Below are 107,656 nucleotides of genomic sequence, written 5' to 3' on the forward strand. Positions count from 1 at the left end.
ATGGGCCAAACTCTCCTGACACGCGTCGGCATTGGTCTCGGTCTCGTGCGCCGGACCGTACCGGATGTGCGGATGCAGACTGTCAATGAAGCCCCGGCTGCGCCAGCAAACCAGCCGCGGCGCGTGCAATCGCCGTCGGCTGCAAACACCAATGCTCCCTCGCGCGTACCAAGCAATGTTGCCCCGCGTCAGAGCCTGGCACCGGCATCCGCAACGGCCCCGGTATCCAGGCCGATCCCTGCCGCGCCGGTACCGCAGATTCCCGATGGATTGCCCACGCGCATAAGCGAATCCGATATCCATACGGTAATTCCGGCAGCGGCACAACTGACCGGTGACCTGACGATCGAGGAAAGCATCGTGCTTCAGTGTGTGGTGCGGGGTAACGTCACGCAGGAAGGCGATCATCAGGTGGTGCTAACTGCAACTGGCGGTATCCACGGTACGCTTCGCGCGCGCACGACGGTAATCGGCGGGACGGTCGAAGGCGACGTGTTCGCCGACCGTGTAGTGATTCTCGAAACGGGGATCGTCCACGGAAACATCCAGTACGTGACGCTGGCGATGAAGGAGGGAGCGTCAGTCACCGGAATGCTGACACGCACCGTCCCGAACGTACTCGACGGCAGCGACGGCGCGTCGGTGATCGCGTCCGCTGCCGCACCCGCACTCCACGCGATTCCGTTACCGGAACAAGAGCGAGTGGCGTGACTACCCGCTCGCTGATTTCAGTGACGCTACTGGCGTGGAGCGTGCTATGCGCGCTTCTTGCGCAAATGCACTTTCCGCATTTCCTTTTCATCTGCGAGTCTGTCGAAGCCCTCTACGGAAGCTTGGCCGATGACTTGGTGGTGAGCCACGCCATTCAGGCTCTGATTGGCCTCCTGTGGATGGTCGGCTCGCTCGCCATCATCGTCTGCATCAAGCTGGCTCGCAGACCTCGGCGCGCACCTTCGCGCGCGCCATCCCCGTAACGCACGCTACGCTGAAGAATGAAGATCTTCCTTGGGTATAACGACTACCTCCGAAAAAAGGAGGGCAAGGACGTTCCGGTCTATTGGGACTCGGATGCGGTTATCAATCCACATCTCATCCTGTGCGGAAAATCGGGAACGGGGAAATCATACCAACTGCTACGCTTCATTGATGAAGCGATGAAGACTGTCGGGCCGGGCTTCCAGAGGTATCACAACCTAGACGTTCACGGCGACCTGATTGTGCCTGGTGAGTCTCGCGTGGAATTTTCGCGTGCCACCCGCTACGGCTACAACCCGCTCGTGCTCGACCCCAATCCGAAATCGGGCGGTGTCGATCGGCAAATTAACTTCCTGATCTCTACCATCAACCAGACTTCTCGAAAGCTGATGGACCGGCAGGAAGCCTGCATGCGGAACATACTTTCCGACGTGTTCGCGGCCTATGGGATCTACGAGGATGACCCGGACACGTGGACTCGGGAAGAGATGACCGAGATAATGCGTGCCGAGTTGTGGGCAAGTCGCCGCTGGTCGGATATGCAGCGGTACTATCCGACGCTTGAGGATGCGATCGCCCTCGCAGAGCGGAAGCTGAAGGCGATGTACGGCGGCTTGAACATGAACGAACAAGGCAATCGTGCGGTCGCCGCGCTCGAGGAAATGAACCGCGCGGCGGCTCAGATGAACCGTGCCGTAACGACGAGCAAGAAGAAGATCGACATCGAGGACAAGGAAAAGGCAGAAAAGCAGTTGGAAGCCGCGAAGAGCAAGTATCTTGAACGCGTCTCCGACTATGTGTCTTCGATCGAGACCGGCCGCGAGTTTGATGACCTGATCAAGTACGACTCGAAGGAAGTACTGAAGGGCGTCATCGATCGCCTGAAGAATTTGAAGGCCATCGGGATCTTCAACGGCAATCCGCCTCCGTTCGACGAGAATGCTCGCGTTTGGTCCTACGACCTGACCAACTTGGACGAAGAGGACAAGTTTGTCTTCGCGAAGGTACGCGCGCAGCACATCGCTCGAAACCGCAAGCTCGGCGGCAAGCAGTCTGAAATCAAGGAGATCATCGGGTTGGACGAAGCGCCTGTTGTATTCGATGCCAATCCCGACAGCATCTACAACAAGATCGCGAAGGAGTTACGGAAGTTCGGACTCGCACTCTGGTGCGCAGCGCAGACGCCTTCTGACTTCCCGGAAGGGGTGATAACGACCGTCAGCACAAAGATCCTGCTCGGGATCGATAGCTACTATTGGACGGCCAGTTGTAAGAAGCTGAACATCGAAGAGAGCGTGTTGAAATTCATCACCCCGCAGAGAACTATTGCCGTCTACATGGACAAGAAGGGTGCGACGAATTCGAAGTTCAACAACGTCCAGTTGCAATAGGAGCCATCCAATGCGAAAGCTTCCCAAGTTGGGCATGGTGGAGATGGCGCTGCTCGCGCTCATGGTTTTCACCGCCGCGATGTGGCTGCGAGACCAAATTCCAGCAAGCGAAGGTGAACTCGCCGAAGTGAGGGCACTCGCCGTGCGCAACGACGCTGCGCGCCAGGCTGTGGCCGAGAAGCTGGCGGCGGACCCGTCGCCGAATAAGCGTGAGGTCAGACAATTGCGTGAGCGTGTTGTCGCGATCGAGCGTGTTGCGCTTCGTCTGTCCGAAGATCCCTCCATGCGGGCAATGCTCAACGAGCGCGACCGCCTCGCCGCGACTCCGCTGTCGAGTATGTCGGTTGACGATCTGATCCGCTGGATGCTTTTTTCCATGGGCCGATATATGACGCTGATCGTGGGCTCATTCGTGGGACTCTGCGGACTTTTGCTCTTGCGCAGTCGCGGCCGCTCGAAGCGCGCCTTCGTAAGCTAAAACGTACGTATCATTGGTATCATACAAATATCTAGATCCGTGGCTTTGAGCCAGCGATCAATACGGAGCCGATATGACCGAGGGAGTTGCAATTCGGCGGACTTTTGGGAAGAGTCGCGCCGCTGAGCCGCTGCCAACCGAAAGCCGCACGGCAGACACGCATCGCTTCGGCGATGCGCGTATTGCTGCCGTTTACGCTCAGGCAAAACGCTACATTATTGATCGGCAGGTGCTGCGCCTGTATCAAAAGCTCACTTTGCGGCCCGGCGTATGCACAATAATTATCTGCAACACCTGGCGCATCGACAAGGCCCTTGATTCCAGCTTGGTCGAGTTGTTTCAATGGTCGTTTCCGAATGCGCGATGGGAAGCTTCGTCGGACCTCGATAGCTGGCCGGATTTCCAGCTACTCCCGATCGTGCTGCCCAAAAAAAAGGCCGACGATCCATCGAAGGAATTGTGGCAGTCCATCCTTCGCAAGGCACTTTGGCAAGTGCTCGACGGTGCCGGTTATGGTGACCTTCCGGCGCGGCCGGAAGAAGGCGTGAAGCAGATATCGCGGCGGACCATGGCCGAGATCCTCATGGACTTCTATCTTGCCCCGAAGCGCAAAGGAAAGCGGCGGCAGAGCGCAACGAAGTTGCGCATCAAGCCCCCGCGCTTTGCTGCGGCTGCACGCGCGCTCCGAAAGAACATCTGGACTAACGTTATCGACCGCTCTGTTCTGTCGGCCGTCGCGATAATCAAGGGATGGGACGCGCGGGTGACGATTCGCGATTATCTGCGCTACGCTCCTTATGGTCCTGACATTACCAGAATGCTTGCGCAGAATCGCAATTGCTTGCCACTGCTCGCACGCATCAAGCCGCAGCACTGGAAGCGCACGGACTTGTTTTCTCGGCATCTGTGGGTGAGGGATGGGCGCAAGACCACGATCGTCGATCGAAGTGGCTTCTGCGACCCGATACATCTCTATGGCGCGCGTGCCGCTAAACGACTTTCGAGCTTCATGACGCCTGCGGCGCACCGATGGCTCATGCGGGCCCCGGTATCTGTGGTCTCCGCATTTTCTACGACACTCAACGCGAATGTCATCGAGAACCTCGCGCAAAGCAATCTGCCGAACCGAGTGCCTGCCGTCGTTTTGCGCACGATCGTCAACAACGCGAGACGCCTTTGTGTTCGTCCCGAGTATCAACGTTTGTATCGAGCGTGGGCCAGCCGGTGCTGCGAGATATGGTCAGCCCAAGGATATGGTTACCTTCGCGAAAACATGCGGAACCTAGCCAATGAGTTTCGTGATGTACTGGATTGGGTCTTTATGGATGGTCTCGCTCGCGGCCTCCCCGACAAAAACTCTACGTGGCAATCGATGATGCGCCAGAGCGCGGATTGGCACTTGGCCCGGCGTTCTGCACGCGATATCCGGCACCTTCGATGGGAATCGCTTCTGCCAAGTTGTGAGATCGATGGCTACAAGGTGCTCCCACTCACGACATCCGAGGCCCTCCACACGGAGGGCTATCAGATGCATCACTGCGTCGGAAGCTACGACAGTTGGTGCGTCGCCGGCGAATTTCGGATCTTTTCCCTTGTAGACCCCGAAGGCATGCGATCGACGTTGTGCATCGAGCAGTCCGATGCCGGCCAGTGGCTAGTTCAACAGGTGCGCGGGACGTGCAACGCATCCGTGCCGAAGACGACGCATGCCATCGCGCGCATCGTTGCCAAGCGCTACAGCGAGGCAGTAATTGAGCAAATTGAGAATCGACAATGAAGCCTGCGCGGTATGCGGACTCTGGAATGGAGATCGGCGCACGAAAGCCGGTAACGGAATGAAGACAAGTCGTATGAGTGCTATCGCGCTGCTGGTTGCACTTCTGTCCGGCGTGGCCAGCGCGTCACCTACGAACTGCCCTCAGTTTTTCGCCGGCGGACAGGCTCCGGACCTTCAGCGGGTCGATCTCGCCGAGCGGGGGCATCTACTGTGCTTCTCGTTCTACTCCGTTGCGGAGTCTGGTGTGAGCCGAACCGCAATCTGGTCGGCAGAGCACCTTACGCGTGCTTCTGTCGAAGCCGCACGTCGACAGAAGCGTGTCGACGCATTCCATTCGGAGGCGGCGATCAGTCCGCGCGATCGCGCGGAACGTGACGACTACCTCGGCTCGGGGAGGGACGAGGGGCACATGTCGCCAAGTGGCGATATGCCGGACGAGCGCTCACAGTTCGAAAGCTTTTCCCTTTCGAACATGATCCCGCAGTCACCGGACAACAATCGGCATCTGTGGCAAGGCATTGAAATCGCTACGCGTGCCCTCGCAAAGTACGACGGCGAACTGTATGTGGTGACCGGACCCGCATTCATCGGCCCGCGCGCGTCGATCGGCAGGGGCGTAGAAGTGCCTACGCACGTCTGGAAGGCGATCTACGACCCGCAACGCGGTGCCGCTGCGTACATCACGCTCAATCAGCCCGGCGAGGCATATGCGGTGATCTCGATCGCAGACTTGACGCGCGCGACGGGTGTAGACCCCTTTCCGGCGTTGCCTGACCGAGTGAAAGCCGCTGCGATGGGGTTGCCGACGCCTCGGCCTGGCGGGCAAAGACTTTCGGTCGGTCCCGTTGCGATGTGGCAGATCGGGATCGGCCAGTCGAGCCCGGTCAGCAGCGTGTATGGCCACGCAGTGCCGCTTGTCGAAGAAGGGAGGACGCGGGAGCGTTGGCCTAACGAACGGCTCGCGCGCGGCGCTGTGCGAACGCTTGTGCGTGCGCTTCGTTACTGACCGGAGGCGGGCATGCGAAAGCGAGGAAATCGAATCCACCATTCCAGGCGAGATCCGACCGCCTTCGTGCGCCTTTTCGGAGGTCGCCTTCTCGTCCCGTCAGCCCATGCCATGAAGGTCGAGTTGGCGTATCACCTTGCTCTCGAGGAGATGCGAATGGGGCGAGGGACAGACATGGGCATGAATCAGCTTGCCTATGCGCTGAATCTCGCTCTCGTGCTCTGCGAGCTTGGTTTCAGGAGCGAGAAGGCAGCCTGTATTTGCCTCGCCCAAGAATGCCTGGTGCGCGTTGGGGCCGAAGGGCGGCGGGGTGGCCGATGGTGTGTCGATGAAGAGGCGTATCGCGCGATCGGGCCTGCGCTGGCGGTTCACGATCATCAGCTGGAGACCGCTACGGTGAATGAGATTCGTAGAGCGGAGAGAACGATTCTAGAACGGATCGCTGCCGGCGATGTTGTCCGCGTTGAGGCGGTGCAGCCGCACCCGGTCCCAAACGAAGAAGGAGACTCGCGTGGGAAATGTAGATGATCAACTCGTCGGCTCATGTGATTCGCAAGAGGAAAAAATAGCGCTTTGGCGAGCGAGGTCGTTGTCATTCAAAGCGCGTCGTACATGGAACGTCATCAACGCGGTTGCCACGGGGTACGTATCGGTGAGGCAAGGATACTTCGCATTGCGCTATCCGGCACACGTGGTTGGCCTGGCGATCAAACCCTCCCGAGGCAGGGGCATGTTGTTGATTTGCCCGGCAGCAGCCGAAGCGTGCGCGTCCTTGGAGCGGTAACCGGTAATCAGTCACCAGTGGAAGAACGCAAAGGAGGTTATATGGAATTGTCGGACCAAGCAGTCGATGTCACGCAACTGGATCTCGCGGAGCACGCGGTCGACACGGAATTGCTCGGTGAGTCCACCGTGGCATTTCGTACGCCCGGCGACGTGCGCGCCGCTCGCCGGGCGGAAGGAACGTCGTTGCGCGTGGACGTAACGAAGGACGAGATTGTCATATCTGGCGAAGGCTCGTTGGCAACGTATAACTGGAAACCGGAGAGGTGGGGGCCTGCCGTCAAGCGCCTCTCTATTCGGGCCGGACACAAGGCACTCGGAGACATCGAAGAAAAGGTGTTTAGTGTCGTGGCCACGGATGGAGATGACTCCAGTCGCCAAGGCGTCCTCGCAGATGGTCTAACCGAGTCGGAAGCACGAGATCTGATCGTACGGATTCAGGACGCGGTAAAGGTAAGCCTCGGCATTACGGAGCCGGCAATTCCTGTTGTCGATTTGCCGGAAGCGCCAGGCCGACTCGATGCCGGCTCGCAGTCTGCGCAACCGGCTGGTATCGGCAGGATGGTCCTCAATGGCGTAGGGAAAGTGCTGTCCACTGCGGGGCTGGTTGTGACGGTTGTCGCAGTGCTTTGCGCGCTGTCGTTCGGATTGCCGGTAGCCTATAAGGCCGGTCAGTACTTTTCTGCCGGCATGTTTCCCGTGACGGATGCCGGCGACGCGCGAAACGTCGGTCCGTATGACGGTGAGCTATTGCGAGACGTGCCTCTGGCGCGGCCCGTGCCGCGCCTTAAGCCGGTGCCGCCGTTGGGCAGGGAGTGAGCGCAGCTATCAAGGATCTGCCCCGCCTGCCGTTAACGGGGGCAGATAAGAATCAATGAGAGGGCTTCCGTAAATGGAATTGCTTCTGTGGATCGGGATACCGGTAGTTGTTGTTTCAATCCTCGTCGCTGGATTCCGGCAATCCTCGTGGCGAAAGGCGCAAACAGACCGGCGCATTCAGGAACTTGGCCGCGAGGGCTTTCGGGCCAGTCACGCCCTGTCGCGGGGAGGTGTGAGCGTGCTTTTCGATGACTCACGTCGAGAGGTGGCGTTCGTCAGGTGGGACTCCACGTACACATTCAGTTACGCCGATGTGCGGACGCGGACATGGCATTGGCTCGATAAAAACGGGACCAAGATCAACAACCGCATCAGCATCGCGATCGCGAATCCGGAAACACCGCTATTCGACGTGCATATGCTTGGCGCGCGGGACGCGGAACAGTGGATGGCGAAGATCGATGCCATTCTGGAAAGCTGACCTGCGGTCCTCTCAGAGAAGCGCCATCTGTTCGCCTGGGTCTCCCTTGCTTACATCCTCATCGTCGGTCTCCTGGGGTTGACCAGTCTCGACCCCATGTCGCTTCTTCGTCGGCTGCTCTGCCGCCTGGACCGATTGCCCCCACATGGGATTGATCGCTTCGGCTGCAAAAACAACGCCGGGTGCAATCTGAACGAGAGTTGTCATCAAAAGTCTCCGTGCCTGCCAATGGGAGGATGCTAGGTCAGATTAACTGACCAAGCAAGAACTTTCGAAGGCCGCTTTGCTTGATGACTGGCCCCCACGAGACGAGGCGATAGACCGGCCCGTCTTTCTCGATAGCGATGCCGAGTTGATCGCGAAGCTTTTCGATGTCGTCCTGAATTGTCTGCTTGTGGTGGCCGGTTCGCGTGGAAAGGGTCGTCAGAGTCGCTCGCTCTTCGTCGGCGATCGCCAGCGCAAGTGCGAGCAGACGACGAACATCGCCCTTGGGGAACGGCTCCGGCTTCGTCATATGGGTCGTGGTTTTGAGCATTAACGCTGCACTCTAGGTCAGTTTTATATGACCACGCAAGCGTACCCGATTGCGTGATGGAGAGGTGAGCATTTACGGGAGTGAACGGTGCATCCCATGCAACTAACTGTCTGTCACTGCCGCGCGCACGAGCATCGGGCGCAAACCCCCGACTGGCGGGCTTATCAGGGGTGTGGCGACTGGACAACAACTGGGAAACGGAATATTATTGGTTAAGCAATTGTGCGTATCGTTACAAGGCTACGTAATTTGTGCGGTCGCCGAAATCGCGGAACGCGCGTTGCCATTTCTCATCTTTTCCTTGGTGGAGCGATCATGAGCACTGCTGGTGTGGCTGAAAAAGTAAAGCCCGTCCTTCGCGCGGTCGTGCAGCGCGGCGAAAAGTGGTTCGAGACGGCCGTGTTCGTGCCGTCCAGCAAGCCGGACAGCAAGGCTGTCCTGACCGGGCACATCGATCTGGGGCTCGGCGACGGGCGGATTGCGGTCTTCGCGTTTGTGAACGAGCGCAAGGACGAAGGTAGTGTGCCGACCGGCGCAAAATACATTTCGCTGACCACCCGGAAGGTTCATCCGCGTAGTGGCGAGATCGGCTACTTCCCCGTCGCGATCGGCAACGTCGTGAATTCCCGCAGCGACGGCGGCGAAGTCTTCTTCGATACGGTGATCTTCAATCCCGTCGATGAAGACCTGAACAACATTCCCGGCGTGCAACCGGTCGCCGTGTGGGTGACCGAAGCGTGCGATGCCGCGTTGCACGCGAAGTTGGGTTTCACGAGCGCGCGCGTTGCGCGGCCGAAGAAACAAGATGAAGGCCAATCGGACGCTGCTGCGGTCGATCCCGACGACGAGCAGATCTCCCGCGCGGCGATGTTGGATGCCGTCGCGCAGGCGACCGGCGGGCATCAGTAACGGCGGATGGTGTCTATGTCCTATCAAGTCGGTCAGAAGCTAACGGGTGGTGTCGCGCGCCTGCGCGAAACCGAGACGACTCCGCCGAAGCGTTTCAACGACGGAACGTTGATCACGGCCATGACGAATATTCACCGATTCGTGAGCAACGAGGCCGATCGGAAGGTTCTTCGAGACACAAAGGGCATAGGCACTGATCGGACGCGCGACGCGATTATCGAGACCCTGAGGCAGCGCAAGTACGTCGTTCGCGGGAAGGGGGGCTATCTTGAGCCGACCAACCTGGGCATTGAGTTGATCCAGCGGTTGCCGCGGGAGCTTTCCGATCCGGTTACAACGGCAAAGTGGGAGATGGCGCTTGGCCTGATTGAGCAGGGGAAGATGACGCGTCAGCAGTTCGACGTGATGATTCGCGGAAACGCGACGAAGCTTGTCGACGCTCTCAAGAGCGTCAAATTCGACCTCGACCGCATGGGCATCAAGGCGGCAGAGGACAAGCCGCGACCGGAAGTTGACGAGACGTTGCCGGGGCACGGGGATACGTGTGAGAAGTGCAACAAAGGTCAGATGGTCGGCAAGCGCCTTCCTTCTGGAAAGAAGGTGGTCGGATGCTCGAATTTCCCTTCGTGCAAGCATTCGAAATGGATCGACTGATGATGGATGCCGCTGGTTTATACGGAGTTTTGAAAGTCAAGATGCTGGCGCTGGTTAGCGAGTTCGCGTCGGCTGGGGATCGGCGGGCACTCGTGCAGCAAATGGCTGCTGCCGAGGGGCGGATTGACTTCGAAGCCTGGCTGAACGGCAATCTGATGGCGACGGTCACTCTCGACGGCGAGGGAATTGATTTTGTCTGCTTTCAGGGCATCCATGGTCGGTTGTACCCCGACTTCGTTCTGGAGCCGAACTCGATGCGCCGGACTCTGACCGGCGAGCCCATAGACGTTGCGGCAGCGTTGCGGACGCTGCGTGTGAGTTTTCGCGAGGCGGATGATGTGCGCCTCGTGGACGATCGCGATACGCCGGACGAAGAGACGTTCGTGGTTGATCCCGATACTGAACAAGATTTGATTGAAGTGCATCACACTTAGAGGTTTACACATGGCATTGGACGACAACATCGAGCTGGTGCGGGAACTGCAACAGACCGGCCGCCATCTGGCCCGTCTCGCGGGCTATATGAGCATCGGCGTGCAACCGAGCCGCGAGAACATGGTCAATGCGCAGCGCTGGTTCAATTCGGCTTCCGAAAAGCTTGAACCTGTATTGCAGGAGGTCGAAGCCAGCAAGGCGTCGCAACGTTTCCGGCAAGCATTCAAGGGCTAATCGTGGCGGCACGGCGGTGGGTAAACCTTACGCGTTACGACGGGGCCGAGATGCTGATCGCGGCGCAGTGCCCTCCTGACGGGCGCAACCGTCTCGTCGTTCGCGGCTATAGCCGCAGTGATCTGTCGGCGTTCGGCTTCGAGAAGGTCGGTACTGGAATGTGGCTTGGCGATCGCTCTTCGTTCAAGACGAGCGACCTTCAAGCCTGGTTCCCCGGCTTCGATGTAAGGCGTGACATCGCTGAGATGGATACGTCGGACTTTCTCATCGGTTATGAGGATCTGGATCTCGTAGACGACGCCGCGCCGCTCGATGCGCTGATTCGGCGCGGTTCCCCTTCTGCGAGTCAGGATCGTCCCCCCGAGCAGACGCCCAAGACCTTCGAAGAAGCTGTCGCGGAGATTCGTGCAAAGGTCGATCCGAGTGAAGTGGCTGCGATTGTTTCCGCGTTTCCGGAAGAGTCGTTATCGGTCGGCCTCGATGGCGAGATCGATTCCAAAACGCGGCAGTGGTACATCGATGATTTCCGCGTGCCTCGCGGAGGTGGGGAGCGCGCACGCAAGCATCTGGATGCTCTCGCCGAAGCGACCAGGCAGCAGCTTTCGGACGACATCGAGCGATACAACGACCTTCGGATTCGTGGCGTCGACGCGCTGTCGAACTATGACATTGGCGTTGCCTATTCGGGGGATGCGCTTGTCGCGCTGCGTCAGACGTTGCGCGCGAAGGAAGGGCATATCCTGTTTCAGCGTCGGCGGCTCGCCGTGTTGGCCGACGTCTCCAAGGCGGTAACTGAGTCCATCCAGACCGGCCGCCAGTTGCCGGAGCGGGGGCGGGCGCAGGAGCAGGAGCAGGAGCGACACGACTCCGACACGGAAGATCAGCCGGCCGAGCCAGCGCCCCGGCGCGCGGTCAAGAGCGCAGAGCGGCAGCGTGCGCGTATCGAGGATGCCGGGGAGAAGATCGGTGGGGCACGGAAGGACTTTTATGCAAAAGCCCTATCGCGTTCCGACCTCGAGGGCATGAACGAACGCGAAAAGCTGGAACTGGTCACTCGCGACAATATTTGGCCGCGGAAATCGCTGGATCAATTTCGTGACGAGGGAATTGATTGTCGTGTTGCGCTCTTCGTGAACGCGCTTCGCAAGGACATGCTTGGGGGAATCAAGAACCCTGATCATTCGGACGCGTACATCGAGTTTGTGTCCAAAGTGCGGGATTGCGCTGAAGCACTGCGCTCTCGTGATCAACTGGTCCACGGAGAGGATGGATCGGATTTCGAGCGCAGTCTCGTTGACGCGGGACTTATTGAAGTCACGCGTCGCGACAGGTCTGTATCAAGGCGCGTGGCCGAGGAGTATCAAGAGATCATCAGCAGCGACCCGCGAGGTTGGCGTTACGCGTCGAACTACTTGCTCGATTCGGTAGGTGGATATCGTCGCGCGAAGGCGTTATACGACGGCCACCGCTTCCACATCAATGACCAATGGGTCGCGCCATCGCAGTTGGATTCGGATGGATTGTATGCCTTCATCGAGCAGCGCCAGGCGCTCTCGAACCAGAAGCGTGCAACGACAATGGCCTCGCGTGACGACGAGGAAGCAAACCAATACCTTTCGCGTCCCCATCTCGATCACATCAAACGCACCGGCGTGCCCGATGAGCGTGGCGGCCGGAATATCAAGCCGGATGACTTTCTGGAAACGTTTGGATTCCGAGCGTGTGAATTCGGGAACTGGCTGCCGGATATTGAGCGGCAAGACGTTCTCAATCGAGCGTACGACTCGCTTTCCACCCTCGCGCGTGTGCTCGGCGTTCCGAAGACCTTCGTCAGTCTCGGCGGTACGCTGGCCCTTGCATTCGGCTCCCGCGGCGTCGGCCGGGCGCTCGCTCACTACGAACCGGCGCGGAAGGTCATCAATCTCACTCGACTTAAGGGGGCGGGGGCGCTCGCCCATGAGTTCTTCCACGCCCTTGACGACTACATGGGTGAGCATGTTCGGGAGTTGATTGCGGGATCGCCGTGTCGGGCGAAAACCAGCAACAGCTACTTTGCGTCGGAGCTTTTCCTGACTCAGGAGCGCACGCGCGGCGTATCCCGCCTCAATGAGATTGCGCAGCCCGACTATCTACCAGACGACCTTCGCGAGCGGCTGCTGCCGCTCGTGAACAGCGTAAACGCGCTTACTGTCCGTCGATATACCGAAGACGAGGCAAGGTCGGCCGCGACGGCGCGCCTCGCAGCCACGCGACACCAGGTCTGCAATCAAGTGGCGGGCGTCCTTGGCGTGCTGATGCCGGATCAGTCATATCAGGCTCGGCACAGCGCCGCTGAGCGCATGACCGAGGAAGTGTTTCATGAGGTGGCAGAAGACCGGGTGCCGCAGCTACGCTCCGGCGAGCGACATCCGCTGGTGGAGCGGCTGTCGCATATGCGTCCTCAAACACGCTTGACGCGCGCTGAAGAAAAGGCAGTTGCGGAGACGCTCGTCCGCATAGCGGGCGCGATCAGGGCATTGCCCGAGATCTATCGAGTTGCTACCGATAGAGATGCGCTCTTGCAGTCCGAGTACATGAAACGGCTCGTCAATACGAAATTCTTCAAGGATGCTGAGAAGTTCGACCAGAAGAAGGCAAAGGCGTACTGGTCTTCCGTGCGCGAGCTGGCTGCCCGCGGATTTGAGGCGTATGTGCAGGATCAATGCGCCGGCCGAGGGTGGAAAGACGACTATCTCGTTCATGGAACGGAAGAGTCGCGTTTCGAGCTTTCCTCCAACGCTCCGTATCCAGTCGGAGCGGATCGGGAGTCGATGCGTGCCGCGTTCGATGACCTGATGGCGTTCACGAGACAGGAGCTTTCGCCTGCGGCGGTGAGCGAGGATGTCCAATCCATTGCGCCGCGTCCGAAGGCGGCATAGGAGTTTCGGTGTCTCATCTCATTCGATTCATTGAGCGCGTTCGGGACAATCTAACCCCCGACGAGTGGAAGTTCTTCAGCGCGCGGTACATCGAGCGAAAGAGTGTCGCGGACTCCGCTGCGCTGGTGCCGGCGTTCGCCGGCGACGGGGAGGCGGTGCATCAGTTGGTGTTGAGGAAGCTGCGTGCTGGCGAGGTGCAATCGTGAGCGATGCGACATTCGAGGCAGACGAAAAGCGGACGGCCACTGCGCAAATTTTCAAGAGCCTTGCGGTTGAAATGCTCGAACTCGCCGCGCTTGATCTGTCCAGGCCGGAGCCCGATCCGCTCGATCGGACGCCATCGGCGGCAGTGCGTCGCGCGGATCGGCATAGCGCGCTGCTGTGGATGGGAGGAAAGGGCGATCGAGGCGTGGTGACGTTCGCGTTGTGCTGCGACGCGCTCAACGTTCCGCCTGAGGCGATGCGTGAAGCAACGCTCACGGCTCCGGCGCGCGTGCTCGCACAGATGCGCTCGATTTCGAACGCCGATTCCGAGCGTAGCGAACACGACGAAGCGGTGCAGCAGGCAAGCCGCCGTCGCGCTTTGTCACGTGCGCTGTAGTACGTATAATTACAACGATATGTATTTTGCGTGGTGAAATATGGACGGTTTCAGAATACCGGTCGAGCACCATCGAGCCCTGGCGCGCTACTACGAGAAGGTGCTCGAATGCACCTTCGAACTGAGCGGAGAGCAGTGCGATGCGTCGGAGGTTTTCCATCGCGAGGGGTTTCTTCCTTTGATCGTCGAGGTCGCGAGCACGAGAAGCCAGCGAGCCTTCAACCAACCGATCAAAGCGGAGATCGTTGCGCACGAGAGCGCGCTGCTCGGTAAGTCCGTCGTTCTGCCGGACGACGCGGATCAGCCGATTCTGTTGCTGCTGGTCCGAGCAGCGGAACTTGTATTCAAGCCGGTTCGTGGTCAAACAATCGAGTTGTATCCGATCTTCGAATACTGCTGGATGGCGCCTGATAAACGCGCTCGCGCGGCATGGCAACCGTCCGATATCTGAGAGAGACCATCAATGACGATCCGACATTCCGCCCGGTTGCTCACAATCGCGGCCCTCGCCTCCTCGATCACGGGGCAGGCGATCGCAGGAACATGCGCGATGTCGACGCAAATGTCGAACGCTCAAGCGCAGGAGCAGCAACGACGCATGAACAACATCGACACGAACTTGCAGCAGCTTAAATTGCTCGATCAGTTGCAGACGGCGTGCCTGGAGAATTTCCCGCAGTTCCCGACGCAATGGTTGGGTAACAGCGTGCTGCTGAATGTGGCGTTCAACAAGATCAAGCAGTCGTCCTGCCAGGCGCTTGCGGACAAGGCGCGGGCAACCACGCAGCAGGCGATGGCGCAGGCGCAGGCCGCGGTGCAGCAGCAGATCGACAACATCGAGAAGAGCGTGACGAACGCGGTCGGCGGGTCGAGCGGTCTGCTGTCAGGCGCGGTTTCCGAGGGGCTCAATCAGGCGTTGCCTACGTCGGGCGGCGTCCTCTCCACCATCACTGGCAGCTTGTCGAGGCTCTTTCAATGAAGAAGATCGTTTCTCTGTCAGTTTTGTCGGCTGCTGCCTTGATGCAGTCCAGCAGCGCGTATGCCGTTTGTGATGGTTGCGTCGTCGGGGCGGTGCAAGCCGCATCCACGGCGATCGTCGGCTCGGTTGCGGCTCTCGGAACAGCGCTTTCGACCATCCTGCACGAGATCGATACGGACGTTGCGAGCATCGGCTCGAAGGTCTCGGACAGCATCGTGCAGGCAGCCAAGACGCAACGCGAGATGGCGCTCGAGGTGCAGCGACAACAAGAGCGGGATCGGGTCTCGCGCGAGACCGAATTGCCCATCGATCCCTGTGCGACGTCTACCAGCAACTATGCAATGCAAGCGTCCCGCAGCACGAACACGACGGCATCGAGCTATCGGCCGGGCGGTGGAGCGAGCGTCAGTAGCGCGCCGTTGAACAAGGCGTTGAACGGTCCTGCGCCGGCCGTCGAAGCGTCGCGGCGGGCTTCGACCGCGATCCACCAGGCGAAGTATTGCACCGCTGTGGAAGTGCAGCTTGGGTATCCCGGCTGCTCGACATCTTCCATGCCGGATGCTGACGCAAACGCGGATTCGCTCTTTACCGGGGCCGGCATGCCGGGCAAGGACGCCGATCTGACGTTCACCAAGGATCAGGAGGAGGCTGCGCGCGCGTATGCGCGCATGGCGATTGATCCCAATCCGCCGGAGAACATTTCGAAGGCCGAGGCGTCGACGGAAGTCGGCAAGCTGTACATCGCAATGCAGAAGGCGTACCAGGCGAACATGTCGTCCGCGCAGAAGGCCATGAACGACGAGATCGCTTCGCACATGCCCTTTCCGGGCAGCGCACAACTGATTCAAGACATCAAGCAGTCGGATGCGGCCGCGCAGTATTTCAACGCGACCGCTTCGAGCGTCGCGAAGAGCACCGGCACCATGAGCCAGGCCGAACTGATGGAGTTCGAGGCGGGGCGTCGCTGGAGAAATCCGTACTGGCAGATCGAGTTTGCCGCGTTGGCCGATCCGACGAAGCTTCAGCGCGAACAGCTTTTTGTATCGGCTTTCATGGCGGATCTCCTGTATCAGCAGTTCCAGAAGAGCAAGCACATTGACGTACTGCTCGGCCAGGTCGTGGCCGCTCTGGAGCGGTCGGGCGATCGGCCGGCGCTGGAGGCTCAGCTTCAACGAGTGCGTGCGACAAATGCGAGGTGACCAGATGATTCATCAAGAAGCGGGGGTTCCGTCGCCGGCGAACCGGCTCGCAATGTTCCGTATCGGCCGAGTCGATAATGGAGTAAAGAGCATCGCTGCGACCGCACAGCGGTTTCGGGAAGCGGTCGATGCCGCGTTGGGCGACAGCCCTGAGAGCGACTCGACCAAAGCCGTCACGAAGACGTTTGTGGCCTCCTATCAGGCGTTTTCAGAGTCGCTGGAGTCCGCTCGAACGGGCGGCCTCGTCAAAGGGGCGACGATCGACGTGTTGGAGTCGATCATGAAGAAGCTCAAGTCCGAGTACGCGGACGGACTTGCCTCGCTGCGAGACGACGTGGGGCGACTGGAGCAACGTGGTCCGGCGTCCATGAAGGAATTCTGCGCAGCGGCGAGCGACAAAATCGATCGACTCGAACAGTTCTGGCAGACGACGTACCAGCACGCGCCGAAGATGAAGATGTAATGGTGCGCGGCCGGACGGCAGTGAGCTAACATTGAACTATTGTTCAAGGTCGGGGAATAGGATGGTTAGGGCGAAAGCCAGGGCGAGCGCGATCACGCACGGTCTGTTGTACGAGCCGGAATTTGAAGCCGGCCGGGGCCGCTTGCTGACGACCGACGAGGCGAAGGCGACCATCGCGGCGAAAGGGTGGACCAATCGCGCTTTGGCGGAATGGTGGGGTTGTCGCGCAGAGTACATCAGCAAGATCATTCACGATCCGGCGCGCAAACGACATTTCGATGATGCGCTTCGTGGTCTGCCGCACGCGTCTGAGGTTCGATCTCGGGAGCGAGCGATATGACCCACGCGTTCCTCAGACCGGAAATCGTGGCCGATCTTGTCGCGGATTGTCTTGGGGTGGTCAAGGTTCTCTGCATCGTAGGTCCGTGCGGATCAGGCAAGACTGTGGCGTTGAAGCAATGGTCGGAGACCACACGCGACGCCGATGGCTTGCGGGTGGCATACGTCGATAATCACACGCTCTTGATTCGTACCAAGGCAGACGTGGCCTTCGACGGGAAAGTGAAGGGTGCCTTGCCTGGACACTATCCTATGTTCGATCTCAAGGGCGCTGAAGTTGTGATCGTTGATGAGCCGCTTCAGAATCGCGATCTCGTAGCTCGATTGTTCGCACATATCGATCCAGCCAAGGGGCCATTTACGCATCGACTGCTGTTGCTTCCGGTGCAGCAGAAGCGTGTCCTTGAGCTTCTCGAAATTCCGCGCTCTGCGATTCGGTTTTACTCGGTCGAAGGTGTGCGGCTTTAATATCTGAAACTGCGCGGCGATGTTCGCTGGCGCGATACTCTGAAAGAGGAATGAAACAAATGGCAGGTCGTAGCTACACGGAAATCAAGGCCGAAATCGAGGCCCTTCAGGAAGAAGCGAATGCGGCACGCGAAGCCGAGATCGCGGCAGTTGTCGAAGACATTCGCGAAAAGGTAGCCACTTATGGGTTGACCCCGCAGGACGTATTCGGCCGTAAGCGGTCGGCAAAGGGTGCAGCGGGTGCGAAGCCGGCCTCGGCGGTCAAGTATCGTGATCCGAAGACCGGGGCGACCTGGAGCGGCAAGGGGCGCGCACCTGGTTGGATTGCAAAGGCGCGGAACCGCGACAAGTTCCTGGTTGAGGCTGAGTGATATCAAGTGATAGCATCTGATATCAATCGATATCGGATGCTACATTGCGCCAGCTTTCTGAAGCCGGCGAATCTCGGCGACCAGTGCCGCGATGACGTCGTCGGCGTCCCGGCACAGCACGCATTCCTTTGATGCCTCGACCACCACTTTCCTCGCGGTCGTGACGATCGCGCGATACTGGCTGCGGGACGTGGCCTTGCCGAAAAAATGGACCCACACATAGTGCTGAGTTCCGAGTCGGTAGAGGACGCCTTCGCCGCTCCCCGTATACGTCTCGAGTGTCGCTCGGCAAAGCGCCTTCGGCACGATTCGCAACAGTCCCTCGTCTATCTGCGCGCGCAGTCGCGTGAGCGCGCCGTTGCGCTTTAGCGGCGCGCGGGCAGCCGGTCGGCCGAGACGTTGCTTTGGCGTGCTCACGTGAGTTTCCCCGGCGACTACATTCGCATCTGCGGTCGCTGCGCGACTGGCGGCATCGCGGATTCCAGCGGGCGCGGGAGGGGCTGATCGCTTAGGGCGACTTCCCCGTCATTGACGGCCGCCGTGGCTTGCGTGGACGCTTGCGGGCCGAGGAATACCCTTGCCCATTCGGAATTCAGTTGCGAGATCGTGCGGATGCGCTGATAGGGGTCCGTAAAGTGCTGCGCAAACTCGTAACACTCGGCTGCATCTTGCACGGTCGGATTCGGGATTGCAGCGACAGGCGCACCACCGTAGCGCCTCCAGAGCAGTGGCATGGTTTGACATGCCATGAACTGCTCGGCGGCCGTCAACTCCCTGTGCTGAACCAGTTCGAGCAACCGCGTAGCGTTCAGATCCGAGATCATGGCGTCGATCGGATTGCGCAGCACGATCGGGCGATCTGACGTGATCAGCCGCGGCGAAATGGAGTAATCGAGAGCGATGTAGGCTGCATGCTCGATACCCTCGCGCTCCACCTTCAAAATGAAGTGGTCGCCGCGCTTCATGAAAAGCGCCTGTTCCGCCGGCGAGAGCGCTACGGGATCGTGCGCAGGGTTTTGCTGGTGAGGAACGCCGGAAACGCGAACGACCGAGAGGGGGCCGGACAAGGACTCGATATGGACAGGCGCGCAGTTGCTGAGAGCCGATCGAGGCGTGGCACCGGTGCGCTGCTGTACAACGCGCATGGCTCGAATGTACGCGTCAACCTGGGCGCTGTCCTCTGCGTCGCAGCGGAAGGCATCGGTTCGATCAAAGAAGAGGCGGACGGAATGCGGCGCAAGCATGGTGGCCTCTCAGGGGCGGAAGCGGGGAGCGGCCTGGGCGACTGTTTCAGAGTCGGCCGGCGATGAGTCGTCGTCGCCGACGATATGGTGGATCTGCTCCGAAGAGAGACCGTAGGTCTGCTGTGCGAACTCGCGAGCAATGCGCTGTTCCTCGGCGCGGGCCTCGCGAAATTGCGCGGCCTGTTCTTCGAGACGTTCCGGCCCTTCTCCTGCGATCATGGCGAGCTTGATATCGTGAACGCGTTCACGTGCGGCCAGCAGTTTGCGGTGGTGGTCGTAAATGCTTGCCATGACTCGGCTGTCGCTCGCATCCCCAACATACAGCTTCTGCGGGTCGTAGGAGCCGGGGCCGACCTGCACGTATGCGGCGGCTGCCATCAGTGTCGCGCCGGCCGTCGCGCCGACTGCGACGCCGCGGCGGAATGCGACGCGCAGTCTTTCTGCTCGTGGCGTGATCGCGATACCTTGGCCGAATGCCCGGTCCGTGGCCAGGATGTGTTGCTGAAGGCGCTGAAAGCTTTTCATATGGTCACCTCAGTGGCGCAGAAGCTGTTTGATTGCCGCGAGACGCGACTCGAGGAGTGCGTCGGAGATGATCCGCCGGTCGCGGAACACATCGTCGGTCGTGGCTGCATCAGCCTCGACCAGTGCAAGAGCGAGCGCGACAAGCGCGTGGTCCTGCCGAATCGGAGCCAACTGATACCGGACTGCACTCAGAAACTTCTCCTGCTCCTGCGGCATCGCGGTTTTCGCAAGCAGCGTCGCACTCGCAATAGCTACGGTTGCGTCGCAGATCTGACGTGGTGCGGTGAGTGAAAGGCGAAGGAGATTTTTCGCGAGATCGGCATCGCCAGTCGCGTCGATGATTTCGGACACGACCTCTTGTACTACGGGGTCAGGCAAGCGGATCTGCATCGTTTGACTCCCTGTCACTTTGCATGTATCGTTACAATCATACGGAATTTTTGGTTGCATTATACCGGCAATTCCGTAGCGGGAAAGCACCCGGAACGAGACCCCGCTCGAAGTCGGATGCTGACCCGGAATGGCCCTCGGATTGCCGGATGGACGTGCACCGTTCATCCGGCTCTTTTTTGGAAACGAGCCAATGTCGAGCAGCTTCATAACGTTGCTTAGCGCTCGCGCCGATGTGGTGACGTACCACCGCACTAACGGGCAAATCCATCAGTATTCCAATGCCCTGGCGCTCGCCAGCGGTCCAACGCCGAAGTCCGATGCGACGCCGGCGATTTTCAGCCCCGGACGAATTCAGCAGCGCGATCGCGACGCGATCGTAGAGCGCCGCTATTGATGGAGTGACGAATGACCACCGATCAGGCGAAAGTCTTCGAAAAAATCAGGAAATGCCTTGCTCTGTCGAAAAGCTCGAACGAGCACGAGGCTGCTGCCGCGCTAAGGCAAGCGCGCGCGCTCATGCGGCTGCATGGCATCAACGAGGATCAGGTCGAAGCCGCATCGGTTGCCGATGCTGCCGCGAGTGCAGGGGCAAAGCGTCGGCCGCCGCTGTGGGAAGCGGCGTTGGTCGGAACGGTTGGCGCGGCGTTCGGATGTGCGGTCATATTCGAAAGCTACCGGAGGAATGGGGGCTGGCGCTTCATCGGCGTCGGGCAGTCGGCCGAAATTGCGGCTTACGCGTTCGAGGTGCTGTTTCGGCAGTGCAAGAAGGCCCGTGCGGCGTACATCGCTGCGCGATTGAAGCGTTGTGCGACCAGTCGAAAGATTGAACGGGCCGACATGTTCTGTGGTGCGTGGGTCACGACGGTTGCGAACCAGGTGGACGAGTTTGCCGATCCGAAGAACGAAGCCGCGATCGCGACGTATATCAAGCTGAAGTACCCGGAGGCAAGCGGGGAGTTGGAGCCGCGCGATCGGAATTCGGACTCGAAAATCGATCGCAGTCTCTACAGGGATTTTCTCGCTGGCAAGGATGCCGGTCGGTCCGCACGTCTGCATCGTGGTGTGAGCGCGTCAAGGGAGGCATTGCGCCTTTCCTGATGGTGTGTATCGGTGAGGTCGGGCGCGAGCCGCCCGCTGGCGAAGAAGGAGGGCGCATGTTTGCGAATGATCAAGCGCGTGACGACGTTATCCGGCGCATGCGCAGGGTGTGGGGAGAGGATTGCACGATCCAGATCTATGGGTCGGGCGGCCGCGTCGTGGGCGAGAGCGAAATCGTTCGATTCGCAGATCTCAATGATCTGGAAAACATCATGAAGAGTCGGCCGATTCAATCCGAAGATCGTACTTGCGAGGTCAGATAAACTGACCTAATATCAACCCGTGTGTTTGATCAGTGGAGAGTGTTCATGGAAGAGCAGGCACGTGCTGAGAATCCCGCTGGCGTGAGCAAGCGGGACGTAACGATGTACAAGGTCGATCTCATGGATCGCGGGCAAGACCTGACGACGCTTTACGTGGTCGATGGCGTGATCGTTTATTGCGGTCCGTTTCAGAGGCTGACGTGGGAAGGCCGCGCGCTCACGGAAAAGGTATTTGAAGAAGGCGACACCATCACCTTTTCGGACGACGGGCGATCGCTCGAGTATCCGGTCATCGGCGTCGAGAAAGTGGAGCGGGAACTGCCGTATGACATGTGGCTGGAGCGGGTCGACGCACTCGCGTGGGGGCAGTGGGGCGAGCGCAGCTATACGGCGAATACCGGTGCAAGCAAGGCGGGCGATCCGTGGATCGAGCCGTATCTCGATGGCAACTCGCCGATCGAGGCGTGGGAAGAGGAAGTTCTCGCCGCTTGCAGCTAGGCGAACAACCGAGGGTCATCATGAAAAAGACATCGATAAGACTTGAGCGAGCAGTCACCGACTGGAATCGCCAGCATGGCGTCGGCGCGTTCGTGAAGTACCACCGGATCATCGGCGAAGGCGAGGGCGTTGCGACGAAGACGCGCAGCGAAGCGTGGGTGCTGAGCGGCCACACCGCTGTGGTGATGGTGGAAGGCGTTTCGGGATGCGTAGCGCTTGGTGCAATCACCCCGTTGGGAGAGGCACGCAAGCAGCACGCTGAAGCGGGCGACGCTTCGCGGCATATGCGCGTCGAGCAAGAAATCTAAGAAGCATGAGCATTACCGATAAGAGCCGCGATCGAGAAAAGGGATTCACCCCGACGCAGGCGAAGATTCTTCGGTTGATCCGCAAGCACAGCTCGATCTATTCAATGTCGGCTCTCGCTGGCCTCGTGTTCGATCAGCCGCATAACAAGCCGCGTTCCCCGCAGGGGGCTGCGCTGTCGATCGGCCGCCACGTGCGCCCGCTGATCGATGCCGGTCTCGTCTCGACTTACAACCCCAACGGGCCGGCACTCTTCCGCCTCACGGCAGCCGGACAGCGTGCGGCAGACGGTTTGAACGCAACGGAGCACTGACATGAGCGATACAACCGATATGAACCTCGCTGATGCGGCGACGGAATGGACCGACGAAGATAGCGGAGCGATGTTACGTGCGATTGATGCTATCGAGCGCATCGCGAGCGGCATGACGCAAACGTCGGCTGACCATCTGTTTGCAAAAACGAAGCCGCGCAAAATGACGATCACGGACGCCAAGGAACTGGCCTCCGTTCATCTGCCGGTTTTGCGTCGACTGTTCCGCAAGATGGAAGGATTTCATGTCGCCGCATCCCCTGTCGAGCAGCTCGTAGCAGCGCCGACGATGCAGCAGATGTTCGAATATGACCACGTGGTTTCGATATGTGACGCGCATGGGATCTGCCTGCCCGTCGATTGCATCGAAATGGTGGTAGACATCGTGAGGCTGTCAGGGCTGCTCGCGGCCCGCGCCGCATCTGCCGGCCGGCCGGCGGACTTCGTTAGTGCCGAATTCGAGTCGTGGATAGCGGCGCTGCTGGGTGTTGACGAAGGGGAGCAGTTCCGGGATCGGATCTGCACTGCAATCAAGACCCTCAAGGCAAGAGCGTCCGTCAACCGGTCGGCGGACGAGCGGACGACGTTCAGCGCCAACGATCTGGATTTCGAGCCGGACGCGCAGCACACCGTCGCAGATATGGCGAATATCGGCTATGCGTTGCTTGAACAGATTGCGCGCATGGCGCCCGGCTACCGCTGGAACGATTCGCCCGTCGAGATCGTTAGCGACCTCATCAACGAGCGCGACGAAGCCCGCGCCTCCTCATCCAACCAGCCGGGCGCGGAAGGGGCAAAGGCGGTCGCCTATCGTGTGCTGCGCCGAAACACCGTGAGCGGGGAATGGGTGTCGGACGGTCGGCATTGGAACGATGGCGCTCCGACTGCCGCCCTGCTCGCCGAGACGGCTGCGCGCTCCGACGAGTGGCGTGTCGAGGTTGCATACGCCTCCGCGCAGGCGGCGGAACCGGTGGCGCAGTGGCAATACAGCGTTCTCACGCCCGGATACGAAGGCGACTGGCACAACTGCAATGCCGAAACGGCTCAGCGCTTGCAGCAACCGGATCTCGCGGACTTCCACAAAGTACGCGCTCTCTACGCCGCCTCGCTGCCTCTCGCGCAGGCAGCCACTCGGGAGGGAATGACGGACGCGCTTCGCCAGGCGCGAGAAGAACTGTCGCTCGTTGAGTGGGAGAACGATCCGCCCGCACGCGTCACCGAACTGCTCACGACGATCGACGCCCTTCTTGTCGCCAGTCCGGACCAGCGCGCAGGAGGTAACCGTGCAAACTGCTGACGTGAAGACGGCCCTTCGCTCGCGCTTCAGCGCGCCTGAATGGGCACTCTTCTTCGAAGTGGGAGACGCGACCGGTGTTCAGCGCAACAGGTGGGCGGATGCGGTTGCGGTCAATATGTACGATTCGCGTGGTCTCGAAGTCCATGGCTTCGAAATCAAGGTCAGCCGGCCGGACTGGCTCCGCGAACTGAAAGATCCTGCGAAATCGGCACCCGTGCAACGGTTTTGCGATCGGTGGTGGGTGGTGGCCCCGGATGGAGTGATTCTCGATGGGGAATTGCCACCGACTTGGGGGTACTATCGCGCCCACGCCGGAGGCAAGTTGCGACAGGCGGTGGCGGCACCCAAGCTCGCTGCCGAGCCGGTCACACGTGCGTTTGTGGCCGCGATGCTGCGCCGTGCGAGTGCCGCAGATGAGGATCTTGTGAAGGCCGCTGTTAGCGCCGAGATCCATCGCCTGCGACAAGGCGACGAAGAGCGGATCACGAAGGAGATAGAAGCCCGCACACAACGCTTTAGGCGGACGCACGACGCAATCGCCGAAATCGAGACGCTTAGCGGTGTGAAGATAAGCGAGTGGGGGAGAAGCGAAGAAATCGGGCTCGCTGTCCGGGCTGTATTGGCCTCGGGCGTGCTTGACACCTGGCGAGGCATCGAAGGTGTCAGAAGGCGTGCAGCGGCGATCCTGACGCAGTGTGACGAGGCGCTTGCAATGTTCCCGGCGGCAGAACCCAAGGTGGGCGAATGCAACACCTGATAATGGAGTTTGCTGCCGTGCCCATGCCGATTCGCTCCGCCCTCATTGCGCTCGTCGGTCTCGTGATTGGGAGCTTCCTCACTGTGGTGATTCATCGATTGCCGATCATGCTCGCCCGCGAGTGGGCGCGTGACGAGGATAGTGGCGAAGCGGAGGCATCAGGAAGCTACAACCTGGTCGTGCCTCGTTCGGGATGCGCCGCGTGCGGGCATCAGCTTCGAGTGTGGGAGAACATTCCCGTTCTGAGCTATCTGTTCTTGCGCGGCCGGTGCAGCCAGTGTCGCACGGCAATTCACTGGCGCTACCCACTGATCGAGATCCTGTCCGCGGTGCTGGCCATCTTCGTGATGCTGCGCTTCGGCGTGTCGGTGAAGGCTCTGGCTGGCTACCTGTTCGCAGCATGTCTGCTGACTCTGGCATGCATCGACGCGGAGACAGGGTTCCTGCCGGACGTGATTACTCTCCCCATGATTGCAGCCGGGCTTGTCTTCAATTTCGTGGGCGTTTTCACAACGTTCCGTGCGGCCGTGGTTGGGGCGATAGCGGGGTATGCGGCGCTTGCCGTGGTGCTGTACGCGGCGCGCGCCATCAGCGGCCGAGAGAGCCTTGGATTCGGCGATCTGAAGCTGTTCGCCGCGATAGGCGCATGGTTCGGCGTCGCGTCGTTGAGCCAAGTCTTCCTCCTCTCGTTCGTATTCGCGGCGGCGCATGGCGTGTGGTTGATGCTTCGTGGTGAGGCGTCGAGCGACGAAGCAATGCCCTTCGGCCCATTCATTGCGCTTGCGGGCGCCTTTACCTTGTTTGCGGGCCTTCCGTTGGCGCTGTAGGCCATGAGTGTCGGAGATCATAGAATGTCATTGGAGCAGCAGCGAGACGAAGCCGCGTCACCGGAGGAGGATCTGGCGTTGCCGCAGCACGCCGTTTCCAGCAAGGTTCGCGAACGGACGAAGCGTCTCTTTCATCCTGGCGGGTACGAGATTACGGGATACGTCCTGACGCAGAAGACTTCTTCGTGGAAAGTGGTGATAGACGGGACCGGTACGCGCTCTATGAGTTCGGCCGATCTCGAACGCTTGATGAGGTGGGAGGAACCTATCGGCTCGGGTGCTCCGCCGGAGGCTGGGGCGAACGACGGGCCGCCGCCGGTGGTCTTGTCTCACGCAACCACGGCGGTTCCGAAGTGCGCTCTCTCGGTTGAACCCTCTCATGCCGTGCCCACCGACATTGCAGACGCGCTCGGGATTCTCGCGAGGCGGCTCGGGTGCTGCTTCAACGACAGCATTCCGCACAACGCCGGCTGGTTCGTGCCTGGCAAACCGATCGCCTACGTCAGCGCCATCGATGCGATCGAGGCGCTATTCAAGAACCTGAGTAGCGGCGGCACCATATATGAACCGACGAAGCGCGACGAGCCTGCGCGCGTCGGCCGCGCTCCGGTGAATTCGCCGGAATGTGATCTGTCGCAACCGGCGCTTTTCTGAGCGCGATCCTTGACCGGAGCAGGCAACTTGAAGGTAGGAAAACTCATTCTTTCGGCGGCAATCGGTATTCTGATCGTGGTTTCGATCGAGGCTGCGATCTTGAATCTTGATCTGGCTGCTCGACAAAGCGCCGTTCAGCCGGCGATCGTCCACGCCATCGCGGCGGCTCCGAAGCCGGATGGCTTGGTCAGCCGCGCTGAATTGTTTTCGACAGCCGTTTTCTGCGGGGGCGTATACGCGCTCTGCCTCGTGCTGCTCGCCGTGTTCTATCCGCTCATCGCGGGTATGGTATGGCAGCATCTGGTCGGTCCGGTGCTCGTGAAGCGGTGGTCATCGCTCGCGCAGAGCGCCGATCGCGGCCGACCCTCGTATATGCCAACCGAACCCGGTCAGCCGTTCGTGCTGAGCCTCGGGCTGTACCCGGCACCGCTGCACGACGTGATTGCGGGCATTCGCGACGGCTTTCTGCTCGGTGTCGGGGCGGCCGTCATGCCGGACGTTGTGACGCCGTGGGTCTTCACGGCGATTCTGGCCGTGATCGTGGCGAAACACGCCTGGCGCGTATCGAGCGCCGAAGGGGCCGTAGCCGTCGACCGCATGGTATTCGCCGGCAAGGAGGTTCTCATGTATGCGTTTGCAATCCTCGCCCTTCGCTCTGTGGATCTCCTGCATTGAGGCGGCAGTTTGACGCGTGAGTTAGTATGTGTATCGTTATATCGATACGCATACTGTGAGGGTGCCGAATGTCTCAAAATCCGAACGTCGCGCTGCCGCTCTCGAAGGCAATCGCGCTGGTCAAGTGGAAGCACCTTCTCGACAGGGAAATCGGGGTTGCGGGGCAGTCCCGCAGCGAACTGATCGCCGGTCTCGTCCGAGCTGGGGCAACGGAAGACTCGCTGAAGCGCTTCTGGCAGGAGACGAAGCATCTGGCCTGGCCGGCATCGGGCGGCGTCTCGCCGTGGGAAACCGCCTCCACTATCGGCTTCGCGCTCGAGGCGGAGTCGAGCGCCGGCGCGAGCGCTCTCGGGTCGGAATATGTCGCGCTGCTGCGGGCGGCATTGGCCGCGAAGAAGGCCGAAAGCCGAAGCATCAGCGAGGCCACGGACGAGCGGTTCGCGGACGCCATCATCGGAAACCGCCCCGAACGATTTGACGCTCTCGAAATTCAGGGTGTCAGGGAGTTCGTGGACCCATCCAATCCGGACGCGAGCTTCTGCGAAGTCGATAACGAAAGCCCCCAATTCTTCTCTGTGTACGTCCATTACCGGACCGGCGGGGTTGAATGCGTCGGTGATCACGGTTCGCATGAACTTGCCGCGGCGTATGCCAATGCCCTTTCCGAGGCCCACGGCTGGCCGATCTACGACTACGTTGCGCCGGCCGAAAATGCGGCGGTGCGGAGGCATACCGTAGGCGAGTGAATTCGGTGCAAATCCGTTTCCATCCGAAACGTGGCAGCATGGTGAATGGGATGACGGATGGTGGAACGCCTGTGAATGCGACCCGACGAGTCGTATGATTGGGCGACGTCGAAATTCAAAGAGGTCTAAGCGGTCATGGCCTTAGCGCGTCTCGGTGAGTCTGTCGGCTCAGCCCGCATTTCATCGGCCGGTAGCAACTGCATGATTGCGCGCGCAGCCTCCACATTCTTCGTGTGCAGCCATTCGTCATAGTCGGCCGGCCGCAGGATCACGATCGAGCGCTTCTCGTCCTCAGGGCCATGCATCTGCTTCATCAGCGGGTGATTATCGGCGTTGAGCGTCAGCATTGAGACGCCAATCAGCGGCCGGCCGTCGCGATCGGGATATCGCTTCCAGATCCCTGCAACGCAATACGTCGAGCCATCGGCCACGCCGATCTTCTGCCACACGCAGGGGCCCTTGACCCACTTGCCCTTGTCATCCAGCTTCGCATCCGGATAGGACGGCTCCATCACATACGCGGCCGGGATCAAGCATCGCTGACCGTCCGCCCAAGCTTTCTTGAACGTCGGTTTGATGCTGACCTCCTCGCCGCGCGAGTTGTATGTGCTGAACTTGTGCAGCTTCTTGCCGTTCGGCAGGATCTTCTCAGGCTGCATGAATTTCGGCCAGAGGCCGTACACGCCGGCGACAACGATCGCATCATCGCCGTCCGGCAGTATGGCTGGCGCGGTGTAGTCGGGCCATACGTCCAGAGCCCACGGGTCGCGCTGGAACAGATCGCCGATGCCGAGCTTCAGTTCGTTGATGCCCGGATCTTCGTTTGGCGCGCGGTAGGTAGTGCACACAGTGTTTCCTCGCCGTCAATCCTAGAACAGGTCGGCGGTCAGCCGCCGCATGAATCGCCCGTGGCCGCCGGCACCACTGTCGACCAGGCGAACCCAGACTGATCCGCACTCGTCGCACTGGAGAAACGTGTGTTCGGTCTGGTCGTGACCGCGGCCGACTGCTACTCGGCACGTAACGGGCCTGCCAATCTCCGTTAGGCCCTTGGGTTCGCGATCGTTTGCACAAGCGTTGCAGGCGGACATCGTAGGCTTCCTTGGACGTATAGCGGCCTCCGTATCGTATTCGTCCGAGCCGCCTATCGACAAGCGGATACCTTACGGTAGACTGTATATCCATACAGTGCCGGCGTCAAAAATGGGGACGGTTTGGGAGTATCAATACGAGTACACGGATCTCGAAGACGGGAAGGTGAAGCTTTATCCGTTTTGGCTAACGGAGACGGAAGCTGGTAACTGCCAAACGCTCATCGAGAACGACTTCGGGCGCAAGCTCCAGCGCCGCGAGCGAGTCGGGCCGCCGGCGTGGCGCGAAGCGTACAAGGTCGAGCCCTACGGCATCAAGACACTGCCGGAGTTTGATTCGCCAATGCATTCGGAGCTGGTCGAGTTGTATCGACGTGAGCGCGATCCGGATGTTCGGCGGGTGATCCTCGAAGTGGTCCGCGCGCGACGCGTGATGGGAGAAATCGAGAATCTGTTCCGCGCCATACGGGACGAGTACAAGGACAAGCTTGTGGCAATGAATGTGCTGCGCTGCCTCATCCAGAAAGAACGATGGCGCGTCGGCGGTGCGTTCAACGCTAGGTCTGACGTGGAGGCAAAGACGCGGGCTGCGACCGGCTCGCGCGAGGAAGGCGGTCGGGAGAATGGAGAAGCGGGGCAGTGAAGCACTCAAGAGTGGTTGACTGACAGCACGCGGATCGATCGCGCCCCATCTAGATGCGAAAGTTGGCGAGCCCAAGTTGGGGTCAGTTTTGGAAATTTACCGGGACGTATGCAATGAACGCTTGCACAAATCATCAACAAGCGATATTATCTTTTTCATACCTCCCTGCCCGCCTCGGCGAGTAGGCGCGGGGGCAGAAATGCTCCCTGCATCCATATCTCCCTGTTCACTTCGGTGGGCAGGCGCGAAGCCCCCGAAAGGGGGCTTCTGCATTTTCGGACTGACAAATGGCGGCAAATAAACCAAGAACCGCGGTCTACGTCGATGCATTCAATCTTTACTTCGGGGCTTTGAAGCGCACACCCCACAGGTGGCTTGATTTGGCCGCGCTCTGTAAGGCTTACCTCCCGAACAACGATATCACCGCCATAAAGTACTTCACTGCCAAGGTGAGCGCACGTCCGAATGATCCGCAGCAGCCCGCCCGTCAACAGGCGTACCTGCGTGCGCTGGAGACGTTGCCAACCGTGTCGGTAATCTATGGCCACTACCTTTCACACGAAGTGAAGATGCGGCTCGCGACTCCGCCGGCGAATGGCAGCGCGTACGTTAGCGTGATCAAGACCGAAGAAAAAGGTTCAGACGTGAACCTTGCGTCCCACCTCCTGCACGATGCACACCTCAACCGCTTCGACATCGCGGTGGTGATCTCGAACGACTCGGACCTGTGCGAACCGATCAAACTGGTCCGCGCGGATCTCAAGAAAATCGTTGGCGTCCTCAATCCCCACAAGAATCCTAGCCGGGCGATCCTCCCTCATATTGACTTCATCAAGCAAATCCGAGGCAAGGCACTTGCCGCCTCGCAATTCCCTGATCAACTGAAAGACGGGCAGGGGAACATGATTCAGAAGCCTGCGGGCTGGTAAGGGGCGAACAGGACCAACTGCTCGTCGTACATCCCGGCGAAGGCCGGCAACAGGCGCTCTTCGTCTATTCGGAGGAAGGGCGGGCCATCGCAGCAATCTTGCGACGGTCGCCCTGGAACACCCGGAATTTTCGGAAGTCTTCGATCTTCGGGCTGTTCGGCCAAGCGTCGTTGAGCTTGTCGAGGTGTTGTCCGATCGAAGCGATCAGGCGTTGGATCTTCGCCCGCCTGTCGGGTCCGGTGCTTGTCCGAACTGCCTTGGCGAGTTCATCGAGAGGGTAGTCGATGTAGAAATCGAATGAACTTTCGGGTCGGCCGGTCGCTTTGACCCACCAGGCTCGCGCTGCCTTCCCCGCGAACTCAGAAATGTCCTCGGCCAGCGTCAGCACCTCGTCCGTCGTCGCGGCGTCGAGTGAGGCAACGCCAAGTTGGGCGAGTATGAGCTTGGTTTGCCGCTCCTTCGTCTCCTGCTCGCGTCGCGCATCTGCTTCGAGCTTCACCTTCCGAGCGATCTTCTCGGCTCGCTCGAGGTCATCTCCCAATACATCGAGGGCCTGGTGCGCTTGCTTGATCGCATCGATTTGTTCGGACGACAGATATTGGCCAAACGTTTCGAGTGCAGTGCGCAGCGATCCAACCGTCCGCCGCACTGTGCCGCGATGCCTTTTGATATCGGCGTCGCCGACCCATTCGGCGTTGAGCCGAAAGCGCTTGTAGATGAGTTCGTCGCGCGTCATCGCTGCAAAGTCGGCGCACGAATCCCTTAGGTAGACGTATCGATTCGGTGCCTCGTACCCTTTCGAGCACCCCCAGGACAGTGAGGTGCCGGTGAAATTCCGGCATTCTTCGCATCGGACGGGACCAGAAACGGGGGACTCCACAGGCGGCTTCATCGCGTCAGAGTCCCTTGCGAATCTCTTCGGCGCGGCGCTCAAGCTCAGGAAGCAGGATCAAGTCCAGCAGCTTTTGCTTGCTCTTGACGTTGGTATGTTCGAAGACGAAGTTGTAGAGGTCCAACGTTGACGGCGTGACGCGCCAGAGCACCGACTCCGAAGCCTTTTCGGCGACATCGGCCGTGGCTTTCGGTTGGACCGCGGCGACGCGCCGCTCAACGGCAGCGGGCGCAGTGCTGGCGGCGACCACTGGTTGCGGCGCAGGCGTATCCACCGGCGCGGGCGTAACGACGGTAGCCGGTGCGGCCGCAGCTTGGGGAGCGGGAGCAGACGAAGGTGCGGCCGCTGGCACTGCGGCCGGCGGCTCCGCTGCGCCAACGGCAGCCCGTCGCTCGTCCGCGCCGGACGCAAAGCGCTCCAGTGCAGCCGGGTCTACGACGTGTTTCCTGTTAGGACGGACGAATCCGCTCATGCCAATACCTCGTATGCGAACAATTGGATCTCAGCCTTCGCCTTGGAGTTGTCCATTTCGACCACGCCGAAACCTTCAAGAAGCGCTTGCTTGTAGATCTTCCGATGGCCGATGGTCGTGTCCGCCAACTGGATCTGGTCGAATTCCTGAAGAAATGCCTTTGCAGCGAGCACTTCCTTCGGCGATGGATCGTGCGGGGCCATGTTCAGCAGACCGAAGGCGCGCAGATCAGGATTGAGCCCCTTCGCCAAGCTGATGACCTCGTTCATGTGGTCCAGTGTCTCGAGATCGGCCTGGCTTGCGGCGAACGGCACATAAACCTTATCCACCGCGGCAAGGGCTGTTCGAAGTTCCTTGCTATCGTGACCGCCCACGTCAACGATCACGTACTTGTAGCGAGTCGCCAGATCTTGAACGGTCTCAAAAACGTTCCCGGATTTCTGAGTGCAATGGATTTTCGCGATCGGCACACCGCCGAGGATCTTGTTGTTCCTGCGGTCGATCCAGTTCGAGGCGGTAGCCTGGGGGTCGCAGTCGACGATCATTACGTCATGGCCTTCGCCGGCGAGGTAAGCGGCGAGATTGGTCGCAGTCGTGCTCTTACCAGTGCCACCTTTTTCGCTGGCCACTGCGAAGACCGCGCCTTCGTCTCCGTTGACGGCAGGATTCACGTTCATTCGATTGCCCCTTTGTAACTATATCGAATCATATCAAATGCTATCACTTGATAGCAGACTTTCTAAGCAACCGATGCCGCACCGGCATCGCGACCGTCGCCATGCTGCGCGGACAGAGCAGCTTCCAGTGCGCGAACACGGGCCTCAGCCGCTCCGGTGCGCGCCATCGCTTCGGCTAGCTTCGCGATCGCCTCGTCGCGATCCTGCTGAAGACGGTCAGCCAGCTTTTCCGCCGCCTCGGCTCGCCCTTCGAGAATTCCGCGTTCGTTGGAGAGGCGATTGATGTTGCCCTGCATGCTTTGCATGGCGATGTTGAGCGCTCGATTGTTCTCATCGGCCTCTTTCCTCGCCTCGCGATCGCGTGCGGCCGCGGTCTTGTAGTCATCCGCCACCACGAGCAAACGTCGTTGCTCGCGCTCAACACGATCGGAAGCGGCTCGCAGTTCCTCGATCGTGCGCTGCAAATCGGCAGCTTCCTCGGCACGCTTGCGTTCACGCTCTTCGCTTTCGGCCCGCACCTGGGCGAGGGATTGTTCGGCGGCATGACGGGCGGCTTGTTCGCCCGCAAGCTGAACGGCCAACTCTTCACGTTGTGCGTCGGCCGCAGACGCTCTTTCGGCAGCTTGGCGAGCAGCAGCTTCCGCCGCAGTTGCTCGGCGATCGGCTTCGGCCGCGCGCGTTTCAGCGGCGCTTACGGATGCTTCGGCTTCAGCACGAAACGCCGCCAGCGCGGCGTCTGCTTGGGCGAGGGCGTTGTCCCACACGGTTGCCGCCGCCTGGCCGAAGACTTCGAGAAGGAATTCGGGAAGGTCGGGGCGCTCAATCCGGACTCTTGCGGCCTCTTGGAGCCGCTTCCAGAACTGGTTGATCTCGTCCTGCGCCGTACTCGTACTCGGGGATCGGCCGTCCTCTGCGAGCAGGGAAACCAATCGCGTAGCGCCGGCGCGCTCGCCGAACTTAACGAAAAGGGTCTCGATCAGTGCTCGAAGCTGCGTCCGGTAGTCGCCGCGATAGGGGTGCTCCTCGCGGATACGCTCGACCTCCGCACGGATGCGGTCTTCCAGATCAAGGTCGCGCGGTTTATTCGTACCCGATTTCATGCTGCTCCGCTTCGATTTGATATCAGACGCTATCGTTCGCAATCATATGATTGCATTCGATAGCAAATGGTTTGATCGCATGGCGCGAGCCTACTATCCTTGCGAAATCAACCCTTTGGGGCGAGATTTTGCAGCATATCACCAGGTCTATCAACAGAAACTGTTGATAACCAGGACACTACGATATCGAATCGTATCAAATGCTAGCATTCGATATCGTAACCCAGCAAATCGCATCATATCGAATCAAACGCTACGCTATCGAAGGATTTGATGTGCTGATGTAGTGCAGCATCATCGCGTAGTTTGCTGCGTGAACCTCGTGCCCCGGTGACTTGTCCGCGCAGATCGCATGGGCAATCAAGTCACCGACGATCGTCGCGCGCAGGGAAGGGTCATCCCACCCGGTGCGGCCCTCTGCGGCCTTGCCTGCCATGGCCGCCTTCATTGCGGCCGCAAAGCCGTCGATCGCGGCATTGATCCGCTCGATCTCACGCTCGACGGCCGCGGGGTCGATCGGTTGTCCATCCAGTGCCTTGCGCATGCCAACTTCCTCCAGGGGTGAATTGCGCGCTCGCCGGCGCGAGCGCGAGGGCGTTGAAACGGCCGACGCACGCCACGAAGCATAGAAAAGCGTTGACCGGAGATCAACTCATGATTACGTACAACGTCATTTTTATGATTCTCACTTGCTCTTATCTGACATAACGGTTATTATGTCACTCAGTAGGCGCAGGGCAGGTTAGATCATCGCATTTCCGTGAAACATTGGCACCATTTCGCCGGCAATGCTTTGCTGCTCAAGGGATGCGGCGGGGACGCAGTTTTGCCGTGAAACATCCCGAAGATTGCGTATCGTTACATCGATACGTGTTTTTTGAGCGAAATCCTCGCATTTTTGGGCTTCTTAGCCCGCGATTGGAGAACAGAATGGCAAACCACGTTTCCCTCAAGGCAATGGCCGAGGACAAGAGCATCGAGGGCGTCTCGAAGGTCACCCACTTCAAGGTTGACCCTCGCCTCATCACGATCGAGGAAGGTTTTAATGTCCGGGCGAAAATCAATGGCGTGATGACGCCGGCGCGCCGCGAGTACATCGATAGCCTCAAGGCAGCCAAGCTGGCTGGTGCGACGTTCCCTCCTCTCGATGTCCGGGTCGAGGATGGCGTCGTTATCCTCATCGACGGCGAGAATCGGCTGCTCGCTGATCTGGAACTTATTAAGGAGGGAAACGACATCCAGACCGTGGAGTGTCGCCAGTTGCGCGATAACGACGCCGAACGGGTCGCGCACATGGTCGGTACCGGTGAGCAAGGCTTGAAGCTCACGCACCTCGAAGCGGGACACGGTTATCGTCGCCTTCGCGGCTTCGGCTGGTCGGTGCAGCGCATCGCCAAACGCGCTCGCAGATCTGACACGCACATCGAGCAAGGCATCATGCTGGCAGAGTCGGATACGGCGATCCAACAAATGCTCATCAAAGAAGAGGTGGCGGCCGATGTGGTCCTACCCCTACTGCGTAAGCACGGCAGCAAGAAGACCCTCGAGATCCTGATCGAGCGCCTTGAGAAGGAGCGCGCCAACGGCGGCAAGAAGGTCACGGCGAAGTCCCTGTACGGCCCGGCAATTCCGCGTCAAGTTGTCAGCAAGGTGGTTTCCTCGCTCGATACCTTCTACACTCGGCTGTCGGAAAGCGATCGCGAGAATCTCCAAACGCTCCTGAACGGTAACGAGGCCGAACTGGAGGGCAAGACGGTCACCATGTCGGCCGCGAGCCTGAAGGCGCTTTTTGACGCGCACCAAGAGGTGCAGCAGGTGTACGCGAAATCCGAAAAGCGCGAACAGAACAAGCGGGCGCGAGCAGCTTCCGCTGCGGCGGCAAGTGATGCCAAGGCCAGCGATGACGAGTTCAGCTTGGACGACGTGGTGACCCAACACAAGACCCAGGCAGCAGCGTGACGATGACGGCACTCACGACGACTCCCAACCAGGCGTTCGCACTCGCGTTGAACGCAACGCTTCCGCCCTCGCTCGACGGCAGCGCGGGCGAGAACCGGGGTGCCGGCAGGCAGCAGATCGCAGCGAATACCGATTGGGAAGCAATTCGGCTCTGGTTGGGCCAATTCTCCGACCAGCAGAAGACCTACGACGCCTACGAAAAGGAGGTCGTGCGCTTCTATGTGTGGGTGCTGGCGAGTCGCGGCAAGCCATTGTCATCCGTCGTCTACGAGGATTGGGACGCGTATCTCGCATTCCTCGCCGATCCGCAACCGCGATCGGTTTGGGTCGGCACGAAGCGTGGTCGGCGCGACAAGGATGGCGGAGTGTCGAAGCACTATCGGCCGTTCGCCGGCCCGCTGCGACCATCGAGCATCCGTTACGCACAGGGCATCATCTGGTCGATGTTCGAATGGCTGCGCAGCGTGGGTTACCTGGCCGGAAATCCCGTCATTCGCAACCGCCGCCGCCTGAAGAAGCCGGAGCGCTCGCAATCGCGCTTTCTGACGGAGGATCAGTGGGGCGCGGTACTTGCCGCTATCGAGGAATTACCCCGCGAAACCGTCTATCAGCGGCAGCACCACGCCCGCTGGCGATGGATGGCGACGCTGTTCTATATGACGGGCATCCGTACCGCGGAAGCGATCAACGGAACGATGGGCGGCTTCTCTGCCATTCAGGACCGCGAGGACGCGCGCAAACGCCATTTCCTGACCGTGATCGGCAAGGGCGACAAAGAGCGCTCGATCCCAATCCCGGACGCCTTCTTGCCCGAGATCTCACGCTACCGTGAGGCATTTGGCCTCTCGCCATGGCCCGCGCCGGCGGAGGCGACGCCGCTCGTATTCTCGCTTCGCGCCAAAACCGCATTCCGGCCGCTGACGCGGCAGTCAGTTTGGGTCTTGTTCAAGGAAATTTTCAAGCATGCCGAGTCGGTGCTTGCTCGAACCGATCCGGAAAGCGCTTCGCGTCTGAAGGCAGCTTCGACGCACTGGATGCGCCACACTGCCGCAACCGACATGCTGAACGCTGGAGCGGACCTGCGCACGGTGCAAGCGGTCTTGGGACACGAAAGCATCTCCACGACGTCCATCTACTCGCACAATGAAGATTTGAAACTGCACCGCGATCTCAACGACAAGCATCGCATCCGGTGGTCTGAGTCCGGCAATAAGCCGGACTAAAACCGACATTGCGCTCCAGGCAAATTTCACGCATCATATATACGATACGTAATTAATCGGAGGGGGGGGTACATGGGCAGCATCAACAAGCAGATCCTTCTCGGTCGCCTAACCACTGACGCAGAGGGGCGGAGCATGCCGAGCGGCGGCATGGTTGCCAACCTCAGAATCGTGACCTACGAGCGCTATCAGGAGAAAGGCAGCGGCGACTGGAAGGAATTCGCGGACTATCACCGCGTCTCGGTGTTCGGCCCGCCGGCGGAATTGGCGCGCACCCTGAAGAAAGACACGGAAGTTTACGTCGAGGGGCGCACGCGCACGCGCAAATACCAGCAGGACGGCCAGGACCGCTACATCACCGAGGTCGTCGCCAATGTCATATTTCCGACTGGCGAAGCGGCCGGCCGCGAACGCGAAACGGCTCAGCCTTCGCCTGCCGTTTCCCGGTCAACCGCCCAGGCTGACGGCCCGGCGGTCGGAGCGGACGATCCCGAATTCGAAGCGCCGTTCTGACGATGGCAGCCATGCGAACAAGGAGTGGGCGGACGCCTGTGGCGTTTTTCCACATCGTCAGCAACGGCGGCGTTGACATGGGATGGATAGGCTACTGCGAGTCAATCGGCGAGGCGATGATTCCCGCCCTGCTTCATCCCGATGGCGCGGACGGCGCTGAGAAGCGCTCTCTTTCCGATCCCCCGGAAGTGATCGGTGTGTACAACGGTGAGGCATACGTGCCGCACTCGTGGATCAGAAAAGCACTCAAGGAAAAGCGTGATCTGTTCGTTATTGACGCAATGAAGATTGCCGCCGAGAACGGCATCCAGAAATCCAAGGGCGAAATGCCCGACGATTCTGACCGACCGGACGACAACGCGGATGCAGCGCCGGAAGGTCGACCACTACACGGAGAAGAAGATGAAACGAATCCTGACCACGACGGCGACGATGCTCCTCGCAGCAGCTTTGCTGAACGGCTGCGCCGTTGGAGCTTCCCCCGCCGTCGCTGATGACGCAACCGTATCGACCATCCAGGCGGGCCGCACTACGAAGAAGGACGTGCTTACCAAGTTCGGCCAGCCGAGCGAGCAGACGAGCGACGACAAGGGCAATGCGACGTGGCATTACCAGCGCGTCGAGAACTCGGCGCTTGCCTTCCTGCCCGGCCTGAACTTGCTCGGCCGCTCGGAAAAGAACAGCGAACTGACCATCCGATTCAATTCACGTGGCGTTGTGACGGGCTACGACTACAACCACCGAAACCTGTAACCCTGCCATGGAAATCACGATCAATCTCGCCGCACCGTCGGCCGAACAGAAGGCCCGCTTTCAGGGCGAAGCGTTCGAGCAAACCATTGCGGCCATTCGAGATGCGGTTGGAGACGCGTCGGCCACCATCCACGTGTTCGGTGCTACGCCCTACGTCATGTACACCGCCGCAGTCCAGAAGTTCTCCGACTTCGAGCGCAGCATCACAAGCCAAGACAACACGAAATGATGAAGATTGCTTGCACGTCGTCGCTCATTGCGGCCTACGTCTTCTCGACTGCTGCGAGTGGCCAAGCGCTACACCCCGCTGATCGATACGACATCAAGAACGAAGCCGAGTTTGCCGTGCAGAAAGTAGCCATCAAGGCCGGCGAGCCCATTGCCGAACACGGAGGCTACATCGTACCGGTCGCAGTTGCGAACGAGAAATGCACGGTCACCGTCAGGCCCTACACGCCGAAGTCCGATCTCGAACCGCCACGGCGTTGGAAAGCGGAACCTCCGGTGTGCCGCAAGTAGGAGGGGGAAGGCCGCGGACGCCTGATCGTTGCCGTCACTGACGGCAACAGTGAGTCGTCCGACTCATCCATACCTACAGAGAAAAAGAACATGAAGAAGCAGTTCCTGTTGATGACCTTGGCAGTCGCGTGTCATTCGGCTTTCGCAGCTACCGAACAGGAAGTCCAAGACACAGCGCAAAGGGTCACGCCGGCACAACTTGCGATCCTGCATCAGGATCTGCAGCAGATCGCGGGCGAACTGGTCAATCAGCAGGCAAGTGAAACGGCGGCTCGCCGGGTGTCGCAAGACCCCTTCTCGTTCTGCTACTTCAAGAACGAGGCATATTCGCTTGGCGCTGTTCGTGACGGACTCGTATGCGAAGACACGGGCGTCCATATGAGAACGTCTGATGGCGCGATCGACCGCAACCGTAGCTATCCGCTCCGCTGGATTCCGGTTAGCCCGAAAGCACATCGGAGCAACGGTTGACGACGCACGATGGAAAAGCATTTTATCCTGCTCGATGACGCGGAGTTCTACATCGAGCGCAACTGTAACGGCGACGCGGCCACGACAAACGGCTTTCTGCTTCGCCGGTGCGCCACTACGCCGCTGACGCCCGGCGGTTACGAGTGCATCGGCGGATATGAGCGCTGCGCATCAGGCGAATGGCGCGCATCGATCAATGCGCCGTATGACAGCGCATCGGATAGCGATTGCCGCGAACTCGGACGCTATGCGACCAACCTGGATGCGATTACGGTCCTGTGGAAGGCTCGCCGTGACGCTTACTGCCAGCACTAGGAACCGGACATGTTCAAACGCCTTTGGTGCCGAGTATTCGGCCATGCGAAGCCGATCACGTATAAAGTGCGTGAGCGCAGCTTTTTTTACTTGGGGCCGGACGGTCAAGGCATGGCTGACAACATTCAGTGGGAGTGCCCTCGCTGCGGAGAGCAAGCAAACGCGATTTCGCTGAAGGGGCCTCGGCCAGAGCGCGTGCCGGCGGCCAATCGCGTTACGGTCGACCGAATGAAGTAATAGCGCGTCATGTCGCTGCGGGCAGCGGCGCACTTCCGCGATGCCGCTACACGCCGCTGTCGAACACACTAACGTCGAGGAGGCTCCGCATGGACGAGGGAATAAAAAAGCAGATCACCGATTTTGCGGTCATCAAAGAATTGCTCCCGGCCGCGCGGATCGCAGGGAGACTGCGCGCCTGCGGCATTCGGATCGTTGGCGAACCGAGATCGCTCAAGGCATTGAGAGAGCTTTACGACGAGGGGGACAAGGCCGCTGGCGAAATCCTCGAAAATATGTTTCCGAATGGCCATCTCGAAGTTTCCCGGTCCGGCCGATAAAGAGCGCTAGATCGCGCGCCCCCTGCAAACAACAAGGTGAAACAGAAGTGACGATTCTTCGAATGGACCATGAAATAAGGGACCGCGTCGAGCGTGAGTTGAAGGCTCAGCCCAACCGCGCCGGCCGCTTCATCCTGTCAGTTGCAAACGCCGCAGGCAAGATTGCATACGAGCTTGAGCCGATAGCCGATCGGCAAGCAGCGATCGAAAGTCTTGCGCGGCGGTATCGCCTGGCCGGCTCGCCTTTGCGGCGGGCACTCGTGGTCAATTCAAATGAGGAAGCGCGCGCGGTGGGAACCTACTTCGCAGACATCGACCAGTCGCGTCGCCTCGCGAACGAAGAGCTTCTTGTGCTGGAGCGATTCATGAACGCCGATGACCGCGGCGAATACATGATCTGCTCGCCAGAGTTAAAGGCGGCCGTGGAAGCATTGACGTCGGCTCCCCAACAACCGCAGCACCGAGTCTAGCAAACGCTTTATAGACGGCCTCGTCCTGACGCCGTACCATGATCATCTCGCAATGCCAGGGTCGAGGATGCGATGAAGCGCATGGCAACCTACAAAGGCTGGACGATAGACGCCGCACCTATCATCCTTGCGAATCAAAGGCTCTTCCAATCCTGCGCGATTGTCGAGCGCGAGCACGGTGAGCGTTTCGTGTTCGTTGATCTTGGCAATCGTGTCTTTCGCTCACAAGCCCACGAGCGAGGTATCGAGTGGGCGAAGCGCTGGATCGACAACAACTACACCTCCGGCACGGCCGATGAGCGCGGCCGCACCGCCGCCTGCTAGCTCTGCTTCGGTGCCTGGGATCGCATCGTTGCCGCGGGAGCGTCGACCGGCACGATCTTGCCGTGCTCGTACCGGTAGCTCACGGTCTGCTCCTGACCCACTACATACGTCATCGTCGCTGCCAGTTGACGATCGTGCAGCAGCAGTTCGCCTGCCACGTCCTGCAACGCATGAAACTCGGTGACGCGGACGATCAGGCCGGTGTAGTCCTTGCCATGCGCCGCCTCGGCGACTCGAACAGAACGACCATCCGATAGCGCGGCCGTCAGCAGCTTGCGTGACGCAAGCCGCCGCATGTAGGGATCGGTCAGCTTCTCGGCCACCCAAGGCAGGACCGCATCCTCGACCGGAAACTCCACCTCTTCGTCAGCCTTCGTGGCGACGATCCGCAAGTTGCCTGGCTCTTCCGAGTTGTCGATCACCGTCGCCTGGTCCGCGTGCTCGAAGGCGGCCGGCAGCAGATCCATAGTCGCAGCATAGCGACGACGAATCGCGTCCGGTTGGACAGCGTGGCCACCATCCAAAACGCGGCCGGCGACCCGGCTCACGTTGATTTCAGGATCTTCCGTCGTGATGAAGAACAGGGAGACGCGGTAGCCGAGCGCCTTTGCCTGCGTCATCAGTGCGACCTTTTCGGGCGTGGACATGACGGTTTCGAAGGCGAAGTCGCGCCCCTCCTGCAACGCCTGAAGACGGCGTTCCTCCGCCATCTGCGCGGCCCTCAGGTTGCGCTCGCGGTAATCCGGAATTTGATCTTGGAGGGTGCGGGCGATGTCATCGGCGTTGATGTACTCTCCGGAAAACTGATCCGGGTCACCGACGACTGCCTCTGTGATGGTTGACTTCCCCGAGCCGTTCGGCCCGGCGAAGATGATGACTGCGGGATTGCCTTTTTCTTCTTCGTTCGTGCTGGTCATGCGACTTTGAGGGTTTTACGCTTCGCGCTGGACGCGCCGACGCTTACCTTGACGACATCGCCGGACACCTCCGTCGCCGCCTCTTTCGGCTCACGCACGACGTAGGCGGGTTTGATGCCCTTTGCCTCAAGGTTACTGACGGCCTTCTTCACCGCCGCGTTGGCGCGTGCCAGAAACACGTCGCTGGTCATATAACGGCCGAGTTTGTCAGCAGGCATGATCCACTCCATTGGATACCTTCTGGTTGACATTATACTCCTCGGCATGGTACTGCGCGCAACATCTACCGCCCTTCGGCAAGTGTGCCGGCACGCACCCGGCCCGCCACCGCCCCGGTCACTCCCACACCGTTCGAGAGCGCGTAATGAATCAGATCCGCGTTGGTGCGAAGCTGAAGCTTCTCAAGCAGGCGCGAACGGTACGTGCTGGCCGTCTTGACGCTGATTGACAGTGCTCCGGCGACATCCACCAACCTCATTCCACGCGCAAGCAGACAAAGCGTCTGGTACTCCCGATTCGACAGGTCTTCGTGGGAAGGCTCGGCAGTTTGGCGGGAAATCTGGTGGATCAGCGATGTGAGCGAACTCGCCTGCACGAACCTGCCGCCAGCGGCCACGGCGCGCAACGCATCCTGGATTTCCGCACGCGTCGCCTGAGCACCGACGACGCCGTTCGCACCGCTGCGCAGCGCCCTCAACGTCCGATCGGCACCCGCGGCTAGATCGAGGGCGAGAATGCCCATCGCCGGCGAGAGCGACCGGAAACGGGCGATTAGATCCAGCGCGGGCGCGCCATTTAGGTCCAGATCAATGACGACAACAGCGTAGCGTTCCAGGTGCCGCATTTTCTCGGCGAGATCTCGCACCGATGAGGCGAAATCGCAGGCATGAGCGACGCCAGCACCTAGCACCACCGCCTCGATGCCGAGGCACCGCAGCGGGTCAGAGACGGCCACCAGCACATTCAGGTCACTCGACATAGTGTGACCTCGCTACGGCCGCATACGCGGCTTGGTGGCAGTTCCCGTGGTCGGATCTGGCACTTCCACGCTAAGGCCGACCAACGAGGCCGGCACGGCATCGAGAGGACGCTCGCTCGTCCATTGACCGCGCTTCCGGGCGGGAAGTCGGTCGAGAGACTGGAACGTAACGCCCTCCTTCTCGTCGCGATACTCCCAAGCCTTTGCATTCGCTACCTGCGAGTCGATCGCCGACCGAAGGTCTGCGTCGGCAATCCAACGGGTCATGTACTCCCGGCCGCGCTCCGCGCATTTGAGCTTCACGTGATTGCCGTCGCGCTCAACCGGCTCGCTGATGAAATTCGCAGTGTGCCCGTTGTATCCGTCCGGCAAGCTGACCACGGTGTACAACGCGCCGGAAACCGATACGGGTCGCCCCAACATCTGCCCAGCAATCTCACGCACATTGTCGGGAGACTGACTCGCCGCGATCATAAGAGCGCCGGCCTTCCCTGAACGCATGAGCGGGTTCGCCAGAGGCTGCTCAGGTGTCGGCTCGCTCTCGCTCAACAGTTCTTGAAAATGGCTGTCCAGTGTCTCCACCGCGACGCGCGCGGCGGGGAATGGCGCAAGAGCCTCGCGAAAGATGCTGATTAACTCTTGCACCTTCGAGACTTCGATAAGCTTTGGCATACCATGCTCGGGCATTTTTCTCACCTATCCAAGGAGGAACATACTGATCCATCACTTATTGCGCATCTTCATCGACGGCTTGTTATCCAACGATTCGGCATCCTTTACGTCTTCGTCTGCCTGCTGATCGACAACCTTCCAACCGTCCACAAGCGTCTTGCGCCAACCAGAGGCGAACACGTCTTGTCCATACTCAGCCTCCAGCTTGTTCTCGACGTACTTGTGCTTCGGATAGAACTGCGCCATGTAGCGTCGCGCGACGGCGTCGAACACGCGCTGCTCTTCCGCGGACAGACCGCTGGCGAGTTCGCCGGTCGGAATGATCGCGTGGTGTGCAGAGACCTTGGAATCGTTCCAGCATGAATACTTGAAACTCGGATTCGTCCCACTCGCGAGCTTCATGTACTGTCCCGAGATGCCCTTCAGCACGTCCGGCGCTTCTTCATGCATGGACTGCGGGAGAAACTGGCAATCCGTACCGATATAGGTGACCATCTTGCGCGTCTGATACAGAGACTGCGTTGCTTTCGACGTCTCCTTTGCCGACATACCGTGCCGCGCCGACATTTCCGACTGAAGCTTTGCCAGGTTGAACGGCAATGGAGGCTCCTGCTCGCGTTCGATCGCGGTGAAGTGCGTGACAACGCCCTCCAGCCCTGCCTTGATGCGTGCCACGATGCCCTCGGCAACGCGCCGATCGATGATTCGGCCTTCGCTGTCGATACCGGCCTGATCCGCACCCTCCAGACGGCCTGTCCATTCGAGTACGCGGCCGTCGGGCAATTCGATTTCGGGCACGTAATAGGTGATCGCCTTGAAATTCCGGATCTCCAGTTCGCGCATGACCACAAGGCCAAGCGTCGGGGTCTGGACACGACCGACAGACAGCGCTTCATCCAGGCGAACGCCGATTGCCGCTCGCACACCACGCGAGCCGTTCATGCCGATGAGCCAGTCCGCCTCGGAGCGAGCTTGGCCGGCGTAGCGTCGGTTCACGAATTCGGGCTCGCCATTTTTTCGCCGATTCTCCGGCGCAAACGCGTTCCGAAGAGACGCTTCGTTGTTCGCGCTGACAAGCACGCGCTCAACGGGCTTTCCACTGCCATCAGGGTTGATGCCGGCATATGCGATAACCTCGTCGGCTATCAACTGCCCCTCGCGGTCGATATCACCGGCATTGACGATGATGTCTGCTTCCTTCAGCAGCTTCACGACCGTTCGAAGCTGGTCGGCAGTCTCTTTGTCTGCAAAATGCCGAAACTTTGGCGGCAGGATCGGCAACTGATCGAAGCCACGCGCGGCCTTCTGCGCTTCGCTCATGTAGTCCTCAGGCTTCCCGATGCCGAGTAGATGCCCAACGTTGTTGGTAACGTAGTCGCCGTTCTTCAGCAAGTACGCGCCCGGCAAACGCTTTTCGATACCAAGAAATTCAGCGATGTGTTTTGCTACAGCGGGCTTTTCGGTGAGGATGGTGCGCTTTGGCATGTAGTGACCTTTACGAGATTCTGAGCTTGCGGATGGGAGCCCGAGGGACGTCGAGACACGCAGGCATGTAGTCGTGGGGAATCGGCTCGGCGCTCTCGGCAAGGAAGCGCTCCTTCGCAGCCCTCATTGCGGGCGTATCGCGGTCCGTGATAACAGGACGGGCGACCTCCGGCTTTCCGACAACACGGTTCAGCGCATTGCCGGCGTGATGGCCGACATCCACGAACTGCTCCCATATCACCGACTGGCCAGCCATTTCATGCTGCACGGTGTCGGATGCCCCCTCAAGCAGATGACCAGGTATCGTCTTCATCCGCGCGTGCTCGGCGGGCGTGAACTGTCGCAGCAACTCAGGGTTCGTCGGGTGACGGAGCTTCGGGTCGGTACTCCGTACGCGGCTGTATCCCTCGGTGAGCGTCCCGATGCTCGTATCCGATGCATCGAAAACCTGCATCTTGAAATTCTTGCCCTCGGCCTTGTCTCGCTCCTGCTTGTCCTTGAGCCCTTGCATCGTGGACCACCGCGGATCGTCCGCGCCAATCGGGTCCAGGATCTCCGAGAGTTCACGCGGTACGGTATCTGGAGGCACTAGCTGATCAAAGTCGAAGCTGATCCCGTGGGTGACAGCCACCATGCACCACCGCTCACGATTGTCGATGGCTCCCCACTCCTTACCGCTCAGCACGCGCTCGTGAGTGGTGTAGCCAAGGTCGCGTAACTGCGTGCGCAGGATGCTCGCCGAAGCCGAAGTCGCGTAGGTCACCACGTTTTCGATCAGCACGACCGCCGGCGCGGCCTTGTTGAGAAGGATTAGGGCGGATACCACCAGGTGCCCGACCTCCGGGTGCTCCTCAGGGTGCTTCAGCCCTCGTTTTGCGACGCCCGCTCTGCTCGCGCCGCTGCACGGGATTCCAGCCTCGAGGATTTCAACCTTTGGCACCTGCGCCAGTGCGCGATCGTCAAAGGCTAGCTCCTGCATCGGTGCAGCCAGCGGCACCGTCTCACGCGACCACGCGTCGTTGTTGTGCGCCGCATGCTCGATTAACTCCGGGCGGATCTCATTTGCAAATGCCAGCTTCGCCTTGATGCCAGCACGGCGCAGGCCCTCGTGAATCGCGTGGGTGAGAATCCCGCCGCCATGCGAGAGGCTACCGATCGCAAGCGGCTCCCCGTTCTCCAACTTCTCTCGCAGCCGCTGAAACCGCTCCTGCTTCTTGATTTCCGAAGCGAGAGGGACGATGTAGATCTCGCCGTCCTTCGGAATCACCCGCACGGCCGCCATGCCGTCGAAAATGGCGAGCAGCGCCTTACTGTTCAAGTCGATGACCGGCAGTGTCCGCTCACGGACTTTCTTCGGAGACACGATTCTGGTGCCATCCGCCTTGACCGTAAGGACAACGGAATTGCCTTTGACATCGATTTCGTAGCTGGCGCCCGGCTGAAACCCTGCCTTCTCAAGCTCCAGTCCTTGAAGCCAAATGCGCGGCTTCCCGCGGTTGGCGCCTATGTTCTTGACGAAATAACCGTTCACAGGGTGGCCTCCGACGCACGACCTACGCCATACGCATTTTGGTACGCTGGTTCGGCGAGGTGCCGTAGGCTTCGTGCTCCTCCCGATCCCATCGCTTATAGTCTTCGAGGTTGGTCGGGGGATAGCCCAACTCATCGCTGATCAACTCGCGAAGCGCCGCATCCCATTCCAACGAATTGACATCGGAGACCTTGCGATCAACGAACGCATTGGGATTCTCCTCATAGACCACATCGTCACGCACGTACAGCGCGCCGGCATTCAATCCATGCAGACGCGCGAATCGATTGAGGATGTAGACTTGCCGCTCCGTCTCTCGCCAGAAAGGCGAATCGACCTCGCAAATCGGCCGGAAGAACGCCGGATTACTGTCGGACCAGGGCGGCGGTGCAGCGTGCTCGCGCGCGAAACGCGCGGTATTCAGCACTACCTTGTCGCCGCGCAGTTCCAGATCGAGCACGTTGACTCGATGCGCAAGCGCGATTCGCCTGAGCATTTCAACCGTTCCCGGCGGCTCGCGCATTTCGGCCTGCATGGAGTGCCGCCAATCTTGCCCTTGTCCGGCCTCCGTTGACCGATGCCGCGCCCACGTATAGCGGCCCTCGTCATCGACCGGTTCTGACTCGACGGCGATAAGCGTTTGCGTCGCCTCACGCTGCAAATGTGCACCTTGACCATGCAGCGCTGCCTTGATTTTCTGGAAGCCTCGCGAGAGCGTAACCGCCGCCGCACTTACGATCGGGGCGGCAACCATGAATGCGAAACCGCGCGCCTGCGCGTTACCGCCGAACGACGGAAGCTTTCCCTCGATGCCACGAAGAAGGAACTCACCGAAGGAGTACTGTCCAAGCGTTTGCTGGTACGCGCCAAGCGCCTCCATGCTCCCGCGGAGCGCCGGACCTACATCGCTTCCATGCCGGAGAAGACCAAGCTCGCCATGCGCCTCGAGCGCACAACCAGCAGCCACTACCGTCGCACCGATCACCGCAGGGAGACTGACTGCCATCTTGAGATCGACCTTCGACAGCTTCTCGGCGAAGCGCGCGAAAATGCCTTCCGCCTTCTTTTGGAACTCGCTCACTTGATGACCTCAGTTGATGACCGGATACTCGTGCTCAACGAGTTCGCAGAACTCGTCGGCCATACTCAACATGCCGACCGTCTCGGGGTTAGCGGCGTCGATCCGGCCGGCCACGTAATCCGATAGAAAGGCTGCATAGACCATCGCGTGGGATCTGACGATGCTCCCCTCGTCGATCCTCATAGCGCAGGCATCCAGGCGCGGGATCAAGCGCTTGGCGCGTTCCTTTTGGGCGATAGCAGCGAGTGACATTCCCAGGCTCCAGAATATGTGTATCGTTACAATGATACGTATTTTACAGGATAAAACAAAACCGTTGATTCATGGACGATAGCGCGCCTTTGGTGGCTCCGACACCTCAACGATGCCCGCTCCGTGCTCCGAAAGGAAACGTGCCTTGGCAGACCGGACTGCCGGCGAATCGCTCTCGCCAATGACCGGCGCAGCCCCGTCATGGTTCGCGCCAATTTCTACCGCATCAATCCAGCGCAGCACCTTGAGGTGTGTAATGGCGGTCTGTGCCGACCCGTTGTACTCTGCGTGCTCCTTGACCTTGAACGTCGCCTCCAGCGACCGGCCGACGCCATCCTTGACTTCGAATGGGCAAGCCGAGGTTTTCCACTTGATCCGATTGCCATCGTTATCGCGAAACAACACCAGATCCGATGATCCGTAGATCGTGTCAATCGGAACCACCCGCTCCACGATGAGCGAGCCGGTCAGCCTCTGGCCCGGCTGGCCGATGTGCTCACTTCGCTTGCGGCTCTCAACCTTCGCAGCATGCGCCCGCTGATACAGCGGCACCGTTGCGGCCGCGAAGGCCAGATGATTGCTCTTGAGCGATATTGCATCCAGTGCCAACAGCAACTTCACATTGCGATCAAACGTCGACTCTTCTTCTTTACCTTCAATCCACGCGCGGACCGCGTTCGCCGTCTCGGCGTGTCGCTCGTGTTGCGCAAGGTATTTCTCGCGAAGCCCCGCATTTTTCATGAGCACATCAGACAAGGAAAGAGCCTCACTGTACGTCGGAGACAAATCCGTTTCCCGCGCTTTCGATGCGGATACGAAGCCGAAGTTTTCAGCCAGAAAACTCACATCGGCGAGATACTGAGCCGTTCTGACCGCATTGACCCTGCCCGAACGCCCGAATTCGGCGAAGTCCTCCTCAGCGAGCTTGATGACGTTCCACATCTGAGCCATGAACAGGGCCGCAGCCGGATCAATGCCTGTGAAATCCTCCAGGCAGTTGCTGCCGACCTCCTTGTAGCCACCGCTTTCGTCATCACGCAGCAGGTATCCGTCCTTGCGGCGACGATTGGTGTTGCAATGCTCGCACTCGATTGGGCAATCGGCACGCTTAGCCAGCGCAGCAACATCGGCTTCGCCGCGCGAGACGGCGAAGGCAAGGTTCCCACCTTCGATGGCTTCGAGCTTCCCGACCACCCGCCAATGCCCGAGCTTGATCTCCGGGTACTCGATTTCCAACCGCTTGATGAGCACTGGATGCTCGACAGCCCGCCCTCCCTCTACGGGTGCTAGATGGGTCAGCAGCCTGTCCGCGTCGCGGCCGACGTATTCGCTCTTACGCTCGTAAAGCGTATCTGCGACGCTAACGATCCGGATGGGCGACAACCCGAACTTCGCAGCTTTCTTGTTGAGGGCGTCCAGCCGCTTCTCAAACGCCGCCATCTGCGCCGGCTCGACCAGCACGGTGGAAGCATTCACGGCCTTATCTTGCGCCTCACTCATTCTGCTTGCTCCACGCGCATGAGTCGGATCGTCTCGGCGAAGCGCTCGAAAAACATCTCGTCTACTTCGTCGCGGAAGTGCAATTCGCCAGATCCAGCTTGCAGCAATGCAACTCCGCTCGTGACGTTCGACTCCCCATCCAACGCCTCATAGATGCCGAACTCCACCCGCTCGCCCTCTCGATCCAGCCTCGCGGTGATCGTTGCGCCAGGCGCATCCATCGACCACGTGACTCGCGAAGGAATGTCGGTCCCTATCAAGCCGATTTCTGCCATAAATTCCGTTACGAACATGTTGACACTCCCTACATACGCGGGCGCAATGAAGACGCCTTCGGTTCGCTGCTCTCCACGAGGAGAGCCATGGTCTGACGAAAGAATGAGCCGCCTTCGAAAGTCGTCTCCGCCCCACCGTAATACCGAATGTCAGCAGCAATGACATTCCAGCCGCTTTGCAAGGCGACCTGGACGCGATGGTTGCCTTCGTAGATGCAAACCTCTTCGCCAACATCGATGTTGATCGTCACCGGCTCGAGCATGCCGTTCTTGGCGATATCCGCCTTGAACTGGTCCCATTCGGCGATCTCGTAATTGCCGAACCGCTGACTGCCTGACCCATCCACGGTGAAATCGCGACGCTCGCCGCGCACGCCTCGCATATGCGCAAGCGCGGATACCGGGATGACGACGATTTCCTTGCGCGTCAAATGACGTTTGTTGCCGAACTGGCCCTTGTAGTTGGCCTCGCTGAGTATCGCCGGAGCCTCGTTGCCGCGAATTCCCACTCCCGGCGCAACGTTGGATGGCAGCGTGCCAAGCTTGTCGAACTCGGAATCCTTCACTCCTGTCAGCCATTCCGGTCCGAATTCGTTGCGCAGCCGTTGCAGCTCGCCGGGAAATGCCGCCCGCAGCCAGCCGGACAGCAACTTATGCTTCCACGTTCGTCCATTTTCAGAGCGAAACTTCACGAGCGCCCCAAGGAGATCGGGAGGCAACTGCGACAGCGACGGCTTGTCGTTTTCCTGCGTCATGTCTCACAACTCCGATTGATTGTGTATCACGCCAATGATACGCATTGATCGATAGCGGCTCAATGAGCCTATGCAGCGAAGCGTGGTGGCGTTCGCGGCCCCTTTTCGGACTCTTCAGTTTCGCCCTCGATCAAATCGTCCTCGCCCCCGTCGTCTCCCGCAAACTCGGGCAGAAGTCGCTTGGCCGATTTGGCATCAATGTAGAAAGCTTGTCCGCATCGGTTCATCAGAACGTCCATAACGGCATCCATTTTGTGGAAATCAACCGATACGCTCATCGTGGCCCGATTGCCAGCAAAATCGCCCGTGATCTTCGTGAGATCCTTGTTGCCAAAGACGATGCCCCCCACGGCTTTCGTGCCGCTAGTCGAGATCGTCAGCGTCGCCGGCCGGCCGCGATCGAAGATGACCTGGCACTGCTTGTCATTCAACGACGGTGACGCAATGAGCCTGACACTAAATCCTTCCGTGTACGCCTTTTCCAGAACCGTCCCAGCGAGAGAGCGTGTCAACGCTACCGGCATGTTCAGCACGTCATCTTGGGTGACCTTGGCGTACAGGACAACCGCTCGATGCCGCGCGCCGGTTTCATCGGTGAAGATCGCAGCGTTGCCGAGGCGATGCTCCGCGACAAACTGCGAGGCGGCGAACATGTTGCCGGTCAGCACGTTTCGCGAGAATCGGACCGTGCCCGGCTTCGCCGCATCATATGCTTTCAACGGATTTGTGTAGTCGCTACCGAGCAGATGATCCGTCGCGAACAGCGGATCGCCGATAAGCTGATTCAGAGAGAACTCCTGCCACTTATCGCTACCCGGAACGATCACGCGAACGCTGTACTGACCAAGCAGGTGCGACTGAGCACGCTTCTCGGGCGGAAACAGCGACACGATCATTCCCTTCTCCGCCTGTTCCTCCATGCCAGTGAAGTTGATGATGCTGCCAGGCACAAGGGCCGGCAACATCCGACGAATCCATTGGTGTCGCGCGGACGAACTCTTTACGGGATTCGCGTCAGCCGATGCGATCGCTTCCTCCAACGACTTGAACTGCGGGAGTGATTTCAGCGCTTGCTGCTGAACCCTTTCGAAGCACTCGTCCACGTCCCGCAGGATGCTGTCGCAATTGACTCGCCACTTGTCGTGCTGCCCGATGGCATAGCGATGCTCTACCAGCTTGAAGCGGTTGTCCTGCTCCGTCAGAAACTGACGACCGCGCTCGATCATCCGAACCATGTCTTCAGATGAGTACGGGATGACCTCCTCTTCCCACTCGACGCGCGAAATGTAGACCGGCAAATCGAATACCGATCCGTTGCGCTTGCCGGCGCGGAAGATCTTCTGATCAACGATCTTGCCGCGCCAATCCCATACGGAGGTCTGAAATGGATTGACTCCCTTCGATTCCATTTCCTTCACGGTTTCGTTGAATACGCGCGACAGTTCCGCGTACGCTTCCTTCTGCTTCGCAACGGGCAGCAGTGCGATGCGGCCGGTCAGCTTGTTCGCAAAATACGCTTCGTCTTCGCTGACCGTCTCATGCTCAGGATTGATATCGAGCAGTGCGGCAATGTCCGGGTTCTCTTCGAGGTAGCGGCGGCAAATCTCATTGCCTACCGGGTTGAGGATGTCGGGTACGTCCTTCATCTCGGCCTGGTTGTTCCGGTTCGACTGCGTGTTCGCAGAGAGCTTTCGGAGCTTCGCATTCTGCATTGCAAGCACACGTTTTTCGAACGGAAGCGACGTGACCACCGTCTTGATTCGCGGCGAATTAACCTGCCCGCGTCGATTCACGCGGCCAAAGAACTGGATGCGCTCGGCAACGTTGTTGGCGATCCGGTCGAACCGGCCCGCGTCAAAGTCACCGAATCAGCGCGACCATTGTTGAAATCGGACAGCGTTTGCAGACGCTGATCTGGCCGGATGCTGACGATGATCTTGTTCGGATCGTCGGGAGAAGGTCGCGTCTGAAACGACCGCCCGGAGATCTCTCCGTTCGAGTACCCAGCGTCGTTCAGCTTCTGGCGCAACGTGTCAAGCGGCGACACGGGAATATCGGGAAGTAGAGCGATTTTCGCTGCGATATCGCTGATCGCTTCGTCAATCGCCTCCGCTTCCTCCTTGTTTTTGGCCTGAGCGGTCACGTGCTCATAGTGGCCGTTGCCGTAGTCGTCGCGCACGTAGATATATTCGAGTTTGCGCGAAACGCGTTGCATAACGTCGCGGAACGTCATGGCGTCAACAGTACGCCCGTCCAGGGATGCCGTGAGGTTCTCCGCACCCTCTGCGTTTAGCTCCCCCTCCTCGGCGTCGATCTTCTGGTTTTCGGCGAGCGATTCCTTCAGTAAGGACTCGAAAGTCTGCTCAAGCACGATGACCGGCTTCCGATTTTCTTTCAGTGCATCGATTGCCTCGTCTGCGACTTTTTCGACCTTCAGCGCAAGCGCAAACTGGCGAAGGATGTTGTACAGGCGAGATCCGAAGCCTTGATAGGACACGCCCATGCGATTGCCCGCACGTGCCGATTCTGGCATGTCTTCGAGCTTCTTCTTGATCTCCTTGTCCATACGGCGCATTACCCGGCCTACATCGCCGGAGAAGTACGACATGGACCGTAGCGCAGCACTGAGTGCATCCGCCCACTGCTCGTCGCGCTCATTCGTTTCTTCGGTGACGACAGTGGAGAATTCAAGCTTCGAAAGGTCATGCTCGCGTCGGATGAACACGCCCTCTTCCGCGAGCATCGCGGACAAGATCTCCTGAAGCGGCTCGCCACCGGCCTGCAGAGTGTCTGCAATTGATTCGATAGCAACGCTCGATGGAAACACCTTTGCATACGCACGCATGTTCTTGGCGTTCTTTGCAAACGTGGCACTCGAATACATGCACGATCCCGCATGCTCGACGGCAAGACCGATGTTGTCGGAAGTGTTCGACTCGCCGGCGGCAACATGAGACTCGTCCAGCAACAGCATTGCGCCCTTGGCGGCCGCAGGAAGCCATGCTGCCTTCTTGCTCGCAGACCGCTCCCGGTTGAACTGCGAGTACGTCGAGAACATGAGGTTGTAGCCCGAGTCCTGCAACGAGATATCGTTGTCCATGAGCTGCTTGATGACGGCGGCCTTCGTCGCGGGGATCTCGATCTTGTTGGTGTCCATATTGCGCACCGGCTCACCATCGTTGAGGATCAGCGGGCGGAACAGCGTGTGCGAGTCGATGTCCTTCAGATCCCTCCAGAAGTCCGAGAACAGGTTCGCCTTCTCGGTGTTGAAGAGCACCGGCTGATTGCTCAGCGCGGCATAGCGGGCCAATGCTGCGAGCACACGCCCCTTTCCCTGCCCGGTTTGGTCGCCATTGATGAACCCTCGCCCTTCCTCCGCACGCTTGATAGCAAGCGCGATCGCATCGACCTGCTCGGCAGAAAAGGCAAGCTCCATTTCCTCGACAGTTAGTTGCAATTTCTCCGCGACGTAGCTGTCCACGTCCATGCCGATTTCCTCGACCAACTTCGCCAGTGCGCGGCGCACCGGCTCTTCGAGGTTGCGAGGAATCATCGCGCTCGGCTCGTTGAGCTTCGACGCGGGAATATACGGAGCCTGGTAGTCGTTGAATTCGGCCTGTACAGGCTGCTCGACCGAAGCTGCATCGCTGACCTCTTGGCCGTGCTGTGCCGGCTCTTGCGGACCCTCTACGGCAGGCTCGTGCTCCGGCACACTCGCCTTATCGAGTTCGCGCCATAGCTCGGACAGCTTGAACTGGTGCCCGCCTGGCGCATCAACCATGACATAGCCGGCCTTCACCATGGGCGCACTGGTCTGAAAGGTCCGGCCGCGATATATCGACGGCATCACATCGGCAGCGGTCGTCGCGCCTGATTGCCGTTGCCATCGAAGGAATTCGAGCGCAGCCGCTCGTGCGACGGCCTTCACGTCGTCATCAGTCGATCCGTTCGCTTCTGCCGCGTGTCGCGAGCCATCGGACACGATGGGATCGAGTTTGCGGGCAAGCGCCTGCACGTGCGTCCATAAGGATTCCCATGTATGAACTACCGGCAAGCGCTCGCCCAGCCGATACTGTTTCGATTTCAGCGCCTCGGCCGCTTCCTCTTGCGAACGCCGTCGACCAACGGTGACCATGCGAACGGGGTACTCTGCGCCCTGTTTCTTGTAGAGCGCACCGTCAAGTTCGATTGCGTCTTCGATCTCATAATGGTCAGCCAGCCACGCGAAGAAGCTCTTGCTGCCGCCGGCGACCTTGCCTTGCTCGATCAGGCTCTCGCGATCGGCCGCGATAATGAAGACGCCTCGACCAGCGTCCTTACGGACCTGCCGGCCGGCGCGCTCGGCATAGCCCACCGGATCGATGCGCAACAACACGTCGCTGACAACCTGGCAGTGCTTCGGGTACTTCGCGGCCGACTGGAGCCATCCGGCATTGACCACACCGGTGTCCGACTCGGCGAACGCGCGCTGAACGATGATCGTGCCGCCCGGCTCGGTCTTGGCCTTCATGCCCTTGAGCACCGACTTGCGCATTTCCTCGCTCGGAAGCGCGTTCATCAGCGTCGAGATCTCGCCCTCGTTGGCGATGAAGTCCTTGACTTCAGCGCGCGGTGCCTTGAGCGGCTTGTCGCTCTTGTACGGGCGCAGCACCACGGTCACTTCTTCGCCGGTATCGAGGCGCGTCCCGATGATCGCATCGCGATCCTTCGAGTCCTTCGTGTAGCCCGCCACCTGGAGGGCGAAGTTTTCGGTTGCCGGCAGATCGCTCTTCGAGCCGCCGATACGTTCCTGAATCGCACTCAGTTTCGACATTCCTTACTCCTTCACTGGGAAGCCGGCGCAACGCCTGGCTCGGATGGGACGCTCTGCCCCTGAAGGGCTTCGCGCGCGGTACGCATAAAATTGCGTATCGTATTAATGATACATACTTATATGGGCGAGGCAAGGCACGCGCCGAACGGCCGTCTATTGTTGTTCTATGCGGCAATGGTTTGTCATATGGAACAATGCCGGGGCACTTCGGCCATGCGCCAGAGTTCATCCTGACGCCTACCCCGATCCTGACAAACCCTCAAGAATCAGCCCGCGATGACGAAAAAGGGCTTTGGCCCCTAAAAAACTCGTCGCCGTGTCGCATCCGTTACAAAACTCTGACAATAGTCTGCTGCTGACTATTGTCCTCAAACTCACAATTCTGGCCCAGACGACCGGGCCGGGAATTTGAACAGTCAAGCCAACAGCGCATTTGCCGCCACATTGCGAAAGCTTCGTAACGAGCGAGGCATGTCGCAGTACACCTTGGCGAAGGTGACCGAACTTGATCGCACTTACATTTCACTCCTCGAGCGTGGGTTACGTTCGCCGAGCCTTGACACCCTGCTTGCCCTCGCTCGCGGCCTGAATGTCTCTCTGGTAGAAATTGCTGCCGCGGTAGAAGCAACTATGCTGGCCGGGCCTCCAACCGCGTGATTCAAAATTGCCTGAAGCCCAATCTGCGCTCCTCTCTCTTACAGAGGGGAGTCTCGCGTCTGAATGTCAGATACAGCGATGACGCTTGAAGCCGCAAAGGGCGCAGCACCCAAGCTGCGCCGATATCGCTGACTACTACCTTGCAAGAATTGCTTCCAGTTCTTGCGGATGTCGTTCCATGTACTTCGGATACAGCAGCATGCTTCCGGCCGCGCTCAGATGATGGTAGTCATCAAACCGATAAATCGGCCGACCGTCGAAATCTAAAGTGCACGTCTTTTCGGTACATGGAACGTCGTAAGTGTGCATGATTCCGATCTGTGGAAACCTTCTCTTTATTCGATTTAGCATTGCTTCGATGGGCGCATGTTGTTCCCGTGCAAGTCTCGCATCAAATTCACATGCTTGGCGGCGTACCGTGAAGTACAGGTTGTTGTTGAAGTCGCAGTTTATGAGATTCATTGGAATCATGGGAACATCGTCCATCAAGACGACACGCTTTCCCGCTTCTTGCAAACGTGAGATCGTATTTACAAGCTCCGCTTCAAGCTGTCCGGGCAAGAACCCATGGCCGTTAGGTGTCGGGGAGGTTGAATTATTCTGATAGTTTTGCCAAGCAGCAGCCATAAAAACCGTCTGCACATCACTTCGCTCCATAGCGAATGCCATCACGTCTTTGTTGTGCTGGACACACTGCAAATGACTCTCTAATAGCGCATTATCGGCTGGCTTCGCCGGCTCATTCTCGATCGGCGGGCAAAGTGTAAAGCCAACATCATGAATCGATAGATTATGCGCTTTTCCCAACTCGTCAAAGAAATAGATCAAGTGATATGCATGGGAATCGCCCCATAGGATTGCCTTCTGCCGCGAGCCGACTGCGCCGAGCTGACAAGTCGTTTCATCAGTCACGCCTACCTTCGACCAGCACACCTTGCCACGTGGCATGTCGAACACGGCGTCACCAGACCATCGGAAGTCGTTGCGCACCTTCTCCGGGTAAGCAAATAGAAAGCCATCCGTGACTTTTCCAGTCGCGGTCAGCGCACCACAGGCTAGCAAGGGAATGCCCACCAGGCCGATCAAAGTGCGCCTGACAGGCCATACTGCGCGACGTATCGGTTGCTCGATACATCGGTACGTCAGTGTGGCTAATACAAAGGTAATTCCCGTTGCAATCACGTAGCCCGTCTGAGAAGCAAGGTCCAGTTTGCGGAGTGAGTAGTACAGCGGCCAATGCCAAAGGTACAGCGGATACGAGATTCGCCCGATGAAGACCGCAACCCTGTTGGCAAAAAGCGCATGAAGAACGGTCGAGCGGCGCCCGGCGAAGATCAGCAGGATAGCCCCACCGCAGGGCGCGACAGCACCGATTCCCGGAAACTGCTGCATATCGCTCGCATGGGAAGACGCGACGATGGCCAGAAAGCCAAGTGCGAACAGCCAATCGTAGAGCAAGCCCTTTTTCACTTCACGACGAAACTCGTGGAGTGCCAGCAGGACGCCGACCAAGAACTCAAATGCCCGATACTGCGCGAAATAGTACGCCCCGGTTGTACCTCTATAGGATGCAATGAGGGCGATCGCAAAGGAGAATGCCGCGATCACAAATACGACGGACTTCAACCAGGCTGACCACTTTCGGTGTACCCAATACAGGAGCAGCGGCAGAAAGACATAGAACTGCTCCTCCACCGAAAGTGACCACGTATGGAGCAACGGCTGATCAGCAGCGTTCGCGTCAAAGTAACCGGTTTGCTTCGAGAGGAAAATGTTTGACGTCATCGTGGCTACAGCCAGGATGTTCTTCGCGAGATGATATGAATCAGTCGGAAGCGAAAAGAGGATGCTGAATATGAACAGCGCAGCCATCATCACGAAGAGCGCGGGCGCAAGCCTCTTCGCCCTGCGGGCGTAGAACTCGCGGAACGAAAAGTTGCCTTCGTACAGGTCACCCAGAATGGACGTTGCGACCACAAATCCTGATATCGCAAAAAAGATGTCAACTCCAGTGAAACCACCGTTGAAGGCAGCTACGCCGGCATGCCCCAACATCACCGATACGACGGCGATCGCGCGCAGACCATCGACATCTGGCCGATAGTACGGGGATATATGTCTCGCTTCTCTCTGATTCACTTGCATACTCGCTGAATGATGGCGGCGCAGATCATAGCAGGCACCGATTCCAAGGCAGCGGCTCAGAAGCATGCATAGTCAATCAATCCGCCCGCTCCTTTGGAGTTGTGGGTCTGGAAGTAGCGGTTGTTCGGCCCCCCATCCGAGACCAGAGAAATTACCCAATATCCGTATCCGTCTGACTGCGGATTGGAAAATCCCTGCATGAAGCACCACGTGTAGGGCCCCAACGTCGTGTCGGAAGCCGTTTGACCAACTGCACGAGGTTGCATCGATCCCGCCGGCGCCCACACACCGGATTGACAAAACAGTGGGCCGTTGCCGGAATTCGCGATCAAGCCATTGGGACCGCACCCAGCGCCCTGCTGCGCCCAGCCGTTGACTTGGACATACTCGTTCGCGTAAAGCCTGCTGTTGGACCAAATCGTGCCTTGAACAGTTTGGCTCCTATTCACTGTAAGGTTGCCGTCGACTTGTGCATCCCCCGTCGAATGCATCCACGCAGCCGTTACCGCGCCGTTGGATGCCCATAGGTTCCGCCCGGCGACGACATCCAGTGATCCGTTCACGCTACCGGCCGCGTTCACGTTATTGGCATTGAGGTCCGCTGCCGCGCTGCCAGCAGCATTCTGAACATACAGCGCTCCGTTCTGTCGAATTGCCGAGTTCGCGCCATCCCCGTAAAGGAACGAGCTACCGATCTGTACACTGTTGCCAGCCGGCGTAACGACCTTCTGAGCGTTGACCGTCGCGGCGTTCGCGATGTTGTGCAGCGTTCCCGTTGTGCCTTGGAAATTCAGGTCGCCTTCCATGGGAAGCGAACCATCGCGACGAACAAAGGCAGACCACCCGCTCGAGCCATACCCCACCCGCATCGCAAGCACACCGGCAACGGCACCCAACGGATTGGCGTCCGTCCAGGAGCCATTCATGCCAGTAATGGTGCCGGGCGTGACAGTATCAGAGTAGCCGCCATCACCGCCGATGGCAGCCGCACCATCCGCGAGCATCAACGGCTTACCGGTCGAAGGATCGGTTGCCGCCCCGCCGATGTACACCTTTCCGGCGATATCACACGCCGGCGCAATGCACCCTGCGGGAACCTTCGCGAGAGAAACCTGATACGGAAATCCGTAGGCGCTGGTCGTTGAGAATCCTGCGGGGATCACGTTGATTGCCTGAAGCTCCGCCATCGTCGGCGCATACTCATTTGCCACGCCAGGGATCGCCGTACCGTTGACCAGATTGGAGTAGTACAGCGTGAGGTACTTGCCGCTGATGAGGTTGCCGATATCCAGCAGGACTCCACCTTGCGCAGCCATTTGCTCCGATAACATCTCCTGCCGCTTTTCCCACAGGCCAACAGTAGCGAACGCAATCGCGATCGTCGCGCCAATGCCGAGCGACACCAGATCATACAAACCGCGCTGCCGCGCGCGCGAACCAGCGAGAATCCGACGAAAACGGAAGGCCATTTGCACGTCCCTTACAGTTGCATGCGCGGTTGCGCTGCGGCTCCGGCGCGAAGCGCTTGCGCTGCGAGTTGACGCCTCGCCTGGTCAATCGCGGAGGTAAGGTTGCCAAGCGGAGCCTCGGGATTGGAAAGGATGTTTCTGATCGGATCATCGACCTTCAGGCACTGGACAACCGGTTTTCCGCGTTGCAACTTCTGGTGCACGACAGCGCGCAGCGACCTTCCTAACAACTGCCGAGCATAGGACTCGCCCCCCCGCTCCGCGAGCGTTAACAGCATTTGGATAGCGGACTCAGGCGAGTCGGAATGGATGCTCGTGAGCACCAGGTGGCCGCGAGGCGCGAGGCGCACAAGCTCAGCAGCAGCGTCCTGTCCAAGCACCTCGCCGAACATGAACATGCTCCGAGTAGCAGCAGGAAACTTGCGCATTGCAGTCTCGACCTCGTATTTGTAGCCCATTGCGGTCGCATCCACTTGCTCCAAATACCCCTCGCCGTGAAAGCCCTCGAAGTCGACTTCAATCGGCGACTCAACACCGAGCGCATACCCACCAAAAGCTTCCAGTCGCGCCTTGACTGCGGACCGGAGGGTCGTGGACTTTCCAGCGCCAGTCTCACCACACACGAGGATCAACCCGCCCGATCGGAACTCAGGGTCCAGCAACAGTTCTTCCGCTGCACGACCAAGGTTCAATTCCTTGATCCCGGCCACTTCCTTCCGGCTACGCCTCAATGCGTAGCGATCGACGCGCATGCGCTGCCCGCGAAAGCGCAGATTGCCGATGTCGAACGCAAGCGCATCCGCATCGCCATTGTCGCGATGCCTCTTGAGGCACGTCGTCATATGGAAGAGTACGGGCAGCATGTTCTCCGGCACCTTCGACGGCTTGGCCTCAGCAAGCTGCTGGCCGTCGTCGTTCACCTCGCGAAAAACCACTGAGGTCTCAGGCTTGGCAATGTCCACATGCCAATCGGAATACGACGCCGCCTCCAGCAGCAGCAATTCGTCAAGTTCGCTTTGCATGACGCGGCTCGTTTACTTGCTGAAGACGTACACGATGGTGTTCTGGCCCGACGTACAACTTGTCCCCGTCAGGCCCGGATCGCTCACTTGCCCATCCTGCTTGACCAGCGTGCCGTTGACGGTCGTTGTGCGCACAGAGTTGTCCATGCCAGGAACGATAGATTCACACTCGGAATTCGGCACACCCGTCGTAGAGAGACTGATCGCGTTGTTCGAGACGCCACCAATGGTCGCCACTCCCAAGGTCACCGTCCCGCTCCATCGGTTGACCAGGTTGGTCGATGACGGGACTACCCAATCTGTCGGAAACGCCCCGTTGTTGACGAGGATCGCCTGAGTAGCACCCGAGAAATTCGGTCGGTTGGCATAGATTTTTTGAATCTTCGAAATTACCAGCGGCAACTCCTTCAGTTCCGCGTTTGCTCGATTGTCCGCAATGACACCGTTGACCAACTTGACGGCACCATAAATCAGGAGGGCAATAATTGCACCGGCGATCGACAGTTCGATCAACGTGTAACCCCTCTGCTTGTGCAGACGCTTGAGATTGCGATTCGAATGAGCGGACATGGAACCCCCTTGTAGTGGAAAACGACCGGTAGATTGCGTATCACTGTAATTATACGCACCTGATGCGGCACGGGCATCTCGTCTTGTGACTGTCACTTTTTAGCCACCGCTTGATGACGGATGGAGTCGCGGAGACCTGCACTGAGGCCCTGCCCCGTGTAGAGCGTGCCGAGCAAAAGGTACGCAACGAGAGCACCCAGAACAAAAATCAACGCGATATTCAGGCTCTTCGCCGATTTTCTGACCTGTTCGCGCGCCTCTTCGATTCCCTCGATACCCATCTTCTTGATGACCTGGTTAAAGTCAGAACTACGGCGGCTCTGGTCGATCAGCCGGTTCGACAGTTCTTGCCCGAAGATCCCCGTGGCAAATGCCTCGCCATAACTGACATTCTTCGTCAGAAGTCGATTTATGATCGTGTTGATGTGCCATCGAAGCCATGGTTTGCCGCGGCGCTTCAGCTTCTCCAGAGATCTCACCAACGTTTCCCCCGACACCATCAGGGACGCCAACGCAACCATGAAAATCGCGCCGTGATAGTCACGGAAGACCCGGTACGGAATGTAGTTGTCCACCTCGGCACGCCTGCGCCCGCGCCAGTTTGGAATTGACCACTTGAACCACCAAAGGGCCGTAGCAGTCGCGATCAACAGGAGAAGCCCGTAGTGCCGCGCGACATACGAAACGGCATAGATCGACTTGCCCATCGAATTCCACTTTTCTGGCGGAACGATCGTCGCATACAACGGAATCACGAAAAAGCTCAGCATGCCAATGAAGCCCAAGCAGACGATCGTCACGAGAGCCGGCACGAGCAAGGCGGCCGCCATCTCTGCCGTCATCGCCCGCTGGCTCTTTATCGTCGCCGCCAAGAAACGTAAGCCCTCGTCGACGTCGCCTCGCGTCTCGATCGAAGCAATCACCAGCAAATCGCTGTCTGGCGCTATTCCGCCCATCATGTGCGACAACGAGCCGCCCTTCTGATCCAGTCGTTCGAGGAAGATCTTGTACAGACGGCCGTACGGATCCTTCTGCTTGATGGCACGGGCGAGACGAATCGATAGAAACTTTGCGATTGGCTCCTTGTCCTTGATCGCCTCCGCGAGATCGATGTAGAACTTCTCTCGCCCACCGCGAAAACGACGAATTGTGAAGGCGAGTGCTACGCGGTCACGCTGCTCGCGCGAACTACGCTTGTGAGCGGTCCTCATTAGGTGGCCTCAAACATGATTTCGTATTGATCGAAGAGTTCGAACGTCTCCACTTGCCTCGGGTCGATCAGACCGGTGTATGCCTTGTATAGCGCGTGCTCGAACATGGTTTTGCCACGCATATTGGGGGAGTCGAACCGCTTGTCTCCCTCTGATCGCCAGATGCGCTCGGCCTCGAAATCGTCGTTACGGCGCATGGCCTGAAGGAAGTTTCGAGTCGGCTGATACATCTCTGCCACGACCGTCAACCCCTTCGTGCCCCGCCCACCGCACAATGCGCAACCACCTTCCTTCTTCGTACGCATGTTCGACGTGTCGATCCGGAAGCGCTCTCGAATGAACGCGGTGATGTGCGGTATCGTTTCGTCCGCGTGCTCACCCTGTGAACAAGTGCAGAGCCTCGGCACGAGCGACTGCGCAACCACCAGGGACCAGAAACGCGGACGGGTCAACGTCTCCATAGAGAAGCCGATTTCGCTGCTCGTGAGCCGTACAAAGGCATCCATCACACCAGGCGCGTGTGATGTCGCAAGCACTTGGTGGCCGGACTCGAGGAGCGTCTTCGCGCAGGTTCCAGAGTCGATATCTCGGATCTCGCCCTGCGCGATGATGCAGGGATCACTACGCATCAACACGCCCTGCACTTCTCTGAACGGCGTCTTGTCTGACTCGACGGACAGGGTACGTTGCAGCGAAATCTGCAACGATGTTCCGTCAACAGCCTTCTCGGTCGGATCTTCGACCATGATGATGTTCAGTTTGTCGCGCTCAGGAAGCGACTCGATGTAGTGTGTGAGCGCTGTTGATTTTCCTGAGTTCGTCTCGCCGACGATCAAGATCATTCCTTTGCGCGTGCGCGCGACACGAGCAAACATCTCAGCCTGGTCGTCTTCGTATCCGAAGTCTTGGAAGCGGTCCGCTTTGAACGTCTTATCTTTCATCAGAAAGCGGATATAGACAGTGAAGCCCTCGAAGCCTCGCGACGATTGCCAGCGCAGGTTCATCGCCTTCTCGCCAACGCGATAGGGGATCATGCACGATTGGAAATCCTCACTGGTGAACGACGAGTGCGAGCCAGTGCGATCAGCCATCAGCTTGTTGTACGCATATCCGAACGCACCATGCAACTGCTCGCGCGTGTAGACGCCCTTCGTCGGACCCTTCATGACTTCCATCTCGCCGTCGATGCGGTACTTAACTACTCCATGCTGCCCCTTGACGACGACGTGCAGGTCGGTTGCTCCGTTTTCTATTCCGTATCGGATGAAAGTATCGAACAAGCGACTTTCTTCCGACGAACTCGTGGCAACGTCATCTGCGAGCGCCTCGTGGTGCTCCGTCTTGTAGATAGCGGCGATCAGATCGCGGTCCGCGAAGGCAGTTTTCGCGACGCGCACCTGCGCTTTGCGCAACCTCTCACGCAGACTGTCCACGTGCCTGGACACTTGTGTGTAGGAATCCGGATCAATCAGGACGCTGGCTGTCCCACCCTCATGGCCTGTCACGACGAGGAAAGGCCGCAGCGACTCAGGCACTTCGAAGTCCGCTTTTGCCGCAGTGTAGATGCGATGGATGACCGGCAGTTCTGCGACCGACTGAACGCGTGCCCAATTCGGCAACGTCATTCCCTGACCGTGGGCCGCAGTGCGACCAGGCGCGGGGCGCCCGGCCGCGGCGCGCGGCGCAGCCGTCCTCTGCGGACGCGCGCTGTTCGCGCCGTCGATAAACAGACGGCCAAACCATTTCCCCAGGTGTGACGACGTGAACATGTCTGCTGCCCTTGGCGTTCCGGCGAGTTTATTGAGCACCCATACGCGGGAAATTCGGCATCGGCATACCGACCGGCAGGCCGACCGGCGGCATCGCGCCTGCCGACGTCCCCTGCGTGATGGCCGCTGGCGGAGTCGTCGGTTCTGCCAAATAGACGGTCTTGAGCGCTTTCGTTCGGATGTTTCTGAAGGTCACCGACGACGGCGATACTTTGGCGATCGTCCATCCCTTGATAGATCGATCCTTTGTGATCGGGTACGACGGGCCATCGCCGAGCGATACATCAACGGTCGTCATGCCATTCACGCCATAAATTGCATTCACACGAAGGTCGTCTGCCGGCTTACGCGCCTCCTTCTTCGCATCGCCGTCCGCAGATACGGCCGCGGGCGGCGACTGGCCCGGAGGATTCGCCGGTGCCTGTGCGGCTTGCGTCAGCTTTGCGCCGCTGTCCTCCTGCAACTTCTTGTCCATCTCATGCACAAGCGCCTGGCGTTGTTTGTCCACGAGCATGTCGAGCGTATCGGCGATGGCCCCTTGGGCGATCCCAGCCAGCGAGAGAACAAGCACGAGTACGCTAGTCTTTGACATAGTATTTCCCTTGAAACGTGAATTTCGGATCGGCCCCACCGGTACTTACGTCGATCTCATCGATGGACATCGAACTCGGCAAGCGCGCGATGGTTTCCTTCAAGAGCGCGGCCGGCCCTGCCCCGGTCACCGAACCCGCTCTCACAACATCGTGAAGTGCCGCGGCATTCCATTGTGGTTCTGCCCCAAAGACTGCCGGCTGGTCAAACGTAAGTGTTACGCCAGCGAGCGCAAGATCCTGCGCCAAGGAGCCCACTCGCAACTTGAACTGCGGAAATGTCGGGAAGGTGCTTCTGTCCAGATACGCCTCCTTCACCGGCGCATTAGGAACGCTGTAAGTAGCCGTCTTCCCGTCGAGGGAAAGGTCATAGTCGTGCGGTCCAAGTGCAGCAACCAACGTCCGGAAGTTGCCGCCTTGGATGGTCCATGTGTAAGCGCACGCCGATACCTGGCACGAGATCTTCGATAGAAACCACCCACCTTGAAGCGGATCGATATGCCAACTCCCGAGCAGCGCCGGCGCTGCTGCGGTAATGGGCGTCCCGGCAGACGCAAGCTTTCCAGCAATGGTCCTCTGGTACGTTACGTTCGGATCTTCCTGTTTTGCGACGCTCTTTTGCGGCTTCTCCTTGAAACTCGGCAGCGCCAAATAGATCCCGACACCGACAAGTACTGCGAGCAACGCAATTTGCTTGACGTTGACACCTTTGCTCGCCGTTTTGAGCGTCGCCGCCGCGATACTGCCTTCGCTCACAAGCTCTTCAAGCGTGATCGGAATCGTACTGCTGTAGACGGATTCGTAGTTTCCGAAGAATGTGAACGTCACGCCCCCACTGTCTGCTTCGATCTGCCGGATGCGATCTTCAGCGTCACCAATATCCCCGCAAAAGTCACCTGACGACATCGGCAGGCCATCCTTGAGAACGGCCATGCGAGCAGTCTGCCCCTCGATCTCGATCCAGATCGCGTTGGGCGTAACTTGCGGGAAGGTCGCCAACAACACAGATGCGGAGAGCATCTTCGTCTTCGCCGCCTTCGGAAGACTTTCCGGCACCTCGCTGTCGGCAAGGAACCCGATCATGATCGCCTGATCGTTCGAGTAACGTACCTCGAACGCCGCGTCCAAGTCGGAGACGAGCGCCTGCACCTCCTTCTTCTCGGAACTCTCCCCGGTCAAGGGCACCCAATCCAGACCGAATACAACGTGATGGCCGTCAACGGCAACGAGTCGCACTGACATAGCGTCCTGCCCTAAATTGCGCCTTCGGCCACAACCGGCGTCACGAGGATCACGACTGCTTCGCGATTCGTAGAGCCGTTGAATGAGCCGCCAAGACCAACCGGAGCCTTGTCCGTCAGCGTCCGCTTGTCATACTGACCCTGTTCACGCTCATAGCCCGAGAGCACCAACGTGTCACCTGGTCGCAATGCAACCTTTTGCAGGAAATCGGTGCTCGAGATCGTCGGCGTCTGGATGCTGTTCTGGTTGCTGCCACTACCGGACGTTTGCTTGTCCAGTGAATCGAGCGACGAAATACCCATCGAGAACTGGAGCAGGATGCTGTTGCTGTCGAGGATGGTCGGCAGAAGATTGAGCATGAAGCCGGTCGTGACCGTTCCGGGTGTGAGACCAGGTGTGCCGCCGACATTGCCGGACGCGCCGGCCGGCGCAGGAGTAATCTCGGCCAGATACCCGGTTTGCTGCGTGATGGCCACCGGAACGGGCTGTCGGTTCACGGTCATCGCATTAGCCGTCGTTACGACCTTGACCCGGCCGTAGTCTTGCAGCGCATTGAACATCGCCTTCGACCCCGACCATGCCGACGGCGACCCACTCGTTGGCGTCAGGACAGACGCACCCAGGCTGCCCGCCGTCGTGGAAACGAGTGACGTTGGGGACGTGAAGGAAAGAGCCCAAGGAACCATATTGGTGACCTTGTTGAAGACGACGTTCCAGTCGATGCCATATTGCTGACCGCTCGTCAGCTTCACCGAGAGCACCTCGACGCGCATCACGATCTGGCGCGTCAGCAGCCCGTTCTCGTGGTCGATGATGCGCGAAATCTCATCAACGGCGGCCTTCGTGTCGGTGACGGTAATCGTCCCCGTTGCCTCGGAGATCCAGTACCGGCCAGGCGGGGTCTTAATCGCCTTGATTTGCCCTTCCACCGACGTCCAGACGCTATAGGCGGAATCCATCTTGATCTTCGTGTTCGAAGAATAGCCGCCGCTGTTCTGCGAGGTGCCGCCTTGCGCTCCGCCTTGGGTGCCTGTCTGCGTCTGCCCGTCCCGACCAAGCGACGCGTCGAAACCCGAGGAGCCGGGCAACGCCTTCAGAGACAAAACTTTCGTGACAAACCGGCGAATGGTGATAACGCCATCGTGGTAGTCCCACGACAGTCCACCTTTCGCACAGGTCAGTTCGAGGAAGCCCTGCAGGGTTCCCACGTAGTTCATGTTGTACTTGGTCTCGTCCGATCGGCCGCCATACGATGCCGAGGACAGGCCCGCGGCAAGCGATCCGCCGGCAGCAGGGCTCGGCAACGGCGGCAACGAAGCGGCAGCGGGAGCCGCAGCGACGCCGCCGGCAGTCGCAGATGCCGAGCCGCCACCGCCCGATCGGTCCATGAACGCCGAGAGCGGCATCAGCGCGTCGGGCTGCACGCGAACCGGAATACCCGTGAGCTTCGTCAGTCGCTCAGCCAGAAGCTGAAGATCGCCGGGACCGTCCTTGAACTGGAACTGGAAATCGTTCTTTTTGAAGATCTCGGGCAGCGTTGCGTCCGATGTCATCGGCACTGCTCGGCCACCCAACCATGCGCCATTGACACGCTGCACGACGCGAACGTTCGACGTTGCATTCTGGATGGTTGCCATACGATTGTAGGCACTCACCTGATCCGCAACCTGGGCCGATTGATGGTCGACATCGCGCTGCATGGTGTTGCACGCCGACAGCGCGAATACGAGAACCGCCGCCGCGATGGCGCGTTGGTTTACTTGTCGCATTCTTTCTTGTCCCCGTAGTGAAGCACACGAACCACGTGATTGGCCTCGTACATGCACGCAAGCGCCGGATAGTCGCTGTATCGCAGCGAACCCATGAACTGATCCACCGCATTCTCGAAACTGCCGGTGAACGAACCTTCCAGTTGCACGGGATAGTCGTACCCGATCTCCCACGAGACTTGCCAGCCGGCGTCTTTCGCCCATCGAATCAGCGTCTGACGCAACGTCACGTCACTCGCCCTCACTTCCCACCGCATCGCGACTGCAAGCGGAACCATAGGTTTTGCGGAAACGTCATTTGCGTTGCCATTGGCAGCGACCATCGATACCGTCGATGCGACGCGTCGGAACGTGACGACACGTTTCTTCCAGTCGATTGTGGCCTCGACGTTTCCAAGCGGCGTGATAGCGTCGGTCAATACAGCATCCCAAGGCTTCCCGCCGTTCCACGCGACGAGTTGCTGCGTGTCCACGCTTCCGAAATCGAGACGGAACTCTCGCGGGACGACTACCGGAGCCATGTCCCCCAAGGCGATGTCGGTTCCTTTCCCACGCGGAACACTGACACTCGATGGGCGCATGCCAACCTGGGTAACCTTCCGTCCGGACGACGGCGCGGCAGGTGCCTCGGTCAGCGGGCTGGATGCGACTTCTGGAGCGGGCCCGGCCGCGGCAAGTTGCTGCTGCGCGGCTTCGTTAACGAAGCCTGCCTGGGCGCTCGGCGCGCAGGCAATGCCGATACCGAATGCCGCCATGGCGATGACGATCTTGGTGTTGTGCATCTCGCACCCTCTCATTCTCAATATCTCCGGTGATGCCACCAAGCACGCGCATGGACCACGGCCCCACGCAATCTGTGGCGAATTGCGCGAAGAAGCACCGGAAGGGTGTATCCCCGCTTCTCCATAATGAAAAATCCGACAATCGCGAGTACGGCCAGTGCGAAAGACCACTTACGCGGATAGAACAGCGCACCCAAGAGTGGAAAGAAGGCGCGCGCATCGACCGGCCCGACGCGCGGAATCAAGGCGGCATCCCGCCATATCGAACGACGCATGTTCTTCATACAATCGCCTCGCCCGCATAGCGCCGGAAAGCCTTCTGGTCAATCAAACCACCATCGAGCAGTGTTCGAAGGCCGGTTGCCATATCCTGCTTTTTCTCAGCAACGACCCTTCGGAGGAACGCGCCCCATTGCGTGTAGGGCATATCACTCATATCCCGCTTGATGTCGCGATCGAAGTAGAGATACTCCCGGACGGCATGACGATTGCCGTCGAGTGTCGGCACCAGGATCTGCACCACAATCAGTCGTAGTGAACCGAGAATCTTGGAGGCGATTGCGGAGTGCTGGTCAGCGGGAAACACTTGAATAGCACGACTGATTGTCTCCGACACGCTTTCCGTGTGCATAGTCCCGTACGCACCATGGCCCGTAAGCGCTGCCTCTACCAATGCGCCGATCGTTTCTGCGTCGCGCGCCTCGCCGATCCCGATCAATGTCGGCTTACACCGCATTGCGTTGCGGATGCCACGCGCGAAGCTCGGGATATGACGGCCGATCTGCATTTGCCGGATCTTCGGTCCTGCGTTCTTGACCTTCGTGAACAGAAATTCAATCGGGTCTTCATAGAGCAGGATCTTCACGTCACCATCCGTCTCCGACGTGTGAGCGTAAAACGACGATTGGAGCGTTGTCTTTCCCGAACCGGTAGGACCACACACGAAAACAAGGCCGCGCGGCTGAAACAGGTTTTCGCGGATACCCGCAGGGAGGTTGAGCGAGTCCAACGGGGGCGGAACTTCGGGAATCGTTCGCATCGTGATGGACAAACCATCTTCTGCATCGCCGACTTGAGCACCGGCGATGTTGACGCGATATCGGCGCGTGTCGCGCTCGACTACGAATCGATAAGGCCGGTCGGCGTCGTTCCCGCCCTTGATGACGCCGATCACCTCGCTTCCGAATGCAATCGAGAGCAGTGTCTTGATCTCGCCGTCCTTGATCGTCCGCGTAGTAAGCGGTGCCTGACGACCCTTGATTTCTCCCCACACCACGTCGCCCGTCTGGAACAGAATGTCCGAAGACCCCACGTCGTTGCAGTACGAGAGAAAGGACTGAAGACTGTCCAGCCCAAAATTCGGCAGGAGATTGAACGGCTCGGGGCGAATAATCACTTGGCCCCTCGCTTTGCACCACCCGCATCCGACGCGCCGGGTGCAACGGTAGCTTGCCACTTGTTGGGGTCGATCACAAAGCCACCATGATCCGTTACGCGATACAGGGTATCGCCGACATTGATCTGGTTTCTGTCACCGGAAACAATGCTCGGTGCAACGGCAACTGTCGGCTCGGAAACCATGCCCTTGTTGAGCAGTTCGGAATAGCGCAGCATGCCCATATAGTCGCGGTCGAGCCGCGCGCGGTTTGTCTCCAGAATCTGGTCCGCGAGCTTTTGGCCTTGCGCGTACCCGATCATGATCTGATCCTTCCAGTACGCACGCTCAGCGGAAGTCTTCGGTAGAACGGCAGCGAAAGGCAAATCCTGCGTTTGCTTGATGCGCAGCCCGACAAACAGGTAATCCCGCCACGATGGCGCGATCGTCACAAACCTGGCAGGCGAGATGATCTTGTACATGCGGTCGGCCGCGCGAATCTGGTCGGCCGTCGCCTCCACCGCATCACGCGCCTCGCTAATAACTGGCGGAAGCATCCCGTTTCTCATCACGAGCGCGCTGAACCGGTACAGCGTGTCGAGGCGCGTTGCGCGCGCTTCGAGTTCCCCGATCAGAATGGCGGAACGATCCGCAAGGCCCTTGTGACTGCCAAGGGGCAACGCCACCTCGCTCAGCATGTTCGCCCGTACGGGCGAGATAGCAGCAACAGCGGGGAGCGAATCCACCGAGAGATTCGCGAGGTCATCCAGAGACATATCCGCGCGCGCGGGGTCGGCCGACAGGCCGCACCATAGCGCCGCGCACGCGGATATGAGAACCGTCCGCTTAAATCGCACGGTAGTGAATCTCCAGGGAGTCGGCTTTCAGCACCACGTCGGCTCGACCACCTAGTTGTGTGCCGATGTTTTGGAGGACGTCGATGAAGCTTTCATTCGTGGCATCGATCGAAACGGGCACCGGCACCGCGCGACCGAGAGTCGAGAACTTCAACCCTTTGGCTTCGGCAAGCTTACGCAGCACCTCCGGCGCATCGCCCTGCCAGTCGACAGTCACGAGATCACCGTTCACGACCACGGTTCCAGTCTTGGGTGCGACGGACGACAGACCTCCCGCGCGCGAGATATCACCGAGGAGGCGATCGATCTTCTTGGCGGACTCGTTCAATTGCGCGTCCAGCATTCGACCCGTCGGGTCAACCGCAACAGGCGGCTGCGCACAGCCGGCAACCCCGCTGACTGCGATGAATAGTGCTACGCGTGTCAGTTGCATAGATTTGCTCTTATCTGTAGCCGGTCGGCCGGCCGAAAAATTACGTATCAAGCGTAGCATACGTAAAAGTCGCGATCAACGATTTGTTGCGTATCGGTTAAATCCTACGCATTTATCCAACGCGCCCTGCTCGCCCTTCTTTACGACACCCGGCCGAAATCGACGCACAAACAACGCCGACATGCGTCGTTCCGCTGCGGCCGGAGATCATCACTCCAGCGCACCATTCAATTCGACGACGCAAACATGCGTCGTTCTTGCGTTGTGAACAGCGAGTGCACGCTCAAACGACGCATATTTTTATTGCGTATCGTTGCAACGATACGTAATATACCTACCAATGACGCAGCGGTGCGTCGTTTCCTTTGAGAGGGCTATGACAATGAGTAAGGAATTGGCTGTTCGTGCGGTTGATGTCGGTTACGGCAATACGAAATTCACGGTTGGCGCACTGAACCAAGGTCTGAACGAGATCTGCGATATGTTCCCGTCGTTGACGCCGACTGCGTTGCAGAACAACTTCTCGCACGCGATCGGGCAGGAGCGCGACACCGTGAAGATTTCCCTCGACGGCGAGACCTACGAGGTTGGCAAGGAGGTACGCCTGGCGCTCGGTGGCGGCAGCCATGACCGCGTGCTCGACGAGAACTTCTGCCTCTCGAACCGCTATCTCGCGCTGGTCCGCGCGTCATTGGCCTACATGAAGGTGGACGATATCGCGTGCCTGGTCCTCGGCCTGCCCCTGACCACCTACGAGGCGAAGCGCCGGCAGCTCGAGGAGTTCGTGTGCGGCCAGCATACATTCGGCGAGAAAACCGTGACGATTCAAAAGGTTACGGTCGTCCCGCAGCCGATGGGTGGCTTCTACGATTACGTCGTCCAGAACGGCATGAGCCACGCTTTCGATGAACGCAACCTGATCATCGATCCCGGCTTCTACACGCTGGATTGGGTAACGTCCGAGGGTGATCGTCCGATCGATTCGCGCTCGGCGGCCGTCAACGACGCCGGCGCGTCCACGATCCTTGCCTCCGTGCGAGAAGCGATCGAGGCGGATCTCAAGTGCGATCCGGGCGACATCATGCGCATTGACGAATCGCTGCGCACGGGCCGCCCGCTGCGGGTCTACGGCAAGCAGGTCGATCTCGAAAAATACCGTCCGCTGATCCGTCAGCAGGCCGATGGTGCGGTCAACAAGCTCATCAGCGGCGCGAAGGGCGTGGTTGATATCGAAAACGTGATCCTCGTGGGCGGGGCAACGCACCTGTACCTCGACGCAGTGAAGGCCCGGTTCCCGAATCTGGAGGTGCACGTCGGCACCGATCCCGTTTTCGCCAACGTCCGCGGCTTCCAAATGCTGGGTGAACAATGGCTGAAGTCGAACGCAAGCCGCTGAGGATCAACGGCACGGTGAACGACGCCACCGACAGAGCGCTGTACAACGCTCTGTCGGAAGTCAGCCTGTACAAGCGCATGGCCAGGTTGAGGCAGCTTGCAGCGCTCGGATTGATGGTGGAGCAGGGCACGCTGCCTGTTTCCACGCACCGTCCAGCCGTCGCCGTCGCGCTTCCGCAAGCACCGGTTCCTGCGCCGAAAGATCCCACTCCAGCGCCAGTCAGAGCCTCGATCACCGAAGAGAGTTCGCGCGTGGTAACGGCCGAAGAACGCAACACGCCTGAAGTCGTTCACGACACGAAGCCGCCGAAACGCAAGGTGGATTTGTCCTTGATGGACAAGATGAACCTCAACATCATGAGGTAGCTCGCAGGTTGTTACCGCGCATCGCCGTATGCGTGGTAACAACCGAAACCAGCGTAACATCGCCGCTCACCGCCACCCGCGACCAATTCACCTCACTGGCGCTCTCCTACGGCTGCCGTATCGGCCAGCTTCCACCGCCCGCTCGGTCACTTCGACCATCAGCCGCCATCCGTCCCGCACGGTCGCTGCCTCGTCAGGCGCACACCGCACGTTCGCAGTCGGCAGATCGCGTCAACTTACTCGCTCGTGTCCCAACAACACCCGGTCACCAACGACGAACGTTTTCCATTCGGTGCAGGTATCATGCGTGAAACAGAACCCTAGATGGCGGTTACACCGCAGCGAAGATGCGTGTGTAACGCGGCTATATGGAATATAGCCGCTACGTGATACCTCACCGTGTAACGAAAACTCACCGCAACAGGACACGACAACACTAGGACACCACACGAGCAGGAACCGAACCGCCAGCACACGATCGACCGTGGCCGGTCCGCAAGGCAGGACACCATCAGACGGGAAGCGTACAAAGCGGCAAACGGACGGGGCGAATTCGAGCGGACGGGATACCATCGCAGCCGACACCCACAAGCGGGACCGCACCAAGAAGGAAGCAAACAAGAATGAAGACCAACCGCGCCCGGTATCAAACCCGGACCGACGACACCGTGGCCCGCTACCTCCAGCGAGCCGACAGCCTGCTGAGCAGGATTGCGGACGAGATGCAGTTGCCGGAGGACGCCTATCCGGCCCCGAGCGATGTGGTCGCCTACATGAAGCGGCACGCGCACGAGTGGAAGTGGTCCACCTTCAGGCAGTACCAAGCCAGCCTTGTATGCCGCTACCAGATCGAATACGAACGCAATGGCGACCGGATATTCGAGGCCACCGCCGACGAGATCCGAGCACTGCCTTATTCGGATTGCAAACCGGAACGTGAACCAGGCCAAACGTCGTCGCGAAAGAGGAAGGGCATCCCCAAGCGCGACTACGACGTGCTCGTTGCCAACCTGGCGAATCCCAAACAGGGTGGTGACTACGCGAAGCGGACCGCCCTCTGGCTGATGGCTGCGCTCTCCACGGGCCTGCGCCCGTGCGAATGGCAGAAAGCCGAACTGTCTGAGGACGAATCGGCGCTCGTCGTCCAGAACGCCAAGGCCACCAACGGTCGTGCAACAGGCGTAAGCCGTACCGTTCCCGTGCGCACGGATGACCTCCCGGTCATTCGTGCGCACCTCGACGCATTGCGCGAGCTACGCGCCAAGGGCATGACTTTCAACCAGATACACAACCGCTGCGGCGAGGCGTTGAATCGCGCGTGCAAAGCAATCTGGGGAAAGGACTCGTCCAAGCGGTATGCGCTGTACTCCGCACGACACCAGTTCGCCGCCAACACCAAAGCCGTCGCGTCGCCTGAGGAGGTTGCCGCACTTCTCGGCCACAGTTCAACGAGAACTGCGCGCCGGCACTATGCACCACGCCGGTCCGCCTGGCTGCAATTCAAGCAGAATGCGAAGCCGGAAGTGTCCAACGATCCAACGCCGAAGCCCAACTGAACGACCACATACTCAGGTGGATTGCTCGCGCCTAGCAACGCACGTATCATATATACGATACGTAACAGGAGGCTTCCATGAGCGTTGAAACCAAGCCGGCGTCGCAGCCGACTCCCGAGCAGGCGAAGGTGATTGGCACGAAGGCGCGGCGCGTCGGTGTAAATGCTTATGCAGGCACCGGGAAGACGACGACCGCGGTGAAGTACGCGGAAGCTCGCCCGCAAGAGAAGTTCCTGTACATGGCATACAACGCGAGCATCGCGAGGGAAGCGAAGACGAAGTTTCCTGCGTGGGTCGAGTGCCGCACCATGCACTCACTCGCTTATGGCGCAATCGTGCCCCGGCTCTTCGCTGAACTTGGGAATGCAGGGTGGTCGGCCAAGCTCGGCGACATGCGTCCGATGGCAATCGCGAAGGCAATGCAGGTGAATCCGCGCATGGCGCGGCTGATCAAGTCCACTCTCGAGTCGTGGCTCTGCTCGGCCGACAAAACCATTACCGACCGCAGCATCCCCAAGGATCTGAAGGTTCCGACGGGGCAGCGCGCGATCGTCGTCCAGAGCGCAAAGGATCTGTTCGCGAAGATGTGCGATCCCAAATGTGCCGATGTCACTCTCCCGCACGACGGTTACCTCAAGCTCTGGCAGCTCACCAACCCCGATCTGTCCCGCAAATACACCTCCATCATCTGCGACGAAGCGCAGGATCTGAATCCGACCGTACTGGACATCATCAAGAACCAGAAAACCGGCCTGCTCGTCATCGGCGATGAAAACCAGGCCATCTATCAGTTCCGCGGTGCCACGAACGCAATGCGCGAGATCCCGGTTGATGAACGGCACTTCCTTACGACTAGCTTCCGGTTCGGGTCCGGCGTCGCGGCCGTAGCCACCGCGCTCCTTGGCACATTCCGCAAGCTTCCTCGTCCCATCACCGGCCTGGGAAAGCACCGAACGACGCAGTTTGAAATCGATCAGTCGCAGACCTATTGCACGATCTCGCGTACCAACGCCGCGTTGTTCGACGCGGCCGTTTCCAACCTGGAGTCGGGAAAGCCGTACCACTTCATCGGTGGTACCGAGAAGTACCGGTTCGACATGATGATGGACGCGTACTACCTCACGACGGGGGAACACCATCTCATCAGGGATGTAGCAATCAAGCAGTTCACCACGCTGGCGGACCTGAAGTCGGCCGCGGAAGACACCGACGATCGCGAACTGAAATTCCTCGCGAAAATCGCGGAGACCTACGGCGAACGCATCCCGGATCTAATCGAAGAACTCAAGAGCCGCCACGTTCCCACTGCCAGCCCGAAGACGCTTACGGGCGGCATCGTATTCACCACGGCACACAGTTCGAAAGGTTTGGAATTCGACCAGGTTGTGCTGACCGAGGACTATTTCGAGTTAACGGACGATAAAGAAATCCTGCTGCCTGCCGATAAGGTACCTGAAGAGGAACTGAATCTGCTGTACGTTGCTGCGACCCGCGCCGAGCGCGCGATCCACCTCAACGAAAGCATCCGCAGTTTGCTTCGCGCGGTGCAGCGCATGTCCGACGACAACAAGAACGCAGCGTCCGCAACCACCGTCGATGCGCAGAACGACGAGAGCACGGAAAAGCTGGCCTCGTTCGCCGCACACCGCTGACGCATAGATGCGTCGATTTCGACGCATCTGCTCGGCGGCAACTCTCGCGCGTCGATCGGCGCGCCGCGCGACGCCACAACGCTCCGCCCACGCTACGCGCTACGCATATGTGAATGCGTAGCGCTCTTAGCGCTATGCGTAACAAAGTGCAACTGCGCTTGACGTTACCTAAAATTGCTTGACAAGCAAAAACGCGGCGAGAATAATTTGCGTACCGTTATAACGATATAGAATACACACACTTTCAACATGGCCACCGACTCGAAGCCTCTTACGCTTTTGAAGGCGTATCGGATCGTCAACAACCTCGACACGAACAAGATCTGCACGAAGGCAGATATCTCGCGTCCGTATCTGACCCGGCTGGAGCAAGGCGCGATTCCGAGCCCGGACATCGCCGAACGTCTGGTGAAGGTGTTGAAGGACCGAGACTGCGCGCGCGCCACGCAGCCGTCCGCGCAGTCTGCCAAGATCGAAATGCTCGAATGCGCTCGCCGGCTCATCACGTCCGTTGCAGCGCAGCACCCCGAATTTGAGCGCGAGGGCATTCGGGAAATACATTTGCTGTACCCGGCACGCTTCCAGGTGGGAGTGCTCTAATGGCCACGCCGACACAGAAGTCGCGCGTGCCCGCAAGCTGGATGGGAATACATCCGGCGGTGCGACTGCTCGCAGAGACCTTTCTCTATAAGTTCAGTTGGCCGAAACTGCTCGGCAGCAACATGATCCTCGCGATGGCGCTGCTCGTTTCGATCATCGTGAACGCGGTGCTTATTAGCCGTGATGTGCCCCCCGTCTATTTCGCCGTTACGCCGGACGGCCGCCTAATTCGACTGGTTCCGCTGAATGAACCGCTCGTGTCCCAGGAAAAGGTCGTGCAATTCGCGCAGGACTGCATCTCGCGATCGTTCACGTTGACGTTCGTGGACAAGGATCTCCGAGAGCATCTGAACTCCCTCCATGGCACGAAAGGGTGCTACACGGATCAGGGATACCAGGCACTGATGGCAGATCAGGGGTTCTCCGACCTTATCGCGAAAATCCGCGACCGACGTCAAATCTCCTCTGTTGTCGCAACCGGCGCTGGCGTTGTGACGGCCACCTCGAAACGCGGCGATCCGATCTACAAATGGACCGTCCAGCAGCCAATTTCAATCACGCTGGTGAGTCAGACGGAGAAGCGATCGTACTCGTTCATTATCGAGACCAATATTGAAAGGGTTCCGACTGTCGATAGCCCGGATGGCATCTCAACGAGTGCAACCCGATTCCTCGGCAACGGCGTAAACAACTAGGTGATGGCATGATTGACGGCTTCAAACCCCTTCCCACGGCAATCGATATTGCTCAGGATTCGCAGGAAAAGGAGGGCACTCATCCGCTGGCAAGCGTTGAGGGCACCGACTGGCATCAGGTATTCGACCTGATCGACCCGTTCATCGCGAGCCGCGATGAACTGGAGGAACTGCGGCGCACTGCACCGAACCGCCGCGCGCAAGACTGGCTCACCGGCATCATGGACACGCGAAAGATGTATGCGGTGGTGACCGGCAATCCATTCTGAGGTGGAATCGATGACGAGCGCATTCACGAAGTCGCTGTGCTTGCTCGCGCTTGTCGGCGCAGCGCAAGTTGCAAGCGCGCAAATGACGCAGACGAATCGGGCAGGCGCAGCAGGGCAGACACCCTACAATTCCGGCGCAGCGGGGCAGGCTCCGGCCAGTCAGACCTCTTACTCGGCTGGCGCAGCAGGTTCGATGCCGAACACTGGTGGGAACGTCTATTCGGCTCCCAACGCTCCCCGACCGCTCCCGCCATTGGTGGACCAGGCTACTGTCAACTACGACGCGGCCGTCAGCACGATGTCGCCCTTGTCGGGCGACCAGATCAAAGCTCTGCGAAAGCGCATCGATCAAGCAAAACGCGCGGCGTCCACCAGCGCTAGAACGCCCTCGAAGCCCGTCTCGTCATCGATTACAGTGGATCTCTCACCGGGAGCACCGCCGCCGATCGTGCGAGTGAGCCACCTCGGGGCAACTGTCAATTTCATCGACAGTACCGGTGCGCCGTGGGACATCATCGAAGTGAACAACATGGCGAAGGGCCGGTTCGATGTGCTGAAACCTGTTCCCACGGTCCCTTCGATCACGATCACCGCGGACGGGGACTATGTTGAAGGCGATGTAGCGGTTTTCCTCAAAGATCTTCCTTTCCCGATAGTCGTCAAGATGATCGCGGGCCAGAAGGAAACGGACTACCGCCTCGACGTGCGCATCCCGCGCCGAGGACCGAACGCAATCGCACCCGTGCGCGGCACGACCGCGATCGATCTGCCGAAGGACTACATGCAGTCTCTACTGGACGGCGTGGACACGCCAGGCGCAAAGCCCATTCGTATTGAAAACGCGTCTTCCGACATGAAGGCGTGGGCAGTCGGCGATCGCATCGTGTTGCGAACCAGCCTTTCGCTGAGCAATCCCGCCTACTACGGAATATTGACGGCGGCTGACGGCACGCACGTCTACGAGATCCCACAGACGCCCGTCGTCACAGTGAGCGCCAACGGCGCGACCCGCAACATCATTCTTGATCTGGAGTAACGATGGCCGGCAATGATTCTCGAAAGCTGCACCCCGGCTTTATGCGCAACGCAAAGGTCATTGGTGGAATCGTCGTCTTGGCAGTCGTCTGTGCAGGGGTGGCGTATGCGGCGATGAAGCACCGCAAGGATCAGGCGGCGCAGTTCGACATTCCGACCGTTGATTCGCAAGGTGGCACGCCGTCGCAGGAGACGCCACACTATACGCAGGCGCTCAATAGCCAGAATCAGGAAGGGTTGGCGAAGGCGCAAAAAACCGGCAGCACCTTCGTTCCCGCACTTTCCGACAACAGCCAACTGGAGCAGCAGCTTCAGCAACGGAACGACAACACGCCCCCGGAGCGGATCGACTATCAGCATCCGGGCGGGTCGCAGCAGGCGCAGCAGGCGCAGCAGCTACCGCCGCTACCCGCGCCGTCGCCGGGTGTGAGTCAGCAACTCCAAAGCCTCGCGAATCAATGGGACAACCCCCCGCAGTCACAAGAAGTGCTCGGCTTGCAGAAGCAGGGGGAGCAGACTGCCGCCGCGACAGCGGCACAACGCGACATGACTGGCGCGCCCACTGGCGCAGCACAAGCGAGAACTGCTGTCATCAAAGATAGCGCGAAGTATTACGCGCACCTCGAAAATGGCATTGACACGAGCGTGCCGTCCGACGTTCTCGCAGTGCTCGACCAGGGCCCCTGCAAAGGTTCGGAACTCCGCGGAACTGGCAAGCTCACAAACCAGAGCGTCAGCGCAACATTCTCAACGATGACGTGCCAAGGCAGGACCGTTGCAATCGATGCAGTCGCGTTGAATGACAAGACGCTCAGCAATGCGCTGCCCGCAGATATCGATCACCACATACCGGAGCGCGTCCTGATCCCTGGCATTCTTGGCGCACTCGGCGCGGCAGGCAGTGTGTACAGCAACGCCGGATCGACTGTGACTCAGAACGCGATCGGGGGCGTTACCCAGGTCAACAACCCCAACCCGAGCGGCAAGCAACTGATCGGCGCGGGGGTTTCAGGTGGCATTCAAGGGATGCAAGGCGTCATTCAACAGGAGGTCTCCTCCATCCCGGCGATCACTGGCCGCGTGGAAATGAACACCCCTGTGTTGATCCTGTTTAGGCAGGACGTGATCATCCAATAGTCGCCATTTCCACGTCCGACAATTTACGTATAATTGCTTTGATACGCATTTCATAGCGAGCGACCATATGAGCGAACACGATCATTTCTCGGCGAACCTGGATGGTCCCTCGGTAGATGAGCATCCGAATGTCACGGGCCACCCCGGTGCAGACGAAGCCGACATCACGACCTTTGACACCGAGCCGAAGAAGAAGCGCTCGATCCCGACACCCGTATTGCTTGCGGGCGGCGCTGCGATTGTGATGGCGGCCATGTTCGGCTACAAGCATTTCAAGTCGAAACCGGACACGCAGTTCACGAATGCGCCGGTTAACGCTTTGCCGTCCGACACCGGCGGGATGATTCCCAATTCACCGACACCCTCGCCCTTGCCACCGCAGGTTGGAGCGACGGATGCAACTCAAGGGGGCGCAGCCCCGTTGCCCGCACAGGCAGCAAATCCGGGGATTCCGACGGGCCCTGTTCCGACTGTCGCATCCGGGTCTATGGCTGCTGACGCCGCGAGCACCAAGGCAAACGGTGCGCCACTCGACATGGGCTCGTCGTCGCCGGCGACAGGCGGGAGTGCTGCACCCTCAGCCGCCTCAGCCGCGGCTGCAGCGGTAGTCGCTGCTGCGGCGACGCCCGCAACTGGTGCAGCGAGCGGAGTCACAGGTGGCCTTGTGGCTGGAGCAAGCTCCGTCACGACGGCGGCACCGGCTGCCGCCGTGCCGGATGCGCCAGCAACGGATGCAAAGGATGCCGAGATCCGCAAGCTCAAACGCGAACTGAAAGCCGCGCGCAATGCTTTGGCACATCGTGGCCCGCATGGCAGCAAGGCCGCGACCGTCGCTCAATCCGACTCAAGCGCCAATGACGATGTCGACGCGACCACCGAAGCCCCGGTGAAGAAGGCAACGACGCATGCTCGTCCTACGGGCAAACATAAGCGTCGGGGTGTCGAGGTCCAGCTTGGCTACCACATCAAACAGGTGATCCCCGGCCAAGGCTGGGTCGTTGACGAGGAAAGCGGCAAGCAGATCGTCGTAGCCGTAGGCGACAAGATCGGAACATCAGAAGTCACGCGAATCGATGCCGACAACTACAAAATCTACACGACTGCGGGAGTAATTCAGTAATGGACCTGACTACGATCGTCGTCAACATTGCTCAGGACATCATTGCGTTCCAGGCTCTTGCGCAGACGGTCGCTGTAGGCATCGGCATCTTCTATTGCAGCAAGGCGATCTCGGACGCGATGCGCAAGTCGGCATCGCCGGGGGCCGACATTTCAGGCCAAAGCATTTTCGCGGCGTTCTTTATCGGGGCGCTGATCGTCCACTTCTCGGGTGCCGTAAATAGCACGCTTGCATCGATGGGCGAGAGCGAAGCGACCTACGGCCTCGTCGCCTATTCAGGCGCGTCCGCAGCCGGCGCATTCGGGCCCGCGATCAACGCCGTGCTGACGATCATCTCTACCTTCGGTTGGTGGTACGGACTGAAGGGATGGACGATGTTGCGAAGGGCATCTAACGGTGGCGGAGGAGGAGGGTACGAAGACTACGCATGGAAGGGTTTTATTCACATCCTTGGTGGTGCGGCTCTCGTGAACATCACCGCCACACTGGATGCTTTTAAAGCAACGATCGGTTTAACTTTTTAATTGCTATGGAGCAACACCAATGAAACACCACATCGCCCGGCTTCACCTTTACGCACTGACGCATCGAAACTTCGTTCTCGCGGCAGTATTCGGTGTCATCTTCTTCGGCCGGCTCGCATTCACGAATCCGGCGCTCGACATTGCGATCCTCGTGCTGGCTCTCGCGATCACGTGGCACTCGTTCCTGCCCAATAACCTTCGACTCTCAAATTTCCGCCTGGCGGTTACGATCTTCGGCTCGCTGATCGGGACGAGCCTTTTGTTCGCGGCTCCTGCTGAAGCAATTAGCCTGGGTGGCATCGCGAAGTCCCTGAAGAACGACATGGGCTCTGCATTCGATGCGCTGATCTATGGCTGCTACGGACTCGGTATTACCGCGACCGGCGTCGGGATCAACAACGGCATCAAGAAGAGCAAGGGCGATCAGCAGGTCACCACTGGCTCGATCTTCGGCTATGGCCTCGGCGGTCCCGCGCTCGGCATGGTCGGCTACATCATGGATTCCGCCGGCGAGTCCATGGGCGGTGGCGCGAGCAGCATGAACAAGCTGCCGGGCGGGCTGTAACAGCGCACTTCGACCACGAGACCAACGCCATGAGCACGCCCATCGACACGCGCCAGTACGTCACGCTTGACGAGGATGCGGTGCGCAATGCCGGGGTCTCGTGGGACGAAGCAACGCAGGGCATGGCCGCTCCTCATCCGGATCTCGGGGCAAACTTCGTTTCGCGTCGATACCGGGACATCGTTTTTTCCGTCAAACGGAAGATCTGGCGTCAGGACGACGAAGGCATGGAATCGGCCAATGCCGAGTACAAGAAAAAGCGTCCCGCGGTTCTGGTAAAAGGCGGCAACAGGTGCGTCTTCTGTGGCTTTCGCTCAAAGCACACCGAGGTCCACCACTGCAACGACAACCATGCAGACAACCGTGACGAGAATCTCGCGATCGCCGATCCTCTTTGCCACGGAACGCAGCACATCGGCCAAGTAGGAAGCCAGCGACAAGGCGTGTTCATCAACCTCGACGGCATGCCTCAATCTGAGGTCAATCACCTCCAGCGCACGATCGCAGTCGTGCTGGAGATGGGTAGCGAGCCGGAGAAGGCCGAAGCTCGCTCGCTGTTGCAGCACCTGGCCAGCCGCGCAGAATTGATCGCGTCGGAGTGGGGAAGCGCGAATCCTTCCGACTTCGCGAACGCGCTGCTACGTCTCCACGACGAGGATTTCGACAAGCGTGTCAGCGCCCTCAGTGGAATGGCATTGCTATATCGCCCTGTCCGTTTTATGGAGTACATCGGTCAGTGGATCGAAGAGAGCTACAAGTCGCTTCCTCTAAAGATGTGGGGTCAAATTTATGAGCGCGCACGAGCAGCAAGGTAGTGCTCTCGCGACTTCGGACCCAAAAGACAATGCTGTCGCCTGCCCTGAAATCGGCATCATGCTGTACGACAACCCGAAGGAATGCACCTCGGGGCATGCATCCGTCAACGGTTCGACGCCGACGCATGTTCGCCAGCCGTCTGACCTGGCGAACAACGTTATCTGGATCACGAACGCAGACTACGGGCAGTTCATAACGCTCGGGCACCGCAACGTCCACAATCTGCGGGGAAACACCTTTCTCCGCACGCAGGTCCATCAGATCGCGGCCGACCTTGGATATGAACTGGCAGGCGCGCATGCGGTCGACGCGGCACCAGTTTTGTCGGAGGTCGCCTCACGCGTATTCAAACTCACGGCGGCCAGCTATGAATGGAAGCCCGGTGAGATTGCGAACGCCGACTCGCTGCATGAGAACATCAAGTCGCGATTCCCGCGGGATGTGTATCCCTCGAACAATCCTGCGCTCGAACGCGCGCTGCGCGCCGCATATCAAACTGACTCTGCAATCACGCGTGCAGACTTCGTACCAAATTCGGTTTTCCTGACACTGCGGATGAACCGGTTGGCTCATGCCAAGAAGGTGCTTTCCTGTCCGATACCGGATGATGCGTGGGAACACGTGTCGGAAGTGAAGCTGCCGGTCAGTCAACGCGAGCGCCTGGCCTTCTGCCTAAAGCATGACACGCCAATTCTTGCCGAAGTCGTGATGGACATGACGCGCGCTGACTCCGAATACGCGGCACTGGCTGCATTCGGGCAGAAAGTGGCGTCTCGGATGGTCCTTCGCGAATGGGTGTCACATCCCGAACTGATCTGGTTGTCTCGCTTCGCACCGATCGAGATCAAGTCGGTGTTCCGCTCTGCTGAATACAAGGCACTGCACGAGCGAATGCAGCTTCCGCGAACCTTGGCGGAAGACCCCCTGATGGAATTGTCATACTCGGCTGGCCTTCTCGCGGAAAACCATTGGGTGTCGCTCGCGACCGACGAATACAACCGTCTCTTGAAAAAGAAGTCGCTGACTCCGCGAGCCGTGTGGCTTCGCGCGGCCGATCGAGCGTTGTGCTTCTCGCTTGCGAAGAAGGCCCTCGATCAAGGCTTCACCGTAACCGGCTACTCCGCAGGCGCGGTGCGCGTTCGCCTGCTTCGTTCCGAGCTTTTCCGCGCGCTGGAGTTCGCTGTCGAGAACCAAGTGGTCTGTCCGAACTTCAACCGCCTGATCCAGGAGGACGACGTCCATGCCGCCGCCGGATAACGAACCTCTCGACTTCGCCATGCTCGCCGAGGTGATGTGCGCAGCCGCAATTCGCTCGGGAGATTTGCTCAGATTGGACAAGATCGCCGAATTACCTATGTCCGACCGAGCGATGCACGCGACGATGGTGATCAGCAAGTCAGCAGCCGCTGATCCCGATATCGCAAGAGTCCTAACAGAAACGAAAGCTGTTCAAACAATGCGTCAAGAAATCATGCGCCGGAGATCGAACCCATGACCATCGTATCAACCGTTCTGGACAACGTGGAGTCGCTGATCGCGTGGGTATCGAGCCACGCACTCGGTGCAGATCTGCCGTCGTACTGCCAGCTTGAGACCGCCATTGGTCTTGACCCTGATGACCCGCGGGCAAAGCAGATGGCGGCGATGGACCCCAAAGGCGCGCGTCCGTACATCCTCATCACACGGCAATGTGCGATGCTGACTGTCTTCGAGCTGACGGGTTCGATGGACGTAGTAGGTGACGCCGAGTTCGAGCAGATCACTGACGACCTTCGTCGCGCGATGACCTCTTACTTCCAGAAGGCCGGGCACTCGGTAGAGTTCTCGTTTGAGCGCGACCCGGACATGATCCGGTCGAAGGTCAAGAACCTGATGCAACCGGCCTACGACACCTGCGACCGCATCGGTCTTGACCTGAAGGACATGCTGGACGACCGGTGCGATCGCGTCGCCGATCTGTGCTCTCATGAGTCGTGCTACGTGATGCTCTACACACACCTGTCTTCGATGGCTCCCGACGAGTTGAAGCGGGAGATGGAGACGCACAAGCTGCGCATCAAGGAAAACAAGGTTCAACCGATGCTGGAGGCGCAGTCCGTAACCGCGATTCTGAAGGGGCTGCTGCATCGCCACGAGACGTTTGTCGATGCAATGGAACGCGATTTCCTGCACGCGAAGCTCCACGTCGAAAGACTGTCCACACACCAAGCCGCGAGAGCAATCCGGCAGTCGTATGATCGCCGGCGTACGGACCACAAGTGGAAGCCTGTGCTTCCCGGCGACAAGTTCACTCCTCGCGATATGCGCAACGGCTCCCCCAGTGGCTACTACTTGCCGCGTCTTCAGGAGCAGATGTGTTCCGGGAAGATTCACACCGATGGCGACTACGTGTACGTCAACGGCGAATATCACGGCTCGGCATACATGGAAGTGGGTCCGCAGGAGATCCACGACTTCATGATGCTTTTCAATCGTGTCGGGAAGGACATTCCTTGGCGGATCAAGTTCGCTATCGAACCCGGCGGCCTCGAAGCGAACAAATTCAAGAACGTGATGGTCAGCGTTATCGGGTTCTTGGGCAGTACGAACAAGGCTATCAAGCGCTCGTTCGATGCGATTGAACAGGCACGCCAAAACAACGAATGCATCGTCACGGTTCGAATCACTGCTTCAACATGGGGACCGGACAAGAAGACGTGCGAAGACCGGCTATCGGCACTGGTGAGCGCGATGCAGGGGTGGGGTGTATCACAGATCAGCACGGATACTGGTGATCCTATCCAAGGTCTTGCTTCGACCGTTCCGGGCTTCACTGACAAGTCAGTTGCTCCTAAGCTGATTCCGCCTTTGTCGGACATCGTTCGTCTGTTGCCGATTCAACGTGCAGCCTCACCGTGGTGGGCCGGTGGCTCAATTCTGCTGCGAACCCTGGACGGAAAGGTGTACCCGTTCCAGCCAAACTCCTCGTTGCAGACTGCCTGGATCGACCTGATTTGGGCAATCATGGGCTCGGGCAAGTCAGTGTGGCTCAACACGCTCAACCTCGGAGCGATCTTGTCGCCGGGCCTTCGCCGCCTCCCGCTGATCACGATTATCGACGTTGGTGTGAGTTCGAGTGGGCTCATCGAGCTTCTGCAGAACGCATTGCCGGACGACCGCAAGCATGAAGCCATCTACATTCGGCTCAAGAACAATGCAGAGTTCGCGATCAATCCATTCGATACGCTCCCCGGTTGCCGATATCCGACCGAAATGGACCGCGAGTATCTGGTGTCTTTGTTGACCGCGCTCGCGACACCGGTCGGAAAGAAGGAGCCCTACGCGAACGCGCCTGAACTGGCCGGCATGCTCGTGGACGAGGTGTATCAGAAATATTCCTCGCCCGGATCGGAGAAGCGTTATGAGCCGACGATCGACGCAGATGTCGATGCTGCGCTGGAATCGATCGGTTTCCACCACGACGAGTACACGTCGTGGTGGAATGTGACTGACGCCCTGACCGTTGCCGGGAAAACGCGTGAGTCTCGACTTGCCCAACGGTTTGCAGTCCCGGTGCTGTCGGACGTTATCGAGGCGCTCGGCGCGGAGAGCGTTCGATCAATCTTTTCGCCGAAGGAGGACTCCAAGGCGAAGGTCGACAACGGGATGGATCTGTTGGACGCAATGGGAATGGTCATTACGTCGGCGCTCCGCGATTTCCCGATCATCGCCTCGCATACGAGATTCGAACTGAGCGATCAATCGCGAGTGGTGGCGCTCGATCTGGAAGAGGTGACACGAGGATCTGGTGAGACAGGTGAGCGGCGGGCCGAAATCATGTTCGTTTTCGCGCGCCAGATCGCTGCACGCCAATACTACTTGCCGGAAGACATTTCCGAGCTTGCCCCCTCGATCTACCACGAGACCCACAAGCAAAAGTACGAGGACATCAAGGACGAGATGAAAGCGATGTGCATGGACGAGCTTCACCGGACAGCGGGGAAGAAATCCATTCGGCGTCTGCTCTCACTCGATCGCCGAGAAGGACGCAAGCACGGAATCCGCGTATCGCTCGCCTCTCAGTTCATGACTGATTTCGAGACGGACGGCGAATCGATTACCGAATCCGCATTCTCGGTCTACATCATGGCCGCCGGCACTGAGAAGTCTCGGAAGGAGGCGAAGGACATGTTCGGTCTGTCGGATTCGGCAGTTCAAGCGTTGAAGCGTGATGTGCGCGGGGCCGGCAAATTCCTCGCGTGGCACCAGACGAAGAGCGGCGTGGTAACGCAGGTGCTTCACAACGCGCCCGGTGCAATCGAGTTGTGGGCGTTCTCGACCACGGCGAAGGATGTCGGGCTTCGCCGGCGGCTATATAAGCGAATGCCGCCCGCCCTCGCGCGCAAGATCCTCGCCAAGGAATTTCCAAGTGGGAGTGCAGCGCCATACATGGAAGCGCGCCAGGCTGAACAAGGCGCGAAGGATGACGACAACATCATCGATGCGGTCGCCAATGAACTGATCGTGAAATACCACCTTGATACACAAACGGAGCGCGCAGCATGAGCGATCGAAAGCAACGTAGCCGCGCAGGCAGGGTTGTTCGCTTTGGACTGCTTTCTCTTGTCCCTGGCTACCCGATCTACAAGGCGGCCGCATCCCTGAAGGAGAACATCCGTTTGGGGGTAAAGACGCTTGCCGACCGGAACCGGCAGTTGGCGGAGCAGCGCAAAGACCCTCACGTCGTAACGTACAACGAAGCCCTTGCCAAACGGACGCCCGAGTCCCTGCCGCTCGAGGCGATCGAACTGTCGTGCGTCAGGCACAAGCGCTTCTTCCTTGCCATTGCGACTGTTTCCGCGGCATTTCTGTTCGGCAGCACATTGGGAGGGAACTACTTCGGGTCGTTCCTCGGCGGGCTGTTCGTCCTCTTTTGCCTGATGCTCGCCGTCAAGTACGAACACCGTCTATGGCAGATGGAAACCGGAAAGGCGTCGCCTGACGAACCACTTGGCGGTTTCCGGAGGTTCTTCGCCACCAGCGGCGTGCTAAACCGAATACTGAATCCGCGCCTTTTCTAGGCGATCCCATGTCCTGATATATTCGTATCGTTGCAACGATACACAAGAGGTTGACCAATGAAGCCATTACCGAGAAGGTGGAGGGCAAGAGCGGCAGCGTTCAGCTTGTTTGCGACCTCCATGGCCGCGTCTGCTCAATCGTCCGTTTCCGTGGGCGACATCCAGAATGCGGCGAACCGAGGCGGCGACAAGTCCATGTCGCTACTGGAACTGGTCTACGGTTCGGTCGTACATAACCCGCTTGCGGCCGGCGGTGGATCGGGCGGAATGATTGCGCAGCTTTTCCTCGTGCTGAACGCATGCATGCTCGCCGTCGGCGCGATTTGGGCCATGTACCACTTTGGCTCCGCAATGATCGCTACCGGGCAGGATGGCGAGTTCATGGGACAGAAGAAATCGTCCCCGTGGTTCATCATCCGCATGGGCGTCGGCTTCACGGGCCTGGTGCCGATCTTCGGTGGGTATTGCGGCGCGCAGATGGTGATGCTTTGGGGAACCATGATTGGCGTCGGGATTGCGAACCTGTCGCTCGACGCAGCCGTCTCCGTGCTCAACAGCGGTGGATCGATGATCGCAACGCCAGCCTCACCGCAGGCAACGACGCTCGCGAAGGCTCTCTTTGAAGCGAACCTCTGCGCGCAATCTGCCAACACGGCGATCGCGAACATGCCGAACGACAGCGGCGTGTCCGTCGATGCAGCCGAAAATTTCAGGGCAATCACGACGAGCAACAAGGTCGTGCTCATGAACCAGCGAGGACTCTCGTGCGGCGGTGCCGAGATCAGAATCGCGAAACCATCCTCGCTACCGTCGTCCGACGGTATGGCCGTCTATTCGCTCGACCCCGGCTCGATCAACTCGCAGATGCTGAGCGCTCATCAAAGCGCGTTGACCACGCTCCAGTCCACGTTGTCCTCTGCGGCGCAAGCTTACGTGTCAGCCGTGAACGGGCAGAGTCAGCCGGCGGATCCGCAGAACACGATCAACCAGGCAGCGCTCCAGTACGAGAAGACGATCTCCGACGCGATATCGAACTCATCGAATGCGATCAGCGGCTTGGCGAGCGTAATCCAGTCGAACCTGCAACGCGATGGCTGGATCATGATGGGCGCCTGGTATCAAACTTTCGCCCAGGCGAACTCGCAAGTAACTGCACTTGCAAACGCGACGGCCGCAGCCGTACCCGGCACTGATCCCCACAACATGCCGTACCCGCAGCTATACCGCAAGGTAAGCGCAGCATACGAGCAGCAGAACCAACAGGGTGCATCAACATCGACTTCGACCACGCAAAGCATGGTCAGCGACTTGACCACCGGTACAACGGACCCGAAGAATCTGATCACGAAAATCTTTCCAGGCCAGCAGCTTGTAAAGATGGCTATCAATCTGAACACGGGTCAAGGGCCGGGGGGGGCGACCAACCCGCTGATAGGCATGAAGAATCTCGGCGACTACATTCTCGATGCTGGGTGGTTCGCCCTGGGGGCGTATGCCGTCGTGAAGGGATTGGAGGGCGCTTCGGAGTCCAATGTAGGCACTGTTCTAGGCGTTGTCGGTGACGTGGCGACTGGTGGCATGCTCGGGGCAGCCAAGGGTGCGGCAAAAGGTGTTCTCAGTGCATTGGCACCTTTTATCGTGATCATGTGCATCACGCTGTTCTTCTTTGGCGCGATGCTGTCGATCTACATTCCGATGCTTCCGTTCATCATCTGGTTCAGCGGCGTCTTGTCGTGGTACGCAGTTGTGGGCGAGTCGATGGTTGCGTCGCCCCTATGGGCAATGACGCACCTCGACGGCGAAGGGGAGGGTATGGGCCAGCGGCCGACACATGGCTACGTCTTTTTGCTCAACGTCATGTTTCGGCCGGTATTCATGGAGATCGGCTTCGTCCTCGCGGGAGCCGGCATCGTGGTGCTTGGAACACTGCTAAACACGATGTTCGGCGTCGCCATGCAAAATGCGCAGTACGATTCCGTCACGGGGCTGGTGAGCATCATCGGCTACATTGTGCTCTATGTGGGTATGTGCCAAACGTTGTGCAACAGCACCTTCAGCCTCATCCACATCGTTCCTGACCAGGTGTTCTCGTGGGTTGGTGGGCAGATGGCATCGAGGATGCCGGAGCTTGAGGATCGCGTGAACCGACTCTTCGGTACCGGTGTCGGGCACGGCGGCAGCAACGCCCGCGGGCTTGGCACATCCCTCGGCGGTGGTGGGCCCGGCACGCCGGCAGGGCCGACGAGCGGCGCGCCCGTCGGCAAGATGGATGTGTAGCGCAACGAGCCTGTCAAAAAGCGAAAAGCCCGCGTCAGCGGGCTTTTTCGTTTCTCGGCTGGTCGGTTGCTTACGCAGCGCGCTTGCCGTTCGCAACGGGATTAAACCCGGCGTCGAAGATCCGTTGCCGGTTCTGCTGCACGAGCAGGTAGCTACGCGGGTCCACGCGCGCGATCTCCTTGATCGCGGCGTCCTTCAACGCTTCCATCCCCGCAGCGTTTGCTTGGCTGATGCGAAGCTGACGCTCAAGGTTTTCGGCGTAGGCTTTCCACTGCTCTGCGCTGCGATGCGCCGCCTGTGCCCGACCAAAAATCACTGCGTCCATTTTTCGCTCCTGCAATGCGCCGAACGATCGGCTTGGTTTGAACTATAGCGCAAGGTTTTCGGTCCTCGCAACATCCAATTTATCAAATCACAGCGTTTCGCGTCGTTTCGTATCGCCTATACGCTGCGTAGAACGGTCAAGGCGGGCTTCGGAGCACTTTCGTCGACCCTTCCCCTTCAGAGACCGCCAGAATCGGCATGCAGGCCGTTTTGGTGGCTCACTCAAGTCGCGCCCTCGTGTCATTTTGCGATCGGTGGTCAAGGTTTTCTATCTCATTCGTGGTCGAAGCCTGTGGATCTGTGGATAGCCGCCGACCTGTTGGCAGGGGGTGGGCAACCCGGAGGGTTGTCCATCCCTGTCAACAGGGAACCGCGAAGCGGTTAGGCGGGTACCCTGCGAAGCAGGGCTATCCACAAATCCATAGGCCAATTGACCACCGACTTATTCACTGGAAACTGAGCCTTACTAGTTGCATAGAGATAATTATTTGTAAACCAACAGGGTAAACCTATAGGCGTAAACTACTTGAGGACGCCGCAAACCTAATACTGGCATGGGTTTGCGAGAGATCAGCGCGACCATTTAACCTCATGGGCGCGACTAATTAACCCCACACCCGCGACCAATTCACCTCAGGCCCGCGACTAATTCACCCCGGATAACTCTAAACAGCGCGACCAATTAACCCTGAATAATTCGACCTATCCACAGGGTTTATCCACAGAGGGGGGGCGCGACCAGATAACCTCACCCGGCCTCGGACAAGGGCGCGACCAAATAACCTCGTGCGCGACCAAATAACCTCTGCGCGACCAGATAACCCCCACTCCCCACAGCGCGACCAGATAACCTCAGGCGAGGCGCGACCAGATAACCCCAAGTCCCCGAGCGCGACCAAATAACCTCACGGTGCATGCCCACGCGCGACCAAATAACCCCAAATTGCGGGCACGGCCTGAAACTTTCGGTGCGTCGAAAGTGCGTCGATTCTGCGTCACCTGTCTCCGGGAGAGTAGGCGCGACCAAATAACCTCACGGAAACGCCGTGAGCGCTTGCTTTCGATTGGAAGGAAGAGGGTGAGTGCTTACTTTCGCGCGGGGCGCTGCGGAGCGGGCGCGCAATAGGGCGGAGTCGCGCGGGGGGGCGCGACCAAATAACCTCAGGGGAGTTAGTGAGTCAGCGGCTGACGACTTCGAGGCGGGGGGCGACCGGCGTGGGCGATGGCAGGAGGACGAGGCCGCTGTCACTGTAGTCCACGTTGAGTCGCGGGTAGACAGCCTTGACCGAATTGAGTGCCTTGAGGAAATCGGCGCGGAAGTCACGAAGACGCCCGTAGCTCGAGCCGAACTGGTTATAAAGCTGCTGCCATGTCGGGCGCGAGGAGGTCTTCAGCGAGAACATCCGGTACGCGAGCCACTGGTAGATGTCCAGTTCAAGCGGCGATTGCTGTAATGCGAGGACTGCACGAAGGTCCAGCGGAATGCAATGCGCAGTGATTTCGTTGAAGAACTTCTCGGTCAGGGTGATCTCGCTTTGGAACAGCGAATCCTGACGCTCGTGTTCGTTTTGGTCGAAAAACAGCGTGAAGTCTTCGGCGAATTGCAGCAGGTCCGTCCGCTTCATCTTCGCCGTGTCCAGGTCGCCAGTGATGAACGCCGCACGGGCGTTGAGCAAGCGGTCAGCCTGATCGATGAGACGGCGGCCGGCCCCGTTCTTTCCCCGGCTACGGTCGATATTCAGTTTGCGGCAGAACTCGGCGAAGTTGCCACCGGTGCTGATACGCCGGCTGCCCGTTCGAACGGCTTCCGATGTCAGCCAGATTACAAACAAGCGTGGGTACGTCCCGAACGGAATGCCCTTAAGCGGGTCGCCCTGAATCCACAGAGTGTAGTCGCCGTTCTTCCGGACCCAGGCGCCATTTGTAAGCTGCTCGGGCTTGGGATTGCGATACGGGAGGGAAGCCGAGACCAGGCACTTTGCGCCGAAAGCCTTTTCGTCGTCCCGCGGCTCTGCGGAGAGGATCTCCGTGGACGTGTCGATGATCTTGGCGCTGCGATGGACGCTTTGACGTGCTAGTGAAGTGGTATCGGACATGAGCAATGCTCCCGAGGCGGCTCAAATGATTCTGTATAAATACAACGATACGGAATCTACGAAATTCGATCCATTATGTCAAGGTAGATCATACGTCAAATGATTGTGACTCGCCAAGTGGGCGGGCTGGATGTTGCGGGATTAGGCGGGAATAGCGCGCTGCACAACGGCACGAACGGTCGCAGGCATTGGACCGCGCGTGCTGCGCGGTCAGTTTATCGCGCGTTGCTTTTCGGGGACGAGGGAGTGCGGCCGAAGCTCGCGACTTAGCGGGGGATGAAGCGCTTCCGGGGATCGATCTGGTTACGCGGGTCGATCGCTTTGGCGGTGTGATCGGATACGACGGTCTGGGAGGAGCCGGCGATGTGCTCGCCGAAGTGGGCAATTTCAGCGAGGAGTCCGAGGCCGCCGAGCGTGGCGAGGTGATTCAGTCCTTCTGTCTCGCCGCGTTCCAGTTCAGACACGACTACGCGAGCAATCGCGGACGGCTTGATGACTGGCGTCGGTTGCATGCTGAGGGGCTGCTCGGGACGAGGCTTCAGCTTGGGTTTGATCGGGGCGTTCACCGGAACCTCCTTGACTGGTAGGCAAAAAATTGACTTGATTGCGTATCATGACTACTATACGCAATCCGCATACCGATCCTAGCACAATGGTCCGTGGCCTTGGAAACCCGCGCAGCGATCTGATTGACCTGATGACTTCCGAAGTCGGTCGGATGGTTGCGCGCCGAATTGATGATGCACATGGATATGACACGGCAAAGCCAAGCAAGGCAGTGCGGTCCGCGGCCGTTCGTATGGTCGAGATCGTCCGGGCGATGGATCGCGACCAGATGGAGGCGTGTCACGCAGAGCTGAACAGGTTTTTCCGGCTGGTCCCGTTCAGCGAAGCGATTCCGGTTGCAATCGAGATCGAACTGAAGTGGCCGCACCACATCGAGACGTTGCCCGAAGCAAATCAGCGGCTCGATCTGATTCGAAAGGGCGGTGAGTACGCGATGATCTTTAGTCCGGAAAAAATCGAGAACGTGCTCGCGTGCATCGCCGAAATCGAGGCGAGGCAATAGCGATGCCATACATGCCGTTCCCTGTTCAGGAGGAGTCATTTCAGGCGTGCGTAGTACAGGCTGAACAGAAGTATTCGGTCCCGTCCTGCATCCTGCGAGCCGTCCATGAAGTCGAGTCGTCGGGCAATCTTAGCCCCGGCATCGTGCGCGCCAACCGCAACGGCACGAAGGACTATGGCATCACGCAGATCAACACGGTGTGGATCAACTATTTCCAGCGGAACTTCGGTATTTCTGCGACGCAGTTTGCCAACAACGCGTGCCTTGCGGTGAATGGTGCGGCTTACATCATTCGATACGAGATCAATGCGTCCGGTGACTTCTGGACTGGCGTTGGGCGTTACCACAGCCGGACCCCCGGCGAACATGACAGGTACGTCAGAAAGGTTGCCACGGAAGCAGAGAGGTTCGGATGCCAGATCAGGTAAGCAATCGTAGCTCGGCTCCGCTCATCATCCTATCGGTCATCATTTTCGGTGTCGCGATGGTGCTGATGTGGCACCTCAAGCACGAGGCTATCACTCAAAAGCTGCTCATCTGGAAGGCTTATGAAGTCTTGCCAATTTCGTACCTTTCCGACACGGCCGATGGATTGAAGGGGCGACTGGTTCTCTACTTCCGCTACGCGCGGGTGATGACGTTCAAGGAAGTATTCATTCTTGGATGGCAAATCGGCGCGTTCTACGTTGTGATCCCAGTCGGATTGAGCGTTTGGATCGCGTGGAAAGCTTCGCGGCATCCGGTCGTTCTCGCAACGCGCGTCCATACCGTGCAATCGCTTCTTGAGGTGCAGAGCAAGTCGTTCTCGGCCGTTGCTCCGATCCTTCGGCGCGACCTGACTGATGACCCTTCGCCTGAATGGGCTTCGTCCATGCATCCCGAAGAGTGGGTTGCCGAGCATGGATTGATCGTCAATGAGCGGTTGGAGGTCGATCGGACAAGAGATCTGCTGGTTGGGCAGTTAGGCAATCCGGTCAAGTCGCTCTCGAAACTGAAAGCACACGAGAAAGCACTGTTCGCGATCTTCGGGCTACGGGTGTTCTTCAAGGACACGAAGGCTTCGCAAGCATTGATTGATGCGCTCAACTACAGCGCGGTGAACGTCAGGTCGAAGCCGAATTTTTCACTGGCGCGCGAAGCGTTTGAGCGGTGCGCGAGCGCGAAGCCGGCGAAGAAGTGGCTGATGAAACATCCGTATCCGAGGACGCTTCTGATGGCGCTGCTTATCGAGTCCAGGCAGATGGGCGTGCTTCCGTCGTCAAACTTCATTTGGCTCAAGCCTTTGGATCGCGCGCTTTGGTATCCGTTGAACACTGCTGGTCGGAAGGTGCCGTTCATGGAGTCGGCCGGCGTCTTCAATCAAATGCAAGCCGAGGAAGTGGCGTGGGACAACAACTGCGTGCTTACTGATCCCCACGTTGACGATGCGATCAGGGGGCTCCAGCAATACCTCGAAGAGACCGGCATCCTTGATGCACCGACGAAAAACGAATTTACGCTAAGGAATCCAAATGAGACTCAGCCTTGAAAGAAACGCTCCGATGCCGAAAGATTGTGTGCTGATCGAACCGGACGGGACGGTGTTTATGTCGTTCATGCAAACCGGCTTTATCAAGGCAATTTCACGCACCAAGTACGCGAGTGGCGACGCCGCGGCAACGGGAGCGTTCGTGGTGTCGTCGGCGCAACCGAAGGAAGGAGACGAGGGCGATGCGATGCATGCGCTGACATTCGTCAGCGAGGTTGCCGGCGACGAGAAGATCGTGATTCTGGAGCGGTTTCATACGAAGGACGAAGCCGACGCGGCATGGTCGATGGTACATCGCTCGCTTCGTCGGTTTGTGGTCAATGAGCGGCGCAAACGTGCCTGGCGAACTTTCCTGCGATACGTTGGCGTACCGTTTATCGTGCTCGCCGTGGGGATGGCGATGGTGCGCTATCTCGATTCTCACAACGGCTCGCTCGAAGCCCTGAACGCGATTATGCGCGCGGCGGGGACCATGGGCGGCTCGTCGGCCGTTCAGAGCAGTTCTCAGCTTCAAGGCGCGCAGCCCGTCGCGGGCGCTGGCGCTGAGGCGCCCGTTGCTGGCGCGTCCCATGCTGCCGCGGTTTCGACCGTCTCGCAGATGGCGTCGATTCACTTCGGGCTGGACAATCAGCCGCCCGAAAAGACCCTGTATGTCTACTCGGACCCGAACTGTCCTGCTTGTAAGCAGTTCGAGGCGCACATTGACAATCTGGCAAAGGACTTTTCCATCTACGTGCTGCCCGTTGCCTACCAGGGGAATGACCGCGGCATGGCTGCGGCCGATTCGCTCTGCGCGAAGGATCAACAAGCAGCGTGGACTCAAGCGGTTGGCGGTGTGTTGTTTCCCGCCGGAAGCGATTGCCTTGCCGGCTATACCGGCGTGAAGGCGAACATGCAGCAGTTCGAGCGACTCGGCTTCAATTCGACGCCGCGCGTTGTGAGCGGGACGGGTTTCATCTTCCCGGAAGGTGCACCGGCTAGTACGATTCGGCTGCAAGCTGCCGAGAAGTAAAACCCGCGCGAGCAACCGACACGAATCGACCGGCGCATGGCACAACAATACGGCACCTCGCAACGCCAGGAGTTATCGCAACGGCGTATCACGCTAGATCCGCGCACGTTCCTCGAACGTGTCGGCGGGTCGTTGACGCACCCGCGCACCTATGCACGATTCCAGATCGCGATGGCGGTGTTTTCGTGCGTTCTGGCCTTCGTCTGGTTGCCGATCACCATCGCCATGGTGTTGCTGCAAATCTGGTTCTCATGGCAGCGGCACGAAATGCCGATGCGCTACCCGAAGGACTTGGGTGGTATCGATCCGTCGCTCGATGTCGAAAAGCCGAATCCAAAAGGAAAGGGCGAGATTGTCGAGCGGAACGAGGCAGACGGCATCCTTTACCTCGGGAATCAGCGTTCCATCGACAGAGCGGAACACCTCAAAGAGCTATGGGTCACCAACTCCGATGCGCGGACCCATATGCTGCTGATGGGGACGACGGGCTCCGGCAAGACGGTGACCTTGCTGAGCCTGTGTTTCAACGCTCTCGCGTGGGGCTCAGGATTCTTCTACTCGGATGGCAAAGCCGATTCGAGTCTGCATGCCGCAGTGTGGTCGTTGTGCCGCCGCGTCGGGCGAGAGGACGATTATCTCGTCTTGAACTTCATGACGGGCGGAGCGGACCCGTACAAGAAAAAGAAGTCCACCGAAAAGACGTCGAACGGTACGAATCCATGGTTCGAAGGTGGCCCGGACTTCTTGTCGCAACTCTCGTCGTCCCTTCTTCCGAAGGCTAGCGGAGACGGCGCGCAGTGGCAGCAGAAGGCCGTCAACATGATGGACGCGCTCATTCGGACGCTTTGCTACGAGCGCGCGGTTGGCAACATCACACTTTCGATCGGGGTGATCCGCGAATACCTGGCGCTGCCGAACCTTGTGAAGTTGTACCTGAAGGGCAAGAAAGGGGAGATTCCTGAGTTCGCCTTCCTACCGATCAAGGCATACCTCGAAACCGGTCTGCCGGGCTTCAAGCCGGATCAGGCAGACAAGCCGGATAAGTGGGATCAAACAGTGTGGGATCAGCACGGCTACTTGACCGGCCAGTATGCCCGCACGCTATCCATGCTGATGGACACCTACGGGTACATCTTCAAGGACAAGTATTCGGAAGTGGACATGATGGATGTGCTGCTGAATCGGCGCATTCTGGTGGTCATGATTCCGACGCTGGAGAAATCGTCGCAGGAGGCGGCGAACCTCGGCAAGCTCGTCGTTTCGAGCATTCGATTGATGATGGCAATGAACCTCGGGCATAAGCTCGAAGGGACGTACAAGGACATCATCGATACGAAGGCCACGAAGTCTCCGGCACCGTACATCATCACGATGGACGAACTCGGCTACTACTTTGCCGAAGGCATCGCGCTCATGTTCGCTCAGGCCCGAAGTCTGGGCTTTATGATGATCGCGGCGGGGCAGGACATTGCCGCCATGGCAAAAGGGGAGAACAAGGAAGAAGTCGATTCGATGATCGCCAACACGAAGATCAAGTACACGTTGGCTCTCGAAGATCCCGACAAGACACTCGACGTCTTCAAGAAGGTCGCGGGTCAGGCGATTACCGTTGAAACTGGCTCCTATGAGGGGTCGGTGAACAACTTCACCTCCACGAATTACCGGCAGAACCTTACCGGTTCGATCCAGCGGCGTGATCGCATCGAACTGCAAGAGTTGAAGGCACTGAAGGAAATGCAGGGTGTCCTGATCTTCAAGGATCAGGTGACGCGCGCGCGTAGCTTCACGTGGTTCTTCTCGAGCAAGTTTTCCGATCTGCCGTTCCGGTTGAACCGCTTCCTGCAGGTCGATCGGCCCAAGAGGGAAGACCTCGCCGAAAAGCTGAAGCCGATCGACCAGGCGGATGCTCGGTTCACGACAATCGACCGGATCATGAAGAAGATCCGCCTCGGCCGTGCGCCGACCTACATCGGAACGATCGATCCGATTACGGATGCTTTGCTCGACACCTATCGCGCGATCGAGACTCACAATCCGAATGAGACGGCGATCAATCGAGGCATTGCGTACTACGTCGCGGCCGTTGCTGCGATGCGCAAGCACAAGGCTGATGATGCAGGCCGGTATTGGGAGCCGATCGAGGTCGATCCGGCAACCTTGGATGATGCGCCGCCCATCGATGTGCCGGGCGAGGACGACGCACCGATGGCTTTCGCTCGTCCAGCGAGCGGAGATTCCGCCGTGCAGGACGGGACGCGGAATCCGGTCTATCACGATCCGCCGTTGCAGGAGAAAGCGAAGGAAGGAGAATCCTTCGAGGACTTGGTGCGGCAATTCACCGAGGCTCCATCCGAAGCGAGACAGACCGATCCGGCGGCGTTCGTGCCGCCGGATTACGACGCCGCCGAGACTGTTCCGCCGGCGATCGCGGGAGCCGCTACCGCTTCGAGGGCGATTGAGCCGGCGTCCGATCCGATGGACGGCATCCCGGCTGCGGCCGACGATCTCGACGCTTTCCTGCGGCGCTTCCAGCCGCCTGAGGACGAGGGTGCAGTGGATGGTGGTGCTGCCGATAAGACGGAGGGCGATCCCGTGACGAACACGGTCGGGCAGCCTCCGACCGGTGCATTCGCAGAGGAGGTCGTGACCGATCTGGACGCAGTGCTCGCGGCAAACATTGGCGAGCGGCAAGCGAAAGAGGTGGTGATCGGCTTCACGGAGAAGACCGCCGAAACCTTGGTGAAGATCGAAGAGGCGCTCGGTAGCGAAAGCCCGGTGGAATCCATGAAGACCACTGAGGCCGAGATATCGGCTCAACTGAAGTGGACCAAGCCGGTGGATGAGATGTCGGAAGCTGATCTTGACAGCATGTTCAGCAACATCGAGGCAACGATCAGCCGGTCGGCAAGCAGGGTGAGTTGATGATCACACGACGAGAGTTTTGCAAGGCGTTTGCTGCCTCCGCGGCAATAGCCCCTTTGGTCAAACCCGCGCAGGCAAGCAACCAGGCCGGCCAGGCCGGCCAGGCCGTTCCCACGCTGTTATGGGTCCGCCGGGGTGCTGACGAGGCGAAGGTCGATTACTCGACTGACGAAGGATTCCGGGCCATCTGCTGGATGTTGCGCGACGTGAGGGCAGGGGTGGTTGGGACGCCATCTTGGTCGCTTCTACAACAGTGGTCGTGGATGCAGGCGTGGCTTGCGGCCTACGGCACGCATGCCCGGTTCGATATCCATTCCGGACTCAGAACCAAGGCGACGAACGACTACTACGAAGGAGCGCTCGCATCCTATCACCTGCCTGATTCCAACATGGTGTTCCGCGCCGGCGACTTCAGTTCACCGTCCGTCTCAAGCGAGTACATGGGGCGGCTCGCCTTTTTATCTCAGCAGGGCGGCGTAGGCTTTTACACGCGAAATTTCACTCATACCGACGTGAGGGGACGGGTGGTCTTCTGGCGCTCGAAGTAGGGCGGGGGCGGTACGCAAACGGTTGCCGGGCCGTCAGTGCGCTAACGCACACTCAGGTAATACAAAATGTTGCGGGAAATTACCCCCTCGGGGATGCTGTACGGATTGTGTGCAACGCACTCTTAGATGCGTATAATCAATGCGATACATAATCCACAACGGAGTACCGCATGGTTTCCAGTGTTGCGGGACAAGGTCCATTTCCTGGCGGCGCAACCTCGGCACCGTCATTTTTCAGCCAGAAACCGATCACAACCCTAGTTGGCGGGGCGCTTCATGTCAACAAGGCTGCCCTGTCAGCACGGGCGCAAGCCGCTCCTGGCGTGGCATCCGACGATGACGGGCTGTTTCTGCGCCTGATCGCCGCAATCCGGCGCTTCTTTGCCCGCCTCTGCCGGGTCATCCTTCCCTCCAAGTTTTTCGCCTCCTCGGTTGAAGACAATAGTCGTCCAGATGGCCTCTCGGTGTCGGCCCAGGGCGGCCCGTTGCCGGCCGTTTCCGAGACCGAAGAGGAACTGGTGATCGACGGATTGCCCGAGTCCAGTCTTGATCGTGTCCGGCAGACCATCGATGAGATGGTCAATGTGGCGGTGGGCGACACGCTTCCGAACTCGTTGAAGACGGCTCTTGCGATGCCCGAGCTTGGTCGTCGCCAGGCATTTCGCGTGTTCTTGCAGCAGAACTTTGGCGACACTCGCCAGATGCGAGAGGTACGCGTCGAGCTTCGCAGGCAGATCGAGGAAATGATCGAGCCGTTCGCCAGTGAACACGGCATCGACAAGGAAACGGCGTTGACGCTGTTCCGTGCCGACCTCGAGAGCGGGGGCGGGGTAATCGCAGAGCGCGTAGATCCGAATTCTGAAATCCGGGGCCATGTGGCCGAGTTGAAGCGCCTGGAAACGGCATTGGCCGCGCTGGCGAAAGCGCGTGGCACGATCTGCGCTCGAGCAATCGAAGCCGGGGTGTACACCCGCGAAGAGCTTGGGGCTGTTGTTGCGGCGCAAGGTCTCGACACGGAGTTCCTGTTCAAGGCGGAGGCGGTGGCTGCGCAACCGGCCGAAGCAATGCCTGAGCGCGATTCGTCGACTGCAATTGCGCAGGCAAACGTCGTCTCGATGGCCGACTACCGTCAATCGGCGGACGCTCCCGTGCCCGCGGACTACACACCGGCGGAAGGTGAGCCATTGTCGCCGGCGGTTGCCGCGGCAGTGGATATGCTCGTTGAGCAGGGCGTCATCGAACCGGGGCAGGCGCAGGAGATTGCGCAGTCTGCCGTCGTTGACGCTGCGCTGAGTGACGAGTCGGAGTTCGAGTTCGAAGCGGATACGAACGGGGATGACCTGGGCGACTTCTTCAAGAAAGACAGTGCTTCCAAGCCTGCGCCGAAACTATGAGTCAAAAATCAAAGGAAGGACCGATCCGGTCACTTGATCTGGAAAAGTGGCGGACCAAGCACGGCCTCACCATCAGCGCAGCATGCGAACTGCTCGGTTTGCAGCGTGCAACGTGGGCAGAGCTTCAAAAGCATCCGGAAAAGGAAGTAGAAGACGCGACTGTGTGTGCGCTTGTCACTCTGTACGAGCGGTATCCCAAGGAAACGATGCCCATTACGCGCGTTATCAATATCCGGGAGCGCATGGTCAATCTTGGCTACGATCCGGATAACCCGAAAGATAAAAAGAGCTTTGCCGGAGCTACCGGCCGTGAGGCGGCAGCAGTGTACCGGTGGGTGAACGGGCAAGGTAACGTGAGCAAGCCGGTGGAGCGCCTCCTGGAGGCACTGGATCGCCTGCCTACCGAGTCGGGCAAGAAGAAGCGAAACGTGCTTGAAAGCGTGGCGATGGAGGTCGCGGATCGAGCCGGTATTCGCGATCCGCTGTCGCGAGGGTCGTGGCGTCGTGAGAGCTAAAGAAGGTTTAGGGGAAGGGTGATGATAAAAACGAAGCGCCCTGGTATCGACGTGACGGTGGTGCTCTTCTACAAGGCTGGCAGTGTGCCGGCACGCATCGACGTTGGGGACATCACATTGCCGCTGTCCCGGTCGATACGTGGCTATACGACTGGCCTGTCGGGGCATCAACGCCTCGATGGCCTGATGTACGCTCGACAGCACGCGGATGCCAAACGGCTGGAAATGATCGTCATCGATCTTCTGGTCGGCTTCACGCAACCGATTTACACCAAAGTGCTTCCGCCCGAGCTTGTGGCAGAACACGACGTGCTCAACCTGTTCCGGGTTTCCAAGAGCCTGATTGCTGAGATCGCGGAGCACTGGAAGAAGTGGGTCAAGGACGAAGAAGGGGCGTCTGCCGAGAATCAGTACGACTGGTCCCGTCCCACGGACTTCGTGGCGCGACGGCCGGATCTGTTGCCGCGGCTGTTGAAGCTGAAACAGTTCTCGCACATCAATGTGGTAACGCACCCTGTGCTGACTGCGTTCAGTGATCGACCGCTGACTGCAACGTCATTCCGAGTGGGCTACGACCACATCGAACAGGCGTCCGCGCGTTTTCATCCGGACATCGAAGTCGTCGTATAGAGCAACGCGGCAGTGCTTCAACGAGCCCCGGCATCAATCGATGCGCGGGGCTTTTCTATTTGTGCCTGCGGAAAAGAAATTTGTAACGACGTTGCCGGTTTTCCGATCTCAGCGCCATTTGTGAGGGTGAGCATGGTGTCCGCTGGAGATAGGAATGAAAAAGTTCTGCATGGTGTGTCCCGGTCTTCGGACCGCGATTCCCGACGATCTGCATGATCAGTTGCGGTCGCTGCCCGGTGTGCAGCTTGAGCGCGTTTCATCGGGGATCGTCAGCCTATGGTTCGACGGCACTGAAAACGAACTGCGCATGCTACTCGCTCAAACGGCATGGCCCGCCCTGAATGCTCGGATCAGCGAGAGCCGTGTGTATCGCTTGCAATCGTAGGGAGCAGTGCGATCTCTGCATCTGAATGGTGAGAATAAATTGATCTATAGATCAAGAAAAATGCTTGACGATGATTGATCTATAGATCAATAATTGGCCTATCGGGTTTTCGTCGTGAGTGGCACGATGAGCGCCGACCCACACGACCACGTAGAGGCCGACATGTACGCAGTAATCAAGGCAGAACTGGAAGCGGCACGCGGGCAAGAACGCCTCCACGGCGCAATCGACCGTGCCGACGAACTGTTCGCGGCGGGAAGCACTCCTGAATTCGTCATCAAGAAGCTGCGCGAACAGGCCGCGACGCTCGCAGGCCCTGGCACCCATCCGCTGATTCGCGCCGGCTCGATAGCGCTGTCGGATGTGGCGGCCGTTATCGAAACCGCCTATCAAGCGATCAATGTTGGCCGAGTGATCGCCATCGCGGCTGACCATTTGTCCGGACCCTATGTGGAGGCCATCACCAGCCTTCCATCTGAAACATCGCGCGTCGACACCGAGTTCAGCATTGAGTGGGCGCGCAACAACCCCGACCTGTTCGCCGCGAAGTACAACAAGTTTTTTCAATCGTTCCGGGATGGATGGGAAATTTCGAGCCACGCCCGACCGGGCTTCTTAACGCTGATCGCTAAGCGCAGCGCCTAAACACCTCAAGGTGTATCCGCTTCGCTAACAACCGCGCCCGCCCTGCGGGCTTCACCGAGGGGAACGAGATGGACCAGCAGATTTTGGCCGACGACCTTACGCCGCGCGAAGGCCAAGAGTACGGCACCCAGTATGCATGCGCGAACTGTGACGCAGAAGATGGTCTGTTCGGTCGCTTCTACCGCGTGAGAGAGGAGCCGACGCTCTGGTGGATGGGGCTAGATCGAAATGGTCAGGCCCACTACTTCTGCGATGACTGCAAGACTCTTGGCTTCTGCGTGGTACCGAGCATGCCGCGCGATGCAGCAGACGGCAGGCTCGCCTGAACAACCGCTCCGGCTACAGGAGAACGACGATGGGAACCATCAAAGCAGAAGACATCAAGGGCGGCGACACGATTGTAGTCGGCGGATCGAGCTATCGCATCGGGAGTGTCGAGCACGGCGCAGTCGAAATCGTGGTGCACACAACGCAACGCGTTTGGGGCGAGGCATTCGACACGGTGTCGTTCAGCTTCAATCGCGGCGAAGACGTTCGGCTTGCCGAACAACCGTTGCCGCAAAAGGCGAAAGGCGTGCCGGAAGATCAACTCGTGAGTGCGGTAGAGCTGCTGAAGGCGCTCAAACGCGACCTCATGCATGCTCGCCGGTTTGGGCCGGACACGCTCGCGAACTACCGCCGCGCCTGTTCGGCGGCCGAAGGTGACGTCGAAGCTTGGCTCATCGAGCATGGCCACATGAAACCGACAGCCTGAACAACCATAGACGCACCATCAGCGACCAACCAAGTATGGAGCCAATCATGTTTCGAACGCGTCACCTGAAGTGGGAAATCTGCGGATGCTGCGCCGGCAATGGTCAGGTTGAGCACCCGGCTTTTTCGAATGGCATCACGTCGAGCGAGTGGGCCGAAATGTCGCCTGAAGAGCAGGGCACGTACATGAGCGGTGGCTATGACGTGGCGTGTGTGCAGTGCGCGGGCACGGGCAAGGTGCAGGTGCCCGACGTGTGGCGCATGGCGTTCGGAGAAAAGCGCGAGTATGTGCTGTATTTGCGCGAGCGCGCAGCGGACGCGCGTGCTGCCAGCGAAATCGCGGCGGAAGTTGCTGCTGAACGTCGTATGGGGTGCTGACATGCGGACGCTCCACCAAGCCGCTGAGTTTGGCATGATCGCAGGCATGTATGCGCGTGAGCGCGCTGCGCATCCTAGCATGCGTGCGCTGACGATCTTCCGATGGTTGCGTGACGACCAGGGTCTCACGCTCGAACAGTTCGAGTGTGAGACGGAGCGCGGCCACTCGTGGAGCTTCACGGGCACGGCATACGGTGGCGATGATTCGAGCTATATGGGCGAAGGCCGCTGTTACTGCGCGTACTGCGGTGCAGATGGTGACGCCTGATTGCGATGGGAAATCGACACCACGTGACGATGTTCGGTCGAAACGAACCGATTTACTGGCCGACTCCTCGCGAGCTTTCTGATGCGGAACGTGCCATCGTCATGCTGTATCGCGTGGGCGCGGTCAATGTGGCGGGACTGGAAGGCTTTGAGGACCGGACGATGCGGTTGCTGAGGAAGCGGAAGACGGTCGGCATCTTTTCGGGCGACAAGCTGGTCGGAATTGTTCGACATCGCTTTCCGGGAGATGAGACCGTCGTGTACACGTTGACGGGGATGAGATTGCCCGTTCTCTTCGGCGCGGCGGGCGAGGAACTACAGGACTATAGCCAGAGCATAATTGCGCTCCACTCACTGATTATTGACGATTCGATAGGAGCCAATGAAACAGGCAACGACGTATCCGGTTCTGACGCCTGACGAGGCGAAAGAACTATTGCGACGCAAAGGGTGGTCGAACAAGGCCCTTGCGTCGTGGTGGGGTTTTTCGGAGGAGTACATCAGCCGCACGATCAACAACGTAGATCGCAAGCGTCGCGACGACGACGCGCTCCGCGGCTTGCCGAAGTGCCCGAAAGCCCTGATCGATAACTAACTGTGCAAGGTACCGTATGTACGACATTCTCGAAGTGCTGTTTTTTCATCAACCGGGCGCGGACAAGCGAGCCGCGCTCGACCATCTGCAAGAAGCGTTGAATGGCGATTTCGAGGTTGAAGGGCACGAGTTCGTAACCGAGACGCCGTTGGACGACTCCCGCCAGGTCGTGCGGATTGTCTCGGCAAGTGAGGAGTTCGAATCCGGGCAGGAATTCGAGGAGCGTGTGCGCGAGCTGGCCTCGGAAGATGTGTTTCCTTGGCAGCGTATCGGTGCGGTTCCCGTGGGCGGCACCGAGACGGTGCTCGGCTAGGGGCGCGACCAAATAACCTCAATCAGCGGAGCGATTATGAAGCAACCAGCGGTGGACGACAGCAGCGCATTCGCGGCCGTCGCCCGTGCTTTCCTTGACGGTGCGAACCTTGCCCGATGCGATGTTCGTGACGGTATCGTGACGACGAAAGTGGTCTTCGGGCGCGAGCGCCTGGACGATGGGCGGCCGTCGATATCACTCTCTGCGGCCGACGCGAAGTCGATGTGGTATTACGCGTACAACATGCTGTCGATTGATGGCATGTCGTCCCACGCAATATTCGACCCATCAGTTCGCCAATCGTCAGTGATCCGTCGAGCCGTGGACGGATCGGATGTCGTGCTCACATTCGAATCGATTCCTTGTGGCGATGGCGTCATCGTTGTGCTTGGCAATCGGACGACACCACAGATCTTCCTCGAGCAGTTGGTGCGCGAGATCGAAGCGGAGGTTGTTGCGTCGCGGGCCGATAGCGCTGACGAGTGGCCAGAAATCGACCTGCTTCAGGTGGTCGGCGAGCAGTTTGCCGCCGGGCGAGGTGTCGTGCGCTTGCAGCCTGGCATGACCGACGGGATGATCGCCACGGTCATCAAGGCGGCCGCGTCTCATGGGAAGCCGTTCCAGGTAATTCCTGCGGAATCGGCTGGCGCGACCAAATAACCTCAAGATTCGGTGCCAGTTGGCCCATGGATTCGTAAGGTGAAAAAGGGGGACTCCCGATGACTAAGAGACGCTACACGGCTGAGCAGCGTCGCTGGTGCAAGACATACCGCAGCGAAACCGGATTCACGGCGATAATGGACTCATTTGAGAGCGGTCGGGCGACGTTTCACGAGGCCGCTGCGATCGCAATCCGCTGGTATGAGGCACATTCAAGCGACGTCCATTTGCGCATCCAGCGCGCACTGCCTCCGCAGGAGTAGGAAATTGATGGAAGCGATTTTGAGTGAGACGGAGCGGGCGGCGATTCGTGCCGTAGCCGCGGGCGACAAGGCCCGATTGCCAGATGCGCGCGCGGCGTTCGATCGCGCTTCGCGGACGCATGGAGTTGAAGCATGTGTCGAGCTTCAGTTCATGGCCGAGGTTCTTGCGCCGGTGCCGGATCTGCTGCTGCGTTCGCAGTACCGTGCAGCCGTGTTGCGGCAACCTCGTTCCGCTGGTGGTGAGAAGGTGCAATGACATCGCCAATCGATAGCGCAATCAACGCGGCGGTTCGATGCGTCAAATGCGGAGCCCTGGGCGTTGGTACGTGTAGTTGCGGGCGGCTGTTTGATGCGGAGCGGCGTGGTGAGGTCGTCGCCGGCGAGTTAGTCGAAGCTTTGCTCGCAGATGGAGAATCACGCGAGCACGCGGCAGCATTTGCGAAGCGCTTTGTTGCGCGACTTGCCGGAGACATCGACGATATGGACAGCGAGATGCGACTGGCGTACGCGGTGGCTCTGATGCGATGTCTGCATGAAATCTTCAACGAAGACTCGACGGAAGACGCCAGCAGCACCGGTACTGGAAAATGACGAACTGAGCTTCCCGATACACGTGCGGGCGCCTCGCGTTGCGTCTTGGCGACTACCAGGGGCCGGCCGAAGTATTTCGCCGGACGCTCAGCAGCATCCGGATGACGATCTAGCGCGCCGGCCGCCAGATCGACCCCCCAATTTTCTTGACTGGCAGGCAAATAATTGCGAATATGCCGAAAAGTGCGTATCGTGCATGTGATACGTAAAACCGGGAGGTGGCTATGACGAAAGACGAACTGGTTGCCCTGATCGCGGAGCGGACCGGTGCATCAAAGGCTCGGGCCGCGAGCGCTCTCGAAGCTGTAATCGACGGTTTGACAACGAGCATTCGCAGGGACGGATACGCGAAGATCCATCGGCTGTGCTCCTTCTCTCTGGTCAAAAGAGCACCCCGGAAAGGGCGCAATCCGCGTACCGGAGAAGTCGTTCCGGTGCCGGCGCGCCGGGTCGTGAAAATCAAGCCGCTCCAGGCGTTGCGCGACGCCGTGGAGCGCTAATCAGGCGGAAATTCGCAAGGTGAGCATGGAAACGGAAAATGCATTGCCGGGAGACCAAGCCCCGGCGCTTCCTAGCGGCTCGAAGGTCGAGATGACGCCGTTGGGCAAGCTGGTAATCGCCTTGGTCGCCATTGGCGTCGGGTTTGCGGCGTGGACTTACTACCAAGGGCAGGAGAGCCGCCCGCATGGGGTCGCGGCGGCCAACCATCCGGCTATGCAGCCGGTGGCGCGTGAGGCGGCTCGGCCGTCGCAGACACCGACCGGCGCTCCGTCGTCCGATCAGGTCTTCCGCGTGCTTGAGAAGGAGCGGCGCGACCGCGCCATACAGGTTGCCGCGTGGCGTGCAGTTTCCGAGTCGAGCAGGCAGCAGGTTGCCGATTTGGCGTCGGCAATGGAAGCCCTCGATGCCAAGGTGGCTGCAATCCAGAAGATGCCTGCCCCGCCGCGCCCCGCCAAGGAAGAAGTAGCCGAAGGTGCGAGGGCGGTTCACAAGGCGGCTGATGCCGCGAAGGCTACGGCGTCGATCGATGTCGCATCGCTCCCGATCGAGACGGTGACGGCTCAAGCAATGGGGCTGACCGGCTTCGGAAAGGGCGTGGTCGGGATCGGCGGCCAGAAGCTCTCGGTTGGGCAATCGCTGCAACAGGGGGAGACGATCGTGGCGATCGACCCGGAAAGCAGATCGATCGTCACCAACCGGCGAATCATCAACGTGACGAATTGAGGTAACG

The 107,656-nt window shown here is 59.2% G+C and carries 133 protein-coding genes; 90 read left to right on the forward strand and 43 right to left on the reverse strand.

All coding sequences use genetic code 11. The features are described 5' to 3' along the window. The 6 genes from ACN8ZM_RS40565 to ACN8ZM_RS40590 form a co-directional block, all read left to right on the forward strand. On the forward strand, positions 1-711 hold a 711-nt coding region (locus ACN8ZM_RS40565; protein ID WP_420213512.1), incomplete at its 5' end, for a polymer-forming cytoskeletal protein. Beyond that, the gene (locus ACN8ZM_RS40570; protein WP_420213513.1) at positions 708-974 is read left to right on the forward strand and encodes a hypothetical protein; all 267 of its coding nucleotides are present in this window, start codon (positions 708-710) and stop codon (positions 972-974) included. The genes ACN8ZM_RS40565 and ACN8ZM_RS40570, both read left to right, overlap by 4 nt. 18 nt (positions 975-992) lie before the next feature. Then, positions 993-2,366 (forward strand): helicase HerA domain-containing protein, encoded by a 1,374-nt coding sequence (locus ACN8ZM_RS40575; protein WP_420213514.1) that lies wholly within the window; start codon positions 993-995, stop codon positions 2,364-2,366. Positions 2,367-2,376: 10 nt separating this feature from the next. Further along, on the forward strand, positions 2,377-2,844 hold the full coding sequence (locus ACN8ZM_RS40580) for a hypothetical protein (RefSeq protein WP_420213515.1): 468 nt from the start codon (positions 2,377-2,379) through the stop codon (positions 2,842-2,844). Between the two features lie 73 nt (positions 2,845-2,917). Next, on the forward strand, positions 2,918-4,621 hold the full coding sequence (locus ACN8ZM_RS40585; RefSeq protein WP_420213516.1) for a PcfJ domain-containing protein: 1,704 nt from the start codon (positions 2,918-2,920) through the stop codon (positions 4,619-4,621). Positions 4,622-4,694: 73 nt separating this feature from the next. Then, on the forward strand, positions 4,695-5,627 hold the full coding sequence (locus tag ACN8ZM_RS40590) for a DNA/RNA non-specific endonuclease (protein WP_420213517.1): 933 nt from the start codon (positions 4,695-4,697) through the stop codon (positions 5,625-5,627). 99 nt (positions 5,628-5,726) lie between these two features. Here the strand turns inward: ACN8ZM_RS40590 and ACN8ZM_RS40595 are convergent, their stop codons facing one another. Further along, positions 5,727-6,005: a hypothetical protein gene (locus ACN8ZM_RS40595; protein ID WP_420213518.1), complete on the reverse strand. Its 279-nt coding sequence runs from the start codon at positions 6,003-6,005 to the stop codon at positions 5,727-5,729. A gap of 447 nt (positions 6,006-6,452) precedes the next feature. Here ACN8ZM_RS40595 and ACN8ZM_RS40600 point away from each other — a divergent pair, with 447 nt between their 5' ends. Next, a complete protein-coding gene (locus ACN8ZM_RS40600) occupies positions 6,453-7,229 on the forward strand; it encodes a hypothetical protein (protein WP_420213519.1) in 777 nt (258 codons plus the stop codon). A 73-nt stretch (positions 7,230-7,302) separates the two neighbouring features. After that, complete coding sequence (locus tag ACN8ZM_RS40605; RefSeq protein ID WP_134256822.1) at positions 7,303-7,710, forward strand: hypothetical protein; 408 nt, start codon at positions 7,303-7,305, stop codon at positions 7,708-7,710. A gap of 12 nt (positions 7,711-7,722) precedes the next feature. Here ACN8ZM_RS40605 and ACN8ZM_RS40610 read toward each other — a convergent pair whose 3' ends face one another. Then, positions 7,723-7,917 (reverse strand): hypothetical protein, encoded by a 195-nt coding sequence (locus tag ACN8ZM_RS40610; protein ID WP_420213520.1) that lies wholly within the window; start codon positions 7,915-7,917, stop codon positions 7,723-7,725. A gap of 37 nt (positions 7,918-7,954) precedes the next feature. Continuing rightward, a complete protein-coding gene (locus tag ACN8ZM_RS40615; protein WP_205710497.1) occupies positions 7,955-8,245 on the reverse strand; it encodes a helix-turn-helix domain-containing protein in 291 nt (96 codons plus the stop codon). Between the two features lie 366 nt (positions 8,246-8,611). Here ACN8ZM_RS40615 and ACN8ZM_RS40620 point away from each other — a divergent pair, with 366 nt between their 5' ends. The 14 genes from ACN8ZM_RS40620 to ACN8ZM_RS40685 all read left to right on the forward strand — a co-directional run bounded on the left by ACN8ZM_RS40620 (position 8,612) and on the right by ACN8ZM_RS40685 (position 17,815). Next, a complete protein-coding gene (locus tag ACN8ZM_RS40620; RefSeq protein ID WP_420213521.1) occupies positions 8,612-9,154 on the forward strand; it encodes a hypothetical protein in 543 nt (180 codons plus the stop codon). Between the two features lie 15 nt (positions 9,155-9,169). Continuing rightward, positions 9,170-9,808, forward strand: a complete 639-nt coding sequence (locus ACN8ZM_RS40625; RefSeq protein WP_166742052.1) for a DNA topoisomerase — start codon at positions 9,170-9,172, stop codon at positions 9,806-9,808. Beyond that, entirely contained in the window at positions 9,796-10,242 is a 447-nt protein-coding gene (locus tag ACN8ZM_RS40630) for a hypothetical protein (protein ID WP_420213522.1), read from the forward strand. The genes ACN8ZM_RS40625 and ACN8ZM_RS40630 overlap by 13 nt, the downstream gene beginning before the upstream one ends. A gap of 10 nt (positions 10,243-10,252) precedes the next feature. Then, positions 10,253-10,477 carry a hypothetical protein gene (locus ACN8ZM_RS40635; protein ID WP_134256818.1) on the forward strand — a complete coding sequence of 75 codons (225 nt, stop codon included), beginning with the start codon at positions 10,253-10,255 and terminating at the stop codon, positions 10,475-10,477. Between the two features lie 50 nt (positions 10,478-10,527). Continuing rightward, on the forward strand, positions 10,528-13,395 hold the full coding sequence (locus ACN8ZM_RS40640) for an LPD1 domain-containing protein (protein WP_420213523.1): 2,868 nt from the start codon (positions 10,528-10,530) through the stop codon (positions 13,393-13,395). Between the two features lie 8 nt (positions 13,396-13,403). Continuing rightward, the gene (locus ACN8ZM_RS40645) at positions 13,404-13,601 is read left to right on the forward strand and encodes a hypothetical protein (protein WP_091923928.1); all 198 of its coding nucleotides are present in this window, start codon (positions 13,404-13,406) and stop codon (positions 13,599-13,601) included. Next, entirely contained in the window at positions 13,598-13,996 is a 399-nt protein-coding gene (locus ACN8ZM_RS40650) for a hypothetical protein (RefSeq protein ID WP_420213524.1), read from the forward strand. Before ACN8ZM_RS40645 ends, ACN8ZM_RS40650 begins: the two co-directional genes overlap by 4 nt. 40 nt (positions 13,997-14,036) lie before the next feature. Then, a complete protein-coding gene (locus ACN8ZM_RS40655) occupies positions 14,037-14,447 on the forward strand; it encodes a hypothetical protein (RefSeq protein ID WP_134256816.1) in 411 nt (136 codons plus the stop codon). 12 nt (positions 14,448-14,459) lie between these two features. Beyond that, on the forward strand, positions 14,460-14,975 hold the full coding sequence (locus ACN8ZM_RS40660; protein WP_134256815.1) for a hypothetical protein: 516 nt from the start codon (positions 14,460-14,462) through the stop codon (positions 14,973-14,975). Next, on the forward strand, positions 14,972-16,174 hold the full coding sequence (gene traW, locus ACN8ZM_RS40665) for a conjugal transfer protein TraW (RefSeq protein ID WP_134256814.1): 1,203 nt from the start codon (positions 14,972-14,974) through the stop codon (positions 16,172-16,174). The genes ACN8ZM_RS40660 and traW overlap by 4 nt, the downstream gene beginning before the upstream one ends. 4 nt (positions 16,175-16,178) lie before the next feature. After that, entirely contained in the window at positions 16,179-16,637 is a 459-nt protein-coding gene (locus ACN8ZM_RS40670) for a hypothetical protein (RefSeq protein WP_420213525.1), read from the forward strand. A 61-nt stretch (positions 16,638-16,698) separates the two neighbouring features. After that, on the forward strand, positions 16,699-16,977 hold the full coding sequence (locus tag ACN8ZM_RS40675) for a hypothetical protein (protein WP_420213526.1): 279 nt from the start codon (positions 16,699-16,701) through the stop codon (positions 16,975-16,977). Further along, entirely contained in the window at positions 16,974-17,444 is a 471-nt protein-coding gene (locus ACN8ZM_RS40680; protein WP_420213527.1) for a hypothetical protein, read from the forward strand. Before ACN8ZM_RS40675 ends, ACN8ZM_RS40680 begins: the two co-directional genes overlap by 4 nt. Before the next feature lie 59 nt (positions 17,445-17,503). Next, positions 17,504-17,815, forward strand: coding sequence for an H-NS histone family protein (locus ACN8ZM_RS40685; RefSeq protein ID WP_420213609.1), 312 nt, complete (start codon positions 17,504-17,506; stop codon positions 17,813-17,815). A gap of 39 nt (positions 17,816-17,854) precedes the next feature. Here the strand turns inward: ACN8ZM_RS40685 and ACN8ZM_RS40690 are convergent, their stop codons facing one another. Genes ACN8ZM_RS40690 through ACN8ZM_RS40705 form a run of 4 tightly spaced genes read right to left on the reverse strand, consistent with a single transcriptional unit; the run spans position 17,855 to position 19,974 of the window. Next, positions 17,855-18,232 carry a hypothetical protein gene (locus ACN8ZM_RS40690; RefSeq protein ID WP_420213528.1) on the reverse strand — a complete coding sequence of 126 codons (378 nt, stop codon included), beginning with the start codon at positions 18,230-18,232 and terminating at the stop codon, positions 17,855-17,857. Between the two features lie 17 nt (positions 18,233-18,249). Continuing rightward, entirely contained in the window at positions 18,250-19,059 is an 810-nt protein-coding gene (locus ACN8ZM_RS40695; protein WP_420213529.1) for a hypothetical protein, read from the reverse strand. Between the two features lie 9 nt (positions 19,060-19,068). Then, positions 19,069-19,584 (reverse strand): hypothetical protein, encoded by a 516-nt coding sequence (locus ACN8ZM_RS40700; RefSeq protein WP_420213530.1) that lies wholly within the window; start codon positions 19,582-19,584, stop codon positions 19,069-19,071. A gap of 9 nt (positions 19,585-19,593) precedes the next feature. Continuing rightward, a complete protein-coding gene (locus tag ACN8ZM_RS40705) occupies positions 19,594-19,974 on the reverse strand; it encodes a hypothetical protein (protein ID WP_420213531.1) in 381 nt (126 codons plus the stop codon). Positions 19,975-20,167: 193 nt separating this feature from the next. Here ACN8ZM_RS40705 and ACN8ZM_RS40710 point away from each other — a divergent pair, with 193 nt between their 5' ends. The 11 genes from ACN8ZM_RS40710 (at position 20,168) to ACN8ZM_RS40760 (ending at position 27,411) form a co-directional block, all read left to right on the forward strand. After that, on the forward strand, positions 20,168-20,371 hold the full coding sequence (locus ACN8ZM_RS40710; protein ID WP_420213532.1) for a hypothetical protein: 204 nt from the start codon (positions 20,168-20,170) through the stop codon (positions 20,369-20,371). An 11-nt stretch (positions 20,372-20,382) separates the two neighbouring features. Next, complete coding sequence (locus ACN8ZM_RS40715) at positions 20,383-21,075, forward strand: DUF7168 domain-containing protein (protein ID WP_420213533.1); 693 nt, start codon at positions 20,383-20,385, stop codon at positions 21,073-21,075. A 308-nt stretch (positions 21,076-21,383) separates the two neighbouring features. Continuing rightward, complete coding sequence (locus ACN8ZM_RS40720; protein ID WP_420213534.1) at positions 21,384-21,836, forward strand: hypothetical protein; 453 nt, start codon at positions 21,384-21,386, stop codon at positions 21,834-21,836. Between the two features lie 20 nt (positions 21,837-21,856). Continuing rightward, positions 21,857-22,144, forward strand: a complete 288-nt coding sequence (locus tag ACN8ZM_RS40725; RefSeq protein WP_420213535.1) for a hypothetical protein — start codon at positions 21,857-21,859, stop codon at positions 22,142-22,144. Between the two features lie 5 nt (positions 22,145-22,149). Next, entirely contained in the window at positions 22,150-22,455 is a 306-nt protein-coding gene (locus tag ACN8ZM_RS40730; RefSeq protein ID WP_420213536.1) for a hypothetical protein, read from the forward strand. A 1-nt stretch (position 22,456) separates the two neighbouring features. Then, positions 22,457-23,752, forward strand: a complete 1,296-nt coding sequence (locus tag ACN8ZM_RS40735) for a hypothetical protein (RefSeq protein WP_420213537.1) — start codon at positions 22,457-22,459, stop codon at positions 23,750-23,752. Then, complete coding sequence (locus ACN8ZM_RS40740; protein ID WP_420213538.1) at positions 23,739-24,509, forward strand: hypothetical protein; 771 nt, start codon at positions 23,739-23,741, stop codon at positions 24,507-24,509. Before ACN8ZM_RS40735 ends, ACN8ZM_RS40740 begins: the two co-directional genes overlap by 14 nt. Then, positions 24,497-25,336: a prepilin peptidase gene (locus tag ACN8ZM_RS40745; protein ID WP_420213539.1), complete on the forward strand. Its 840-nt coding sequence runs from the start codon at positions 24,497-24,499 to the stop codon at positions 25,334-25,336. The genes ACN8ZM_RS40740 and ACN8ZM_RS40745 overlap by 13 nt, the downstream gene beginning before the upstream one ends. Positions 25,337-25,360: 24 nt before the next feature. Continuing rightward, entirely contained in the window at positions 25,361-25,990 is a 630-nt protein-coding gene (locus tag ACN8ZM_RS40750) for a hypothetical protein (protein ID WP_420213540.1), read from the forward strand. Positions 25,991-26,017: 27 nt separating this feature from the next. Then, positions 26,018-26,665, forward strand: a complete 648-nt coding sequence (locus tag ACN8ZM_RS40755; RefSeq protein ID WP_420213541.1) for a hypothetical protein — start codon at positions 26,018-26,020, stop codon at positions 26,663-26,665. Between the two features lie 68 nt (positions 26,666-26,733). Then, the gene (locus tag ACN8ZM_RS40760) at positions 26,734-27,411 is read left to right on the forward strand and encodes a hypothetical protein (RefSeq protein WP_420213542.1); all 678 of its coding nucleotides are present in this window, start codon (positions 26,734-26,736) and stop codon (positions 27,409-27,411) included. A gap of 125 nt (positions 27,412-27,536) precedes the next feature. Here ACN8ZM_RS40760 and ACN8ZM_RS40765 read toward each other — a convergent pair whose 3' ends face one another. Next, positions 27,537-28,259: an SOS response-associated peptidase family protein gene (locus tag ACN8ZM_RS40765; protein WP_420213543.1), complete on the reverse strand. Its 723-nt coding sequence runs from the start codon at positions 28,257-28,259 to the stop codon at positions 27,537-27,539. A 355-nt stretch (positions 28,260-28,614) separates the two neighbouring features. Between ACN8ZM_RS40765 and ACN8ZM_RS40770 the strand changes: the two genes are divergently transcribed. Together ACN8ZM_RS40770 and ACN8ZM_RS40775 are read left to right on the forward strand one after the other, a co-directional pair. Beyond that, positions 28,615-29,145, forward strand: coding sequence for a hypothetical protein (locus tag ACN8ZM_RS40770; protein ID WP_420213544.1), 531 nt, complete (start codon positions 28,615-28,617; stop codon positions 29,143-29,145). Positions 29,146-29,432: 287 nt separating this feature from the next. After that, complete coding sequence (locus ACN8ZM_RS40775; protein WP_400491775.1) at positions 29,433-30,074, forward strand: NYN domain-containing protein; 642 nt, start codon at positions 29,433-29,435, stop codon at positions 30,072-30,074. A 64-nt stretch (positions 30,075-30,138) separates the two neighbouring features. Here the strand turns inward: ACN8ZM_RS40775 and ACN8ZM_RS40780 are convergent, their stop codons facing one another. The 5 genes from ACN8ZM_RS40780 to ACN8ZM_RS40800 form a co-directional block, all read right to left on the reverse strand. Continuing rightward, on the reverse strand, positions 30,139-30,810 hold the full coding sequence (locus tag ACN8ZM_RS40780; RefSeq protein ID WP_420213545.1) for a hypothetical protein: 672 nt from the start codon (positions 30,808-30,810) through the stop codon (positions 30,139-30,141). Between the two features lie 160 nt (positions 30,811-30,970). Beyond that, the gene (locus ACN8ZM_RS40785) at positions 30,971-31,438 is read right to left on the reverse strand and encodes a hypothetical protein (protein WP_420213546.1); all 468 of its coding nucleotides are present in this window, start codon (positions 31,436-31,438) and stop codon (positions 30,971-30,973) included. Next, on the reverse strand, positions 31,435-32,115 hold the full coding sequence (locus ACN8ZM_RS40790; RefSeq protein WP_420213547.1) for an AAA family ATPase: 681 nt from the start codon (positions 32,113-32,115) through the stop codon (positions 31,435-31,437). Before ACN8ZM_RS40790 ends, ACN8ZM_RS40785 begins: the two co-directional genes overlap by 4 nt. 62 nt (positions 32,116-32,177) lie before the next feature. Beyond that, the gene (locus tag ACN8ZM_RS40795; protein ID WP_420213548.1) at positions 32,178-33,215 is read right to left on the reverse strand and encodes a hypothetical protein; all 1,038 of its coding nucleotides are present in this window, start codon (positions 33,213-33,215) and stop codon (positions 32,178-32,180) included. Positions 33,216-33,468: 253 nt separating this feature from the next. After that, a complete protein-coding gene (locus ACN8ZM_RS40800) occupies positions 33,469-33,759 on the reverse strand; it encodes a hypothetical protein (protein ID WP_420213549.1) in 291 nt (96 codons plus the stop codon). Between the two features lie 386 nt (positions 33,760-34,145). Between ACN8ZM_RS40800 and ACN8ZM_RS40805 the strand changes: the two genes are divergently transcribed. From ACN8ZM_RS40805 to ACN8ZM_RS40865, 13 genes are all read left to right on the forward strand, one after another. Further along, the gene (locus tag ACN8ZM_RS40805; RefSeq protein WP_420213550.1) at positions 34,146-35,174 is read left to right on the forward strand and encodes a hypothetical protein; all 1,029 of its coding nucleotides are present in this window, start codon (positions 34,146-34,148) and stop codon (positions 35,172-35,174) included. A gap of 2 nt (positions 35,175-35,176) precedes the next feature. Then, entirely contained in the window at positions 35,177-36,397 is a 1,221-nt protein-coding gene (locus ACN8ZM_RS40810) for a tyrosine-type recombinase/integrase (protein WP_420213551.1), read from the forward strand. Between the two features lie 72 nt (positions 36,398-36,469). Then, positions 36,470-36,910, forward strand: coding sequence for a single-stranded DNA-binding protein (gene ssb, locus ACN8ZM_RS40815; RefSeq protein WP_420213552.1), 441 nt, complete (start codon positions 36,470-36,472; stop codon positions 36,908-36,910). A gap of 38 nt (positions 36,911-36,948) precedes the next feature. Beyond that, positions 36,949-37,404, forward strand: coding sequence for a hypothetical protein (locus tag ACN8ZM_RS40820; protein WP_420213553.1), 456 nt, complete (start codon positions 36,949-36,951; stop codon positions 37,402-37,404). A gap of 49 nt (positions 37,405-37,453) precedes the next feature. Continuing rightward, the gene (locus ACN8ZM_RS40825; protein ID WP_420213554.1) at positions 37,454-37,663 is read left to right on the forward strand and encodes a hypothetical protein; all 210 of its coding nucleotides are present in this window, start codon (positions 37,454-37,456) and stop codon (positions 37,661-37,663) included. Positions 37,664-37,670: 7 nt separating this feature from the next. Further along, complete coding sequence (locus tag ACN8ZM_RS40830) at positions 37,671-37,892, forward strand: hypothetical protein (protein ID WP_420213555.1); 222 nt, start codon at positions 37,671-37,673, stop codon at positions 37,890-37,892. Beyond that, positions 37,889-38,182: a hypothetical protein gene (locus ACN8ZM_RS40835; RefSeq protein ID WP_420213556.1), complete on the forward strand. Its 294-nt coding sequence runs from the start codon at positions 37,889-37,891 to the stop codon at positions 38,180-38,182. Before ACN8ZM_RS40830 ends, ACN8ZM_RS40835 begins: the two co-directional genes overlap by 4 nt. A gap of 90 nt (positions 38,183-38,272) precedes the next feature. Continuing rightward, positions 38,273-38,653, forward strand: a complete 381-nt coding sequence (locus ACN8ZM_RS40840; protein ID WP_420213557.1) for a hypothetical protein — start codon at positions 38,273-38,275, stop codon at positions 38,651-38,653. A gap of 9 nt (positions 38,654-38,662) precedes the next feature. Continuing rightward, positions 38,663-38,968 carry a hypothetical protein gene (locus tag ACN8ZM_RS40845; RefSeq protein WP_420213558.1) on the forward strand — a complete coding sequence of 102 codons (306 nt, stop codon included), beginning with the start codon at positions 38,663-38,665 and terminating at the stop codon, positions 38,966-38,968. 9 nt (positions 38,969-38,977) lie between these two features. Continuing rightward, positions 38,978-39,205 (forward strand): hypothetical protein, encoded by a 228-nt coding sequence (locus ACN8ZM_RS40850; protein WP_420213559.1) that lies wholly within the window; start codon positions 38,978-38,980, stop codon positions 39,203-39,205. Positions 39,206-39,294: 89 nt separating this feature from the next. Then, positions 39,295-39,525, forward strand: a complete 231-nt coding sequence (locus ACN8ZM_RS40855; protein ID WP_420213560.1) for a hypothetical protein — start codon at positions 39,295-39,297, stop codon at positions 39,523-39,525. Positions 39,526-39,587: 62 nt separating this feature from the next. Further along, on the forward strand, positions 39,588-39,995 hold the full coding sequence (locus ACN8ZM_RS40860; protein ID WP_420213561.1) for a hypothetical protein: 408 nt from the start codon (positions 39,588-39,590) through the stop codon (positions 39,993-39,995). 81 nt (positions 39,996-40,076) lie between these two features. Further along, positions 40,077-40,319, forward strand: a complete 243-nt coding sequence (locus ACN8ZM_RS40865) for a hypothetical protein (protein WP_420213562.1) — start codon at positions 40,077-40,079, stop codon at positions 40,317-40,319. On the opposite strand, the gene ACN8ZM_RS40870 is transcribed toward ACN8ZM_RS40865, so the two are convergent. The 13 genes from ACN8ZM_RS40870 to ACN8ZM_RS40930 all read right to left on the reverse strand — a co-directional run bounded on the left by ACN8ZM_RS40870 (position 40,316) and on the right by ACN8ZM_RS40930 (position 54,579). Further along, a complete protein-coding gene (locus ACN8ZM_RS40870) occupies positions 40,316-41,236 on the reverse strand; it encodes a zeta toxin family protein (protein ID WP_420213563.1) in 921 nt (306 codons plus the stop codon). The genes ACN8ZM_RS40865 and ACN8ZM_RS40870 overlap by 4 nt on opposite strands. Further along, positions 41,233-41,454, reverse strand: a complete 222-nt coding sequence (locus ACN8ZM_RS40875; RefSeq protein ID WP_206136464.1) for a hypothetical protein — start codon at positions 41,452-41,454, stop codon at positions 41,233-41,235. The genes ACN8ZM_RS40870 and ACN8ZM_RS40875 overlap by 4 nt, the downstream gene beginning before the upstream one ends. 65 nt (positions 41,455-41,519) lie before the next feature. Further along, positions 41,520-42,215, reverse strand: coding sequence for a LuxR C-terminal-related transcriptional regulator (locus ACN8ZM_RS40880; protein WP_420213564.1), 696 nt, complete (start codon positions 42,213-42,215; stop codon positions 41,520-41,522). A gap of 12 nt (positions 42,216-42,227) precedes the next feature. Then, the gene (locus ACN8ZM_RS40885) at positions 42,228-42,887 is read right to left on the reverse strand and encodes a hypothetical protein (protein ID WP_420213565.1); all 660 of its coding nucleotides are present in this window, start codon (positions 42,885-42,887) and stop codon (positions 42,228-42,230) included. A 51-nt stretch (positions 42,888-42,938) separates the two neighbouring features. Further along, a complete protein-coding gene (locus ACN8ZM_RS40890; protein WP_420213566.1) occupies positions 42,939-44,372 on the reverse strand; it encodes a DNA topoisomerase in 1,434 nt (477 codons plus the stop codon). Between the two features lie 10 nt (positions 44,373-44,382). Then, positions 44,383-45,903 carry a DNA cytosine methyltransferase gene (locus tag ACN8ZM_RS40895; protein ID WP_420213567.1) on the reverse strand — a complete coding sequence of 507 codons (1,521 nt, stop codon included), beginning with the start codon at positions 45,901-45,903 and terminating at the stop codon, positions 44,383-44,385. A 22-nt stretch (positions 45,904-45,925) separates the two neighbouring features. Then, positions 45,926-46,984 carry a hypothetical protein gene (locus ACN8ZM_RS40900; protein WP_420213568.1) on the reverse strand — a complete coding sequence of 353 codons (1,059 nt, stop codon included), beginning with the start codon at positions 46,982-46,984 and terminating at the stop codon, positions 45,926-45,928. Positions 46,985-46,993: 9 nt separating this feature from the next. Continuing rightward, positions 46,994-47,236 carry a hypothetical protein gene (locus ACN8ZM_RS40905; RefSeq protein WP_134257772.1) on the reverse strand — a complete coding sequence of 81 codons (243 nt, stop codon included), beginning with the start codon at positions 47,234-47,236 and terminating at the stop codon, positions 46,994-46,996. Positions 47,237-47,305: 69 nt separating this feature from the next. Beyond that, positions 47,306-48,736 (reverse strand): hypothetical protein, encoded by a 1,431-nt coding sequence (locus tag ACN8ZM_RS40910; protein WP_420213569.1) that lies wholly within the window; start codon positions 48,734-48,736, stop codon positions 47,306-47,308. Beyond that, a complete protein-coding gene (locus ACN8ZM_RS40915; RefSeq protein ID WP_420213570.1) occupies positions 48,733-49,029 on the reverse strand; it encodes a hypothetical protein in 297 nt (98 codons plus the stop codon). Before ACN8ZM_RS40915 ends, ACN8ZM_RS40910 begins: the two co-directional genes overlap by 4 nt. Positions 49,030-49,040: 11 nt before the next feature. Continuing rightward, positions 49,041-49,766, reverse strand: coding sequence for a hypothetical protein (locus ACN8ZM_RS40920; RefSeq protein WP_420213571.1), 726 nt, complete (start codon positions 49,764-49,766; stop codon positions 49,041-49,043). A 68-nt stretch (positions 49,767-49,834) separates the two neighbouring features. Next, positions 49,835-51,559 carry a hypothetical protein gene (locus ACN8ZM_RS40925; RefSeq protein ID WP_420213572.1) on the reverse strand — a complete coding sequence of 575 codons (1,725 nt, stop codon included), beginning with the start codon at positions 51,557-51,559 and terminating at the stop codon, positions 49,835-49,837. Continuing rightward, entirely contained in the window at positions 51,556-54,579 is a 3,024-nt protein-coding gene (locus tag ACN8ZM_RS40930; protein ID WP_420213573.1) for a strawberry notch-like NTP hydrolase domain-containing protein, read from the reverse strand. Before ACN8ZM_RS40930 ends, ACN8ZM_RS40925 begins: the two co-directional genes overlap by 4 nt. A 408-nt stretch (positions 54,580-54,987) precedes the next feature. Here ACN8ZM_RS40930 and ACN8ZM_RS40935 point away from each other — a divergent pair, with 408 nt between their 5' ends. Beyond that, positions 54,988-55,236, forward strand: a complete 249-nt coding sequence (locus ACN8ZM_RS40935) for a helix-turn-helix domain-containing protein (RefSeq protein ID WP_420213574.1) — start codon at positions 54,988-54,990, stop codon at positions 55,234-55,236. A gap of 135 nt (positions 55,237-55,371) precedes the next feature. On the opposite strand, the gene ACN8ZM_RS40940 is transcribed toward ACN8ZM_RS40935, so the two are convergent. The 14 genes from ACN8ZM_RS40940 to ACN8ZM_RS41005 form a co-directional block, all read right to left on the reverse strand. Beyond that, positions 55,372-57,447: an acyltransferase family protein gene (locus ACN8ZM_RS40940; protein ID WP_420213575.1), complete on the reverse strand. Its 2,076-nt coding sequence runs from the start codon at positions 57,445-57,447 to the stop codon at positions 55,372-55,374. Then, positions 57,438-58,850 carry a hypothetical protein gene (locus ACN8ZM_RS40945; protein ID WP_420213576.1) on the reverse strand — a complete coding sequence of 471 codons (1,413 nt, stop codon included), beginning with the start codon at positions 58,848-58,850 and terminating at the stop codon, positions 57,438-57,440. The genes ACN8ZM_RS40940 and ACN8ZM_RS40945 overlap by 10 nt, the downstream gene beginning before the upstream one ends. Positions 58,851-58,861: 11 nt before the next feature. Further along, positions 58,862-59,872 (reverse strand): ATPase, T2SS/T4P/T4SS family, encoded by a 1,011-nt coding sequence (locus tag ACN8ZM_RS40950; RefSeq protein WP_420213577.1) that lies wholly within the window; start codon positions 59,870-59,872, stop codon positions 58,862-58,864. Between the two features lie 12 nt (positions 59,873-59,884). Next, positions 59,885-60,442 carry a type 4 pilus major pilin gene (locus tag ACN8ZM_RS40955; protein WP_420213578.1) on the reverse strand — a complete coding sequence of 186 codons (558 nt, stop codon included), beginning with the start codon at positions 60,440-60,442 and terminating at the stop codon, positions 59,885-59,887. Between the two features lie 92 nt (positions 60,443-60,534). Further along, positions 60,535-61,653: a type II secretion system F family protein gene (locus ACN8ZM_RS40960; RefSeq protein ID WP_420213579.1), complete on the reverse strand. Its 1,119-nt coding sequence runs from the start codon at positions 61,651-61,653 to the stop codon at positions 60,535-60,537. After that, the gene (locus ACN8ZM_RS40965) at positions 61,653-63,461 is read right to left on the reverse strand and encodes an ATPase, T2SS/T4P/T4SS family (protein ID WP_420213580.1); all 1,809 of its coding nucleotides are present in this window, start codon (positions 63,459-63,461) and stop codon (positions 61,653-61,655) included. Before ACN8ZM_RS40965 ends, ACN8ZM_RS40960 begins: the two co-directional genes overlap by 1 nt. Beyond that, the gene (locus tag ACN8ZM_RS40970) at positions 63,451-64,014 is read right to left on the reverse strand and encodes a hypothetical protein (protein ID WP_420213581.1); all 564 of its coding nucleotides are present in this window, start codon (positions 64,012-64,014) and stop codon (positions 63,451-63,453) included. Before ACN8ZM_RS40970 ends, ACN8ZM_RS40965 begins: the two co-directional genes overlap by 11 nt. Beyond that, positions 64,001-65,248, reverse strand: a complete 1,248-nt coding sequence (locus ACN8ZM_RS40975) for a hypothetical protein (RefSeq protein WP_420213582.1) — start codon at positions 65,246-65,248, stop codon at positions 64,001-64,003. Before ACN8ZM_RS40975 ends, ACN8ZM_RS40970 begins: the two co-directional genes overlap by 14 nt. A gap of 17 nt (positions 65,249-65,265) precedes the next feature. Then, the gene (locus tag ACN8ZM_RS40980) at positions 65,266-67,023 is read right to left on the reverse strand and encodes a PilN family type IVB pilus formation outer membrane protein (protein WP_420213583.1); all 1,758 of its coding nucleotides are present in this window, start codon (positions 67,021-67,023) and stop codon (positions 65,266-65,268) included. Next, entirely contained in the window at positions 67,011-67,805 is a 795-nt protein-coding gene (locus tag ACN8ZM_RS40985; RefSeq protein WP_166742055.1) for a toxin co-regulated pilus biosynthesis Q family protein, read from the reverse strand. The genes ACN8ZM_RS40980 and ACN8ZM_RS40985 overlap by 13 nt, the downstream gene beginning before the upstream one ends. Before the next feature lie 17 nt (positions 67,806-67,822). Further along, positions 67,823-68,089 carry an IcmT/TraK family protein gene (gene icmT / locus ACN8ZM_RS40990; protein WP_420213584.1) on the reverse strand — a complete coding sequence of 89 codons (267 nt, stop codon included), beginning with the start codon at positions 68,087-68,089 and terminating at the stop codon, positions 67,823-67,825. After that, positions 68,086-69,201: an ATPase, T2SS/T4P/T4SS family gene (locus tag ACN8ZM_RS40995; RefSeq protein WP_134256874.1), complete on the reverse strand. Its 1,116-nt coding sequence runs from the start codon at positions 69,199-69,201 to the stop codon at positions 68,086-68,088. Before ACN8ZM_RS40995 ends, icmT begins: the two co-directional genes overlap by 4 nt. After that, entirely contained in the window at positions 69,198-69,956 is a 759-nt protein-coding gene (locus tag ACN8ZM_RS41000; protein ID WP_420213585.1) for a type IV secretory system conjugative DNA transfer family protein, read from the reverse strand. The genes ACN8ZM_RS40995 and ACN8ZM_RS41000 overlap by 4 nt, the downstream gene beginning before the upstream one ends. A gap of 70 nt (positions 69,957-70,026) precedes the next feature. After that, positions 70,027-70,470 carry a DotD/TraH family lipoprotein gene (locus tag ACN8ZM_RS41005; protein ID WP_166742054.1) on the reverse strand — a complete coding sequence of 148 codons (444 nt, stop codon included), beginning with the start codon at positions 70,468-70,470 and terminating at the stop codon, positions 70,027-70,029. 382 nt (positions 70,471-70,852) lie between these two features. Between ACN8ZM_RS41005 and ACN8ZM_RS41010 the strand changes: the two genes are divergently transcribed. The 18 genes from ACN8ZM_RS41010 (at position 70,853) to ACN8ZM_RS41095 (ending at position 89,537) form a co-directional block, all read left to right on the forward strand. Next, complete coding sequence (locus ACN8ZM_RS41010) at positions 70,853-71,866, forward strand: PRTRC system protein D (RefSeq protein ID WP_166742053.1); 1,014 nt, start codon at positions 70,853-70,855, stop codon at positions 71,864-71,866. Next, positions 71,839-72,231 carry a hypothetical protein gene (locus ACN8ZM_RS41015; protein WP_134256871.1) on the forward strand — a complete coding sequence of 131 codons (393 nt, stop codon included), beginning with the start codon at positions 71,839-71,841 and terminating at the stop codon, positions 72,229-72,231. The genes ACN8ZM_RS41010 and ACN8ZM_RS41015 overlap by 28 nt, the downstream gene beginning before the upstream one ends. A 623-nt stretch (positions 72,232-72,854) precedes the next feature. After that, positions 72,855-73,787 (forward strand): site-specific integrase, encoded by a 933-nt coding sequence (locus ACN8ZM_RS41020; protein ID WP_420213586.1) that lies wholly within the window; start codon positions 72,855-72,857, stop codon positions 73,785-73,787. A gap of 77 nt (positions 73,788-73,864) precedes the next feature. Continuing rightward, positions 73,865-75,439, forward strand: coding sequence for a UvrD-helicase domain-containing protein (locus ACN8ZM_RS41025; RefSeq protein ID WP_134256870.1), 1,575 nt, complete (start codon positions 73,865-73,867; stop codon positions 75,437-75,439). A gap of 249 nt (positions 75,440-75,688) precedes the next feature. Further along, positions 75,689-76,039 (forward strand): helix-turn-helix domain-containing protein, encoded by a 351-nt coding sequence (locus tag ACN8ZM_RS41030; protein ID WP_134256869.1) that lies wholly within the window; start codon positions 75,689-75,691, stop codon positions 76,037-76,039. Further along, positions 76,039-76,734: a DotI/IcmL family type IV secretion protein gene (locus tag ACN8ZM_RS41035; protein WP_134256868.1), complete on the forward strand. Its 696-nt coding sequence runs from the start codon at positions 76,039-76,041 to the stop codon at positions 76,732-76,734. Before ACN8ZM_RS41030 ends, ACN8ZM_RS41035 begins: the two co-directional genes overlap by 1 nt. Before the next feature lie 8 nt (positions 76,735-76,742). Next, positions 76,743-77,003, forward strand: coding sequence for a hypothetical protein (locus tag ACN8ZM_RS41040; RefSeq protein ID WP_091924148.1), 261 nt, complete (start codon positions 76,743-76,745; stop codon positions 77,001-77,003). A gap of 10 nt (positions 77,004-77,013) precedes the next feature. Next, positions 77,014-78,039, forward strand: a complete 1,026-nt coding sequence (locus ACN8ZM_RS41045) for a DotH/IcmK family type IV secretion protein (protein WP_134256867.1) — start codon at positions 77,014-77,016, stop codon at positions 78,037-78,039. Between the two features lie 2 nt (positions 78,040-78,041). Continuing rightward, positions 78,042-79,175, forward strand: coding sequence for a DotG/IcmE/VirB10 family protein (locus ACN8ZM_RS41050; protein ID WP_134256866.1), 1,134 nt, complete (start codon positions 78,042-78,044; stop codon positions 79,173-79,175). 67 nt (positions 79,176-79,242) lie between these two features. After that, entirely contained in the window at positions 79,243-80,295 is a 1,053-nt protein-coding gene (locus ACN8ZM_RS41055) for a hypothetical protein (RefSeq protein WP_420213587.1), read from the forward strand. Further along, a complete protein-coding gene (traQ, locus tag ACN8ZM_RS41060) occupies positions 80,295-80,819 on the forward strand; it encodes a conjugal transfer protein TraQ (RefSeq protein ID WP_134256864.1) in 525 nt (174 codons plus the stop codon). The genes ACN8ZM_RS41055 and traQ overlap by 1 nt, the downstream gene beginning before the upstream one ends. Before the next feature lie 19 nt (positions 80,820-80,838). Next, positions 80,839-81,384 (forward strand): hypothetical protein, encoded by a 546-nt coding sequence (locus ACN8ZM_RS41065; RefSeq protein ID WP_134256863.1) that lies wholly within the window; start codon positions 80,839-80,841, stop codon positions 81,382-81,384. A 29-nt stretch (positions 81,385-81,413) separates the two neighbouring features. Beyond that, positions 81,414-82,199, forward strand: a complete 786-nt coding sequence (locus ACN8ZM_RS41070) for an HNH endonuclease (RefSeq protein WP_420213588.1) — start codon at positions 81,414-81,416, stop codon at positions 82,197-82,199. Continuing rightward, positions 82,174-83,457 (forward strand): hypothetical protein, encoded by a 1,284-nt coding sequence (locus ACN8ZM_RS41075; protein WP_420213589.1) that lies wholly within the window; start codon positions 82,174-82,176, stop codon positions 83,455-83,457. The genes ACN8ZM_RS41070 and ACN8ZM_RS41075 overlap by 26 nt, the downstream gene beginning before the upstream one ends. Further along, positions 83,441-83,695, forward strand: coding sequence for a hypothetical protein (locus tag ACN8ZM_RS41080; protein WP_420213590.1), 255 nt, complete (start codon positions 83,441-83,443; stop codon positions 83,693-83,695). The genes ACN8ZM_RS41075 and ACN8ZM_RS41080 overlap by 17 nt, the downstream gene beginning before the upstream one ends. Further along, on the forward strand, positions 83,692-86,745 hold the full coding sequence (locus tag ACN8ZM_RS41085; protein WP_420213591.1) for a hypothetical protein: 3,054 nt from the start codon (positions 83,692-83,694) through the stop codon (positions 86,743-86,745). Before ACN8ZM_RS41080 ends, ACN8ZM_RS41085 begins: the two co-directional genes overlap by 4 nt. Continuing rightward, positions 86,742-87,260, forward strand: coding sequence for a hypothetical protein (locus ACN8ZM_RS41090; RefSeq protein ID WP_420213592.1), 519 nt, complete (start codon positions 86,742-86,744; stop codon positions 87,258-87,260). Before ACN8ZM_RS41085 ends, ACN8ZM_RS41090 begins: the two co-directional genes overlap by 4 nt. 120 nt (positions 87,261-87,380) lie before the next feature. Beyond that, complete coding sequence (locus ACN8ZM_RS41095) at positions 87,381-89,537, forward strand: DotA/TraY family protein (RefSeq protein WP_420213593.1); 2,157 nt, start codon at positions 87,381-87,383, stop codon at positions 89,535-89,537. 70 nt (positions 89,538-89,607) lie between these two features. Here the strand turns inward: ACN8ZM_RS41095 and ACN8ZM_RS41100 are convergent, their stop codons facing one another. The 3 genes from ACN8ZM_RS41100 to ACN8ZM_RS41110 all read right to left on the reverse strand — a co-directional run bounded on the left by ACN8ZM_RS41100 (position 89,608) and on the right by ACN8ZM_RS41110 (position 92,523). Next, positions 89,608-89,862: a hypothetical protein gene (locus ACN8ZM_RS41100; RefSeq protein WP_420213594.1), complete on the reverse strand. Its 255-nt coding sequence runs from the start codon at positions 89,860-89,862 to the stop codon at positions 89,608-89,610. Positions 89,863-91,039: 1,177 nt separating this feature from the next. Beyond that, positions 91,040-91,957, reverse strand: a complete 918-nt coding sequence (locus ACN8ZM_RS41105; protein ID WP_420213595.1) for a replication protein RepA — start codon at positions 91,955-91,957, stop codon at positions 91,040-91,042. A gap of 266 nt (positions 91,958-92,223) precedes the next feature. After that, complete coding sequence (locus ACN8ZM_RS41110) at positions 92,224-92,523, reverse strand: hypothetical protein (protein WP_420213596.1); 300 nt, start codon at positions 92,521-92,523, stop codon at positions 92,224-92,226. Between the two features lie 131 nt (positions 92,524-92,654). Here ACN8ZM_RS41110 and ACN8ZM_RS41115 point away from each other — a divergent pair, with 131 nt between their 5' ends. The 23 genes from ACN8ZM_RS41115 (at position 92,655) to ACN8ZM_RS41225 (ending at position 107,649) form a co-directional block, all read left to right on the forward strand. After that, positions 92,655-93,026: a hypothetical protein gene (locus ACN8ZM_RS41115; protein WP_420213597.1), complete on the forward strand. Its 372-nt coding sequence runs from the start codon at positions 92,655-92,657 to the stop codon at positions 93,024-93,026. An 11-nt stretch (positions 93,027-93,037) separates the two neighbouring features. Further along, positions 93,038-93,454, forward strand: coding sequence for a lytic transglycosylase domain-containing protein (locus ACN8ZM_RS41120; RefSeq protein WP_134256893.1), 417 nt, complete (start codon positions 93,038-93,040; stop codon positions 93,452-93,454). Then, positions 93,439-94,554, forward strand: coding sequence for a conjugal transfer protein TrbA (locus ACN8ZM_RS41125; protein ID WP_420213598.1), 1,116 nt, complete (start codon positions 93,439-93,441; stop codon positions 94,552-94,554). Before ACN8ZM_RS41120 ends, ACN8ZM_RS41125 begins: the two co-directional genes overlap by 16 nt. Beyond that, positions 94,538-95,566 carry a thioredoxin fold domain-containing protein gene (locus tag ACN8ZM_RS41130; RefSeq protein WP_420213599.1) on the forward strand — a complete coding sequence of 343 codons (1,029 nt, stop codon included), beginning with the start codon at positions 94,538-94,540 and terminating at the stop codon, positions 95,564-95,566. Before ACN8ZM_RS41125 ends, ACN8ZM_RS41130 begins: the two co-directional genes overlap by 17 nt. A 36-nt stretch (positions 95,567-95,602) precedes the next feature. Continuing rightward, complete coding sequence (locus ACN8ZM_RS41135; RefSeq protein ID WP_420213600.1) at positions 95,603-98,488, forward strand: TraM recognition domain-containing protein; 2,886 nt, start codon at positions 95,603-95,605, stop codon at positions 98,486-98,488. Continuing rightward, entirely contained in the window at positions 98,488-99,036 is a 549-nt protein-coding gene (locus ACN8ZM_RS41140) for a YcbK family protein (RefSeq protein WP_420213601.1), read from the forward strand. The genes ACN8ZM_RS41135 and ACN8ZM_RS41140 overlap by 1 nt, the downstream gene beginning before the upstream one ends. 170 nt (positions 99,037-99,206) lie before the next feature. Beyond that, positions 99,207-100,430 carry a hypothetical protein gene (locus ACN8ZM_RS41145; protein WP_134256848.1) on the forward strand — a complete coding sequence of 408 codons (1,224 nt, stop codon included), beginning with the start codon at positions 99,207-99,209 and terminating at the stop codon, positions 100,428-100,430. Next, positions 100,427-100,945: a hypothetical protein gene (locus tag ACN8ZM_RS41150; protein WP_091924178.1), complete on the forward strand. Its 519-nt coding sequence runs from the start codon at positions 100,427-100,429 to the stop codon at positions 100,943-100,945. Before ACN8ZM_RS41145 ends, ACN8ZM_RS41150 begins: the two co-directional genes overlap by 4 nt. Positions 100,946-100,966: 21 nt before the next feature. Next, the gene (locus ACN8ZM_RS41155; RefSeq protein ID WP_134256847.1) at positions 100,967-101,575 is read left to right on the forward strand and encodes a hypothetical protein; all 609 of its coding nucleotides are present in this window, start codon (positions 100,967-100,969) and stop codon (positions 101,573-101,575) included. A gap of 154 nt (positions 101,576-101,729) precedes the next feature. Further along, on the forward strand, positions 101,730-101,960 hold the full coding sequence (locus tag ACN8ZM_RS41160; RefSeq protein ID WP_134256846.1) for a hypothetical protein: 231 nt from the start codon (positions 101,730-101,732) through the stop codon (positions 101,958-101,960). Between the two features lie 126 nt (positions 101,961-102,086). After that, on the forward strand, positions 102,087-102,605 hold the full coding sequence (locus ACN8ZM_RS41165; protein ID WP_420213602.1) for a hypothetical protein: 519 nt from the start codon (positions 102,087-102,089) through the stop codon (positions 102,603-102,605). Positions 102,606-102,673: 68 nt separating this feature from the next. Next, on the forward strand, positions 102,674-102,931 hold the full coding sequence (locus ACN8ZM_RS41170; RefSeq protein ID WP_134256840.1) for a hypothetical protein: 258 nt from the start codon (positions 102,674-102,676) through the stop codon (positions 102,929-102,931). A 29-nt stretch (positions 102,932-102,960) separates the two neighbouring features. Further along, positions 102,961-103,359, forward strand: coding sequence for a hypothetical protein (locus tag ACN8ZM_RS41175; protein ID WP_134256839.1), 399 nt, complete (start codon positions 102,961-102,963; stop codon positions 103,357-103,359). Positions 103,360-103,394: 35 nt separating this feature from the next. Continuing rightward, a complete protein-coding gene (locus ACN8ZM_RS41180; protein WP_420213603.1) occupies positions 103,395-103,736 on the forward strand; it encodes a hypothetical protein in 342 nt (113 codons plus the stop codon). Positions 103,737-103,770: 34 nt separating this feature from the next. Then, a complete protein-coding gene (locus ACN8ZM_RS41185) occupies positions 103,771-104,004 on the forward strand; it encodes a hypothetical protein (protein WP_134256837.1) in 234 nt (77 codons plus the stop codon). A 23-nt stretch (positions 104,005-104,027) separates the two neighbouring features. Further along, positions 104,028-104,423: a hypothetical protein gene (locus ACN8ZM_RS41190; RefSeq protein WP_420213604.1), complete on the forward strand. Its 396-nt coding sequence runs from the start codon at positions 104,028-104,030 to the stop codon at positions 104,421-104,423. Then, on the forward strand, positions 104,386-104,598 hold the full coding sequence (locus ACN8ZM_RS41195) for an XRE family transcriptional regulator (RefSeq protein ID WP_134256835.1): 213 nt from the start codon (positions 104,386-104,388) through the stop codon (positions 104,596-104,598). Before ACN8ZM_RS41190 ends, ACN8ZM_RS41195 begins: the two co-directional genes overlap by 38 nt. 16 nt (positions 104,599-104,614) lie before the next feature. After that, positions 104,615-104,911 carry a hypothetical protein gene (locus ACN8ZM_RS41200; RefSeq protein WP_420213605.1) on the forward strand — a complete coding sequence of 99 codons (297 nt, stop codon included), beginning with the start codon at positions 104,615-104,617 and terminating at the stop codon, positions 104,909-104,911. Between the two features lie 36 nt (positions 104,912-104,947). Next, positions 104,948-105,571, forward strand: a complete 624-nt coding sequence (locus ACN8ZM_RS41205) for a hypothetical protein (protein WP_420213606.1) — start codon at positions 104,948-104,950, stop codon at positions 105,569-105,571. 270 nt (positions 105,572-105,841) lie between these two features. Continuing rightward, positions 105,842-106,090 carry a hypothetical protein gene (locus ACN8ZM_RS41210; RefSeq protein WP_420213607.1) on the forward strand — a complete coding sequence of 83 codons (249 nt, stop codon included), beginning with the start codon at positions 105,842-105,844 and terminating at the stop codon, positions 106,088-106,090. Then, positions 106,087-106,425 (forward strand): hypothetical protein, encoded by a 339-nt coding sequence (locus ACN8ZM_RS41215; RefSeq protein WP_420213608.1) that lies wholly within the window; start codon positions 106,087-106,089, stop codon positions 106,423-106,425. Before ACN8ZM_RS41210 ends, ACN8ZM_RS41215 begins: the two co-directional genes overlap by 4 nt. A gap of 224 nt (positions 106,426-106,649) precedes the next feature. Beyond that, a complete protein-coding gene (locus ACN8ZM_RS41220; RefSeq protein WP_091924207.1) occupies positions 106,650-106,925 on the forward strand; it encodes an HU family DNA-binding protein in 276 nt (91 codons plus the stop codon). Positions 106,926-106,944: 19 nt separating this feature from the next. Continuing rightward, positions 106,945-107,649 carry a hypothetical protein gene (locus ACN8ZM_RS41225; protein WP_134256830.1) on the forward strand — a complete coding sequence of 235 codons (705 nt, stop codon included), beginning with the start codon at positions 106,945-106,947 and terminating at the stop codon, positions 107,647-107,649. Positions 107,650-107,656 lie beyond the last annotated feature (7 nt).

Source organism: Burkholderia aenigmatica (assembly GCF_048627025.1).
In the GTDB taxonomy this organism is placed as follows: Bacteria; Pseudomonadota; Gammaproteobacteria; order Burkholderiales; family Burkholderiaceae; genus Burkholderia; species Burkholderia aenigmatica.

What these genes read in the sequence shown, in the direction of transcription:
- ACN8ZM_RS40730 (WP_420213536.1), top strand. Translation starts at nt 22,150, where the DNA reads ATGAGCATTACCGATAAGAGCCGCGATCGAGAAAAGGGATTCACCCCG.
- ACN8ZM_RS40715 (WP_420213533.1), top strand. Translation starts at nt 20,383, where the DNA reads ATGACCACCGATCAGGCGAAAGTCTTCGAAAAAATCAGGAAATGCCTT.
- ACN8ZM_RS40785 (WP_420213546.1), bottom strand. Translation starts at nt 31,438, where the DNA reads ATGAGCGGATTCGTCCGTCCTAACAGGAAACACGTCGTAGACCCGGCT.
- ACN8ZM_RS41095 (WP_420213593.1), top strand. Translation starts at nt 87,381, where the DNA reads ATGGCCGCGTCTGCTCAATCGTCCGTTTCCGTGGGCGACATCCAGAAT.
- ACN8ZM_RS40700 (WP_420213530.1), bottom strand. Translation starts at nt 19,584, where the DNA reads ATGAAAAGCTTTCAGCGCCTTCAGCAACACATCCTGGCCACGGACCGG.
- ACN8ZM_RS40775 (WP_400491775.1), top strand. Translation starts at nt 29,433, where the DNA reads ATGGCGGCAAATAAACCAAGAACCGCGGTCTACGTCGATGCATTCAAT.
- ACN8ZM_RS40940 (WP_420213575.1), bottom strand. Translation starts at nt 57,447, where the DNA reads ATGCTTCTGAGCCGCTGCCTTGGAATCGGTGCCTGCTATGATCTGCGC.
- traQ (WP_134256864.1), top strand. Translation starts at nt 80,295, where the DNA reads ATGGACCTGACTACGATCGTCGTCAACATTGCTCAGGACATCATTGCG.
- ACN8ZM_RS41210 (WP_420213607.1), top strand. Translation starts at nt 105,842, where the DNA reads ATGGAAGCGATTTTGAGTGAGACGGAGCGGGCGGCGATTCGTGCCGTA.
- ACN8ZM_RS40745 (WP_420213539.1), top strand. Translation starts at nt 24,497, where the DNA reads ATGCAACACCTGATAATGGAGTTTGCTGCCGTGCCCATGCCGATTCGC.
- ACN8ZM_RS40695 (WP_420213529.1), bottom strand. Translation starts at nt 19,059, where the DNA reads ATGCTTGCGCCGCATTCCGTCCGCCTCTTCTTTGATCGAACCGATGCC.
- ACN8ZM_RS41065 (WP_134256863.1), top strand. Translation starts at nt 80,839, where the DNA reads ATGAAACACCACATCGCCCGGCTTCACCTTTACGCACTGACGCATCGA.
- ACN8ZM_RS40905 (WP_134257772.1), bottom strand. Translation starts at nt 47,236, where the DNA reads ATGTCACTCGCTGCTATCGCCCAAAAGGAACGCGCCAAGCGCTTGATC.
- ACN8ZM_RS41080 (WP_420213590.1), top strand. Translation starts at nt 83,441, where the DNA reads ATGCCGCCGCCGGATAACGAACCTCTCGACTTCGCCATGCTCGCCGAG.
- ACN8ZM_RS41150 (WP_091924178.1), top strand. Translation starts at nt 100,427, where the DNA reads ATGAGTCAAAAATCAAAGGAAGGACCGATCCGGTCACTTGATCTGGAA.
- ACN8ZM_RS41185 (WP_134256837.1), top strand. Translation starts at nt 103,771, where the DNA reads ATGATCGCAGGCATGTATGCGCGTGAGCGCGCTGCGCATCCTAGCATG.
- ACN8ZM_RS41195 (WP_134256835.1), top strand. Translation starts at nt 104,386, where the DNA reads ATGAAACAGGCAACGACGTATCCGGTTCTGACGCCTGACGAGGCGAAA.
- ACN8ZM_RS40970 (WP_420213581.1), bottom strand. Translation starts at nt 64,014, where the DNA reads ATGTCAAAGACTAGCGTACTCGTGCTTGTTCTCTCGCTGGCTGGGATC.
- ACN8ZM_RS41050 (WP_134256866.1), top strand. Translation starts at nt 78,042, where the DNA reads ATGGCCGGCAATGATTCTCGAAAGCTGCACCCCGGCTTTATGCGCAAC.
- ACN8ZM_RS40600 (WP_420213519.1), top strand. Translation starts at nt 6,453, where the DNA reads ATGGAATTGTCGGACCAAGCAGTCGATGTCACGCAACTGGATCTCGCG.
- ACN8ZM_RS41090 (WP_420213592.1), top strand. Translation starts at nt 86,742, where the DNA reads ATGAGCGATCGAAAGCAACGTAGCCGCGCAGGCAGGGTTGTTCGCTTT.
- ACN8ZM_RS40955 (WP_420213578.1), bottom strand. Translation starts at nt 60,442, where the DNA reads ATGTCCGCTCATTCGAATCGCAATCTCAAGCGTCTGCACAAGCAGAGG.
- ACN8ZM_RS40960 (WP_420213579.1), bottom strand. Translation starts at nt 61,653, where the DNA reads ATGAGGACCGCTCACAAGCGTAGTTCGCGCGAGCAGCGTGACCGCGTA.
- ACN8ZM_RS40980 (WP_420213583.1), bottom strand. Translation starts at nt 67,023, where the DNA reads ATGCGACAAGTAAACCAACGCGCCATCGCGGCGGCGGTTCTCGTATTC.
- ACN8ZM_RS40605 (WP_134256822.1), top strand. Translation starts at nt 7,303, where the DNA reads ATGGAATTGCTTCTGTGGATCGGGATACCGGTAGTTGTTGTTTCAATC.
- ACN8ZM_RS40880 (WP_420213564.1), bottom strand. Translation starts at nt 42,215, where the DNA reads ATGTCGAGTGACCTGAATGTGCTGGTGGCCGTCTCTGACCCGCTGCGG.
- ACN8ZM_RS40830 (WP_420213555.1), top strand. Translation starts at nt 37,671, where the DNA reads ATGGAAATCACGATCAATCTCGCCGCACCGTCGGCCGAACAGAAGGCC.
- ACN8ZM_RS41015 (WP_134256871.1), top strand. Translation starts at nt 71,839, where the DNA reads ATGGCTGAAGTCGAACGCAAGCCGCTGAGGATCAACGGCACGGTGAAC.
- ACN8ZM_RS40680 (WP_420213527.1), top strand. Translation starts at nt 16,974, where the DNA reads ATGACCCACGCGTTCCTCAGACCGGAAATCGTGGCCGATCTTGTCGCG.
- ACN8ZM_RS40945 (WP_420213576.1), bottom strand. Translation starts at nt 58,850, where the DNA reads ATGGCCTTCCGTTTTCGTCGGATTCTCGCTGGTTCGCGCGCGCGGCAG.
- ACN8ZM_RS40875 (WP_206136464.1), bottom strand. Translation starts at nt 41,454, where the DNA reads ATGCCTGCTGACAAACTCGGCCGTTATATGACCAGCGACGTGTTTCTG.
- ACN8ZM_RS41145 (WP_134256848.1), top strand. Translation starts at nt 99,207, where the DNA reads ATGGTTTCCAGTGTTGCGGGACAAGGTCCATTTCCTGGCGGCGCAACC.
- ACN8ZM_RS40890 (WP_420213566.1), bottom strand. Translation starts at nt 44,372, where the DNA reads ATGCCAAAGCGCACCATCCTCACCGAAAAGCCCGCTGTAGCAAAACAC.
- ACN8ZM_RS41045 (WP_134256867.1), top strand. Translation starts at nt 77,014, where the DNA reads ATGACGAGCGCATTCACGAAGTCGCTGTGCTTGCTCGCGCTTGTCGGC.
- ACN8ZM_RS40870 (WP_420213563.1), bottom strand. Translation starts at nt 41,236, where the DNA reads ATGACCAGCACGAACGAAGAAGAAAAAGGCAATCCCGCAGTCATCATC.
- ACN8ZM_RS40810 (WP_420213551.1), top strand. Translation starts at nt 35,177, where the DNA reads ATGACGGCACTCACGACGACTCCCAACCAGGCGTTCGCACTCGCGTTG.
- ACN8ZM_RS40835 (WP_420213556.1), top strand. Translation starts at nt 37,889, where the DNA reads ATGATGAAGATTGCTTGCACGTCGTCGCTCATTGCGGCCTACGTCTTC.
- ACN8ZM_RS41155 (WP_134256847.1), top strand. Translation starts at nt 100,967, where the DNA reads ATGATAAAAACGAAGCGCCCTGGTATCGACGTGACGGTGGTGCTCTTC.
- ACN8ZM_RS41205 (WP_420213606.1), top strand. Translation starts at nt 104,948, where the DNA reads ATGAAGCAACCAGCGGTGGACGACAGCAGCGCATTCGCGGCCGTCGCC.
- ACN8ZM_RS40625 (WP_166742052.1), top strand. Translation starts at nt 9,170, where the DNA reads ATGTCCTATCAAGTCGGTCAGAAGCTAACGGGTGGTGTCGCGCGCCTG.
- ACN8ZM_RS41020 (WP_420213586.1), top strand. Translation starts at nt 72,855, where the DNA reads ATGAAGACCAACCGCGCCCGGTATCAAACCCGGACCGACGACACCGTG.
- ACN8ZM_RS40685 (WP_420213609.1), top strand. Translation starts at nt 17,504, where the DNA reads ATGGCAGGTCGTAGCTACACGGAAATCAAGGCCGAAATCGAGGCCCTT.
- ACN8ZM_RS40675 (WP_420213526.1), top strand. Translation starts at nt 16,699, where the DNA reads ATGGTTAGGGCGAAAGCCAGGGCGAGCGCGATCACGCACGGTCTGTTG.
- ACN8ZM_RS40615 (WP_205710497.1), bottom strand. Translation starts at nt 8,245, where the DNA reads ATGCTCAAAACCACGACCCATATGACGAAGCCGGAGCCGTTCCCCAAG.
- ACN8ZM_RS41105 (WP_420213595.1), bottom strand. Translation starts at nt 91,957, where the DNA reads ATGTCCGATACCACTTCACTAGCACGTCAAAGCGTCCATCGCAGCGCC.
- ACN8ZM_RS41215 (WP_420213608.1), top strand. Translation starts at nt 106,087, where the DNA reads ATGACATCGCCAATCGATAGCGCAATCAACGCGGCGGTTCGATGCGTC.
- ACN8ZM_RS40705 (WP_420213531.1), bottom strand. Translation starts at nt 19,974, where the DNA reads ATGCAGATCCGCTTGCCTGACCCCGTAGTACAAGAGGTCGTGTCCGAA.
- ACN8ZM_RS40910 (WP_420213569.1), bottom strand. Translation starts at nt 48,736, where the DNA reads ATGAGTGAGGCGCAAGATAAGGCCGTGAATGCTTCCACCGTGCTGGTC.
- ACN8ZM_RS41135 (WP_420213600.1), top strand. Translation starts at nt 95,603, where the DNA reads ATGGCACAACAATACGGCACCTCGCAACGCCAGGAGTTATCGCAACGG.
- ACN8ZM_RS40655 (WP_134256816.1), top strand. Translation starts at nt 14,037, where the DNA reads ATGGACGGTTTCAGAATACCGGTCGAGCACCATCGAGCCCTGGCGCGC.
- ACN8ZM_RS40885 (WP_420213565.1), bottom strand. Translation starts at nt 42,887, where the DNA reads ATGCCAAAGCTTATCGAAGTCTCGAAGGTGCAAGAGTTAATCAGCATC.
- ACN8ZM_RS40950 (WP_420213577.1), bottom strand. Translation starts at nt 59,872, where the DNA reads ATGCAAAGCGAACTTGACGAATTGCTGCTGCTGGAGGCGGCGTCGTAT.
- ACN8ZM_RS40780 (WP_420213545.1), bottom strand. Translation starts at nt 30,810, where the DNA reads ATGACGCGCGACGAACTCATCTACAAGCGCTTTCGGCTCAACGCCGAA.
- ACN8ZM_RS41120 (WP_134256893.1), top strand. Translation starts at nt 93,038, where the DNA reads ATGCCGTTCCCTGTTCAGGAGGAGTCATTTCAGGCGTGCGTAGTACAG.
- ACN8ZM_RS40840 (WP_420213557.1), top strand. Translation starts at nt 38,273, where the DNA reads ATGAAGAAGCAGTTCCTGTTGATGACCTTGGCAGTCGCGTGTCATTCG.
- ACN8ZM_RS41100 (WP_420213594.1), bottom strand. Translation starts at nt 89,862, where the DNA reads ATGGACGCAGTGATTTTTGGTCGGGCACAGGCGGCGCATCGCAGCGCA.
- ACN8ZM_RS41010 (WP_166742053.1), top strand. Translation starts at nt 70,853, where the DNA reads ATGAGTAAGGAATTGGCTGTTCGTGCGGTTGATGTCGGTTACGGCAAT.
- ACN8ZM_RS41165 (WP_420213602.1), top strand. Translation starts at nt 102,087, where the DNA reads ATGAGCGCCGACCCACACGACCACGTAGAGGCCGACATGTACGCAGTA.
- ACN8ZM_RS40710 (WP_420213532.1), top strand. Translation starts at nt 20,168, where the DNA reads ATGTCGAGCAGCTTCATAACGTTGCTTAGCGCTCGCGCCGATGTGGTG.
- ACN8ZM_RS40760 (WP_420213542.1), top strand. Translation starts at nt 26,734, where the DNA reads ATGTCTCAAAATCCGAACGTCGCGCTGCCGCTCTCGAAGGCAATCGCG.
- ACN8ZM_RS40855 (WP_420213560.1), top strand. Translation starts at nt 39,295, where the DNA reads ATGGACGAGGGAATAAAAAAGCAGATCACCGATTTTGCGGTCATCAAA.
- ACN8ZM_RS40635 (WP_134256818.1), top strand. Translation starts at nt 10,253, where the DNA reads ATGGCATTGGACGACAACATCGAGCTGGTGCGGGAACTGCAACAGACC.
- ACN8ZM_RS40580 (WP_420213515.1), top strand. Translation starts at nt 2,377, where the DNA reads ATGCGAAAGCTTCCCAAGTTGGGCATGGTGGAGATGGCGCTGCTCGCG.
- icmT (WP_420213584.1), bottom strand. Translation starts at nt 68,089, where the DNA reads ATGAAGAACATGCGTCGTTCGATATGGCGGGATGCCGCCTTGATTCCG.
- ACN8ZM_RS40725 (WP_420213535.1), top strand. Translation starts at nt 21,857, where the DNA reads ATGAAAAAGACATCGATAAGACTTGAGCGAGCAGTCACCGACTGGAAT.
- ACN8ZM_RS41075 (WP_420213589.1), top strand. Translation starts at nt 82,174, where the DNA reads ATGAGCGCGCACGAGCAGCAAGGTAGTGCTCTCGCGACTTCGGACCCA.
- ACN8ZM_RS40770 (WP_420213544.1), top strand. Translation starts at nt 28,615, where the DNA reads ATGGGGACGGTTTGGGAGTATCAATACGAGTACACGGATCTCGAAGAC.
- ACN8ZM_RS41040 (WP_091924148.1), top strand. Translation starts at nt 76,743, where the DNA reads ATGATTGACGGCTTCAAACCCCTTCCCACGGCAATCGATATTGCTCAG.
- ACN8ZM_RS40860 (WP_420213561.1), top strand. Translation starts at nt 39,588, where the DNA reads ATGGACCATGAAATAAGGGACCGCGTCGAGCGTGAGTTGAAGGCTCAG.
- ACN8ZM_RS40575 (WP_420213514.1), top strand. Translation starts at nt 993, where the DNA reads ATGAAGATCTTCCTTGGGTATAACGACTACCTCCGAAAAAAGGAGGGC.
- ACN8ZM_RS40790 (WP_420213547.1), bottom strand. Translation starts at nt 32,115, where the DNA reads ATGAACGTGAATCCTGCCGTCAACGGAGACGAAGGCGCGGTCTTCGCA.
- ACN8ZM_RS40590 (WP_420213517.1), top strand. Translation starts at nt 4,695, where the DNA reads ATGAGTGCTATCGCGCTGCTGGTTGCACTTCTGTCCGGCGTGGCCAGC.
- ACN8ZM_RS40720 (WP_420213534.1), top strand. Translation starts at nt 21,384, where the DNA reads ATGGAAGAGCAGGCACGTGCTGAGAATCCCGCTGGCGTGAGCAAGCGG.
- ACN8ZM_RS41030 (WP_134256869.1), top strand. Translation starts at nt 75,689, where the DNA reads ATGGCCACCGACTCGAAGCCTCTTACGCTTTTGAAGGCGTATCGGATC.
- ACN8ZM_RS40670 (WP_420213525.1), top strand. Translation starts at nt 16,179, where the DNA reads ATGATTCATCAAGAAGCGGGGGTTCCGTCGCCGGCGAACCGGCTCGCA.
- ACN8ZM_RS41180 (WP_420213603.1), top strand. Translation starts at nt 103,395, where the DNA reads ATGGAGCCAATCATGTTTCGAACGCGTCACCTGAAGTGGGAAATCTGC.
- ACN8ZM_RS40610 (WP_420213520.1), bottom strand. Translation starts at nt 7,917, where the DNA reads ATGACAACTCTCGTTCAGATTGCACCCGGCGTTGTTTTTGCAGCCGAA.
- ACN8ZM_RS41125 (WP_420213598.1), top strand. Translation starts at nt 93,439, where the DNA reads ATGCCAGATCAGGTAAGCAATCGTAGCTCGGCTCCGCTCATCATCCTA.
- ACN8ZM_RS40865 (WP_420213562.1), top strand. Translation starts at nt 40,077, where the DNA reads ATGGCAACCTACAAAGGCTGGACGATAGACGCCGCACCTATCATCCTT.
- ACN8ZM_RS41070 (WP_420213588.1), top strand. Translation starts at nt 81,414, where the DNA reads ATGAGCACGCCCATCGACACGCGCCAGTACGTCACGCTTGACGAGGAT.
- ACN8ZM_RS40630 (WP_420213522.1), top strand. Translation starts at nt 9,796, where the DNA reads ATGGATCGACTGATGATGGATGCCGCTGGTTTATACGGAGTTTTGAAA.
- ACN8ZM_RS41005 (WP_166742054.1), bottom strand. Translation starts at nt 70,470, where the DNA reads ATGCAACTGACACGCGTAGCACTATTCATCGCAGTCAGCGGGGTTGCC.
- ACN8ZM_RS41160 (WP_134256846.1), top strand. Translation starts at nt 101,730, where the DNA reads ATGAAAAAGTTCTGCATGGTGTGTCCCGGTCTTCGGACCGCGATTCCC.
- ACN8ZM_RS41025 (WP_134256870.1), top strand. Translation starts at nt 73,865, where the DNA reads ATGAGCGTTGAAACCAAGCCGGCGTCGCAGCCGACTCCCGAGCAGGCG.
- ACN8ZM_RS41055 (WP_420213587.1), top strand. Translation starts at nt 79,243, where the DNA reads ATGAGCGAACACGATCATTTCTCGGCGAACCTGGATGGTCCCTCGGTA.
- ACN8ZM_RS40795 (WP_420213548.1), bottom strand. Translation starts at nt 33,215, where the DNA reads ATGAAATCGGGTACGAATAAACCGCGCGACCTTGATCTGGAAGACCGC.
- ACN8ZM_RS41200 (WP_420213605.1), top strand. Translation starts at nt 104,615, where the DNA reads ATGTACGACATTCTCGAAGTGCTGTTTTTTCATCAACCGGGCGCGGAC.
- ACN8ZM_RS41130 (WP_420213599.1), top strand. Translation starts at nt 94,538, where the DNA reads ATGAGACTCAGCCTTGAAAGAAACGCTCCGATGCCGAAAGATTGTGTG.
- ACN8ZM_RS40800 (WP_420213549.1), bottom strand. Translation starts at nt 33,759, where the DNA reads ATGCGCAAGGCACTGGATGGACAACCGATCGACCCCGCGGCCGTCGAG.
- ACN8ZM_RS40735 (WP_420213537.1), top strand. Translation starts at nt 22,457, where the DNA reads ATGAGCGATACAACCGATATGAACCTCGCTGATGCGGCGACGGAATGG.
- ACN8ZM_RS40845 (WP_420213558.1), top strand. Translation starts at nt 38,663, where the DNA reads ATGGAAAAGCATTTTATCCTGCTCGATGACGCGGAGTTCTACATCGAG.
- ACN8ZM_RS41115 (WP_420213597.1), top strand. Translation starts at nt 92,655, where the DNA reads ATGACTTCCGAAGTCGGTCGGATGGTTGCGCGCCGAATTGATGATGCA.
- ACN8ZM_RS40985 (WP_166742055.1), bottom strand. Translation starts at nt 67,805, where the DNA reads ATGCACAACACCAAGATCGTCATCGCCATGGCGGCATTCGGTATCGGC.
- ACN8ZM_RS41000 (WP_420213585.1), bottom strand. Translation starts at nt 69,956, where the DNA reads ATGTCTCTGGATGACCTCGCGAATCTCTCGGTGGATTCGCTCCCCGCT.
- ACN8ZM_RS40930 (WP_420213573.1), bottom strand. Translation starts at nt 54,579, where the DNA reads ATGTCGAAACTGAGTGCGATTCAGGAACGTATCGGCGGCTCGAAGAGC.
- ACN8ZM_RS41220 (WP_091924207.1), top strand. Translation starts at nt 106,650, where the DNA reads ATGACGAAAGACGAACTGGTTGCCCTGATCGCGGAGCGGACCGGTGCA.
- ssb (WP_420213552.1), top strand. Translation starts at nt 36,470, where the DNA reads ATGGGCAGCATCAACAAGCAGATCCTTCTCGGTCGCCTAACCACTGAC.
- ACN8ZM_RS40660 (WP_134256815.1), top strand. Translation starts at nt 14,460, where the DNA reads ATGACGATCCGACATTCCGCCCGGTTGCTCACAATCGCGGCCCTCGCC.
- ACN8ZM_RS40585 (WP_420213516.1), top strand. Translation starts at nt 2,918, where the DNA reads ATGACCGAGGGAGTTGCAATTCGGCGGACTTTTGGGAAGAGTCGCGCC.
- ACN8ZM_RS40805 (WP_420213550.1), top strand. Translation starts at nt 34,146, where the DNA reads ATGGCAAACCACGTTTCCCTCAAGGCAATGGCCGAGGACAAGAGCATC.
- ACN8ZM_RS41035 (WP_134256868.1), top strand. Translation starts at nt 76,039, where the DNA reads ATGGCCACGCCGACACAGAAGTCGCGCGTGCCCGCAAGCTGGATGGGA.
- ACN8ZM_RS41140 (WP_420213601.1), top strand. Translation starts at nt 98,488, where the DNA reads ATGATCACACGACGAGAGTTTTGCAAGGCGTTTGCTGCCTCCGCGGCA.
- ACN8ZM_RS40920 (WP_420213571.1), bottom strand. Translation starts at nt 49,766, where the DNA reads ATGACGCAGGAAAACGACAAGCCGTCGCTGTCGCAGTTGCCTCCCGAT.
- ACN8ZM_RS40850 (WP_420213559.1), top strand. Translation starts at nt 38,978, where the DNA reads ATGTTCAAACGCCTTTGGTGCCGAGTATTCGGCCATGCGAAGCCGATC.
- ACN8ZM_RS40915 (WP_420213570.1), bottom strand. Translation starts at nt 49,029, where the DNA reads ATGTTCGTAACGGAATTTATGGCAGAAATCGGCTTGATAGGGACCGAC.
- ACN8ZM_RS41085 (WP_420213591.1), top strand. Translation starts at nt 83,692, where the DNA reads ATGACCATCGTATCAACCGTTCTGGACAACGTGGAGTCGCTGATCGCG.
- ACN8ZM_RS40595 (WP_420213518.1), bottom strand. Translation starts at nt 6,005, where the DNA reads ATGATCGTGAACCGCCAGCGCAGGCCCGATCGCGCGATACGCCTCTTC.
- ACN8ZM_RS41175 (WP_134256839.1), top strand. Translation starts at nt 102,961, where the DNA reads ATGGGAACCATCAAAGCAGAAGACATCAAGGGCGGCGACACGATTGTA.
- ACN8ZM_RS41170 (WP_134256840.1), top strand. Translation starts at nt 102,674, where the DNA reads ATGGACCAGCAGATTTTGGCCGACGACCTTACGCCGCGCGAAGGCCAA.
- ACN8ZM_RS40640 (WP_420213523.1), top strand. Translation starts at nt 10,528, where the DNA reads ATGCTGATCGCGGCGCAGTGCCCTCCTGACGGGCGCAACCGTCTCGTC.
- ACN8ZM_RS40750 (WP_420213540.1), top strand. Translation starts at nt 25,361, where the DNA reads ATGTCATTGGAGCAGCAGCGAGACGAAGCCGCGTCACCGGAGGAGGAT.
- traW (WP_134256814.1), top strand. Translation starts at nt 14,972, where the DNA reads ATGAAGAAGATCGTTTCTCTGTCAGTTTTGTCGGCTGCTGCCTTGATG.